Source organism: Marinirhabdus gelatinilytica, assembly GCF_003353425.1.
Classification (GTDB): Bacteria; Bacteroidota; Bacteroidia; order Flavobacteriales; family Flavobacteriaceae; genus Marinirhabdus; species Marinirhabdus gelatinilytica.
Genome location: NZ_QRAO01000003.1, coordinates 111,088 through 226,430 on the forward strand (window position 1 = coordinate 111,088; position 115,343 = coordinate 226,430).

110 protein-coding genes, 2 other RNA genes and 1 pseudogene (1 of these 113 running past the window's edge) are annotated in these 115,343 nt (G+C 41.4%); 53 read left to right on the plus strand and 60 right to left on the minus strand.

Features of this window, described 5'->3' with window-relative positions; all coding sequences use genetic code 11:
* Together C8D94_RS09540 and C8D94_RS09545 are read left to right on the plus strand one after the other, a co-directional pair.
* The coding region (locus tag C8D94_RS09540) for a GIY-YIG nuclease family protein (RefSeq protein WP_245946261.1) at window positions 1–337 on the plus strand (337 nt) is incomplete at its 5' end.
* Window positions 338–421: 84 nt separating this feature from the next.
* Window positions 422–694, plus strand: coding sequence for a GIY-YIG nuclease family protein (locus C8D94_RS09545; RefSeq protein ID WP_115123723.1), 273 nt, complete (start codon window positions 422–424; stop codon window positions 692–694).
* A 98-nt stretch (window positions 695–792) separates the two neighbouring features.
* On the opposite strand, the gene C8D94_RS09550 is transcribed toward C8D94_RS09545, so the two are convergent.
* On the minus strand, window positions 793–2,838 hold the full coding sequence (locus C8D94_RS09550) for an HD family phosphohydrolase (RefSeq protein ID WP_115123724.1): 2,046 nt from the start codon (window positions 2,836–2,838) through the stop codon (window positions 793–795).
* A 179-nt stretch (window positions 2,839–3,017) separates the two neighbouring features.
* Between C8D94_RS09550 and C8D94_RS09555 the strand changes: the two genes are divergently transcribed.
* Together C8D94_RS09555 and C8D94_RS09560 are read left to right on the plus strand one after the other, a co-directional pair.
* Window positions 3,018–4,190, plus strand: a complete 1,173-nt coding sequence (locus C8D94_RS09555; protein ID WP_115123725.1) for an acetyl-CoA C-acyltransferase — start codon at window positions 3,018–3,020, stop codon at window positions 4,188–4,190.
* 74 nt (window positions 4,191–4,264) lie between these two features.
* Window positions 4,265–5,014, plus strand: coding sequence for a C40 family peptidase (locus C8D94_RS09560; RefSeq protein ID WP_115123726.1), 750 nt, complete (start codon window positions 4,265–4,267; stop codon window positions 5,012–5,014).
* Between the two features lie 54 nt (window positions 5,015–5,068).
* On the opposite strand, the gene C8D94_RS09565 is transcribed toward C8D94_RS09560, so the two are convergent.
* Window positions 5,069–6,328, minus strand: coding sequence for a tetratricopeptide repeat protein (locus C8D94_RS09565; RefSeq protein WP_115123727.1), 1,260 nt, complete (start codon window positions 6,326–6,328; stop codon window positions 5,069–5,071).
* A 15-nt stretch (window positions 6,329–6,343) separates the two neighbouring features.
* Complete coding sequence (gyrA, locus tag C8D94_RS09570; protein WP_115123728.1) at window positions 6,344–8,908, minus strand: DNA gyrase subunit A; 2,565 nt, start codon at window positions 8,906–8,908, stop codon at window positions 6,344–6,346.
* Between the two features lie 270 nt (window positions 8,909–9,178).
* Between gyrA and C8D94_RS09575 the strand changes: the two genes are divergently transcribed.
* Window positions 9,179–11,734: an ATP-dependent Clp protease ATP-binding subunit gene (locus tag C8D94_RS09575; RefSeq protein WP_115123729.1), complete on the plus strand. Its 2,556-nt coding sequence runs from the start codon at window positions 9,179–9,181 to the stop codon at window positions 11,732–11,734.
* A gap of 148 nt (window positions 11,735–11,882) precedes the next feature.
* On the opposite strand, the gene C8D94_RS09580 is transcribed toward C8D94_RS09575, so the two are convergent.
* From C8D94_RS09580 to C8D94_RS09590, 3 genes are all read right to left on the minus strand, one after another.
* Window positions 11,883–12,776, minus strand: a complete 894-nt coding sequence (locus tag C8D94_RS09580) for a T9SS type A sorting domain-containing protein (protein ID WP_115123730.1) — start codon at window positions 12,774–12,776, stop codon at window positions 11,883–11,885.
* Between the two features lie 20 nt (window positions 12,777–12,796).
* Window positions 12,797–14,308: a histidine ammonia-lyase gene (gene hutH / locus C8D94_RS09585; protein WP_115123731.1), complete on the minus strand. Its 1,512-nt coding sequence runs from the start codon at window positions 14,306–14,308 to the stop codon at window positions 12,797–12,799.
* A gap of 204 nt (window positions 14,309–14,512) precedes the next feature.
* On the minus strand, window positions 14,513–16,054 hold the full coding sequence (locus C8D94_RS09590) for an NAD(P)H-hydrate dehydratase (RefSeq protein WP_115123732.1): 1,542 nt from the start codon (window positions 16,052–16,054) through the stop codon (window positions 14,513–14,515).
* Between the two features lie 206 nt (window positions 16,055–16,260).
* On the opposite strand from C8D94_RS09590, the gene gcvT reads away from it, so the two are divergent.
* The 5 genes from gcvT (at window position 16,261) to C8D94_RS09615 (ending at window position 20,267) form a co-directional block, all read left to right on the plus strand.
* Window positions 16,261–17,343, plus strand: coding sequence for a glycine cleavage system aminomethyltransferase GcvT (gcvT, locus tag C8D94_RS09595; protein WP_115123733.1), 1,083 nt, complete (start codon window positions 16,261–16,263; stop codon window positions 17,341–17,343).
* Window positions 17,343–18,257, plus strand: a complete 915-nt coding sequence (locus C8D94_RS09600) for a glutaminase (protein ID WP_115123734.1) — start codon at window positions 17,343–17,345, stop codon at window positions 18,255–18,257. The genes gcvT and C8D94_RS09600 overlap by 1 nt, the downstream gene beginning before the upstream one ends.
* Before the next feature lies 1 nt (window position 18,258).
* The gene (locus tag C8D94_RS09605; RefSeq protein WP_115123735.1) at window positions 18,259–19,122 is read left to right on the plus strand and encodes a sugar nucleotide-binding protein; all 864 of its coding nucleotides are present in this window, start codon (window positions 18,259–18,261) and stop codon (window positions 19,120–19,122) included.
* Between the two features lie 12 nt (window positions 19,123–19,134).
* Window positions 19,135–19,416 carry a 4a-hydroxytetrahydrobiopterin dehydratase gene (locus C8D94_RS09610; protein WP_115123736.1) on the plus strand — a complete coding sequence of 94 codons (282 nt, stop codon included), beginning with the start codon at window positions 19,135–19,137 and terminating at the stop codon, window positions 19,414–19,416.
* Between the two features lie 116 nt (window positions 19,417–19,532).
* Window positions 19,533–20,267, plus strand: coding sequence for a YebC/PmpR family DNA-binding transcriptional regulator (locus tag C8D94_RS09615; RefSeq protein WP_115123737.1), 735 nt, complete (start codon window positions 19,533–19,535; stop codon window positions 20,265–20,267).
* Between the two features lie 48 nt (window positions 20,268–20,315).
* Here C8D94_RS09615 and C8D94_RS09620 read toward each other — a convergent pair whose 3' ends face one another.
* From C8D94_RS09620 to C8D94_RS09640, 6 genes and pseudogenes are all read right to left on the minus strand, one after another.
* Complete coding sequence (locus C8D94_RS09620; RefSeq protein WP_115123738.1) at window positions 20,316–21,734, minus strand: choice-of-anchor B family protein; 1,419 nt, start codon at window positions 21,732–21,734, stop codon at window positions 20,316–20,318.
* 115 nt (window positions 21,735–21,849) lie between these two features.
* Complete coding sequence (locus C8D94_RS09625) at window positions 21,850–22,872, minus strand: hypothetical protein (protein ID WP_115123739.1); 1,023 nt, start codon at window positions 22,870–22,872, stop codon at window positions 21,850–21,852.
* Window positions 22,873–23,051: 179 nt separating this feature from the next.
* A complete protein-coding gene (locus tag C8D94_RS09630; RefSeq protein WP_115123740.1) occupies window positions 23,052–23,588 on the minus strand; it encodes a 1-acyl-sn-glycerol-3-phosphate acyltransferase in 537 nt (178 codons plus the stop codon).
* A 9-nt stretch (window positions 23,589–23,597) separates the two neighbouring features.
* Window positions 23,598–24,656, minus strand: a complete 1,059-nt coding sequence (locus C8D94_RS15465) for an iron-containing alcohol dehydrogenase family protein (RefSeq protein ID WP_245946290.1) — start codon at window positions 24,654–24,656, stop codon at window positions 23,598–23,600.
* A gap of 45 nt (window positions 24,657–24,701) precedes the next feature.
* Window positions 24,702–25,412 (minus strand): annotated as a pseudogene (gene kdsB / locus C8D94_RS15470) (3-deoxy-manno-octulosonate cytidylyltransferase); the annotation flags it as partial.
* A gap of 89 nt (window positions 25,413–25,501) precedes the next feature.
* Window positions 25,502–26,932 (minus strand): ATP-dependent DNA helicase, encoded by a 1,431-nt coding sequence (locus tag C8D94_RS09640; protein ID WP_115124033.1) that lies wholly within the window; start codon window positions 26,930–26,932, stop codon window positions 25,502–25,504.
* A gap of 129 nt (window positions 26,933–27,061) precedes the next feature.
* On the opposite strand from C8D94_RS09640, the gene C8D94_RS09645 reads away from it, so the two are divergent.
* The 4 genes from C8D94_RS09645 to C8D94_RS09660 all read left to right on the plus strand — a co-directional run bounded on the left by C8D94_RS09645 (window position 27,062) and on the right by C8D94_RS09660 (window position 29,568).
* Window positions 27,062–27,724: a hypothetical protein gene (locus tag C8D94_RS09645; RefSeq protein ID WP_115123741.1), complete on the plus strand. Its 663-nt coding sequence runs from the start codon at window positions 27,062–27,064 to the stop codon at window positions 27,722–27,724.
* A gap of 40 nt (window positions 27,725–27,764) precedes the next feature.
* Window positions 27,765–28,517 (plus strand): DUF3822 family protein, encoded by a 753-nt coding sequence (locus tag C8D94_RS09650; RefSeq protein WP_245946264.1) that lies wholly within the window; start codon window positions 27,765–27,767, stop codon window positions 28,515–28,517.
* Window positions 28,514–29,047, plus strand: a complete 534-nt coding sequence (locus C8D94_RS09655) for an RsmD family RNA methyltransferase (protein ID WP_115123743.1) — start codon at window positions 28,514–28,516, stop codon at window positions 29,045–29,047. The genes C8D94_RS09650 and C8D94_RS09655 overlap by 4 nt, the downstream gene beginning before the upstream one ends.
* 137 nt (window positions 29,048–29,184) lie before the next feature.
* Window positions 29,185–29,568: a hypothetical protein gene (locus C8D94_RS09660; protein WP_115123744.1), complete on the plus strand. Its 384-nt coding sequence runs from the start codon at window positions 29,185–29,187 to the stop codon at window positions 29,566–29,568.
* A gap of 417 nt (window positions 29,569–29,985) precedes the next feature.
* Here the strand turns inward: C8D94_RS09660 and rnpB are convergent.
* An RNA gene (gene rnpB / locus C8D94_RS09665) (RNase P RNA component class A) lies at window positions 29,986–30,302 on the minus strand.
* A 92-nt stretch (window positions 30,303–30,394) separates the two neighbouring features.
* Between rnpB and C8D94_RS09670 the strand changes: the two genes are divergently transcribed.
* Both C8D94_RS09670 and miaE read left to right on the plus strand, forming a co-directional pair.
* Window positions 30,395–32,260, plus strand: coding sequence for a DNA polymerase III subunit gamma/tau (locus C8D94_RS09670; protein ID WP_115123745.1), 1,866 nt, complete (start codon window positions 30,395–30,397; stop codon window positions 32,258–32,260).
* Between the two features lie 62 nt (window positions 32,261–32,322).
* Window positions 32,323–32,904, plus strand: a complete 582-nt coding sequence (gene miaE, locus C8D94_RS09675; RefSeq protein ID WP_115124034.1) for a tRNA-(ms[2]io[6]A)-hydroxylase — start codon at window positions 32,323–32,325, stop codon at window positions 32,902–32,904.
* Here the strand turns inward: miaE and C8D94_RS09680 are convergent, their stop codons facing one another.
* The 4 genes from C8D94_RS09680 to pdxH all read right to left on the minus strand — a co-directional run bounded on the left by C8D94_RS09680 (window position 32,905) and on the right by pdxH (window position 37,117).
* A complete protein-coding gene (locus tag C8D94_RS09680) occupies window positions 32,905–33,819 on the minus strand; it encodes a Ppx/GppA phosphatase family protein (protein WP_115123746.1) in 915 nt (304 codons plus the stop codon).
* A gap of 1 nt (window position 33,820) precedes the next feature.
* Window positions 33,821–35,914, minus strand: coding sequence for a polyphosphate kinase 1 (ppk1, locus tag C8D94_RS09685; RefSeq protein ID WP_115123747.1), 2,094 nt, complete (start codon window positions 35,912–35,914; stop codon window positions 33,821–33,823).
* Complete coding sequence (locus C8D94_RS09690) at window positions 35,907–36,398, minus strand: SixA phosphatase family protein (protein WP_115123748.1); 492 nt, start codon at window positions 36,396–36,398, stop codon at window positions 35,907–35,909. Before C8D94_RS09690 ends, ppk1 begins: the two co-directional genes overlap by 8 nt.
* Before the next feature lie 74 nt (window positions 36,399–36,472).
* Entirely contained in the window at window positions 36,473–37,117 is a 645-nt protein-coding gene (pdxH, locus tag C8D94_RS09695; RefSeq protein ID WP_115123749.1) for a pyridoxamine 5'-phosphate oxidase, read from the minus strand.
* Between the two features lie 179 nt (window positions 37,118–37,296).
* Here pdxH and C8D94_RS09700 point away from each other — a divergent pair, with 179 nt between their 5' ends.
* Window positions 37,297–38,457: a peptidogalycan biosysnthesis protein gene (locus C8D94_RS09700; protein WP_115123750.1), complete on the plus strand. Its 1,161-nt coding sequence runs from the start codon at window positions 37,297–37,299 to the stop codon at window positions 38,455–38,457.
* 8 nt (window positions 38,458–38,465) lie between these two features.
* Here the strand turns inward: C8D94_RS09700 and C8D94_RS09705 are convergent, their stop codons facing one another.
* From C8D94_RS09705 to rpsA, 8 genes are all read right to left on the minus strand, one after another.
* The gene (locus tag C8D94_RS09705; protein ID WP_115123751.1) at window positions 38,466–38,966 is read right to left on the minus strand and encodes a DUF1761 domain-containing protein; all 501 of its coding nucleotides are present in this window, start codon (window positions 38,964–38,966) and stop codon (window positions 38,466–38,468) included.
* 53 nt (window positions 38,967–39,019) lie between these two features.
* Window positions 39,020–39,925: a ribonuclease Z gene (locus C8D94_RS09710; protein WP_115123752.1), complete on the minus strand. Its 906-nt coding sequence runs from the start codon at window positions 39,923–39,925 to the stop codon at window positions 39,020–39,022.
* Between the two features lie 72 nt (window positions 39,926–39,997).
* Window positions 39,998–40,333: a ribonuclease Z gene (locus tag C8D94_RS09715; RefSeq protein ID WP_115123753.1), complete on the minus strand. Its 336-nt coding sequence runs from the start codon at window positions 40,331–40,333 to the stop codon at window positions 39,998–40,000.
* Complete coding sequence (locus C8D94_RS09720; RefSeq protein WP_115123754.1) at window positions 40,323–41,261, minus strand: aspartate carbamoyltransferase catalytic subunit; 939 nt, start codon at window positions 41,259–41,261, stop codon at window positions 40,323–40,325. Before C8D94_RS09720 ends, C8D94_RS09715 begins: the two co-directional genes overlap by 11 nt.
* 85 nt (window positions 41,262–41,346) lie before the next feature.
* A complete protein-coding gene (pyrR, locus tag C8D94_RS09725; protein WP_115123755.1) occupies window positions 41,347–41,886 on the minus strand; it encodes a bifunctional pyr operon transcriptional regulator/uracil phosphoribosyltransferase PyrR in 540 nt (179 codons plus the stop codon).
* Between the two features lie 498 nt (window positions 41,887–42,384).
* The gene (locus C8D94_RS09730) at window positions 42,385–44,004 is read right to left on the minus strand and encodes a S8 family peptidase (protein WP_170134755.1); all 1,620 of its coding nucleotides are present in this window, start codon (window positions 44,002–44,004) and stop codon (window positions 42,385–42,387) included.
* Between the two features lies 1 nt (window position 44,005).
* Entirely contained in the window at window positions 44,006–44,344 is a 339-nt protein-coding gene (locus C8D94_RS09735) for a hypothetical protein (protein WP_115123757.1), read from the minus strand.
* A 130-nt stretch (window positions 44,345–44,474) separates the two neighbouring features.
* The gene (gene rpsA, locus C8D94_RS09740; protein WP_245946291.1) at window positions 44,475–46,289 is read right to left on the minus strand and encodes a 30S ribosomal protein S1; all 1,815 of its coding nucleotides are present in this window, start codon (window positions 46,287–46,289) and stop codon (window positions 44,475–44,477) included.
* Window positions 46,290–46,851: 562 nt separating this feature from the next.
* Here rpsA and C8D94_RS09745 point away from each other — a divergent pair.
* On the plus strand, window positions 46,852–47,544 hold the full coding sequence (locus C8D94_RS09745) for a DUF4377 domain-containing protein (RefSeq protein WP_115123758.1): 693 nt from the start codon (window positions 46,852–46,854) through the stop codon (window positions 47,542–47,544).
* 706 nt (window positions 47,545–48,250) lie between these two features.
* Here the strand turns inward: C8D94_RS09745 and cmk are convergent.
* On the minus strand, window positions 48,251–48,943 hold the full coding sequence (gene cmk, locus C8D94_RS09750; protein ID WP_115123759.1) for a (d)CMP kinase: 693 nt from the start codon (window positions 48,941–48,943) through the stop codon (window positions 48,251–48,253).
* Window positions 48,943–49,962, minus strand: coding sequence for a type IX secretion system protein PorQ (gene porQ / locus C8D94_RS09755; protein ID WP_115123760.1), 1,020 nt, complete (start codon window positions 49,960–49,962; stop codon window positions 48,943–48,945). The genes cmk and porQ overlap by 1 nt, the downstream gene beginning before the upstream one ends.
* A 216-nt stretch (window positions 49,963–50,178) precedes the next feature.
* Between porQ and C8D94_RS09760 the strand changes: the two genes are divergently transcribed.
* Window positions 50,179–50,931: a T9SS type A sorting domain-containing protein gene (locus C8D94_RS09760; protein ID WP_115123761.1), complete on the plus strand. Its 753-nt coding sequence runs from the start codon at window positions 50,179–50,181 to the stop codon at window positions 50,929–50,931.
* 13 nt (window positions 50,932–50,944) lie between these two features.
* Here C8D94_RS09760 and lon read toward each other — a convergent pair whose 3' ends face one another.
* Window positions 50,945–53,395: an endopeptidase La gene (gene lon / locus C8D94_RS09765; protein WP_115123762.1), complete on the minus strand. Its 2,451-nt coding sequence runs from the start codon at window positions 53,393–53,395 to the stop codon at window positions 50,945–50,947.
* Window positions 53,396–53,613: 218 nt separating this feature from the next.
* On the opposite strand from lon, the gene C8D94_RS09770 reads away from it, so the two are divergent.
* From C8D94_RS09770 to C8D94_RS09785, 4 genes are read left to right on the plus strand one after another with little or no spacing between them, the layout of a single operon-like run.
* Complete coding sequence (locus C8D94_RS09770; protein ID WP_115123763.1) at window positions 53,614–54,177, plus strand: RNA polymerase sigma factor; 564 nt, start codon at window positions 53,614–53,616, stop codon at window positions 54,175–54,177.
* A gap of 12 nt (window positions 54,178–54,189) precedes the next feature.
* Window positions 54,190–54,744 (plus strand): hypothetical protein, encoded by a 555-nt coding sequence (locus C8D94_RS09775; RefSeq protein WP_115123764.1) that lies wholly within the window; start codon window positions 54,190–54,192, stop codon window positions 54,742–54,744.
* The gene (locus C8D94_RS09780; RefSeq protein WP_115123765.1) at window positions 54,728–55,813 is read left to right on the plus strand and encodes a hypothetical protein; all 1,086 of its coding nucleotides are present in this window, start codon (window positions 54,728–54,730) and stop codon (window positions 55,811–55,813) included. The genes C8D94_RS09775 and C8D94_RS09780 overlap by 17 nt, the downstream gene beginning before the upstream one ends.
* A gap of 15 nt (window positions 55,814–55,828) precedes the next feature.
* A complete protein-coding gene (locus C8D94_RS09785) occupies window positions 55,829–56,560 on the plus strand; it encodes a head GIN domain-containing protein (protein WP_115123766.1) in 732 nt (243 codons plus the stop codon).
* Between the two features lie 67 nt (window positions 56,561–56,627).
* On the opposite strand, the gene C8D94_RS09790 is transcribed toward C8D94_RS09785, so the two are convergent.
* The 3 genes from C8D94_RS09790 to C8D94_RS09800 all read right to left on the minus strand — a co-directional run bounded on the left by C8D94_RS09790 (window position 56,628) and on the right by C8D94_RS09800 (window position 60,299).
* The gene (locus C8D94_RS09790; RefSeq protein ID WP_147278532.1) at window positions 56,628–58,019 is read right to left on the minus strand and encodes a DUF6252 family protein; all 1,392 of its coding nucleotides are present in this window, start codon (window positions 58,017–58,019) and stop codon (window positions 56,628–56,630) included.
* A 58-nt stretch (window positions 58,020–58,077) separates the two neighbouring features.
* On the minus strand, window positions 58,078–59,394 hold the full coding sequence (locus C8D94_RS09795) for an MFS transporter (RefSeq protein WP_115123768.1): 1,317 nt from the start codon (window positions 59,392–59,394) through the stop codon (window positions 58,078–58,080).
* 83 nt (window positions 59,395–59,477) lie between these two features.
* A complete protein-coding gene (locus C8D94_RS09800; protein ID WP_115123769.1) occupies window positions 59,478–60,299 on the minus strand; it encodes a M48 family metallopeptidase in 822 nt (273 codons plus the stop codon).
* A 182-nt stretch (window positions 60,300–60,481) separates the two neighbouring features.
* On the opposite strand from C8D94_RS09800, the gene C8D94_RS09805 reads away from it, so the two are divergent.
* The 4 genes from C8D94_RS09805 to lpdA all read left to right on the plus strand — a co-directional run bounded on the left by C8D94_RS09805 (window position 60,482) and on the right by lpdA (window position 63,516).
* Complete coding sequence (locus C8D94_RS09805; protein ID WP_115123770.1) at window positions 60,482–61,018, plus strand: collagen-like protein; 537 nt, start codon at window positions 60,482–60,484, stop codon at window positions 61,016–61,018.
* Window positions 61,019–61,104: 86 nt separating this feature from the next.
* Window positions 61,105–61,608: a peptide-methionine (R)-S-oxide reductase MsrB gene (gene msrB / locus C8D94_RS09810; RefSeq protein ID WP_115123771.1), complete on the plus strand. Its 504-nt coding sequence runs from the start codon at window positions 61,105–61,107 to the stop codon at window positions 61,606–61,608.
* On the plus strand, window positions 61,601–61,996 hold the full coding sequence (gene msrB, locus C8D94_RS09815) for a peptide-methionine (R)-S-oxide reductase MsrB (protein ID WP_115123772.1): 396 nt from the start codon (window positions 61,601–61,603) through the stop codon (window positions 61,994–61,996). Before msrB (C8D94_RS09810) ends, msrB (C8D94_RS09815) begins: the two co-directional genes overlap by 8 nt.
* Before the next feature lie 143 nt (window positions 61,997–62,139).
* Window positions 62,140–63,516, plus strand: coding sequence for a dihydrolipoyl dehydrogenase (lpdA, locus tag C8D94_RS09820; protein ID WP_115123773.1), 1,377 nt, complete (start codon window positions 62,140–62,142; stop codon window positions 63,514–63,516).
* Between the two features lie 62 nt (window positions 63,517–63,578).
* On the opposite strand, the gene C8D94_RS09825 is transcribed toward lpdA, so the two are convergent.
* The 5 genes from C8D94_RS09825 to C8D94_RS09845 all read right to left on the minus strand — a co-directional run bounded on the left by C8D94_RS09825 (window position 63,579) and on the right by C8D94_RS09845 (window position 66,577).
* A complete protein-coding gene (locus C8D94_RS09825) occupies window positions 63,579–64,052 on the minus strand; it encodes an outer membrane beta-barrel protein (RefSeq protein WP_115123774.1) in 474 nt (157 codons plus the stop codon).
* Window positions 64,053–64,484, minus strand: a complete 432-nt coding sequence (gene aroQ / locus C8D94_RS09830; protein ID WP_115123775.1) for a type II 3-dehydroquinate dehydratase — start codon at window positions 64,482–64,484, stop codon at window positions 64,053–64,055.
* Between the two features lie 180 nt (window positions 64,485–64,664).
* Entirely contained in the window at window positions 64,665–65,153 is a 489-nt protein-coding gene (locus C8D94_RS09835; protein ID WP_115123776.1) for an outer membrane beta-barrel protein, read from the minus strand.
* Between the two features lie 97 nt (window positions 65,154–65,250).
* Window positions 65,251–65,898: a porin family protein gene (locus C8D94_RS09840; RefSeq protein ID WP_115123777.1), complete on the minus strand. Its 648-nt coding sequence runs from the start codon at window positions 65,896–65,898 to the stop codon at window positions 65,251–65,253.
* Between the two features lie 109 nt (window positions 65,899–66,007).
* The gene (locus C8D94_RS09845) at window positions 66,008–66,577 is read right to left on the minus strand and encodes a porin family protein (RefSeq protein WP_115123778.1); all 570 of its coding nucleotides are present in this window, start codon (window positions 66,575–66,577) and stop codon (window positions 66,008–66,010) included.
* Between the two features lie 100 nt (window positions 66,578–66,677).
* On the opposite strand from C8D94_RS09845, the gene xerD reads away from it, so the two are divergent.
* Window positions 66,678–67,574: a site-specific tyrosine recombinase XerD gene (xerD, locus tag C8D94_RS09850; protein ID WP_115123779.1), complete on the plus strand. Its 897-nt coding sequence runs from the start codon at window positions 66,678–66,680 to the stop codon at window positions 67,572–67,574.
* Between the two features lie 82 nt (window positions 67,575–67,656).
* Entirely contained in the window at window positions 67,657–68,664 is a 1,008-nt protein-coding gene (locus C8D94_RS09855; protein ID WP_115123780.1) for an aldo/keto reductase, read from the plus strand.
* A gap of 101 nt (window positions 68,665–68,765) precedes the next feature.
* Here the strand turns inward: C8D94_RS09855 and C8D94_RS09860 are convergent, their stop codons facing one another.
* The 10 genes from C8D94_RS09860 to C8D94_RS09905 form a co-directional block, all read right to left on the minus strand.
* A complete protein-coding gene (locus C8D94_RS09860; protein ID WP_115123781.1) occupies window positions 68,766–69,254 on the minus strand; it encodes a hypothetical protein in 489 nt (162 codons plus the stop codon).
* A 197-nt stretch (window positions 69,255–69,451) separates the two neighbouring features.
* Window positions 69,452–69,952, minus strand: a complete 501-nt coding sequence (locus C8D94_RS09865) for a barstar family protein (RefSeq protein ID WP_115123782.1) — start codon at window positions 69,950–69,952, stop codon at window positions 69,452–69,454.
* Window positions 69,953–70,141: 189 nt separating this feature from the next.
* Window positions 70,142–71,530 carry an FG-GAP-like repeat-containing protein gene (locus C8D94_RS09870; protein WP_115123783.1) on the minus strand — a complete coding sequence of 463 codons (1,389 nt, stop codon included), beginning with the start codon at window positions 71,528–71,530 and terminating at the stop codon, window positions 70,142–70,144.
* A gap of 438 nt (window positions 71,531–71,968) precedes the next feature.
* Window positions 71,969–74,842: a type III restriction-modification system endonuclease gene (locus tag C8D94_RS09875; protein ID WP_115123784.1), complete on the minus strand. Its 2,874-nt coding sequence runs from the start codon at window positions 74,840–74,842 to the stop codon at window positions 71,969–71,971.
* A gap of 1 nt (window position 74,843) precedes the next feature.
* On the minus strand, window positions 74,844–76,808 hold the full coding sequence (locus tag C8D94_RS09880; protein WP_115123785.1) for a site-specific DNA-methyltransferase: 1,965 nt from the start codon (window positions 76,806–76,808) through the stop codon (window positions 74,844–74,846).
* A gap of 1 nt (window position 76,809) precedes the next feature.
* Window positions 76,810–77,016, minus strand: coding sequence for a helix-turn-helix domain-containing protein (locus tag C8D94_RS09885; protein WP_115123786.1), 207 nt, complete (start codon window positions 77,014–77,016; stop codon window positions 76,810–76,812).
* Window positions 77,017–77,403: 387 nt separating this feature from the next.
* Window positions 77,404–78,969 (minus strand): ribonuclease Y, encoded by a 1,566-nt coding sequence (gene rny, locus C8D94_RS09890; protein WP_115124036.1) that lies wholly within the window; start codon window positions 78,967–78,969, stop codon window positions 77,404–77,406.
* Between the two features lie 104 nt (window positions 78,970–79,073).
* Window positions 79,074–79,181: non-coding RNA, 6S RNA (gene ssrS / locus C8D94_RS09895), on the minus strand.
* Between the two features lie 53 nt (window positions 79,182–79,234).
* Entirely contained in the window at window positions 79,235–79,525 is a 291-nt protein-coding gene (locus C8D94_RS09900; RefSeq protein ID WP_115123787.1) for a cell division protein ZapA, read from the minus strand.
* A gap of 13 nt (window positions 79,526–79,538) precedes the next feature.
* Window positions 79,539–79,829, minus strand: a complete 291-nt coding sequence (locus C8D94_RS09905) for a hypothetical protein (RefSeq protein ID WP_115123788.1) — start codon at window positions 79,827–79,829, stop codon at window positions 79,539–79,541.
* A 144-nt stretch (window positions 79,830–79,973) separates the two neighbouring features.
* Between C8D94_RS09905 and C8D94_RS09910 the strand changes: the two genes are divergently transcribed.
* A complete protein-coding gene (locus C8D94_RS09910) occupies window positions 79,974–81,662 on the plus strand; it encodes a M23 family metallopeptidase (protein ID WP_115123789.1) in 1,689 nt (562 codons plus the stop codon).
* A 16-nt stretch (window positions 81,663–81,678) separates the two neighbouring features.
* A complete protein-coding gene (locus C8D94_RS09915; protein WP_211308910.1) occupies window positions 81,679–84,150 on the plus strand; it encodes a TonB-dependent receptor in 2,472 nt (823 codons plus the stop codon).
* A 69-nt stretch (window positions 84,151–84,219) separates the two neighbouring features.
* Here C8D94_RS09915 and C8D94_RS09920 read toward each other — a convergent pair whose 3' ends face one another.
* Together C8D94_RS09920 and C8D94_RS09925 are read right to left on the minus strand one after the other, a co-directional pair.
* The gene (locus C8D94_RS09920) at window positions 84,220–84,699 is read right to left on the minus strand and encodes an Lrp/AsnC family transcriptional regulator (protein WP_115123790.1); all 480 of its coding nucleotides are present in this window, start codon (window positions 84,697–84,699) and stop codon (window positions 84,220–84,222) included.
* A gap of 55 nt (window positions 84,700–84,754) precedes the next feature.
* Window positions 84,755–85,906 (minus strand): M14 family zinc carboxypeptidase, encoded by a 1,152-nt coding sequence (locus C8D94_RS09925; protein ID WP_115123791.1) that lies wholly within the window; start codon window positions 85,904–85,906, stop codon window positions 84,755–84,757.
* A 278-nt stretch (window positions 85,907–86,184) separates the two neighbouring features.
* Between C8D94_RS09925 and C8D94_RS09930 the strand changes: the two genes are divergently transcribed.
* Genes C8D94_RS09930 through C8D94_RS09955 form a run of 6 tightly spaced genes read left to right on the plus strand, consistent with a single transcriptional unit; the run spans window position 86,185 to window position 89,534 of the window.
* Complete coding sequence (locus C8D94_RS09930) at window positions 86,185–86,589, plus strand: helix-turn-helix domain-containing protein (RefSeq protein WP_115123792.1); 405 nt, start codon at window positions 86,185–86,187, stop codon at window positions 86,587–86,589.
* A 29-nt stretch (window positions 86,590–86,618) separates the two neighbouring features.
* The gene (locus tag C8D94_RS09935) at window positions 86,619–87,029 is read left to right on the plus strand and encodes a DNA topoisomerase IV (RefSeq protein WP_211308911.1); all 411 of its coding nucleotides are present in this window, start codon (window positions 86,619–86,621) and stop codon (window positions 87,027–87,029) included.
* Between the two features lie 37 nt (window positions 87,030–87,066).
* Window positions 87,067–87,909 carry a TerC family protein gene (locus tag C8D94_RS09940; protein ID WP_115123793.1) on the plus strand — a complete coding sequence of 281 codons (843 nt, stop codon included), beginning with the start codon at window positions 87,067–87,069 and terminating at the stop codon, window positions 87,907–87,909.
* Complete coding sequence (locus C8D94_RS09945) at window positions 87,906–88,232, plus strand: hypothetical protein (protein ID WP_115123794.1); 327 nt, start codon at window positions 87,906–87,908, stop codon at window positions 88,230–88,232. The genes C8D94_RS09940 and C8D94_RS09945 overlap by 4 nt, the downstream gene beginning before the upstream one ends.
* Window positions 88,232–88,684 (plus strand): tRNA (cytidine(34)-2'-O)-methyltransferase, encoded by a 453-nt coding sequence (locus C8D94_RS09950; protein WP_115123795.1) that lies wholly within the window; start codon window positions 88,232–88,234, stop codon window positions 88,682–88,684. Before C8D94_RS09945 ends, C8D94_RS09950 begins: the two co-directional genes overlap by 1 nt.
* A 31-nt stretch (window positions 88,685–88,715) precedes the next feature.
* Complete coding sequence (locus tag C8D94_RS09955; RefSeq protein ID WP_170134756.1) at window positions 88,716–89,534, plus strand: VF530 family DNA-binding protein; 819 nt, start codon at window positions 88,716–88,718, stop codon at window positions 89,532–89,534.
* 17 nt (window positions 89,535–89,551) lie between these two features.
* Here the strand turns inward: C8D94_RS09955 and C8D94_RS09960 are convergent, their stop codons facing one another.
* The 5 genes from C8D94_RS09960 to C8D94_RS09980 form a co-directional block, all read right to left on the minus strand.
* A complete protein-coding gene (locus C8D94_RS09960) occupies window positions 89,552–89,836 on the minus strand; it encodes a hypothetical protein (protein ID WP_147278533.1) in 285 nt (94 codons plus the stop codon).
* Between the two features lie 182 nt (window positions 89,837–90,018).
* Entirely contained in the window at window positions 90,019–90,450 is a 432-nt protein-coding gene (gene mscL / locus C8D94_RS09965) for a large-conductance mechanosensitive channel protein MscL (protein ID WP_115123797.1), read from the minus strand.
* Window positions 90,451–90,453: 3 nt separating this feature from the next.
* The gene (locus C8D94_RS09970; protein WP_115123798.1) at window positions 90,454–93,159 is read right to left on the minus strand and encodes a DNA gyrase/topoisomerase IV subunit A; all 2,706 of its coding nucleotides are present in this window, start codon (window positions 93,157–93,159) and stop codon (window positions 90,454–90,456) included.
* A 120-nt stretch (window positions 93,160–93,279) separates the two neighbouring features.
* A complete protein-coding gene (locus tag C8D94_RS09975; RefSeq protein WP_115123799.1) occupies window positions 93,280–93,738 on the minus strand; it encodes a hypothetical protein in 459 nt (152 codons plus the stop codon).
* A gap of 47 nt (window positions 93,739–93,785) precedes the next feature.
* Window positions 93,786–95,636, minus strand: coding sequence for a DNA topoisomerase IV subunit B (locus C8D94_RS09980; protein ID WP_115123800.1), 1,851 nt, complete (start codon window positions 95,634–95,636; stop codon window positions 93,786–93,788).
* A 215-nt stretch (window positions 95,637–95,851) separates the two neighbouring features.
* On the opposite strand from C8D94_RS09980, the gene C8D94_RS09985 reads away from it, so the two are divergent.
* Window positions 95,852–96,694 carry a phosphatase PAP2 family protein gene (locus C8D94_RS09985; protein WP_245946266.1) on the plus strand — a complete coding sequence of 281 codons (843 nt, stop codon included), beginning with the start codon at window positions 95,852–95,854 and terminating at the stop codon, window positions 96,692–96,694.
* Window positions 96,695–96,907: 213 nt separating this feature from the next.
* On the opposite strand, the gene ychF is transcribed toward C8D94_RS09985, so the two are convergent.
* Window positions 96,908–98,002 carry a redox-regulated ATPase YchF gene (gene ychF / locus C8D94_RS09990; protein ID WP_115123802.1) on the minus strand — a complete coding sequence of 365 codons (1,095 nt, stop codon included), beginning with the start codon at window positions 98,000–98,002 and terminating at the stop codon, window positions 96,908–96,910.
* A gap of 177 nt (window positions 98,003–98,179) precedes the next feature.
* Here ychF and C8D94_RS09995 point away from each other — a divergent pair, with 177 nt between their 5' ends.
* Together C8D94_RS09995 and C8D94_RS10000 are read left to right on the plus strand one after the other, a co-directional pair.
* A complete protein-coding gene (locus C8D94_RS09995; RefSeq protein ID WP_115123803.1) occupies window positions 98,180–98,674 on the plus strand; it encodes a hypothetical protein in 495 nt (164 codons plus the stop codon).
* A 94-nt stretch (window positions 98,675–98,768) separates the two neighbouring features.
* On the plus strand, window positions 98,769–99,173 hold the full coding sequence (locus tag C8D94_RS10000; RefSeq protein ID WP_147278534.1) for a hypothetical protein: 405 nt from the start codon (window positions 98,769–98,771) through the stop codon (window positions 99,171–99,173).
* An 8-nt stretch (window positions 99,174–99,181) separates the two neighbouring features.
* Here C8D94_RS10000 and C8D94_RS10005 read toward each other — a convergent pair whose 3' ends face one another.
* Both C8D94_RS10005 and C8D94_RS10010 read right to left on the minus strand, forming a co-directional pair.
* Window positions 99,182–99,988: an alpha/beta hydrolase gene (locus C8D94_RS10005; protein ID WP_115123805.1), complete on the minus strand. Its 807-nt coding sequence runs from the start codon at window positions 99,986–99,988 to the stop codon at window positions 99,182–99,184.
* A 13-nt stretch (window positions 99,989–100,001) separates the two neighbouring features.
* On the minus strand, window positions 100,002–100,868 hold the full coding sequence (locus tag C8D94_RS10010) for an alpha/beta hydrolase (protein ID WP_115123806.1): 867 nt from the start codon (window positions 100,866–100,868) through the stop codon (window positions 100,002–100,004).
* Between the two features lie 176 nt (window positions 100,869–101,044).
* On the opposite strand from C8D94_RS10010, the gene C8D94_RS10015 reads away from it, so the two are divergent.
* Window positions 101,045–101,590, plus strand: a complete 546-nt coding sequence (locus C8D94_RS10015) for a hypothetical protein (protein WP_115123807.1) — start codon at window positions 101,045–101,047, stop codon at window positions 101,588–101,590.
* Window positions 101,591–101,706: 116 nt separating this feature from the next.
* On the opposite strand, the gene C8D94_RS10020 is transcribed toward C8D94_RS10015, so the two are convergent.
* Window positions 101,707–102,057: a 4Fe-4S dicluster domain-containing protein gene (locus C8D94_RS10020; RefSeq protein WP_115123808.1), complete on the minus strand. Its 351-nt coding sequence runs from the start codon at window positions 102,055–102,057 to the stop codon at window positions 101,707–101,709.
* A gap of 63 nt (window positions 102,058–102,120) precedes the next feature.
* Here C8D94_RS10020 and C8D94_RS10025 point away from each other — a divergent pair, with 63 nt between their 5' ends.
* The 9 genes from C8D94_RS10025 to C8D94_RS10065 all read left to right on the plus strand — a co-directional run bounded on the left by C8D94_RS10025 (window position 102,121) and on the right by C8D94_RS10065 (window position 110,249).
* The gene (locus C8D94_RS10025; protein WP_211308918.1) at window positions 102,121–103,173 is read left to right on the plus strand and encodes an acyl-CoA reductase; all 1,053 of its coding nucleotides are present in this window, start codon (window positions 102,121–102,123) and stop codon (window positions 103,171–103,173) included.
* A gap of 134 nt (window positions 103,174–103,307) precedes the next feature.
* The gene (serC, locus tag C8D94_RS10030; RefSeq protein WP_115123810.1) at window positions 103,308–104,375 is read left to right on the plus strand and encodes a 3-phosphoserine/phosphohydroxythreonine transaminase; all 1,068 of its coding nucleotides are present in this window, start codon (window positions 103,308–103,310) and stop codon (window positions 104,373–104,375) included.
* Between the two features lie 57 nt (window positions 104,376–104,432).
* Window positions 104,433–105,392: a D-2-hydroxyacid dehydrogenase gene (locus C8D94_RS10035; protein ID WP_115123811.1), complete on the plus strand. Its 960-nt coding sequence runs from the start codon at window positions 104,433–104,435 to the stop codon at window positions 105,390–105,392.
* 41 nt (window positions 105,393–105,433) lie between these two features.
* Complete coding sequence (locus tag C8D94_RS10040; RefSeq protein WP_115123812.1) at window positions 105,434–106,069, plus strand: DUF937 domain-containing protein; 636 nt, start codon at window positions 105,434–105,436, stop codon at window positions 106,067–106,069.
* Window positions 106,070–106,182: 113 nt separating this feature from the next.
* Window positions 106,183–106,611 (plus strand): DUF6146 family protein, encoded by a 429-nt coding sequence (locus C8D94_RS10045; protein ID WP_115123813.1) that lies wholly within the window; start codon window positions 106,183–106,185, stop codon window positions 106,609–106,611.
* Entirely contained in the window at window positions 106,608–106,910 is a 303-nt protein-coding gene (locus tag C8D94_RS15475; RefSeq protein WP_115123814.1) for a DUF6787 family protein, read from the plus strand. The genes C8D94_RS10045 and C8D94_RS15475 overlap by 4 nt, the downstream gene beginning before the upstream one ends.
* Window positions 106,911–107,234, plus strand: a complete 324-nt coding sequence (locus C8D94_RS10055) for a hypothetical protein (protein WP_115123815.1) — start codon at window positions 106,911–106,913, stop codon at window positions 107,232–107,234.
* 40 nt (window positions 107,235–107,274) lie between these two features.
* Window positions 107,275–109,671, plus strand: coding sequence for a TonB-dependent receptor (locus tag C8D94_RS10060; RefSeq protein ID WP_115123816.1), 2,397 nt, complete (start codon window positions 107,275–107,277; stop codon window positions 109,669–109,671).
* Window positions 109,672–109,685: 14 nt separating this feature from the next.
* Window positions 109,686–110,249: a type 1 periplasmic binding fold superfamily protein gene (locus C8D94_RS10065; RefSeq protein ID WP_317047719.1), complete on the plus strand. Its 564-nt coding sequence runs from the start codon at window positions 109,686–109,688 to the stop codon at window positions 110,247–110,249.
* A 59-nt stretch (window positions 110,250–110,308) separates the two neighbouring features.
* Here C8D94_RS10065 and C8D94_RS10070 read toward each other — a convergent pair whose 3' ends face one another.
* The 3 genes from C8D94_RS10070 to msrA form a co-directional block, all read right to left on the minus strand.
* Window positions 110,309–110,617, minus strand: coding sequence for a hypothetical protein (locus C8D94_RS10070; RefSeq protein ID WP_115123817.1), 309 nt, complete (start codon window positions 110,615–110,617; stop codon window positions 110,309–110,311).
* Window positions 110,618–110,683: 66 nt separating this feature from the next.
* Window positions 110,684–111,283, minus strand: coding sequence for a GTP cyclohydrolase I FolE (gene folE, locus C8D94_RS10075; RefSeq protein ID WP_115123818.1), 600 nt, complete (start codon window positions 111,281–111,283; stop codon window positions 110,684–110,686).
* A gap of 6 nt (window positions 111,284–111,289) precedes the next feature.
* On the minus strand, window positions 111,290–111,817 hold the full coding sequence (gene msrA / locus C8D94_RS10080; protein WP_115123819.1) for a peptide-methionine (S)-S-oxide reductase MsrA: 528 nt from the start codon (window positions 111,815–111,817) through the stop codon (window positions 111,290–111,292).
* 164 nt (window positions 111,818–111,981) lie between these two features.
* On the opposite strand from msrA, the gene C8D94_RS10085 reads away from it, so the two are divergent.
* The 3 genes in view from C8D94_RS10085 to C8D94_RS10095 are tightly spaced (at most 45 nt apart) and all read left to right on the plus strand, a layout consistent with a single transcriptional unit that may run on beyond the window.
* The gene (locus C8D94_RS10085) at window positions 111,982–114,426 is read left to right on the plus strand and encodes a DUF5916 domain-containing protein (RefSeq protein ID WP_115123820.1); all 2,445 of its coding nucleotides are present in this window, start codon (window positions 111,982–111,984) and stop codon (window positions 114,424–114,426) included.
* Between the two features lie 45 nt (window positions 114,427–114,471).
* Entirely contained in the window at window positions 114,472–115,125 is a 654-nt protein-coding gene (locus tag C8D94_RS10090) for an ABC transporter ATP-binding protein (protein WP_115123821.1), read from the plus strand.
* Between the two features lie 18 nt (window positions 115,126–115,143).
* A protein-coding gene (locus C8D94_RS10095; protein WP_115123822.1) for a TIGR02757 family protein crosses the window boundary here: on the plus strand, window positions 115,144–115,343 show its 5' portion. Its footprint extends 565 nt past the window's final position; 200 of the gene's 765 nt are visible here — the first part of the coding sequence; the start codon lies at window positions 115,144–115,146; the stop codon falls past the right edge of the window.

A 115,343-nucleotide genomic window follows, 5' to 3' on the forward strand; every position in this document is an offset into this window, starting at 1 on the left:
GCGGTCCCAGGTTCGAATCCTGGTGCGATCACTTAAAGCCCCGCAATTGCGGGGTTTTTTGATTATGAGCTTTTTTACCTACATACTGTTTTCTAAAACGCTTGACCGCTATTATGTGGGGCATACGGGCGATGTGCTTGACGAACGTATCAGGAAACACAACTCCAATCATAAAGGATATACAGGAAGAGCCAGTGATTGGAAGCTACAATACTTTGAGGTGTATTCCACTAAAGAAGAGGCTTATGCCAGAGAACGCTACATTAAATCAAGAAAATCCAAGAAGTACTTAGAAAAGTTAATTCGCAACTCTCACGATGGCTATACGGATAGATAGAGCATCCCGCTGCCAGCGGGACGGTCCCAGGTTCGAATCCTGGTGCGATCACTTAAAGCCCCGCAATTGCGGGGTTTTTTGATTATGAGCTTTTTTACCTACATACTGTTTTCTAAAACGCTTGACCGCTATTATGTGGGGCATACGGGCGATGTGCTTGACGAACGTATCAGGAAACACAACTCCAATCATAAAGGATATACAGGAAGAGCCAGTGATTGGAAGCTACAATACTTTGAGGTGTATTCCACTAAAGAAGAGGCTTATGCCAGAGAACGCTACATTAAATCAAGAAAATCCAAGAAGTACTTAGAAAAGTTAATTCGCAACTCTCACGATGGCTATACGGATAGATAGAGCATCCCGCTGCCAGCGGGACGGTCCCAGGTTCGAATCCTGGTGCGATCACTTAAAGCCCAGCAATTGCGGGGTTTTTTGATTAACTAAGTAAGAGATTATTCAGGGTACTCTACACGTAAGTGGTAAATATTGTTCAGTTTTTTCTTCAACACTTTTTTTATAGATTGAATTTCTTTGAAGGTGATATTGGCATTCAGGAACTGTCCTTGTTTCATTTGCCCATCGACAATCTTTTCAACAAAACTATCAATCTTTGATGAAGTAGGTTCTTTTAAACTCTTACTTGCTGCTTCAACACTATCGGCCATCATTAGGATTGCTGTTTCTTTAGAGAATGGCAAAGGTCCGGGATATTGAAAGTCTTCAATCTGTGCCGTACCTTCAAGCCTTTCCTGTTTCTTATAGAAATAATATACTACGGTGGTTCCGTGGTGGGTTCGTATAAAGTCTATGATCCTGTCCGGTAATTTTTTCCTTCTGGCCATTTCAATACCGTTGATCACATGGTCTATTATAACCCTTGCACTTTCCTTGGGGGGTAATTCATCATGAACATTGTAGCCACTCAGCTGATTTTCGGTAAAACTGGTTGGATTTTCCATTTTACCAATATCATGATACAGAGCCCCTACCCTAACCAACATCGCATTGGCACCAATCTCATTGGCCGCAGCCTCGGCAAGATTGGCAACATTCAGGGAATGGTGAAAGGTGCCCGGAGCCTTGTTGCTAAGTTCTTTTAGCAATTTACTGTTTGTATCACTTAGCTCCAATAATGAAACATCGGAAACGAGACCGAATAACTTTTCATAAAAATAGATCAGTGGGTGTGCGAACAGGGTAGCCAGACCAGCAAGTACAAAAAACCCGAAATTTTTGAATTCCAGATTAAGCACGTTCCCTTCCTGTATAATATAGAAAGCGAAATAACCAATTATATAAACAATGGTGATTTGTCCTACCGACATAAAAAGATTTGCCCTTCTGTACAATTCTGAAACAGTTAGGATAGTTACAATCCCAGCAATGATCTGCAAGAACAAGAATTCGAAACTGTTGGGTACCACAAACCCCAATAACAGTAATGTTAATACATGTACGAACAATCCCAGCCTAGGATCAAAGAAAGCCTTCAGGATTAACGGAAGAATACATAAAGGAACTACATATACATAATTGGCGTCTAGTTTTACAACAATAGTGGTCAAGAAAACCATCAAGATTATATTGAAAAATATAAACGTAACTTTAGTATTGTTACTGAAAATTTCATCTCTATATTTTTTAAGAAAAAGAAACAGCATTAAAAAGACCAGTGAAACCAGCATTGCATAGCCAAAAATAAGCCAGAACCTATTGTTTTTACTCCAAACCAGAGATTGGTATTCATCCTGTAGCGAGGTCAAGATTTGAAACGTGGTCCCCTCCACTACTTCCCCCTTAGCAATTATGCGCCCCCCTTTTTCCACAATACCTTGATTGGGGTTAATCGCTTCAAGGGAGGCTGCAATGGAATCTTCGGTCAACTTGTTATCCTTTGTCACATTGGGCGTAATGGCCCTGTTCAGTAAAATGGCAAGAAACTCCGAAAAAGATTGCGCTTTATTTTTAACTATAAAATCCTCAATAAGATCCTTTAGCTCAGATGTTTGGACAAGTTGTCCAAAAGTAATCTCTTCAACCTCGTTGCCCCGCTTTAAATAAATTAAATCCTCTTGACTTGTGGTGGCAACTTCATCTATCACGCCAAAACGGTATACTTGATCTATAAACTGGTATCCTATGGTCTCTATAGTCCTACGTTTTACTTCAAACAAACTATCCACAAAGGAAGTCTTCAGCAGCTCATCAAATTGTGCCTTGGCCTTGTCCTTAGCGTTCAGTCTATATTCAAAATAGGGAATTGTATTCTCACGTATGTTTTTCTTCTCTTGGGTGAGTTCAGCTTCAGATTTTTTTATGGCAAAACTAAAAGGTGCATATAAGTTTTCGTACTGCCAGGGCTTGCCCTTCTGAAAGTTATATTTAAACTGCCCTCCCTTGGGAAGTAAGTAAATAACTAGAAATGTGGAAAGTAGAAACAGGAAGACCCTGTAAATTGCTGCTTGATTTCTAGAAAGGAATGAAAAAAACTGTTTCATAAAAGTCTTTGCTAGAGTAAAGGTAGTATATACAGTCCATTAATCCCAAAGCGGAACGAGCTTAAGATTGAAAGTTCTATTTAAAATGTGTAATTTTGCACTTTCTTTCTGAAGAGAAACACCTTGGTTCTTCGTAAGAAATCAATTAAAAATAAGATACCGTTTCAAACAAACAAATTATGAAAAAAGTAGTTATAGCAGCAGCAGCGAGAACACCTATAGGAAGCTTTATGGGCAGCCTATCCTCCGTTAGTGCAACACAGTTGGGGAGCACTGCCATAAAAGGAGCACTGGAAAAAATAAACCTAGATCCATCGCAAGTTGAAGAGGTGCTTATGGGGAACGTTGTACAGGCAGGTGTAGGTCAAGCCCCTGCAAGACAAGCCGCATTGGGTGCCGGCATACCAGATACTGTACCTTGTACTACCATTAATAAAGTTTGTGCTTCCGGAATGAAGGCAGTAATGCAGGCCGCGCAATCCATTGCTTTGGGCGATGCTTCGGTTATCGTTGCCGGAGGTATGGAGAGTATGAGCAATATCCCACATTATGTTAACATGCGAAAGGGGACTAAATTTGGTCCAGCTACTTTAATAGATGGAATGCAAAAAGACGGACTCGTGGATGCGTACGACCACAATGCCATGGGTGTATGTGCAGATGTGTGTGCTACCGAACATAATTTTTCCCGTGAAGACCAAGATGCATTTGCCGTTAAATCCTATGAGCGTTCTGCCAAAGCTTGGAGCGAGGGTAAATTTGCAAACGAGGTCGTGCCCGTAAGTGTACCACAGCGTAGAGGTGAGCCTATAGTGATTTCGGAAGATGAAGAATTTAAAAATGTAAAGATGGAGAAGATACCTTCTCTACGCCCTGCTTTTAGCAAGGACGGGACGGTAACTGCGGCCAATGCCTCTACCATTAACGACGGTGCCGGCGCTATGGTCTTGATGAGCGAAGAAAAGGCAAATGAACTGGGAATAAAGCCACTAGCCACCATAAAGAGTTATGCCGATGCAGCACAAGAACCTAAATGGTTTACCACTGCTCCTGCAAAAGCATTGCCAAAAGCATTGGAAAAAGCAGGCATTATAAAAGACGATGTAGATTATTTTGAATTTAACGAAGCCTTTGCCGTAGTCGGGCTGGCCAACATGAAAATCCTTGGCCTGGACGACAGCAATGTAAATATAAACGGAGGTGCCGTTTCCCTTGGACATCCGTTAGGATGTAGTGGGGTTCGAATATTGATCACACTTCTCAACGTGCTGGAACAGAACGATGCAAAGATTGGTGCCGCAGCTATCTGTAACGGTGGTGGTGGTGCTAGCGCAATGGTTATTGAAAGGTAATTTTTTAATTTGTTCAGCAGCCAAAACCACAATATCCCAAACGGAAATTCTAGCCCATAAACGTAGCTCCATATATGAAATACGGCCTTTGTAACCTAAGCATTGTCCCCCTTCGATTAGAAGCAGCAGATACTAGCGAAATGGTTACGCAGGTACTTTATGGTGAAACGTTTAAAGTTGTAGAGCAACGGAAAAAATGGTCGCGTATCCGTTTATTTTTTGATACATATGAAGGCTGGATAGACAATAAGCAATTTGTTCTTATTGCTGAAGAAGACTATCACACATTAAACAAACAGAAACCAAGGTTGGTCTCAGATCTAGTAGGAATGCTCACCACCGAGGAGAACATGTTGCTAGCCCTACCATTAGGCTGTAACGTGGCAGCAGCCTCTTATCTAAAACATATTTCTGAAGGTACTTATGTTTCAGAAAAACAACCTAAAGCACACATAGTAGATACTGCTTTACTATATCTCAACGCTCCATATCTTTGGGGCGGTAAGACGCCTTTTGGGATAGACTGTAGTGGCTTTACACAAATGTGCTACAAACTTAACGGATATAAGTTATTGCGAGATGCAAGCCAGCAAGCCACACAAGGGGAACCGTTGAGTTTTATTGAGGAAAGCGAACCTGGGGATCTAGCCTTTTTTGATAATACTGAAGGGGACATCACCCACGTAGGTATTATAATGAAGGACAACTATATTATACACGCCCACGGAAAGGTAAGGATAGACCGAATAGACCACACGGGCATCTTTAATTACGAACAACGCCAGCATACCCATAAACTACGTGTCATAAAACGTATTGTATAAAAAAACCTCTCAAAAATTTGAGAGGTGTTTTTATCTTGGGAAGATAGCTTTCAATTACTTACCGCCTTCCAATGTTTGCAGCTTGGCCTTCATTTCCTTAAATTTTGCATCCTCACCAAGTTGGCTGTAAATATTCATAAGGGTACGAACCAATTCTACATTTTCGCTTCGTTGCTCCACAGCAGACTCTAAATAAGGGAGTACTTCTCGATAAAGTTGCTTACGTTCTTCCTTAAGCTCGTCGTAGCGCTTATTATCTGCTGAAGAAGTTCCAAGGTTGTTCATTTCTTCAACAATGGCACTCTCCTTACCTAGCAAAGTGGCTGCAATATTGATCTGGGCAGCAGCATAGGTAGGGTCTAACTCCAAGGCCTTTTTATATTGCTCAATTGCTTTGTCTTCTTCACCGTTCTTGGCAAAACCTACACCTAGGTTGTATCTAAGTTCTGGATTACTAGGATCTGTAGCAATAATCTGGTCCATTATGGCATTATAGGTTTTCATATCATTTGCTTGATACGCCATATCTGCCTCTGCACGCATAAGCGATACATCTTCAGGATTTTCCTTTCTAGCATCTGCCATCACTTTTTTGGCTTTTTCTTTATCACCTTTGCTAGTGTAGATTAGTGCAATATTCTTTAAGATATCACCTTTTACTGAAGCAGACATACGCTCGTCTGGATTGGTATATTTCCCTGAAAGCATATTGGTAGATCTTGTAGCCTCATCAGCAAAAACTACAACCTCACCCGTCTCAATATCGGTAGCTACCCATTCTTTTCTTTCGCCTGTGTACCCGAGCTCCAAGAGCTTTTCATAGTGTTTCAGTGCTGTATCATAATCTTTTCCAAGAATCGCACTCTCGGCGGCGTTATAAAGATCCAACTCTTCTCCTGCTACCGTATAACTCGTGTAAAGTTTTTTTGTAGCGGAATCGAAGTTTTTCGCACGTTGATCGCTCACGGCGCTGTTTACCAGAGCAACACGTAATTGTTGTACACCTAGCTTAGCATCTTTATTGTCGGCATCAAGCTCCATTGCTTTTTTAAAGGCATCGGCAGATTGCATCATCTTTGCAGTGTCACTATCTCCTGCATCTGCAAGGTACACTTGCCCTTTTGTTACGTAGAAATCTACCTTAAGGTCATTGTCCGCGCTACCAATTGAGCTTTCTGCTTCGTTGATGTATCCTATAGCTTCAGAAACGTCGCCATTTTTTAAGGCTTTGTCAGCTCTTTTAATTTCTTTTTTTTGTCCAAAAGAAACGGCAGTAACTAGGAGAATTCCTGCCATTGCAACATATTTTTTCATGTCTTTAGTTTTACGTTATTCGTTATTTTCGGTTTGTGTTCCATTTTTGTCAAGAGTCGTGCCATTTTCATCTGCTTCAGCATTAGAGGCTTCAGCAGAAGGTATCACATTTCCGTCCTCATCTACTTCTTCCACATTATCCTCATCGTTCATCACTTTGGCAACAGCAGCGATAGAGTCTTCATCGCGTACTTTTATGAGTCGTACCCCTTGTGTAGCGCGCCCCATAACCCTTAAATCCTCTACAGCCATACGTATGGCAATACCAGATTTATTGATGATCATAAGTCCGTCGCTATCGGTCACATTCTTGATGGCCACTAAGTTACCGGTTTTTTCGGTAACGCTAATGGTTTTTACCCCTTTTCCACCACGGTTCGTGATTCGGTACTCGTCTATGCTAGAACGTTTTCCGTAACCATTTTCTGAAACTACGAGGATATCACTCTCGGTGTCATTTATGGCAACCATGCCTATTACCTCATCTTTTTCGTTTCCTAAGGTAATACCGCGAACTCCTGATGCATTACGACCCATGGGTCTGGTTTTTTCCTCTTCAAAACGAATGGCCTTACCACTCTTAACGGCAAGCATTACTTGGCTATCGCCACGGGTAAGCTTGGCCTCCAGAAGTTCATCTCCTTCTTTAATAGTAATGGCATTGATACCATTGGTACGGGGTCTTGAATATTGCTCCAGCGGTGTTTTCTTAACCTGCCCTTTCTTGGTCGCCATGATTACGTAGCGACTATTAATATACTCTTCGTCTTTCAGGTCCTGCGTACAAATGAACGCTTTTACTTTATCGTCCGGCTCAATATTTATTAGGTTTTGAATCGCCCTTCCTTTAGATTGTCTGCTTCCTTCCGGGATTTCGAAAACACGCATCCAGAAACATTTTCCCTTTTGGGTGAAGAACAGCATATATTGGTGGTTGGTACCCACAAACATATGCTCCAAGAAATCTTCATTTCTGGTTGATGATGCTTTTTGCCCAACCCCTCCTCTATTTTGCTGTTTATACTCTGTCAAAGAGGTACGCTTAATATATCCTGCGTGCGAGATGGTAATTACTACTTGCTCGTCGGGAATAAGGTCGGTAATACTTACATCACCTCCAGCATACTCAATGGTAGAACGGCGTTCATCACCATACTTGGCTCTTATCTCCTCCAGTTCCTCTTTAATGATAGCCATTCTACGTTCCTTTTTGGCAAGGATATCTTTATAGTCTTCAATGGTTTTCATCAATTCATCATACTCACTGCGCAGCTTGTCCTGTTCCAGGCCTGTTAATTGGCGCAGGCGCATTTCTACGATGGCTTTGGCCTGTATTTCTGAAAGCTCGAAGGTGTCCATCAACTTTTGGCGGGCCTCATCGGCATTTGCAGAAGCTCTAATTAGGGCAATCACTTCGTCTATATTGTCCGAAGCGATAATCAACCCTTCCAGGATATGTGCACGCTCTTCGGCCTTTCTCAATAAATATTGGGTACGGCGGGTTACCACTTCGTGACGGTGCTCCACGAAATAGTGGATCATTTCTTTAAGGTTCAGCAAACGTGGACGCCCATTTACCAAAGCGATGTTGTTTACACTAAAGCTAGATTGCAGCTCCGTGTATTTATACAACATATTCAAAACGATATTTGGAATGGCATCACGTTTCAGAATATATACTATACGCATCCCCTTACGGTCACTCTCGTCACGAATGTTTGAAATTCCTTCGATCTTCTTTTCGTTTACCAGGTCGGCAGTCTTTTTAATCATATTGGCCTTATTCACCTGGTAAGGAATTTCGGAAACAATAATGCACTCACGGCCATTCACTTCTTCAAAACTGGCCTTACCGCGCATTACTACACGGCCACGTCCCGTATGGAAGGCATCGCGAACACCATCGTAGCCATAAATGATTCCTCCTGTTGGGAAATCTGGTGCCTTTATGTGCTGCATCAGGCCATCTATATCAATATCGTTATCGTCTATATAGGCTACGGTACCGTCTATCACTTCACTAAGATTATGCGGAGGCATATTGGTAGCCATACCCACGGCAATACCCGATGCGCCATTGATGAGCAATCCCGGTACTCGGGTTGGTAGCACTGTGGGCTCTTTTAAGGTGTCGTCGAAATTTAACTGGTGGTCTACCGTTTCCTTGTCGATATCGGCCAGCATATCTTCGGAAATCTTCTGCATACGGGCCTCAGTATAACGCATTGCAGCAGGGCTATCGCCATCTATACTACCAAAGTTACCTTGCCCATCTACCAGCATATAGCGCAAGCTCCATTCTTGGGCCATACGCACCATGGCATCGTATACTGAAGTATCTCCGTGCGGGTGGTACTTACCCAGAACCTCTCCCACAATTCTTGCCGATTTTTTATGTGCTGTATTGGCACGCACTCCCAACTCGTGCATACCGTAAAGTACACGCCTGTGTACTGGTTTCATACCATCGCGCACATCTGGCAGTGCACGTGACACGATGACCGACATCGAATAATCGATGTAAGCCGATTTCATTTCATCTTCAATGTTTATTGGGATTAATTTTTCGCCTTCAGCCATATAATAATTCTTTATGTATTTCAGTTAATCAAGAAAGCAAGATACTTATTTTTGAAGGTTTCAACAGGGGAAAACCCTTGTATTATTCACGATTTTATTAACAAAAATTTAGTAGGCTATCGTTAATAACTATCGTACTTTATACTTGGTTATTCATTGATTTTTTTGTCCTTTTACTTTCACCAGTATGGGAAAGGCATCATTTTTGACATTTTAATAATGAAATACCTTCGAGAATAGCTAATTTTAGACAGACAGGAACACAATAATATGGACGATAATTTTTCACCCAGAGTAAAAGACGTTATTGCTTACAGCAAAGAAGAAGCGCTACGGTTGGGTCACGATTTTATAGGAACCGAACACCTTATGTTGGGCCTACTTCGTGATGGCAACGGCAAAGCAGTAACCATTCTCAACCAGTTGGACATAGATTTAAACCATTTACGCCGTAAGGTTGAAATCTTAAGCCCTGCAAATCCCAATGCTGGAAACAATACCAACGATAAAAAGAATTTACATTTAACACGTCAGGCAGAACGCGCCTTAAAAACTACTTTTTTGGAAGCAAAGCTCTTCCAGAGTTCCTCTATCAACACAGCACATTTACTTTTGTGCATCCTTAGGAACGAGAACGACCCAACTACCAAGTTGCTGAACAAAATGAAAGTAGATTACGATGGTGTGAAAGACCAATTTAAACTCATGATCACAAACGACGACGATTATATAGAACCCACTGCAGAGAGTTTTCCCAACGATGAAAACTCCCCAAGTGAAGACGACAACAAGGAGAACCTCTTTGGTTCCTCTAGCAGTGCAAAATCTACCAAAAAATCCAAGACACCCGTTCTGGACAACTTTGGAAGGGATCTTACAGCACAAGCCGAAGAAGGTAAGTTAGACCCCGTAGTAGGTCGCGAAAACGAAATACAGCGTGTATCACAAGTATTGAGTAGAAGAAAAAAGAACAACCCATTACTCATAGGAGAACCTGGCGTTGGTAAAAGTGCCATTGCCGAAGGTCTCGCCCTGCGTATTGTACAGCGCAAAGTAAGCCGAATCTTATACGACAAGCGTGTGGTAACACTCGATCTTGCTAGCCTTGTTGCGGGAACCAAATACCGCGGACAGTTTGAGGAACGCATGAAAGCTGTGATGAACGAGCTGGAAAAAAATGACGATATCATCTTGTTTATCGATGAAATACACACCATTGTAGGTGCTGGAGGCGCTACAGGATCTCTGGACGCCAGTAACATGTTCAAACCTGCCCTTGCCCGTGGTGAAATTCAATGTGTAGGCGCAACTACGCTAGATGAGTACCGACAGTACATAGAAAAAGATGGTGCATTGGAGCGAAGGTTCCAAAAAGTATTGGTGGAGCCTACCACGGTAGAGGAAACCATTGAAATTCTACAGAACATCAAAGAAAAATACGAATCCCATCACAATGTAAGTTATACTGACGATGCACTGGAAGCCTGTGTAAAGCTTACCAATAGGTATATGACGGAACGATTTCTTCCGGACAAAGCCATTGATGCTTTGGACGAAGCCGGAAGTCGCGTACATATTACCAACATACACGTGCCCGAAAAAATCTTGCAGCTAGAAGCAGATCTTGAAGCGGTGCGTGAGCATAAAAATTCTGTAGTAAAAAAACAGAAATACGAAGAAGCAGCAAAGTTACGTGATGACGAAAAGAACTTAGAGAAACAATTGGCAGATGCCCAAGAAGCTTGGGAAAAAGATAGCGCGCTTCACAAAGAGACCGTGGACGAAGAACAAGTTGCCGAAGTAGTATCCATGATGACGGGTATTCCTGTGAACCGTATCGCCCAGACGGAAAGTAACAAGCTTGCTGCCCTGCCAGACCGCATTAAAGGAAAGGTTATTGGCCAAGATGAGGCCGTTTCAAAAGTTGTTAAGGCCATACAGCGGAACCGTGCAGGATTAAAAGACCCCAACAAACCCATTGGTTCCTTTATATTTTTAGGACAGACAGGTGTAGGTAAAACACAATTGGCAAAAGTCTTGGCGCGCGAGCTCTTTGATAATGACAATGCTTTGGTACGTATAGATATGAGCGAGTACATGGAAAAGTTTGCTGTATCTCGTTTGATAGGTGCCCCTCCAGGATATGTTGGGTATGAAGAAGGGGGACAACTTACCGAAAAGATACGCCGCAAGCCTTATGCCGTGGTATTGCTGGATGAAATAGAGAAGGCCCACCCAGACGTTTTCAATATGTTGTTGCAAGTGTTGGATGACGGTTATTTAACCGATAGTTTGGGAAGAAAGATCGATTTTAGAAATACTATTATCATTATGACCTCCAACATTGGCGCGCGTAAGCTGAAGGATTTTGGTACTGGCGTAGGTTTTGGAACCGCTTCGCAACTCAGCCAAGCCGAATCGAACGCAAAGAGTATTATTGAAAATGCCTTGAAGAAAGCTTTTGCACCCGAATTTCTTAACCGAGTGGACGATGTCATGGTGTTCAATGCCCTTGATAGGGAAGATATCCATAAGATTATCGATATTGAACTCTCCAAGCTTTTTACCCGTATAAAGGACATAGGCTACAACCTAACCCTTACCGAAAAAGCCAAGGACTATATCGCAGACAAAGGTTTTGATAAAGAATACGGTGCCAGACCACTAAAACGTGCTATCCAAAAGTATATTGAAGACGCATTGGCCGAGGAGATCATAAATTCTAACTTGCGGGAAGGCGATAGTATTACTATGGACTTGGATGAAAAAAGTAATGAACTAAGTATCAAGATAAAGAAGAAGAAAAAGACTAGCGAACAAGAATAGTCTTCACAATTTTTCAGAAGCAAGCAGTCCCCTCCCCTTTCTGTTCCAACGGAAATGTGCAGGGGATTGTTTTTTTGCTTTTTACTTGGTGAATTTGAAATCCGAAAGCTATCGTATTTTAACGGTTTCAGCGAAAATCTTAAAAAGATTACTTTTTCAACAACTTAAATGTTTTCGTCTTTCCGTTTGTTCCCAAAACTTTCAGAATATAGACTCCTTGTTGCAAGGATGTGGTATCTACAAATATTGACTCGCTCTGGGATTGGTTAAAGATTTCAATATTCTTTTTACCTGAGATATCAAACAGAAGAACCTCTGTAACCCCTATAGCATTTTTAAGGACAATATTGTTTTCTTCTTGATAAAGCGTAAGATTCCAATTGGTGTCTTTATTACTAGGGATAGATAATATATCTGGGACGCATTTTGCGATGGAGTCCAAATTTTCGTACACGTGGTTACCCGCTTTGTACGCACAGCTTAAATGCCCCACATCGTTAATGTCCGGATACCCTCCTGGAGCAGTAAGTATAGACAGCGAGCCAATTCCTTCTATCCATACAGCATTCTCTGTACTTGCGGTATTTCCGGGAGCTGGTGAAAAATAGAAATGCCTATATGCTTCACCGTCAACTAGAGTTCTGCTTCTTATGGAGTCCAAAAGGAACATCCCTCCTTCTTCTGGGAAAGGGGTGATTGGGTTGAACATTTCAAACGTATCGCCTTCAGAAAGTGAGAAATCGTACAAGAGGTAATTTTCAACACGGTTTGGAAGAATGATTTTTATGTATACTTTTTTTTCGGCTACATCCTCACGCAACAGAAACCCTCGTGAAATATAGTGGTAACCGTCCAATATCTTAAACGATTCGCCTCCTACGAGTGTATCGCCATCGGTAAAATACGTATCGGTAATACAACCAAAATTGCAAGTGGTAAATTTCCACTCGTTGAACGAATCCAACATAGGGACATATTCTTGTGCTTTTACAAAAAGTGAGGTTGTAATAAATAGAACGCCTGTTATAAGTTTCAGTTTCATAAGGAAAATTTTAATTTATACTACCCAAAAAGCACCTCTCTATCTATTGAAAAACTCTGTATGTATGCCACGGCAGCGTGTATATCGTCTGCCAATAACCTGTCTTCGGCCACAAATGGCACTACGTTTCTGAAGGCACTTAAAAAGCTCTCTACCAAGGTAGAGGATTTTTTAGGTTTTCTGAACTCCAGCGCTTGGGAGGCGTTCATCAACTCTATGGCCAACACGGTTTCAAGGTTATCCACAATACGCAAACACTTTGTAGCAGCATTGGCTCCCATACTCACGTGGTCCTCCTGCCCATTGCTGGACACAATACTATCTACCGAAGCTGGTACGGCCAACTGCTTGTTCTGGCTCACGATGCTGGCTGCTGTATACTGCGGGATCATAAAGCCACTGTTCAAGCCAGGATTGTTCACCAAAAAGTCTGGTAACCCTCGTAACCCCGAAACCAATTGATAGGTTCTCCTTTCTGAAATATTAGCCAATTCTGCCATTGCAATACCCAAATAGTCCAAAGCTAGGGCAAGTGGCTGCCCGTGAAAGTTTCCACCAGAAATTATAGTATCGGCATCAATAAAAATGTTGGGGTTGTCCGTCACGCTGTTAATCTCAGTCTTAAAGGTTTTATGTGCAAACAAAATGGTATCCTTGCTAGCACCGTGTACCTGCGGGATACACCTGAATGAATAAGGGTCCTGCACACTCTCCTTCTCACTTTTGCCTATTTCGCTATCCTCTAAGAATTCCAAGATACGTTCTGCGGTCTTTATTTGCCCCCGGTGTGGACGCACAAGGTGCACCAATGCGTTAAAGGGGCTCATATTACAATCGAAAGCATCTACAGAGGTTGCGCCAATCAAATCGGCCAAGAAAGATAGCTTATGCGCCTTGAGCAGTGCGTACACACCATAGGCACTCATAAACTGGGTACCGTTGAGCAATGCCAGGCCTTCTTTTGCTTGCAGGGTAATGGGTTTCCAGTTGTGTTTTTTAAGGATTTTTTCTGAAGCAACAATTTCACCGTTTATCCAAACTTCACCTACTCCCAAAAGCGGTAGGGCGAGATGTGCCAGTGGGGCCAGATCTCCAGAGGCCCCAAGGCTTCCCTGGGTATAAATTACGGGAAGAACATCGTTATTATAAAATGCTACCAAACGCTCTACCGTTTCCAGTTGTACGCCACTATACCCATAGCTTAAAGATTGAATTTTAAGCAACAGCATTAGTTTTACTATGGCTCTGGGGACAAACTCTCCGGTACCACAGGCATGGGATTTTACAAGGTTTTCCTGGAGTTTGCTAAGATGTTCATCGGCTATCTTAACGTTGCATAATGAGCCGAAACCTGTGTTGATACCGTACACGGGGCTTTTGTCGCTGTCTATTTTCTTATGAAGGTACTCGTAGGATTTTTTAATGTTCAATACAGCTTCTTCGGAAAGCTCCAACAGCATATTTTCTTCCAGAATAGTGCTGATAATGGGAAGGTCTAAATTTTCTGAGCTTATGTAATGGGTCTCTTGCATTGATTTGGTGTTTTTACAAAAATACAATTCTAAGTAGTAAAAATTACCTAAATACCCAGAAGTGAAAAATAAATTACATTTTTAAAGAATCACAAAGGACATAAAAAATGAAACCATTCTACATTACAAATTCCTGTAAAGCTATATTTCGACACGGTAAAAAACACTCTTTTTAGATAGAACACCTATGCTCTGTAATCAAGATCAAGCATTCTTGTTTTTATCCTCTTCTTGTTTCATAGCAAATAGCTCTAGAAATGCAGCCCCAATATGTTCCACGATATCGCTGGCCGTCAATGCCTCAAAGCCTAAAGTATGAGTGGCCTGATTTCCTGCGCTACCGTGCAGGTATGCAGCAAAAACCGATGCGATCAACGGGTCGTATCCCTGGGAGAGCAAACCTGCTATCATCCCCGATAGCACATCGCCACTACCACCAGTCGCCATCCCTGGATTTCCTGTTGTATTTATGTACAACCTATTTTCTATCGCAACGATGGTATTAGCGCCTTTTACGATAATTATTACATTGTGTTGTTTTGCAAAAGCCTTGGTCTTTTCTAGTTTTTCAAAATCGTCTTTCCAGTCTCCAACCAATCGTTTCAATTCGCCTGGATGTGGTGTTAATATAGAGAGTTCGGGGAGTTTTTCTAGCAACGATTTGTTTTCTGAAATACAGTTCAAGGCATCGGCATCTATTACCATGGGGCTTTTTGTGGTGGTGAACAATTTCTCCAGCGCTCTAACGGTTTCAGCCTTGGTTCCTATTCCCATCCCCACAGCTATGGCCGAAGGTTCAAAATCCAGTTTTATTTCAGTAATTAAATCATCTTCTTTATCGGTCAACGTCATTGCTTCCGGAACGGCAGTCTGTAAGACGGTATAACCACATTCTGGAACGAATGCCGTCACCAGTCCCGAACCTGTTTTATAGGATGCTTTGGCGGAGAGTACCGCAGCCCCTATCTTCCCATAACTTCCTGCAATTACCAAGGTATGGCCATAGGTACCCTTGTGGGCGTATTTTTCTCGTTGTTTGTAAAATTGTTGTGCTTCGGGCTTGGCTATAATCTGGGCAAGTGGTTCGGTTGTATGGAGGTATTCTGGGTCCAACCCTATTTCCAATACTTCAAAATAGGGCACAAACTTCCCGGTTTCGGGTAAAAAGAAGCTCAATTTTGGCGCTTGGAAGGCAAGGGTGTGGTTGGCCCTTACAACTGCTTCAGGATCGTCCAGGGCTTTATCTGCATACATTCCGCTGGGGATATCGATAGAAAGCTTAAACGATTTTGTGCTGTTGATATATTGTATCAGCTTTTTTACCCAGCCTTCTGGAGGTCTGTTCAGTCCTATCCCAAAAAGTGCATCAATAATGATATCTTCTGGACTTATCTCGGGGAAATCTTCTTCTGAAGTCATTAACGTAGGCCAATTCTTGGTAACATCCTTAACTCTATCGTAATTTACCAGAAAACACTTGGAGCGTTTATCGGTAAAATTGGCTATATAAATTTTTACGTTGTACCCGTGTTCGTGCAGCATACGGCCTACCACCAAGCCATCGCCACCATTGTTCCCAATCCCGCAAAATATGTGGACGGGAACTTGTGCTCCCTGCATACGGCCATGCAACCAGTTGAATATCTGTGTCCCGGCACGCTCCATCAAGTCCAGTTGGGTTATATTGTGTTTTTGGGTTGTTATTTTATCGGCTTCGTGAAGTTGTGCTGCTGAAAATATCTTCATAGGTAATTTTTGATTGCTAGGTAAACTGCCTCTCGGCAAGCCCAAGGCATGAAAATTTCGATTATCGAGTAAAGATACTTGTATTGAAAAATTCTAGCAAGCTATTTAAAAACACCGTTAATATTTGGGTAATTAAAAGGAAAACTCTAGAAATTTTAAACTACAGCACAGAAAACCTACCTTTGCATTCCTAAATACAAAACTAGATGAAAAACACAGCCTTATCCCACGTTCACGAAGCTCTTGGAGCAAAAATGGTCCCTTTTGCCGGTTATAATATGCCAGTTTCCTATGAAGGCGTTACAGCCGAACACGAAACCGTTCGCAACGCTGTGGGGGTTTTTGATGTTTCCCATATGGGTGAATTTTTGATAACGGGTCCCAAAGCATTGGAGCTTATACAGAAAGTGAGCAGTAACGATGCTTCAAAATTGATCGATGGACAGGCACAGTACAGTTGCCTCCCCAATGCAGATGGCGGCATTGTGGACGACTTGATCATATATCGCCTAGAGGCCGAAAAATGGTTGCTGGTAGTGAATGCCTCCAATATTGAAAAGGATTGGGACTGGATCTCTTCCCACAACACTATGGGTGCCGAAATGCGCAACCTTTCCGAAGAGTATTCGTTGCTTGCAATCCAAGGCCCTAAAGCTGTTGAGGCTATGCAATCGCTTACCTCAGAGGATCTTTCAGCTATAAAATTTTACACTTTTAAGGTTTCAGACTTTGCGGGAATAGCGCATGTGATCATTAGTGCTACGGGCTATACCGGGAGTGGCGGATTCGAGATCTATTGCAAGAACAGCGAAGTAGAACAAATATGGAATAAAGTTCTGGAGGCAGGAGCAGATTTTGGCATAAAACCTATTGGCTTGGCTGCACGGGATACACTTCGGTTGGAAATGGGCTATTGCCTTTACGGAAACGATATAGACGATACTACCTCCCCGCTTGAAGCTGGGTTGGGCTGGATCACAAAATTCACAAAGGATTTTATAAATTCTGAAAGTTTACAGCAACAAAAAATAGACGGTATCCGTAGAAAGTTGGTGGGCTTCGAACTACAGGAACGTGGTATTCCTCGCCAAGGGTACGATATCCTGGACAACGAAGACAATGTGATTGGGAACGTAACCAGCGGCACCATGGCACCATCACTAAATAAAGGTATAGGGATGGGCTACGTTACAAAAGAACTAAGCGCCCCCGGCACTGAAATCTTTATACAGATACGTAAGAACAAGGTCCCAGCAACCGTTGTTAAAACTCCATTTTACAAAGGCTAATGGCAGACTACCAGCAAATTTTAAATACCATTTACAACGAACTTCTACAACGTGAGGATAAAGGCGAGGTAGCCAGCTACATTCCAGAATTGGCGAAGGTTGAGAAAACTAAATTGGGCATCTATCTCAATAGGGTTCACGGCGATAATTTTGGCGTGGGCGATGCCTACACCAAGTTCTCCATACAGAGTATCTCCAAGGTTTTTACCCTTGCCATGGCGTTTGCGAACCAGGGGAACAAACTATGGAATCGTGTAGATGTGGAACCCTCTGGCAATCCTTTTAATTATTTGGCGTTATTGGAACAGGAAGAAGGTATTCCACGTAATCCTTTGATAAACTCTGGGGCCATCGTGGTGGCAGACTGCTTGCTTTCAACCTATGATGATCCCAAGGCAGAACTCTTAAAATTTGTACGCCAATTGGCAAACGACAATTCCATAGACTATAACCCTCAAGTGGCCGCTTCAGAAATGGAGACCGGTTTCACCAACTTTGCCATTGCTAATTTGTTGAAATCTTTTGGCAATCTTGAAAACCCAGTGGAAGACGTACTGGATTTCTATTTCCATCAATGTAGTCTGGAAATGACCTGCGAGCAATTGAGCAATGCGTTCTTCCCGTTTGCGAATAAAGGCGTTTGTCTACAACAAACCCCTTGTTTAACGGCTACACAGGCAAAGAGAATCAACGCCATTTTGCTCACCTGTGGGTTTTACGACGAAGCAGGCGAGTTTGCGTTTGAGGTTGGCCTGCCCGGGAAAAGTGGTGTAGGTGGCGGGATAGTAGCGCTCTTGCCAGACAACTTCATCATTACCACTTGGTCGCCAGGACTCAATGAAAAAGGAAACAGCTACCTTGGGATGATGGCCTTGGAAAAATTCACCACGGCTACAAAAGCTTCAATATTTTAAGATGCCCCGTATCCCCAAAACCAAACATACCATCCTAATTCTGGGAGCCAGTGGCTTTATAGGCAATGCGCTGTACCGTGAGCTCCTCTCCTATTTCAGGACGTTCGGGACCTATTGCACGCAAGAGGGGTTGTATGCTGAAAATCAGGTATTTTTTAATTTTTGTGCTGAAAAAGATAGTATTGCTGAAATTTTAGCTGAAATTTCACCCACCGTTATCATTTCAGCATTTAAAAGTGATTTTAAGGCATCGTACAATACACATCAAGAGATAGCTCACTATGTCGCTGAAAACCACCAAAGCCGCATTCTTTTTCTTTCTTCTGCTGAAGTTTTTGATGGTTTGCACCAGTTTCCAAGTTACGAGAGCGACCCCCCAAAACCCGAAAGTGTACAAGGTCGCCACAAGGCTTCCATAGAACGCTTATTGCTAGAGCAAATCCCTGCGCAAACCACTATTTTAAGGCTTCCCATGGTGCTGGGCGTTACATCGCCCCGTGTGGTACAACTACGCCAGGCCAGCAAGCACAAGGCAGCTTTCGAGGTGTTTCCAAACCTTATCATAAGCATTACCACTGCCGATAAAGTGGCACAACAGGTTCACTTTATCATCAACCAGCAATTGGACGGAATTTTTCACTTGGCCAGTGAGGACATTATACACCACGAGGATCTTTTCAAGGAACTCTGCGAGAAGTTGGGAGACGAACCGCCTATATTTAAAAGCGTATTCCAAAGAAACGAGGATAGTTATCTTGCCATCCTTCCCAAAAAAAACAAATTACCCAAGCCTTACCGAACTACCGTGGCCGAAGTGATAGATGCTTGTACTTTAAAAGAAGAAATTAGTACCTTTAGGAACTAAAGAAAAATTATTATGAAAACCTATACCGAAAAAGAAATACTAGAAAAATTAAAAGATTTTGAAGGCTGGGAATACGAGGAGAATGCCTTGCACACTGCTTTTGAGTTTGAAAACTTCAAGGAAGCATTCACTATTATGACCCGTATTGCTTTTGAAGCAGAACGCCTAGAGCACCATCCAGATTGGACCAACGTATACAACAAACTGCACATAACCCTCTCCACCCACGATGCCGGCGGCGTGACCGATAAGGATTTTGAGTTTGCCAGCGTTATAGATACCCTCATAGGGTAACAAATATTCAGCTACAAAATTTGGAAAATCGATTTCTGAATTTCTATATTTGAGAATCGTTATTAATTCAAACAGTTTCCTGCCCGGGCGGGGATACAAACTATAAATAATTCTTTATGGGAAGAGCTTTCGAGTTTAGAAAAGCAAGAAAAATGAAGCGTTGGGCCGCAATGTCCAAAGCATTTACACGAATTGGAAAGGACATCGTGATGGCCGTGAAGGAAGGCGGTCCAGACCCAGATACCAATTCCCGTTTGCGTGCCGTGATACAGAATGCCAAGGCAGTAAATATGCCCAAGGACAATATAGAGCGTGCCATAAAGAGAGCGAGCGACAAAAATCAGGGTGACTATAAAGAAGTTATTTTTGAAGGATACGCACAACACGGGATTGCCGTCCTCATAGAAACCGCTACCGATAACAATACCCGCACCGTAGCAAACGTACGCTCCTATTTCAACAAAACCGATGGCAGCTTAGGCACCTCTGGCTCTGTAGTGTTTATGTTTGATCACGTGTGTAATTTTAGGATCAATGCGGGAGATCGTGACCTAGAGGAACTAGAACTGGAACTGATAGACTTTGGGGTTGAGGAAATATTCAACAATGAAGATGAAGACGAGCCGGGCGTAATGATCTACGCACCTTTTGAGAGCTTTGGAAACATACAGGCCTATCTCGAGGAAAACGACATTGAGATAATCTCTTCAGGTTTTGAGCGCATTCCACAGGTTACCAAAGTGCTTAGCCCAGAGCAAATGGAAGATGTGGAAAAATTGATTGAAAAACTAGAGGAAGACGACGATGTACAGAATGTGTACCACACTATGGAGGAGTCTTCAGAAGAATAAGTCTTCTTCATTTCGAATATCTAAAATTTTCTATTTAAAAAATAGACTTTATCGCTTCACTACCTTATAGCTAGTTGTTTTATTTATCGTAACAACATACAACCCACTCGCCCAAGTCGTAGTGTCTACTATTGTTGTAGCTAATGCATTGTCATACGTTTCAGCAAATACCCTCTTTCCCGTGCCGTCCACAACCGTGATGGCCTCGATGGAATCCTGGTTTGCCTGTATATTCAATGCAGCATTTGCAGGATTAGGATACACTGAAAATGTTTGCGCCGTAGTTTCAGGAACCGACAAAGTTCCCGAAGGCCTTACCAATAACATCCCCTCTGCCCTATCGCTAATAACGATGTTTCCACTTTCGAAATAGGGATAGACGCTCCATGAGCCATTGAAACCTGCAGCATCATCGGTTGGATAGCTATCGAAAAAACCAGCTTCTTCCATAGTACTGTTTTCAATTTCAGAAATATCCACTACTCGAAGTCCTGCGGCGTTGTTTGCCAGATAAAACAAATTGCCCTTTACATACCCGTTATGATCTGTAGCTCCAGTGGGGCCTTCGTATTCAAAATGGAACGATGGACTGTCCAGATCTTCAAAATCGAAAATGAGGGTTCTTGAGTTTCCGCCAATATTGATTTCGTCCAACTCATCGCCCAGCAAGAAAAACCGTTGGTCCTCAGTGAGCCAGCCTTGGTGGGTATAGTGTACGTTGTTATAGTCTATCGTAGAAATGGTGGTTACATTGTTTTTATCGGTAACATCTTCTATTACAATTTCGGTCTCATTGCTCCCAAAAAGAATTTCTCTTCCGGCATAATCGGTATCGGGACCGTTGTAAATAACAACTTGTGCGTCGTGACAGTAGTTATCCATTGCATATCCGCCAGCAGCCACAGGGTTCAACGGGTCCTGTATGTCCACAAAATGGGGGCCACCTCCAAATGTATCGGTCCCTACAGCATACGCAAAACCTGTTTCTTGATTGATCACGATGTTATGGGCGCTACCAAATTCATCATAATAAGCATCTTTAGTAAATGTAACGGGCGGATTTGGAACATTGCGAAGCTTGGTAAGATCGAACACCTGCATCCCGTGTCCCGTGTCTTCGCTAACTATGAATACAAAATTGTTATACGTCTTAGCATCGCGCCATGTAGTGTGCTCATTACTCTCACCAGGTAACTGTCCAAGATAGATGGGGTTTAAGGGGTCTGAAACATCAACAAACGCTGTAGCCTCGTTTAAACAGATAATGGCATACTCTTTCCCGTCCTGTGGATCTGTCCATCCCCAGGAATCGTTTGCCTTTACCGAACTGAACGTACTCAACGGAATTTGCGACAACAGATCCAAGTTATTACAATCAAACGGGCCTGCCGTACCACTTTCACAGGGCGTTTGTGAAATAGCACCAAATGTAAATAACAAGAGAATGATGGCGGAAAGTTTTTTCATGGTAGTACGTTTTCAGTAAAATTACGAACAAAAGTTTTTAAAGCAATGCGAAAGGTTGTTTAATAAAAAAGGAGCCTCAATGAGGCTCCTTTCAAAATTATCTATAATTGTGGTATTAGTCTTCAGAATAATATACTGAAGATGCACCGTTCAGGCTATTGTTTACCGTAGGCGCAATATTACCTCCCACATCTGCATCTACAAATGCCAGTATGCGTCCGCTACCATTGGCACGTTCGGCAATGTATACGGTATTCCCTTCTGCATCATAATCTACATTCACGGGGTTGCCCAAAAATGTATTAGACCCAGCTACACGTACTTGGTTTCCTGCAACGGCAAGTGTTCCGCCATTATCAACAGTACTGTATTTACTCTCAAAGTTTGAAATAATGTGGAAGCCACCATCACTATCGGACATGGCGTCTCCAATATCGGTAAGGATCATTGTTCCATCGTCGAACCCTATTCCGTGGGTTCTTACTATACCTTCAATAGTAACTCGCTTTGTAGGGGTAACGGGACCTGTAACATTAAAATTGGTCGTAAAGTTTTCAAATAAAGCTACATCGCTCGTTTTATCAACCACGGCATAAAGATCGTTACCAACAAATTCGATTCCCCATACGGCAAAATCGGTTGTTAGGACAGTGGTGAGTGTATAGGTATTATCAGATCTTGAATATACCCACAACCTATTGTCTACAGTAGCTTCGTCTCCATCTACATCCATATTGTCTGCAACTACATAAATATTACCTGAAACGGCAACATCTCTCGGGCTACCCAATTCAGTAGGACTTCCCGCTTCCAGCTCTAGCGCATCGCCATCGTCTGTACTATCCAGGTCGTCATAGGTTTCTAAATTTCCATTGCTTCTGTTTACAATCGTAATTTCATCGGCACTGGTGTCTACGTATATTCCTTCTGCATCGGTTGCATTTGTTAGGAGCGTTCTTATTTCTATATCTCCATCGTCTTCAAATTTGTAGGCAGTAACATTTCCAGAGGTATTACTGGTAGCATAAAGGTTTACGCTCAGGTCGTTTGCCGTAATGTCTCCGTCGTCGTCATCTGAACAAGCAAATAAGCCTAAGGAAACAAAAGCTGATAGTGTTAAAATTTTTAGTGTTTTCATAGTATTTCATTTTTGTTTGAATCATAGATAAGCCCCTTATCCCAAAGGACCATAAACACCTTGACGCATTAACCGAAATTTAACAGCATCTACACTCATTATCAAGAAGTTACAAAAATTAAGATTATCAGAACTTAACGCTTTGTTTGTATAATGATTTGTTAATTTACAGTATGGAATTAACTATAGGAAGCAACTTTGCCCACAACCCCATCATAAAATTTTCGAAGGATAGGCATATCCTTTTCAATATCTCCTGAAGGATGAAATGGGGGGTTTATGGTGACGGTTTTGGTACCATAATCAAAAGAAACAGGGATTATGGGTACTTGGGCTTTTACAGCTATAAAATAGAACCCTGTTTTCCAGTTCAGCACTTTTTTACGGGTACCCTCTGGTGCCAGGGCCAACCTGAATTCTTCTTTACCTTCAAAAACCTGTGCAATGGCTTCCACCTTGTTCTGTCCCGGGGTGCGGTCCAGTGATGCGCCTCCCATCCACTTAAAGTACCAGCCAAATGGTGGTTTGAACAGTTCGCGCTTTGCCACAAAGTGTATATTCAATTGCTGGATGCGGCGTACAAAAACACCGATATAGAAATCATGCCAACTGGTATGCGGCACAACGATTATAACAGATTTCTTGATAGATTCATCGAAGTTGCCCGCTATGTTCCAGCCTAAAACTTTATTGAATATAAATTTTGAAAGTCCCAAATAACGAGTTTACATTTTTAAGTAGAGTGCCCTCAATTTGTCCCTTGTCATAATAGCTTCCCAATCATCGCCCAAGGCATTTTCCCAAAGGGGTACCAAGCTCAATGCGATATCTATCATTTTCTCCATTTGGTCCTCGGTAAGGTTAGAACAAACATCCTGCGGAATGGTAATATCATGCAATTTCACCATTTCTTTAAAGAGCGCTACATCTTTAGGGTAGTACTCCTCCAAATGGTCAAAAACGATACAGTTGCCCACTCCGTGCTTTGTTCCCAAAACATAGGAGAGACCATAGCTCATTGCGTGTGCTACTCCTACCTGTGAGTATGCAATACTCATACCGCCGTGCCAAGAAGCCATCATTAATTTTGCCCTGGACTCTTCATCGGTCAAATTTTCGGTAAGGAAAATCTCTTTACAAAGGTCATAAGCTTTTTCACCATAACTCTCACTGAAAGCGTTCAGAAAAGTTCCGTTTAGGGATTCTACACAGTGGATAAAACAGTCCATCCCTGTATAAAACCATTGATCCTTGGGCACACCTTTAGTTAGGTCTGGATCCAGCACTACTTGATCGTAGGGTGTAAAATCGCTATTTAAGCCCAGTTTCTTCTCAGGGCCCGTTAAGATTGCAGTACGGGATACTTCGGCACCGGTACCGGAAATCGTTGGGATTCCCACGTGGTACACACCTTTGTTCTTTACCAAATCCCACCCTTGATAGTCGGATGCACTTCCTTTGTTGGTGAGCAATAAGGAAACTGCCTTTGCCAGGTCCAGTACACTACCTCCTCCAATGCCTATGATACCAGAGGGTTGATAGGTGAATTCGTTTTTAATATTTTTTACAATGGTATCAACTTGTTCGGTCTTGGGCTCTTCCATTGTTGAAACAAATAGGAGCTTATCGTTAAAACGTAGGTGTAACCTATTTAAAAATTCTTCATTTTTCTTGAAGACATCGTCCACAAGGTAGATGAAAGGAGCCTTATCCTTTCGTTTTGGAGCCAAGATGGAAGGCAACTGATCAAAACTTCCGCTACCAAAAATTACTTTTGGCACCATTGGGAAGTTTCGGTATTTGTTGTTCACCGTAACGTCTGAGCTTTCTTTCAACACCCTATTGGCTCTTACCAAATCTTCAGGAGTATCTATTTCTATTCCTTCGTTATTATTGATGGCCATCTTTATGTTCTTGCCATATTCCAAATAGCGGATGCACTCAATTTTCTCAGCAGCTTCCAACGCACGCATGGGCAGGTTGTAAAAGTCCATGAGCGCTTGTTTCCTAAAGGCATAGATACCCTTGTGCTTATAGTACTGTACTGAAATATTCTTGTCCCTTGGATACGGTATGGGCGAACGGGAAAAGTACTGGGCAAAGTTATCCTTATCCACAACTACCTTTACGGCGTTGGGGTCGCTCACTTCTTTCCAGTCGTAAATTTCGGTCATTAAGGAAGCGAGGTCTATCTTTTCTGCATCAGGTCCTTTGAATACTGCCAGCACCTGCTCCAAGCCTTTTTTGCTCGTGAAGGGCTCATCACCTTGAACGTTTACTATAATGTCCACATCCATATCTTCAACAGCTTCGGCTATACGGTCGCTCCCACAGTCGTGTTCTTTTTTGCTCATGATGGCATTGCCACCGTTGAGCTCGATCTCGTTATAGATAATCTCGCTATCGGTAACCACGTATACCTCGTCAAAGAGTTTCGTGGCCTTAGTGGCTTCGTAAGTTCTCACAATTACGGGCTTCCCCCCTAAATCCTGCATTAGCTTTCCAGGAAATCTGGTAGCTCCGTAGCGTGCAGGTATCATTGCAATAATTTTCAAATCTTGGTTTTTTTCTGTTGAAGTGAGCAAAAATAGAGAATTATGACTAGAAGATGCCCAAATTCCAAAAAGGTTTACACGGTTTCCTCAAAAAATTCGTTCTTAAACCCTATTAAATATAGCTTTTTCTTCGCTCTGGTCACAGCCGTGTACAACCATCGCAAATAATCTTTATCTACCCCATTGGGCAAGTACGGTTGCTCCACAAAAACAGTATCCCACTGTCCTCCCTGCGATTTGTGGCAGGTAATGGCATACGAGAACTTAACCTGTAGGGCATTGAAATATTTGTTCTTTTTTACCGCTAAGAACTTTTTGTACTTACTTTTTTCGGCTTCGTAATCCCTCATGACTTCTTGGTACAGCTGGTTGGATTCCTCATAGGTAAGTGAAGAGGTTTCTGAAGTTAACGTATCTAGAAGCAATACGGTCTCAAACGGTTTCATCTTTGGGTAATCTATCATCTGTATGGAAACTTCAGCAAAACGGAAACCATACAATTCCTTTATACTGAAGATTTCTAGCACCTTGATGATATCGCCATTTGCTATAAAACCAGCTTCCGAGGTTGGTTTTACCCAATGGTAGTTGTTCTTTACCACCATGAGGTAGTCCCCAGCTGAGAGCTCCTCCTCCTGAAAGAGGATACGGTTACGAATATTCTGGTTATAGAGGTTTGCCCTTTTGTTGGACCGAACAATAATCACCGAATCCTCATTGCCACCATCGTGGTAACAGTCGCTTATGGCATCCAAGAGCTCGTGCCCGTCCTGCGGCCTCACCACCTCTGGAAACTGTTCCTGTGCAAACTTGAAGCTTTCGTAAAACCCACTTTCCAGGACTTCCCGCAGTTTTGTTGCGTTGTATAGAATACCGCTATCGGCTCCCTGGCGCACTACTTCATCTAGTTCTATGGCGACTACGTCCTTGTTGTAATGGCTTTCCAGTGTTTGTTTTTCCAACGCAGGACTCAACGATAATTTTACAGGTGGCAACTGGGCGGTGTCACCTATTAGGAGCAGCTTGCAATTGGTACCGCTGTATACGTATTCCATGAGGTCGTCCAACAAGGAACCATTTTCAAACAATCTGGATTCTTGGGCTACATCGGGTATCATAGAAGCTTCATCTACTATAAAGAGGATATTTTTTCCTTTGTTTTTTTGAAGCGTGAACGAGACCCCGCCCCCGCTCTCACTTTTGGGTTGGTAAATCTTCTTATGTATTGTAAGTGCCTGTTTCCCTGAGTAATTACTTATCACCTTGGCCGCCCTTCCCGTAGGTGCAAGTAACGAGAAGGAAAGCTGTGCCTTCCAGATGTTTTTCACCAATGTTCCCACCAGGGTTGTTTTTCCCGTACCTGCGTACCCCTTTAACAAAAAGACTTCGTCTTTGTTTTTGCTCAAGACAAATTTTGAAAGTAGTTGAAGGGTAACTTCCTGTTTTGCAGTGGGCGTATGGGCAAAATCATGTTTCAGCAAACTATATAAACGGGAACTATCCATGAACAAAGGTGATTGAAAGGCTAAATATAGGTAGGTTTTTTTCCAATTTTCCAATACCAAATAAAAAAAAATTGTAGATTTGTGACAGACCAAAAAAGATTAACCTTTTAAACTAAATCCTCTTTTCTGATGAAAATTATACTTCAAATTGTGCTCTGGATCGCCATTATATTTTTAGGATGGAAACTTTATGGCTCCATTACGGGACCTATCCAGTTCAACAAGATCAAGGAAGCGCGCTATAAAAAAGTAATTGTAAACTTACAGGATATACAAGCCGCACAGCTTGCGCACCAAGAGATCACTGGTGATTTTACTGGAAGTTTCGATAGTTTGGTTCGTTTTATAGACACTGCAAAGTTCGCTATAACCCAAAGACGTGATACCAGCTATGCCGATGTGGAGAAAAACAAAGCTTTCGGGATTGATGAAGGATACTATATTGAAGAGATCATTACCGATACATTGGGCTATACTTCAGTAAAGGATTCATTGTACAATGGTACAGACCGTTACAAAAACATGATGAACATCCCTGTAGAAGGTGTAGACAAGGAGATTGAAATGCAAGCAGGTAAATTCTTGAAGAACGATGTAAATTATTCCGTTTTTGAAGCAAAAGTCTCTAAGAAGGTATTGCTTTCAGACCTTGATAAAGACCTTCTGGCCCAAGAGCTACAAGTGGTATCGGTAGATGGGGTGAACGGTGAGTTTATCAAAGTAGGTTCCATGGACGAAGTGAACACTAGTGGAAACTGGCCTAAAAACTTAGAAACTGCAAGAGACCAATAACATACAAAGCACTCATACAAGACTGTCCGTTCAAGTTACTTTGACCGGACTTTCTTTTTTGGCCACATCCCAAGGCCAGGGAGAAGCCCTCTATTTTTCGGAAAAAAAATTTCGTTCGCAATATACCCCAGAGGAAATCCTTCTTGAAATAAAGAAGGAGATCGAGAACGAAACAGCACTTAAAAACTGTAAGGAGGTCTCGGTCGTGTATGCCAATACAAGTTATACCCTTGTGCCCAATTCCCTTTTTGACGAAAAAAGACTGAGTGAATATCTTAAGTTCAACGCTAAGATACTATCTGGAGATTATCTCGCGTACGATACATTGACCTCCCAAGAGCTCAACATCGTGTACATTCCGCTTGTGAACGTGAACAACTATCTCTATGAAACGTTTGGGAGTTTTCAATACTATCACGCTGCTACGCTCCTACTTCAGCATATATTCGAAAAGGAAGCTACCCGCTTTGCAACGAGAGCTTACATACAAATGTTCCATGACCATTTCGATCTCGTGATACTTAAAGAGGGGGCATTGGTGCTGTGCAATTCGTATCCATTCAAGACACCCGAAGACCTTGCCTACTACGTTCTATTTGCCCTAGAACAATTACAGCTTATGCCAGATAGTATAGAAACTAAGATGTTAGGCGAAATTGAAGAGGATGATGCAAATTTTGCCATTCTTTACACCTACATACGTAATATTGAAATTTTAAGTACAGAAAATTCTGTCTCCATAAAAGAAGCAAAGCCCCACCAACATGTACTTCTTAAAACTGCTTTCTTATGAGAATAATTTCTGGCACGCATAAAGGGAAGCGCCTTATTGCGCCCAAAAATCTGCCGGTACGCCCCACGACTGATTTTGCCAAGGAAGCCCTTTTCAATATTTTGAACAACAGGTTATATTTCCAGGAGGTTCGATTGTTGGATTTGTTCGCAGGGACAGGGAACATTAGTTTCGAGTTTGCCTCAAGGGGCTGCGAGGATATTACTAGTGTAGATGCTCACTTTGGTTGTGTAAGATATATACAGAAGATCGCTGAGGAACTATCCTTTCCCATCACCCCTATAAAAAGTGATGTTTTTAAATATACCGAGCTTTCCCATCCTCCCTTCGATGTGGTTTTTGCAGATCCCCCCTATGATTTTGACCTTCAGCAACTCATAACGCTAACAGAGAATATCTTTCAGAATAATTTGCTAAAGCCTGAAGGAATACTTATTATTGAACATAGCAAACACATAGATTTGAGCGAAGTTTCTCGTTTTCAAGAGGATAGAAAATATGGCGGATCTGTGTTTAGTTTTTTTGCATAACTATAGAATATGAAATCCCCTTTCTCTTCAATGTTGGTAATGGAATATTTCCGTATCCATCCATATCTTGACTTTTTATCGTCTTTTGTAAGGAAGGGATTACAATTAAAGGAAACCCTCACCTAGCTCTTTAATACATGAAAACCCTATCCCCACGAAAAACCATTTCATTAAAGTTTGCCACCCTTTATATCTACGAAAACTATGCAGTATCTTCCATAAATGAAGGCGTTGTTTTCGATACGCAAGAACTGGAGCAATTTCAGGAGGTATTTGCCATATATTTTCCCAACAAACCATTTGGGCTCATTGCAGACAGGGAGAACGATTATACCGTAAACCCGGTATGCTATGCGGCTAACAACGAAATTAAAAACCTTGTAGGGATGGCAGTACTATGTTATACCGAAGCAAACTACGAAACTGCAAAATTCACAAAACCATTTTTCAACAAGCCGCTGGAAGGATTTTTCTCTTTTGAAGAATGTATTACTTGGATAAAGCACTTATTACCACAGTAATAAAGATTTTTTTAGTACCTTTTCAATATCCAAAAGGTACCTCATGAATTCCTCAAAAACCATAGACCTAGGATTTGCAACCTTTATAATCCACGAATTCTATACGGTGTCGACCATCGCCGAGGGCGTGACCATTGATGCCCAAAAACTTGAGCAGATATTCGAGCTTTTTACACAATACTATAAAGACAAGCCTTTTGTTTCAATTGCAAACCGAGTGCACGATTATACCTTGGATCCCAACTTATTGAGCCAAGAAAAACACCCAAGCATCGTGGCATTAGCAGTAGTTTGTGAGAATGAGGCCACTAAAGGTATTGCAGCCTTTGAAAAACAGTTTTATCACGGTACTTATGTGATTTTCGATAGCCTGGATGAAGCAAAGGAATGGGCCGTTACCCATCTAGAACAGTATTTAAAAAATGCAGGCCTATAAGCCGGATTCTGTATCCCGAAGTAACTTCGGGACCCTTATCATTTATCTGGCCCCGCTATTACTAACGGGGTCTATCTGCCTACCCTCCAGCACGGGCGGGTACCCTTAACGCTGGTATACGTGGCATTTCACCGCATAGAGTTTACCTGATTTCACTACAGCATTACCTGTACATCCTTTCTGTTGCACTGGTCCTCTCCCGCTGGTAGCGGGATGACGGCCGTTAGCCGCTATGCTTCCCTATGGTGTCCGGACTTTCCTCTCCCGCCTAAGCGGAAACGATAAGGCGGCCTGCAGCTGCAAAAGTAATTCAATGTTAATAAATAGCGCAAAAAGCATTGTTGAATTTTTCTGAAAGTTATCGGGCATACTTATATTTGTTCGAGCACTATGGAACATTTTATCGTATCGGCACGCAAGTACAGGCCCACCGTTTTTAAGGACGTTGTAGGGCAACAGGCCATTACCAATACGTTGGAAAACGCTATAGAGAACAACCATTTGGCACAAGCATTATTGTTTACAGGACCACGTGGCGTTGGAAAGACCACCTGTGCGCGTATCTTGGCAAAAAAAATAAACCAGGACGGTACCGAAAAAGAAGACGAGGATTTTGCCTTCAATATTTTTGAACTGGATGCCGCTTCCAATAATTCGGTGGACGACATTCGTAGCTTGATAGACCAAGTGCGTATCCCGCCACAGGTTGGAAAGTATAAGGTGTATATCATTGACGAGGTGCATATGCTATCCTCAGCCGCTTTCAATGCTTTTTTAAAGACCTTGGAAGAACCGCCCAAGCACGCTATTTTTATACTCGCCACTACCGAAAAGCACAAGATCATCCCTACCATTCTATCCCGTTGCCAGATTTTCGACTTTAGGAGGATTACGGTACAGGACATTAAAGGACATCTGGCCGAAGTAGCCAAAGCAGAAAACATACAGGCAGAGGACGATGCCCTACACGTTATCGCACAAAAGGCCGATGGTGCCTTGCGTGACGCACTATCCATTTTTGATAGAGTGGTAAGTTTTAGTGGGTCCAACCTTACCAGACAGGCCGTGACCGAAAACCTGAACGTGCTGGATTACACCTACTATTTCAGCATTACAGATCTATTACTGGAAAACAACATTCCAGAAGTTTTGGTGGCGTATAACGAGATACTTTCCAAAGGGTTCGATGGCCACCATTTTATTATGGGGCTTGCCTCACATTTCCGTGATTTGTTGGTGTGCAAGAACCAAGAGACCATCGCCTTGTTAGAAGTTGGAGAGCAAGTGAAGACCATGTATTTTCAGCAATCGCAAAAAGCTCCCCTTGCATTTTTAGTGGAAGCGATTGAACTTGCAAATAGCTGTGACCTAAAGTATAAAACCAGCCGAAACCAGCGCTTATTGGTAGAGCTGTGCTTGTTGCAATTGGCCTCGCTTACGGCCAAGGGCGAAAAAAAAAAGTCTAATCTAAAGGCCGAACGCTTTGTACTCCCTCCCTCCCACTTCAAGGATGTAGTTCCTGCTGAAAAGGAACAACCTAAAACCTCTATACTGGAAAAACAACCTGCCGCAACCCACACCGAAGTTGCTGAAGAAAACCTTGCACAGAACAAAAAGTACGAGGTTCGGGTTTCTGTTGATGAAGCTAAGGAAGAAGAAGCACCAAACTACGAGTCACAACCCGCAAAAGAGGAAACCCTAACTGAAGACACTAATGGTGGCTCAGAACCTTCTGAAACCAAACCTCCCAAGGACATCGCCGCTAAACGCCCTCAGATCTTGGCAGAACGTTCTGCAAAGAAAGTTTCGGCCTTATCGATAAAGAGCATAAAAAAGAAACAGGAACTGCAAAAGGAACTGGTGGCCAGCCAACCAGACCAAAAAAACCTGCCTACCGAAGATTTTACCGAAGAAGACCTCCTGGCCGCCTGGAACGAGTACAACCAAAAAATGAGCGACGAGGGAAATTATAACTTACATTCGCACCTCTCGATGGGGGTTCCCAAACTGGAAGGAACCTTGCTACACCTGGAATTCCCCAACAACACCATCAAGACCGAAGTAGAACGCGCACGTCACGGCCTATTGGGCTTTTTACGGGAACAACTGAACAATTATAACATAGACCTCTCCATTGAGGTAAACGAAGCCGAAGTAAAACGCTACGCCTACACCCCACGTGAGAAATACGAAAAACTGAAGGAGAAAAACCCGTTGATAGACAAGCTACGAAAGGAATTTGATCTGGAGATATAGCCTCCCCAACCCTCGAAGGGAGAAAAAATACTTATTGCATGAAAGAAGATAACACCATTAAAATGCTTGGTCTTAAGTTGCCCACTGATCCCCGTTGGGTGAATATTGTGGAAAAGAATATAGAGGAAATCCTTACCGACCATGCCTACTGCGAACAAAAAGCGGCCTCTACGGCAATCTCGCTCATTGTTTCCTTCCCAGAATATACCGAGCTGGTACAAGAGATGGTCGCACTGGTAAAGGAAGAGATAAGCCACTTTAAAATGGTACACGATAAAATTCTGGAACGGGGTTGGGCAATGGGCCGCGACCGCAAGGATGAGTACGTCATCGCCATTACCAAATTCTTCCCCAAAGGAGGCAGCCGTACCACACAATTGGTGCACAGGCTTTTGTACGCAGCGCTAATAGAAGCTAGAAGTTGTGAACGTTTTAGGCTCTTGAGCGAACAATTGGAGGATAAAGAACTCGCCACCTTTTACCGAAACCTTATGGTAAGCGAAGCCAACCACTACACTATGTTCCTGGGCTTTGCCAGACAATATGGCGACCGTACCGAAGTGGATAAAAAATGGCAGGAATTACTGGATTTTGAAGCACAGGTGATGCAAGACTTGGGGAAGCGGGAGACGATTCATGGGTAATTACAAGTCCACCTCCAGCTCCTTCGCCTTACGCTCGTTATAAAGGCTTTTTACAATACCATCGGCCAGCCCTATTTTGGGGACAAAGATATTTTTGGCCTTGCACCACTTCATCGCAGAGAGGTAAATACGGGTGGCGGGGATGATTACGTCGGCACGGTCCGGGTTCATCTGCATATCGAAGATGCGTTCGTGGTAGGTCATCTCCTTTATCTTTTCGTAATAATTGGCCATAAAGAAATAGCTCAGCGGTTTGCCCAATTTCTTTCCGCTGTATTTAAAGATGCTGTTTATGTTTCCGCCGGAACCTATCACGTTTATCTTTTCGTACTGCTGGGTATTTTCCTTAATCCAGTCGCGCACCTCGTCCCACATAGACTCCCGTACCATATCGTTAAGAATACGTACGGTTCCTAGCTTAAAGGAACGGCTGGTAACGCTCTTTCCGTTGGCGTATACGGTAAACTCGGTACTTCCGCCCCCCACATCTACGTACAGGAATACCTTGTTCTCCTCAATGAGATCCTTGAGATCTGTGGAGGCAATGATGGCGGCCTCGTCGGTACCATCGATAATTTGTATGTTAATGCCAGTTTTTTCAAGGATATTACCGGCAATCGCCTCTCCATTCTTGGCTTCCCGCATGGCGCTGGTGGCACAGGCGCGGTATTCTACAACATTATGGTTTTTCATGAGCAGTCCAAAGGCAGTCATGGCCTCTACCATACGCAGGTAGTTTTTTTCTGAAATCTTTTCTTCCAAAAATACATCGGCCCCTAACCTAATAGGTACACGCACCAATGAGGTCTTCTTAAAAAGCGGGGCTGCACCCTCTTTCTCAAATACGGTTGCAATGAGCAATCGTATGGCGTTGGAACCTATATCTATAGCGGCGTATTTATTTATTTGCAGCAAACTATTCTTTTAATTTTTGTTGGTAATACTCGTAGGTCTTAAACTGCGAGCGTATTTTTTCCTTTTTGTTCTTTCGGTAGGCGTTGTCCTGTTTTTCGGTAATCACACGTGCTTTTACATTGTCGTTCCAGCAAATGGAGAAGGTATCGTTAATTTCGGCTTTAATATCCTCATCATAAATGGGACAGGATATTTCCACACGGTTGTCCAGGTTCCGCCCCATAAAATCGGCCGAGGAAATGTACATTTTTTGTTCGCCTCCATTTTCAAAAATAAACAATCGGGGATGTTCCAAAAATTTATCCACGATGCTTATCACTTCAATGTTTTCGCTCATTCCCTTTATACCGGGAATCAGGCAGCAAATACCCCGCACGATCATTTGTATCTTCACCCCTGCCCTGCTGGCTTCGTAGAGCTTGTCTATCATCTTAAAATCCGAAAGGCTGTTCAGTTTCAGTTTTATACCGCTTGCCCTGCCCAGTCTGTGGTTTTCAATCTCGGTATCGATCAAACTGTAAAGTGTGTTTCGTGTATAGTGCGGCGATACAATGAGGTGGCGGTATTTTTTCACCTTGTAGTTCACCTCAAAAAAATCGAACACCTTGTTTATTTCCTTACATATTTTCTGGTTGGCGGTGAAGAGGGTATAATCTGTATAGAGCCGTGCGGTACTCTCGTTGAAATTCCCTGTGGAAACAAACGCATACCGTTTCACTTTTTCGCCTTCCAAACGTTCTACCAAACACGCCTTACAATGCACCTTAAGTCCCGCCACACCAAAGATAAGACGTACACCCTCGCTTTGCATTTGTTCGGCATATCGAATATTTGCGGCCTCATCGAAACGTGCCTGTAGTTCTATTTGCACGGTGACTTCTTTACCGTTCTTTACGGCATTTATGAGCGAGCTGGCAATATGAGATACCTGTGCCAACCTGTAAATGGTGATTTTTATTTTTTTAACCTTGGGATCCAACGCAGCTTCCCGCAAGAACTTAACCACATAGGAGAACGTTTGATAGGGAGCATACAGCAAGTAATCCTTTTGCGCGATCTTGTCCAGCAAGCTTCCTTGGAGGCTAAGCCCCTTTATACGCAGCGGCTGGATTTTCTCGTACTGAAGGTCCTTACGCCCCAAACTAGGAAAGCCCATATAGTCCCGACGGTTGTGGTAACGCCCTCCGGGGATGATACTATCGGTATCGTCCACGCCCATTTTGTCCATAAGGTAGCGCAGTGTTTCCTTGTCAATACTTTTATCGTACACAAACCGAACGGGGTCCCCCACGCTCCTATTTTTAACGCTTTTTGAAATTTTCTCTATAAAGCTTCGGCTCAAATCACTATCCAGATCCAACTCGGCATCGCGGGTAATTTTAATCATGTGTGCCGAAATACTATCGTATTTGAAAATACTGAAGATATTGTCCAGACAGTACCTAATAAGGTCGTCCAGAATGATAATGTATTGTTTTTCACCATCACTGGGCAGCACCACAAAACGTTCAATGGTTCGTGGGATCTCTATAAGTGCATAGTTGTATTTGCTTGCAAAGGTGTCATCGTCCTTGCTCATCTTCATACGTACCGCGAGATAGGCGGCACTATCCTTTAGCAAGGGGAATTCGTCCAGCTCACCTATCATAATGGTTGCAAGGGCTGGGGAAACTTTCTGTACAAAATATTCGGTAATGAAAGCTCCTTGGGCCTTGGTGATCTGGGTTTCATCTACCATGTGAATATTTTCTTTCTGAAGCTTTTTCTCTATATCGCTCAAGATTCGCAAACTGGTTTTTTGCTGCTCAATAACCGTTTGGGTGATCTCTTCCATTAAATCCTTTGCGGTAATTCCACCTAGGAAACTACGGCCGCCCTTTCCGGCTTCGGCAATACGTTTTATAGTGGCGTAACGTACCTTGAAAAATTCGTCCAGATTGTTGGAGAATATCCCCAGGAACCGCAAACGTTCAATGAGCGGGGTGGTTTCGTCCTCTGCCTCCTGCAATACACGGGCATTGAACTGCAACCAACTTAATTCACGGTTGTGATAGCGGTTTTCTACGGCGATTGTCTCGTCTATTCTTTCAGTCATTCTTTAAATGTCTAGGAAATACCATGGTAGTGGTTTTCCCGGTTGATACCTGGCTCCAATCGTCAATGTCGAATTCCAAAATCACAAATCCGCAGGTGGGTAAATTATCTATATACTCGCTTCCCAACATATTTACAATGCTGGTAAATGCATGGTTGTGGCCAACAATCATCACACAATCTTGGTTGTTGTCCAAGCTTTTAATCACATCCATCACGTTTTGTCCACTAAAGTCGTATAAGCTGTGGTTTGTGGTAAAATCGGCATCGGCCACTTTAAAGGTATCCTTAAAATAATGTGCCGTGGTCAATGCCCTTACGGCGTCACTGCTTATCATCTTTTGTGGTGCTTTGTAGTTTGTAGCCACATATTCTGAAACCAGTTTGCCATCACGCTTGCCACGACCTTTTAAGGGCCGCTGGTGATCTATCACGTCGTGTTTCCAGGAAGATTTGGCGTGGCGTGCCATATATAATGTTTTCATCGTACTATTTTGAATTTGAGGGTTTTGTTAGTTGGTTAGTTAGTTAAAATTTCGGTTTGCAACTCGTACTCCCCTTAGGGCTGTAACCGCTGTATGAGCCAGTTTTCTTCTTTTTTGGTGTATTGTATCCTGTCGTGCAAGCGGCTCCTTCTTCCCTGCCAAAACTCGAAGGAGACCGGTTTTACCAAATACCCACCCCAATTTTTTGGTTTAGGGATGTCTTGGCCTTCAAACTGTTTTTCGAGCGCTTTGAGTTTAGCTTCCAGTGCCTCGCGGTTTTCAATAGGTTCGCTTTGGTCCGATACCACAGCACCCAATTGGCTCTGGCGGGGACGTTTGCTGAAATAGGTTACGGACTGTTCTTCTGAAATCTTTTCAGCCTCCCCCTGTATACTGATTTGTCGTTCCAATGTCTGCCAAAAAAACGAAAGGGAAACTTGCTTGTTCTTAGCGATGGATGCTCCTTTTTCGCTATTATAATTGGTAAAAAAAACGAACCCTTTTTCTGAAAACTCCTTCAGCAACACTACCCTTCCCCTCGGGAAGCCGTCCAGCCCCAGGGTACTGAGCGTCATTGCGTTTACTTCTTCCACAAGACCAGAGGCATCGGCCTCGTCAAACCAATCCTTGAATTGTTGAAAAGGATTTTCTCGAACACCTTCTAGGGTGAGGGTTCCTTTCTCATAGGATTTACGGTAGTCGTGAAGGTCTTTGCTCATAAACAATCATAATTTACGTAAAAATACGAAGAATGCGAATGGTACCATAGTATCCTATTTTAAAATTGGGTTAAAAGTAGTTAGCGCCCAATGTTTTATTTTTTGAATATCTCTTTCTCATGGCCTCTGCTATGCTATGGCTAAAAAAATTGTTACTTTGGCTGTTGTAAAATCAAGATTTGCGATCACCAGCACCTTTTTCAATTTTCACCAAGATTTCAGAAATCCCCAAAAAGGACTGGAACGCTATTGTAGCGGAGCAAAACATCTTTTTGTCTTTGAATTATTTAGAGGCTATATCCCGTTCGCTCAAGAATGAAATCCAATGGGTATATGTCCTGGTGTACGACCAAGCTAGGCCTTTGGTAGCAGGGGTGTTCCAGAGAGCAACATTTACATATAAGAAAGGATCGCAAACCAACCTATTGCTGAAACTATTCCAAGACTGTAAAAATGCGGACGAAAGTGTATCCATTAATGGATTGGTGTGCGGGAACATTTTTGCCACCGGGCCCCACGGGTTTGCCCACAGTGACCAAATAGTCTTTAACGCAGCAGTAGAATTGATGGCCGCAGCAGCAAAACAAGTAAGGAAGCTGAAAGGGCTTGAAGACAGTTTTTCCATACAACTGTTCAAGGATTTTGATGTCCCCTCGCAAGTAGCGGTTCTCGAAGATTTCAATTATAGAGCGTTCCAGGCTGATGTTACGATGGTCCTTGCAATTGATGAGGGCTGGGAGACCTTTCAACAGTATCTCGATACCATGAAGGCAAAGTATAGGACGAAGGCAAACAGCGCCTTCAAAAAAGCTACAGATATTGAGATTCTCCCGCTTTCGGCTAAAGAGATTGTGTTGCACCAAGTACGTTTACAAGGACTTTTTAACAACGTACAACAACAATCCAGTTATAGCTATGGGGAAAGCTATCCCAAAGCGTTCCACCAACTGAAACTTGGGCTAGGCGAAAAATTTATTTGTAAAGGAGCTTTTTTACATAGTAAGCTCATAGGTTTTTGCACTGCTTTTATAAACGGCAGCACGCTAGAAGCCAGCTACGTAGGCTTGGATTACAACTACAACATACCCCATGCGCTGTACGAGCGATTGTTGTACCATTATGTAGAAATTGCCATTGAACACGGTATGGAAATCCTCCACTTGGGCCGTACGAGTGAGCTTATAAAAAGTGCCATGGGTGCGGTGCCACAACCGAAACTATTGTATGCCAAGCACACATCAAAACTTAAAAATGCGTTGCTGAAGCCTATTATTGAAAACATCTCACCAAGCCCGCATGAGTTACGCACCCCTTTTAAAGCTAGTTTTTATAAGCAGTGAAATCTCGTCTATCCCCATTGGCACAAAATGCCACCCATAAGAGCCAAGGTTACCATCCAATACCCAGCATTGATAAAACCGTACTTGAATCCTTTTTTTTCGAAAAGTCCATTGATCATGATAATAGGAAGCCCTATGAACACCCCTATTAAACCGCCGTGGAAGGCACCATGCTTGAAGGTACGGTAATAGCCACCATAGGCTTCCATAAAAGTATCAATCTGGTTCATAATGGCAGAACCTTCCTCATTAAAGCCTGGTTCGGCCACAAATAGGGAGTAATAGTGCGTCTGGTGCACTACTAAGGTGAAAAGGAAAAACGAAAGGATAAAACTGAGCAACAGCGTTACAATAAACAATAATAATCTGTTTCCTTCTTCCAGTTTTTCTTTGGTAAGCCCGGTGACTTTCATCCAGGCATTGCCAAATGTAACGGGACTGTAGTATAAAAATCCTACTACAACAGGGACGAGAGCCGCTAGGGCCACTACAAGCATATTTGGTATCATAAGGTTGGTTGTTTAAGTACTGAAAGATAGTAAATAAGTTGTAATGCCTTAACTTACAGTTCAAAAACCTTCCCGTCCTCTGCTAATTGTACGTTTGGGAAGATGGTCTGGGCCTCGGTCTTAAAACTCTCCGTGGAACTGTACCGACCGGAGTAATGCCCTAAAATGAGCGTGCCCACTTTTGCTTTTTTGGCAATGACCGCAGCTTCTTTTGCGGTGCTGTGCTTGGTTTTTTCGGCAAGGTGGTGGTCCTTGTCCAAGAAGGTGGCTTCGTGATAGAGGGCGGTTGCGTTTTCAATCTGTGGAACGAGTTGCGGGAAATATGCTGTATCGCTACAATAGGCATAACTTTTTGCAGGTGGCGGGTCGAACGTTATCAATTCGTTCTTAATCCTTTTCCCATCCTTGGAAATGGCATCCTCGCCTTGTTTTATCTTTCGGTAATAGCTCATTTCTACATTGAGTTCGCGAGCTTTTTCAATATGTAGACTGCGTTCTCCCAATTTCTCCTGAAACAAGAAGCCATTTGTGTACACACGGTGATCCAAAGGAATAGTGGTTATTGAAAGTTTTTCATCCTCAAAAACAACTTGGGGTTCCTTACTTTCCAGCTCATGGAAATAGAGCGGATAGTTGGTATAGCTCTTGCCCAGTTTTAGTTGAAGTAAAATCGCCTCTTTTATTCCCTTTGGGCCATGTACATGGAGTTCGGCCTCACGTCCCAACAACCTGAAGGTGGAGATAAGCCCGACAAGTCCAAAAAAATGGTCGCCGTGTAAATGTGAGATAAAGATGTGTTTCAATCTTGAAAATTTCACCTTGAAGCGTCGCAACTGTACTTGGGTACCTTCGGCACAGTCAATAAGGAACAAGTGTCCTTTCACCTCCAATACCTGGGCCGTGGGGTTAGCGTCCCAGCGAGGGGTTGCAGAGTGACAGCCTAGGATGGTTAGTTTCATTTTACGAAGTGCGCTTTAGGATTTAGGGTTTAGGGTTTAGGATTTTTAAAGAAAAAGTAGTGATTCAGGTCTTTAAAAACCCAGATCTCTTTCTATTTCTTCCATCCCTATAATGTCCTCGGCTTCTTGAAGTGTGGGCACCACAACCATCTCAAACGGTATATCGTCCGGGTTTATGGTGTTGTTCACGATTACAAACGATTGTTTTGTCTTTCGGTGCAGGTTGGATACTTTTAGGAAAAGCAAAAGCTCTTCTAAGGTAAGCTTACTGTAATCCAACAAGTTGAGAACAACATTCTGTCCTTTAAATTTATGGGGGATTTGGTATTCTAAAAAAGAGGCAAAGTCTTTTATATCATCCTGCTCGTCTGCAAGGATTACGTAGTTGTCTTTATTTTCAATCTTCATTATGCTGTATTTTTGATGCCAACAAGTACAATACCGCCATACGTACTGCCACACCGTTCTGTACTTGGTCCAAAATGATGGCCTGTTTGCTATCGGCTACATCGCTGGTTATCTCTACTCCTCTGTTTATGGGACCTGGGTGCATTACCACGATCTCTTTATCCAGTGCGTCCAATAGTTGCCTGTTCAACCCGAACTGTTGTGTGTATTCCCGGGTAGAGGGGAAATAGCTAATGTCCATACGCTCGTTTTGTACTCGTAACATATTGGCCACATCGCACCATTGCAGGGCTTTCTTAAGGTTGGACTCAAACCCTACTCCCAATTGTTCAATATATTTGGGGATAAGCGTCTTAGGTCCGCACACCTTTACGGTTGCTCCCAATTTTTGTAGGGCGAAAATATTGCTCAATGCTACTCGCGAATGCAGAATGTCCCCTACTATCACTACTTTTTTACCCGAAACATCTCCCAGTTTTTCACGAATGGAATAACAGTCCAGTAATGCTTGGGTGGGGTGTTCGTGGGCGCCATCGCCAGCGTTTACAATACTTGCGTCCACATGTTTTGAAAGAAATACCCCTGCGCCGGGATTGGGGTGGCGCATCACCACCATATCTACCTTCATGGACAGGATATTGTTCACGGTATCGATTAGGGTTTCTCCCTTTTTAACAGAAGAAGATCCTGCGGAAAAATTAACAACATCGGCAGAGAGCCGTTTTTCGGCCAACTCGAACGACAGGCGGGTACGTGTACTGTTCTCAAAAAAGAGGTTTGCAATGGTAATATCCCGTAGTGACGGTACTTTTTTAATGGGGCGGTTTATCACCTCCTTAAAATGATCAGCCGTCTCGAAGATGAGCTGTATGTCGTCTTCGGTGATGTATTTAATTCCCAGTAAGTGTTTTACACTTAGTTCGCTCATAGTTTTCGTCTAACAACGCCGTAGGCTTTTTTTATACTATGCTCTAAGCCGCCTACTGCATAGCTTAAAGCGTATTACGGTCAATTTATTTTTCTACTAAATATACTGCATCCTCTCCTTCGTTCTCTTTCCAGCACACCTTTACCTTCTCGCCACCAATGGCGTCTACCTGTCTACCTCGGTAATCTGGCTGGATGGGCAAATGGCGGCTAAAGCGTCTATCTATCAATGTTAGCAGTTCTATCTCCAACGGCCTACCAAAGGACTGAATGGCCGTGAGAGCACTGCGAATACTCCTTCCGGTGTACAGCACATCGTCTATAAACACCACTTTTTTGTCTTCCACTATAAAATCTATCTTGGTTTTGTTGGCTTCCAGAGGTTTTCCACTACGCCTAAAATCGTCACGGTAAAAAGTGATGTCCAGATACCCCAGCCTTATATCCTTAACGCCATATTCTTTCTGTAAGAGTGTTTTTAAACGCTCGGCCAGAAAAACGCCCCTTGGCTGTATGCCTATGAGTACGGTATTGCTAAAAGTATCGTGATTTTCGATTAATTGACAAGCCAAGCGGTGAAGTGCGATGTGTACTTCGGTTGCGTTGAGTAACACTTTCTGGCTCATAGAGAATTGCTGAATTGTATTCAGGGGACAAATTTAAGGTAATTTTTTTTAACGCACGGGGCTTCGGTACATTTTGTAAGTTTTTTGCTCTTACAAAGAATCTTACAAAACACCTACCGTTTGGATATTATGTTGAGGCAGGTGGGCTCAGCCACTTTTTGGGATGGATTTGATTTTAATGTTTTGAAGTAAAAGATTTGTACTTTTTAAACGTAGTATTATTATAGCGCATTATTAATCGTTGCAGTTAGTAAAGAGAAAAAAAATGCTTAACTATTTCAAGTACCCGTTGTGCATTTCGAAAGTAAAAAATTAGTTTCACCGTCAGTTCGAGTGATTTTGAGGTACGAAAAATTGTATCGAGAACTAATTTAGATCCTAAAATTCTTCTTCTCGATACAAATTTTTCTCATTTCAATCGAAAAACTCACTCGAAGTGACGAATTTTCTCAAAATGTACAACGGGATTCTAATATAACTTTTATTGTTTAAAACCACCTACTCCTTCAACAACAACTGATTATATACCGTTGCATCCCCGATAAAAGAAACGCGTACCATATACATCCCTGCTGCCAAGTTTTCTATGTTTATTAGATTTGAAGGATTTTTAGTTTGCTCAATTAGCTTACCGTCCATCGTAAGTATAGAAACCTGTGCCAATGCAGTATTCTCACTATGCTGAATGGTAAACACACTGTTCGCGGGATTTGGGTAGAGTACAAACGGGTTGTTTTGTTGTAAAAAATCGTTTGTCGCAAGTACGTCACAGTCTCCCATCAATCCCTGTAAGGAGTTGTTTAAATTAAGCCTACCACCAGTAGTGGTAATCCCTTCCAGCGAGGGGTTTGGGTCCACGCCCGCAAAGATATAATCCCTTACGTCCTTAGCGGCCTGCGATGGATTGGAGATGGCCAAATCTGCAAATTCTTGGCAAGGCGCTGAATACAATAAGGCAATTGCACCTGTAACGTGTGGTGTTGCTCCAGAAGTTCCTCCAAATCCACCATAACCATTTCCATTGCTGGTAGTGTAAGCTCCAGCTCCGTGGGCTCCTAGGTCGATAGTTTCGGCACCGTAGCCAGCATTGGTCACTTTCATATCTGAAATATCCATGTTTGTAACCGTGATCAAGTATTCACTTGGACATGCTGTTGGCAGGTCGCCCACGTTATCCACATTAAAGTTTCCATTGATGGTGGCTCCGCAGCTCAATATTCCATTTTCGCCCAAGGTATCGTATAGGGCACACCATAGTGGCGCATCAGCCGGATCGCCAAAGTCTACACCCCAAGAGGCATTTGTGGACACAACAAAGGCTCCTTCGGCTCCATTACTACTGTTGTACAGCATTCTCGCCTCCAGGGCATAGCTGTAAGCTTCAATAACTTGTGCCTCGTTTGTGTTGAAGTTGTTTTTTATGACCATTACCTTCACATCCCAGTTTACACCCGAAACTCCCACACCGTTGTTACCTTTGGCACCAATGATACCTGCTACGGGTGTTCCGTGGCCGCCACCAGAAATATTATCGCTATTGGTAACGATGCTCCATCCCAAATAATCGTCCGTATATCCGTTTCCGTCATCGTCAATTCCGTTATCGGGAATTTCGGCTTCATTGGTCCATAGATTATCTTCAAAGTCTTGATGGTTCAAATCGATACCATCGTCCAAGGCGGCAGCGACAATTACATCGCCATTCATAGTAATGCCTCCCGTTGTGATGTCCCAAGCTTCATCTGCATCAATATCCCCATCACTGGCTTGTTTGTATTGCCATTGGTCACCAAAGAATGGATCGTCAGGCTCGGTAGCCCGTGAACTTACCTTATGGTTTTTTTGTGCTACCAACACAAGGTTGTTGCGATATAGTTCGGCAATGGCCATTTGCTCGGTCATTGCTGAAGGCTCCAGTTGTAACAACCAAATATTCATGGGTCGCGAAATAAGTCTTGAAGTTGCAATTGCAACCTCAGGAGATTGTTGTGCCAAAAGCACAGGTGTTGTGTTATTTTGCAATTGTACCAACACTTCGTTTTGTACAAATTCTGCTTCTTGGGCAGTACCCAAAGAGCTTGTTGCAATGGCAACTATCAATACAAGTAGTTTTTTCATATCAGTCATTATTTCTGGTTTGGACATTTTTATTCCGCTGGGCTTCCTTTACCAAGGGAGATTCCTTCAGTAGTTCGATAAGTTTATTTTCGGTGATCGTTTCAGCATTATACGTGAAGAGGTAAATATGCATTGGCCTGCTCACCATTTTTTCTTGCTGAAGCCCGTATTTGCTGAATTCTTCTTCTAACATTAAAACCGTTGTCTCCTGCTCCATTTGTACCAAAACGGTTGGAAGTGCTTTACCCTCCACATCCTTTTGTCCGGACTTACAGGAAAAGACCAAAATACTGAACAGAAGCAGCAATATGGAAGGACGCGTTATTGTATTTTGGAACATTCAATTTAGTTGAGCGTTCAAGATAACACAAAAAATAGGGTTATAAAATTATTGCATAAAAAAACCCCTTCATTGCTGAAGGGGCTCTCTATCTTTAAAATGTTGGGCTCCCACCTTCGTGGGAATAAAATTATTTCTTCCCGTCCATTTTGTCTTTCAATTCCTGCAACTTCGAGTTGGCATCACCAAGGGTTGGTTTTGCTTCTTCGGCTTGCTTTGCGGCTTTCTTCGCTGCTTGCTTCACGATCTTAGCTTCTTCCTCTCTGTGGATCGTCATATGGGACGCAACCACTTTCTTGAATTCTTTGTTGAACTCAATGATCTGGAATTCTGCTTCTTCACCTTTGGCAACATCGGTACCGTCTTCTTTCTCTAAGTGACGCTTAGGTACAAACGCAGAGATATCCTCATTAAAGTTAATGATGGCTCCCTTGTCTACCATTTCGTCAATCTTAGCAGTGTGCTTAGTTCCTACTGCAAACTCCTCCTCGTACTTGTCCCAAGGGTTTTCTTCGGTTTGCTTGTGGCCTAGGCTCAACTTGCGTCCTTCTACGTCCAACTCGAGCACTACCACATCCAGCTTGTCACCAATGTTGGTAAACTCGCTTGGGTGCTTCACTTTCTTGGTCCAAGACAGGTCGCTAATATAAATAAGCCCGTCGATACCTTCTTCCAATTCTACGAACACACCAAAGTTGGTAAAGTTACGTACAATCCCTGTATGGCGTGAACCAACTGGGTATTTTGAAGTAATATCGGTCCAAGGATCTGGCGTTAATTGCTTGATACCAAGGCTCATCTTACGCTCTTCTTTGTCAAGCGTCAAGATTTGTGCTTCAACCTCATCACCAACATTTACAAAGTCCTGTGCGCTACGCAAGTGTGTAGACCAAGACATTTCAGAAACGTGGATCAATCCTTCAACACCTTCGGCAACTTCAACAAAGGCACCGTAGTCTGCAATTACCACTACTTTTCCTTTTACTTTATCACCTACCTTAAGCTCGTCACCCAGTGCTTCCCAAGGGTGTGCACTCAATTGCTTCAATCCAAGTTGGATACGTGTTTTGTCCTCGTCGAAGTCCAAGATTACCACGTTCAGCTTTTGGTCTAGTTCTACGATCTCGTTCGGGTGGTTGATACGTGACCAAGAAAGGTCGGTAATATGCACCAATCCGTCAACTCCTCCAAGGTCCACAAATACTCCGTAGGAAGTGATATTCTTCACAACACCTTCGAGTACTTGACCTTTTTCAAGCTGCCCAATAATTTCTTTTTTCTGTTCTTCTATATCGGCTTCGATCAACGCTTTGTGCGAAACTACAACGTTCTTGAACTCGTGGTTTATCTTTACCACTTTGAATTCCATTGTCTTTCCTACATAAATATCGTAATCGCGGATAGGCTTCACGTCTATCTGTGACCCAGGCAAGAAGGCCTCGATCCCAAACACATCTACGATCATACCACCTTTGGTACGGCATTTTACAAAACCGTTTACGATGGTACCTTCGTCGTGAGCCGCATTTACGCGATCCCAAGCCTTGATGGTACGTGCTTTACGGTGGCTCAGGATTAATTGTCCCGTGCTGTCCTCACGTACGTCTATTAATACTTCTACTTTGTCCCCTACCTTAAGGTCTGGGTTGTAACGGAACTCGTTCAACGAGATAACCCCTTCACTCTTTGCGTTGATGTCTATAATAGCATCACGGTCTGTCAAGTGGATTACTTCTCCTTCTACTACCTCATCATCCAAGGTATCTACAAAGTTCTCTTCTACAAGTTTCTCGAATTCCTGTAACTGCTCGCCATCTACCGGGTCGATACCCTCTTGGTAGTTGTGCCAGTTAAAATCTTCTAGAAATTTTGCTGGATTGGCTTGTTGTGGTGTCAACTCCTCTTTTGGAGTCTCAAGACTCTGCCCTACTTTTGCTTCGGCCATGTCTTCCATATCCTCTGCTTTCACAGCTTCTTTTTCTCTGGTTGGTTTTTTGGCATCTTTTACTGCTACCGAATTCTCAACCTTTTTGTCGGCAGCCTTCTTTGCTGCTTCGTCTTTTGTTGTTGCTTTATCAGCCATTTGTTGTTTGCTCCTAGACTGTCCAGTATTTTTTTAAACTGAACTAGTTTCGGTTTTGTATTCTGTGCTATTGCAAGTAGTTAGTGCGACGATCCCACAGAAGGGTTTAGTTATTGTTTATAAATTTCCTTTTCCACTTGCTTCTGTCGCTAAAAGGGGTGCAAAAATAGTGTTTTTGTTTTGAAAATCAAAGGGTTCTCGATAGGATTTTATGGTGACTGGGAAAAGTTAAGCCATTGCGATTAGGGCACACTATAAAATCACACGAACTGACTTAGGATTGTTACGCAGAAGTTACCTCTTGAAACAATGGTTGCGAGCGAATACTAACAGTATAAAAATAATGCTAACAGAAACCCTAAACTTTCCCTAAAGGTCTTAAGACTTTCAACAGTGTTTGTTAACTTTATATAAAACAAAGATCATGAAATTTATAACTACCTTAGCACTAGCCGTCCTTGTCATGAACACCTGTGGAGAAGCAAAAGACGATCCTAAAGCCGTTACCTATTTTGTAAATAGCGCCAAGGTTCCCTGCGAAGGCGTAGGGAAAATGCAATGCCTACAGATACAAAAAGGTGAGATGATGTCCGAAGGCAACTGGAGCAATTTTTATGGAAACATCGAGGGGTTTGACTACCAACAGGGATTTATCTATAAAATTTCGGTCACTGAAGGAAAATTAGACCCTGCAACAGTCCCTGCTGATGCCTCTTCAATTAAATACACATTGGTACAGGTACTGGAAAAAGAAACGGACCCAATCTTTAGGCTGCACGATATTTGGGCGTTACGAGCTATCAAAGGAGAAGATATTGCTACGAAAGGAACCCAAAGACCAAACAAACAACCCATGTTGGAGATTTTTGTGGCCGATAAACGCATTGGTGGTAACGATGGCTGCAACACCCTTTTTGGAACTATTGAAACGTTGGGCGGAAACCAACTGACGTTCTCAAGACTGGGCAGCACCAAAATGATGTGTCCCAATATGACAGTGCCCAATACCTTTACCGAAGCACTGGCCAATACAAGCAGCTATAAAGTTGAAAATTTGCGTCTCTTCTTGTATAATACTGAAGGAGAAGAAATATTAAGATTTGTGAAGGTGGATTAAAGAAATACGAATGACGAGGTACGAATGACGAGATAGAAATTGTTTAAGTATTTTAAACGTTTATACTAGGTTATCCTTCGTCACCTCAAGTGGGTTATGGAAAAGCGATAGCGTTCCAGAATTTGTATCGAGAGGCTTTTGAGATAACGATTGTGATCGGTTCTCGATACAATTTTGTTGAAATTCATAGTTTCAAACTCCGATGTACATCCCTGCAACAAAATCACTCGAACTGACGGTTTTTCAAGATTATCGTGACCTCGAGTGGGTTTTGAAAAGGCGATAGCGTTTCAAAAGCTGTATCGAGAGGCAAGACTCGGGTATGTGAAGGTATTGAAAATGTTAACTCCAAACTTCTAAATCTATAAACCCCTCAACTATTTTTTTCAATAGTGTTAAATTGGATAAAAGCCCACATTGCAAATATGCCAAAAAGCAATACCAATACCGTCTCTGAAATTTTATCGAATCTATTTAATGGCAACCTTAATAGAAGTACATATCCTCCATACGCTATCGCAGTACTTATAATTCCGGCAATATAAAAATAGCGCTTGAAAAAACACCGAGCAAAGAACCTATTAGAAAAGCTATAATAAATACACTATAAGCTTTGATAAGAAGACGTATTCTTCTTAAATCGGTAGCAACTATTTCAGTCTTTTGTGCTATTTAAAAACCTAACAACTACACTTTAAGGCAAAAACTAAACCCTCCCTGCAATCCTGTCCTTCGCCAATTGAAGGATAGTGTGGAACTGGTCCTCAAGGTTCATTTCGCTATTGTCTATCTCTATGGCGTCTTTTGCCTTTCGCAGTGGGGAGTCTTTGCGGGTACTGTCAATATGGTCGCGCTCCAATACATTCTCTAGCACTTCCTGATAGGTAACGGTATCGCCACGTTCTAAAAGTTCGTTGTACCGGCGCTGGGCGCGCTGTTCGGCACTGGCGGTCATAAAAATTTTCAGTTCAGCATTGGGGAAGACTACTGTCCCAATGTCACGGCCGTCCATGACCACGCCTTTACCCTCTCCCATTTGCTGTTGCTGCTCTACGAGCTTTCGGCGTACTTCACTAATGGTAGCGACGGGGCTCACATATTCGGAAACGTTTAGATGGCGGATGTCTTTTTCAACATTTTCACCGTTCAAGTGAATTTCGGCTTTTGCACCTCCTTCTCTTTTGAATTGCAAATTGATTTGTGGCAATGCAGCAATTAGTTTTGGGGTGTCTACTTTTCCTTCAGCAATCATTTTAGTACGCATTGCATAAAGGGTCACGGCCCTGTACATAGCACCGGTATCTACATACACATACTCCAGCCAATCTGCCAACTGCTTGGCAACGGTACTTTTTCCGGTAGAAGAATAGCCGTCTATGGCAATAGTAATTTTGTGCATTATTGCAGGTTTATATTTAGTCCAAAGGTACTGGTAGTGGCGGCGCTGTTAAATCGAGAATAGGCGTAGCTTAAACGGAGTTTGTTCAGTTTTATGGAAAAACCTCCCGTAAGCCCTGCAAAAGAGCGCTGGTCTATAATTCGCAGTTCCTCTGCCCTGCGCACGTTGTAGCCCAATCTTAGATTAAAGCCGCTCTCGGGAAAAATCTCGATACCAAAAATCATATGGCGAAAAGCATTGTCCAAAAACCCAATATTCTCGGTAGTAACCGTACCCTCCAGGTCTATCTCGTCACGGTTGGGGTTGGCAAAGGCAACATCCCATTTTTGCATATTCTCCAAGGTGAAGTGCCAGCGTATGGGAATGTTTTGCAAGGTTTGTGATATCCCGAAGATAAGTTCAAAAGGCAATCTTTCCTGGGTGTTCTCGTACGGTTTAAGCTGTGCACCAAGGTTCCTGGCTACTCCGGTGATGTGCAGGTCCCAATCTTCGTATACGTACATGACCCCAATATCCAGCGCAACTCCAAAAGAAGTGTATTGCTCTAGTTTTGAAGAAATAAATTTTACGTTTCCGCCCACGTGAAAATCTGTAAAAGCAATATTACGGGCATGACCAAAGCTCAAGGCCAACTCACCACCACTGAACTCATCGGTAGGGTTTCCATTTTCATCGTACCCGTCAAAACTTCCGTAGTTGATGTAGGTAACCCCTGTATGCAACACTTGTGTACGCCTGTCCCACAAATAGGCATAGGTTGCGGTACCGTAGTTTACATCGCCTATATAGTTTGCATAGTTGAGCGACAGTTGGTTATCCATCGCAGGATTAATGGCAGCTGGGTTGAACATCCCCTGCGTGGGGTCGTAATCGTAATTTGTCACATTCTTACCCCCCAGGGCTGCTTGGCGTGTTGAAGTAACCAGGTTCAGGAATTGATACGTGGCACGTCCTCCTACTTGTGCAACGGCCGAAACCGCTGTTAATAGGGTAAGTAGCAATACTATTCTTTTTTGCATGGACGTGGAGTTGTGTTTCCTACACTTTTTAACGACTGCAATATTAATTTATTTTTATGGGAGAGCGAAATGATTGAACTTTAAAATAGTGTTGCCTTGGGTTATAATCTAAGGGATTGCTTAAAATTCATTATTTGTGAAGTACAACTGTTTGCAAGGGTTTGCTATAATCAATGGAAGAAATAGTACATTTATACTGAAGTTAAAACTACCATTATGAAAATTTTATTCTTTTTCCTAGCATTTACAGGGCTTTTGAATGCGCAACAAATAGATCCCGCTTTTTTTGAACAAACTTGGTACCTGTATGAAATTTTTGATAGTGATACCGGTGAGACTTTTATTGTTGAAGGCTACCAGCCCTATAATGGCAATCCAAGTATTGCACAAATCCAACCACGAATCTTTATTGGTGAAAATCTTGAGTTTAGCGGATTTGGAATTTGCAACACTATCTCTGGAACGCTAGAACAGGATGCCCTAACAGGAGATTTAAGAGCTGTTTCGAGCACAAGCTCAAGCAATTCCTGTGGTTTTTTTGAGGATATGGACGAGCCTTATATTTTTGGACCATTTGCTATAATCCCAACAGACCCCAATCTATATACCATAGTGCAGCCTACAGTAACAGACAATGGGGACGGAACTAAAAGCATGAAATTTGGCACACAACCATTTGTTGAATATAGATATAGGAATACTCCAATATTGAATAACGATACGTTTACGAAAGAGCGTGTAAATGTATATCCCAATCCTGCACAAGAGAAAATTTACATAGCTGAAAACAATACGGTTGTAACTGCTTTACAACTAAGCACAGTAACAGGAACAATCATCACACATAAAGAACTGACTTCACTTTCAGCGGAAAATGAAGTCGATATTTCTTCTTTAGACCATGGTTTATACCTTTTAACGCTTTTCAGCGGAAAGCAAACGCAAACATTCAAAATTGTTAAAAATTAAAACAGCCGTAACGCTAAAGCTGCTTCGCATTTTTTACCTTTTGTTTTGTCAGGGCAAGATCCAGCACATCGCTCATTTCCTTAACGTAGTGAAACGTTAAACCCTTTAGGTATTCTGGCTTTATCTCATCTATATCACGTTTGTTGTCCTCACAGAGCAAGATCTCCTTGATCTTTGCACGCTTGGCCGCAAGTATCTTCTCTTTAATACCACCAACAGGCAATACCTTTCCACGAAGGGTTATCTCACCGGTCATGGCAATGCTCTTTTTAACCTTTCGCTGGGTGAACAAAGAGACCAAAGACGTTAACATAGTAATTCCTGCACTTGGGCCATCTTTTGGTGTAGCACCTTCGGGAACGTGGATATGGATGTTGTATTTTTCAAAGATGTCGGGAGAAAGCCCTAGCTGATCGGCATTGGACTTAATATATTCCAGAGCGATCGTAGCACTCTCTTTCATTACCTTACCAAGGTTTCCGGTCATGTTGAGCTGCCCTTTCCCTTTTGAGAGGGTAGATTCAATAAAGAGTATGTCACCTCCTACTCGGGTCCACGCCAATCCTGTCACGACACCTGCAACATCGTTGTTTTCATATTTGTTTCGTTCCAGCTTTGGTGCTCCCAGGGCTTCCACGATGACCTCGTTGGTTACTTTTTTGGTGTACTCCTCCTCCATCGCTATTTTCATAGCTGCATGGCGCACCATTTTAGCAATTTGCTTTTCCAGACCACGCACACCGCTCTCACGGGTGTAGCCTTCGACGATTTTTTCTAATTGTGGCTTGGCTATCTGCAGGTCTTTTTTAGAGAGACCGTGCTCTTTCAATTGTTTTGGGAGCAGGTGCTTTTTGGCAATCTCTACCTTCTCTTCGATTGTATACCCTGTAACATTTATAATTTCCATCCTATCCCGCAAGGCTGGCTGGATAGTACTCAAGCTATTTGAGGTTGCGATGAACATGACTTTGGACAAATCATAGCCCAATTCCAAAAAGTTATCGTAAAACTCGCTGTTCTGCTCTGGATCCAATACTTCCAGCATAGCCGAAGATGGATCGCCCTGGCTCCCAACAGATAGCTTGTCAATTTCATCCAGTACAAACACAGGATTGCTTGTTCCCGCTTTTTTCAAGCTTTTTATAATTCGTCCTGGCATAGCACCAATGTAGGTTTTACGGTGACCTCGTATCTCCGCCTCGTCGCGCAACCCACCAAGGGACATTCGCACATATTCCCTGCCTAATGCCTCTGCGATGGATTTTCCCAAAGAGGTTTTACCAACACCCGGAGGTCCGTATAGGCACAGTATGGGCGACTTCATATCGTTTCTCAGTTTTAGGACTGCTAAATATTCAATAATTCGTTTTTTTACATCGTCCAGCCCATAATGGTCACGATCTAGTATCTTTTTAGCTCTCTTTAGGTCGAATTTATCTTTACTGAACTCTTCCCAAGGTAGATCCAACATCAGGTCCAAGTAATTCTTCTGTATGCTGAACTCCGCTACCTGCGGGTTCATTCGCTGCAACTTGGTTAGCTCTTTATCAAAATGTTTTTGGATGTTCTTTTTCCACTTTTTGGATTTAGAACGGGAGCGCATTTCCTCGATCTCGGCCTCATTGCTATTGCCCCCCAATTCTTGCTGGATGGTCTTCATTTGCTGTTGGAGGAAATATTCCCGCTGTTGCTTGCTTATATCGCTCTCTACCTTGGATTGTATATCGTTACGCAAGGAAAGTTTTTGCAACTCCACATTCATATAGCGCAAGGTTTCCATGGCACGGTCCTTCAAATCGTTTATTTCAAGTAATTTCTGTTTTTCTTCTACTGAAATATTAAGGTTTGAAGAAACAAAGTTTATCAAGAAAGAAGAACTTTCAATATTCTTTATGGCAAAAGCAGCTTCCGAAGGAATATTGGGGCTGTCTTTAATAATAGTGAGTGCCAACTCCTTAATGGAGCTTATTATCTCCTTAAACTCTTCATTTTCCTTAGCGGGACGGGCTTCGGCCACTTCACGGATGGTTGCTGTCATGTAAGGATCTGTAGTCATCACCTCAGCAACCTCAAAACGTTTTTTACCCTGTATGATCACGGTAGTGTTTCCGTCGGGCATTTTTAGTACACGTAATATCTGCGCTACGGTACCCACGGTGTTTATGTCACTCAAGTCCGGGTCTTCCTTGGCTTCTTCCTTTTGTGAAACTACCCCAATTACCTTCCCGTTCTTGTTGGTCTCATTAATTAATTTGATGGATTTATCACGTCCCGCTGTAATGGGTATTACCACACCAGGAAATAGGACGGTGTTCCGCAAGGGTAAAATGGGCAGTGTTGTGGGCAGTTCTTCACGATTCATGGCATCTTCATCTTCGGTGGTCATGAGGGGTATCAACTCTGCTTCGTCCTGTAAATCCTGAAGTGACAACTTGTCCAAGGGTATTAATTTAGATTTGGTCATATTTTTATTTAAGACATTCTGTCACGGTTAAAATACCGCTTCAGTATGTGTTATTGTATCGTTTATGTGCTGTAAACACTGGAATTAAGAGTGTTATAACAGCTATAGATGTGTATTCCCCCATACCATTTCAATAGTTATGCCATGTAGAAAAAAAATCTTCAAAAGTGTAACAATGCGCAAGCTGTCCTATCTTTACTATAAATCCTGAAAGATTTTTGGCACTAACCCACCAAGACATATCAACCGTACTCTCTCTTTGTAAAAAAGGGAACCAGCTTGCGCAACTGGAAGTGTACAATCGCTATCACAAAGCAATGTACAATGTGGCTATGCGAATAGTGAAGGACACTGCCCTAGCCGAAGATTGTATGCAAGAAGGGTTTATAGCAGCTTTTGAAAAACTGGAAACCTTTAAGGGAAACGCAACATTTGGCTCTTGGTTAAAACGTATCGTGGTAAACAGAAGCATCGCGGCTTACCATAAAAGCAAAAAGTTTGTCCCGCTACCTGAGTTCAATGAAATAGAACATGAAGTAGAAACACAGACCAACGGAGAGGAATATTCAAATTTGAAGGTGTTACAAATACTGGAATGTATGGAAGGCATACACTCAAAATACAGGCAAATATTGAACCTCCATTATATTGAAGGTTACGACTATGAAGAGATTTGTGGGATACTGAACATAAGTAACGCCAATTGCCGAACGCTTATATCCCGAGCCAAAGAAAGCTTGCGGAAAAAGCTGAAAATGATCCAAAAATTGGAGCACAACTGAAAAGAAAAAATAATGAAACTGAAAGATGAAATAGCCAGCCTTTTTGAACGACTCGAAGGAAGTTTTGATGTACACGAGACACCTACGGGTCATCAAAAAAGGTTTTTGGAAAAATTGAACCAACAGCAACCCAAAACCGTAAAACCAACCATTAACTATTGGAAATGGGGAAGCATTGCTGCGGCCATCGCACTGCTGGTAGTCCTGGGAGGTAGCTTGTTTGCCCCCCAATCGTCTACAGAGGCAGACCTGGCAAGTGTTTCACCAGAGTTGGAACAAACCCAATCCTTTTTTACGGCAACCATCACTACAGAGATTGAAAAACTAAAACAGTTTGAATCTCCAGAACACCAACAATTAATACAAGATGCGCTCATAGAGGTTGAAAAACTTGAAACGGAATACCAGCTGCTCAAAAAAGACTTGGTAGAGAGTGGTTACAACAAACAGGTAGTGAACGCCATGATCCTTAATTTCCAGAGCAGGATTACCATTTTGGAGAACGTTTCAGAAACCCTAACAGCCATTAAAACACTTAAAAACAATACAAATGAAACATATCTATAACATACTACTGGTAGTACTATTACTGCCCATAACCGTAACGGCCAATACTGAAAACTTTAAAGGTAAACACACCAAGGAGAAAAAAATACACAAGGAGTATACCGTAAACCCCAACGCAGGGCTGGAAATAGACAACCGCTACGGAAATATTACCATTGTTACTTGGAACCAGAATAAAACCGTGATAGATGTAACTATTAAAACCAATGGCAACAACGAGGAAAAAGTGTCAGAAAAACTGAAAGAGATCGATGTGGAATTTTCCGCCAGTGGCACCAACGTTAACGCCAAGACCCGCTTTGGGAACAAATCGCGTTGGAACAGTTGGTTTGGCTCTGGGAACAGTAATATCTCGGTAGAGGTAAACTACACCATTAAACTCCCCATTGGCAACTCCGTGAACATAAACAACGATTACGGTAGCATAACCATAGATAAGCTGGAGGGCCACGCAACCATTAATTGCGATTACGGGCAACTGGTCATTGGAGAACTGCTGGCAGAAGACAACTCCCTAAATTTTGATTACACAAAGAACTCTACCATACAATATATGAAGAGTGGCAAGATAAATGCTGACTACTCAGGGGTTTCGATACAAAAAACCGAAACACTGCTTATAAATGCAGATTATTCTAACACTGATATTGGCGAGGTGAACAATTTAAACTATAACAACGACCACGGAAAACTGAATATAGGGAAGGTAGGCACGGTAATAGGCCGTGGCGACTACATACACCACAACATTGGTAGCGTTACCAATAGCCTTAACATACATTCAGATTATGGTGCTGTGAACGTAGGTTCCGTTCTTGCGAGTTGTAAGGAAATAACCATAAATTCAGATTATGCACGCATAAACCTTGGGCTCCCACAGGATGTATCCTTCAATTTTAAGCTGAATCTTGATTATACGAACCTAAAAGGCACCGATGGATTTCAGTACAGCCAAAAATCTGAAAAAAACTCTTCCAAAATGTATATGGGGCACTTCGGAAAAAAAGACAGCGGTACTATCGTTACTATAAACTCTAACTATGGAGGGATTACCTTCAACAAACTTTAATCTAAATTGAAAATTATGAAAAACACAATCAAACTATCCATCGTAGCTATGCTTACATTGTTTGTATCGCTACCTGCCGCGGCACAATGGGGTAACAAGAAAATTAAGGGCAGCGGCAACGTTACTACTTCAAAAGTAACCACACAGGGGTATGACGAAGTTGCCGGTGTAGGTTCGCTAACCGTAATCCTTACCTCTGGAGCCGAGGGCAATATTACCATTGAAGCAGACGACAACCTACACGAATATATAGAAGTTGAAAGCAACGGCACCCAATTAAAGGTAAAGATGAAAAAAGGATATAGTTACAGTTCCAAGAACGATATTATTGTTACGGTTCCTTTTACTGAAATTAGCAAAGTATCCATTACAGGATCTGGGGATGTAATTTCCAAAAACACTATTAAGGGCGATAACCTTGCCTTTACGGTAACAGGCAGTGGAGATCTACAGGCCAACGTAGAAGGCAACACAATAGACGCCAAGGTAACAGGCAGTGGAGATATGGTGCTTACCGGTACAGCAAATATGCTAGAGGTAAAAGTAGCTGGAAGTGGCGACTTTGAGGGGAATACACTCAACGCAGCAGACACACAGGTATATGTTTCTGGCTCTGGGGATGCAACGGTTATGGCAAATGGAACTTTTAAAGCAAGGGTTACTGGCTCTGGCGATATACGCTACAAAGGAAAACCTACAAAAAGCGACACCAAAGTAATAGGCTCTGGCTCCATAGAGTCTATGTAGAATAGATTAAATAAATAAAAAATGCCACCATAGCAGGTGGCATTTTTTGTTTATCCTATGTATAATTTTATTGAATTTCTACCAGGAACGACCCGTTGGTAATTTCATAAACGGTAGGGTCTGCAGTGGAAAAGTCCTTTGCAGTAAAGCTAAAGGTTCCCTCAATAATGTTCGTTGCCGTATCGAAGGTCGAAATGGTCAACGTTCCAGGGTCTGATGTATAGGTAATAGAAGTTCCCACATCTGGGGTGTAACTTCCCACTACTTCGGCACCAGCGACCAGTATCGGGCTCATTCCATAGGTTCCTTCGCCAATTGAGTATGGGAATTCCAGTTTTACCTCTTGGTTGTTCAATGTAGCCGTAATGGTTACATAGTCCACTCCATTGAACTCTGTAAGGGTCGCTATTGTTGTTTCTGGCTGAAAGAGCACTCCATCGATTTCATTCTCAAAAGAGAAAGTTACATTACCAGGAGTTGGCACAAATGATATGTCTAGATTTCCTTCGGTAATTTCCACCACGGTTGGGTCGTCTCCCAAAGGATCGGTAGCCGTGAACTGGAAGGTTGCAACTAGCTTACCAGATTGTGAGCCGAATTCAGAAATTGTTATGGTTCCTGGGTTGGAAGATAAGGTTTCACCTCCTGTGTTGGGGTTATAATAACCTATGAGCTGGCTTCCGTCAGAAATTCCGTTGAACATATCGAAGGTTCCTGTTTGCAACGTTTCTGGGATGTCCAAACGCAGGCTAGCTCCTCCAGCATCCAAGGCCATTACTTGTATCATGGGTTGCATCCCAACCATGTATTGTGAAACCATCACTTCTTCCGGTATAAAGTCTACACCATCTGCTTTTGCCAAGAATATATTGTTAGGATCGGTTGGGTCTGGATCGCCACCGCCTCCGTTGGGATCACACTCACTGGGTTCGGGGTCTCCACTTACAACTTCAAAAGTAATATCTGTAAAACTACCATCTGTAACTTCAATAGTTTCGCTACCTGGACCATTAGGTGTTATTTCAACAGCTACAAAAGTAAAGGTTCCAGATACGGTCATTGTTTCAGTATTGTATGAGGTAATCTCCAAAGTTCCAGAGGAACCAAACTGTCCCGTAGGGTCTACTGTATAAGAAGTTCCAGAACTAATCTCACTTATACTAGCAGATGCGTTTGCACCTGTAAGATCGAATACACATTCACTTTTGTTTACAACGATCAAGCCCATCGCAAAAACACCATCACTTGCACTCATTATCAAAGTCCCCTGATTGATTTCAGCAACAAGCTGAGTGGCCACAAATGACTCTCCATCTACAGTCGCTACAAAATTACCGGAAGCAGCTCCACCTGGTTCATCCACGATAAACTCACCCTCCAAAGGTTCGTTCTCACAGCTAGAAAAAACTACTGCCAGAATTGTAAACAGTATAAGGTGTATGTGTCTAAATTTCTTCATAAATATGGTTTTGTTATTGCTATTAAACGCAAACATAAGTAAAAATTGTATATCTATACTAATTTCTGGGTACTCTGAAAAGCAAAATTACGCCAAGCCCAAAGAACACGACAAAAAACAGAATAGCCGGTTTTATACTATCAAACATTTGGGTAACAATTCCGTAGCACACCATCCCGATAACGATTCCTATTTTTTCAGAAACATCGTAAAAGCTAAAGTAAGAAGCCGTATCCAGTGCCCCCTCTGGGATAAACTTAGAGTATGTAGACCTTGACAGCGATTGTATACCTCCCATGACAAGCCCCACAAAACCAGCCGTTACATAGAACTGAACTGGAGAAATAATGGTAAAGGCATACACACATATTGCAATCCAGATAAAGTTTAGTGCGATCAATGTACGGATGTTCCCGTATTTTTCAGACGCCTTCGAGGTTAGGTAAGCCCCCAGCACCGCTACCAATTGTATGAGCAATATACTCACGATCAATCCTGTTGTAGGGTTAGTGGTCCCCCACTCTAGTTCTTCAATACCAAAATAGGTTGCAATCAACATAATGGTCTGCACGGCCATGCTGTATACAAAAAATGCTGCTAGGTACCTTTTAAGCTGAAGGTTTTGCTGGGTCTTGTGCCAAATTAGCTTCAGTTCCCTAAAACCGTTGAAAAGCACATCTTTGGTAAATTTTTCCTTTTTGTTCCCTTTTGGAAGATAATAATAGGTGTACTGGCTAAAGCCTATCCACCATACTCCCGTAAGCACAAAAGACAGGCGGGTTGGGGTTCCTTCGCCTTCAAAACCAAATGTATCGTGCATCAGTATCATCGACAGGCACAGGAGCAACAATAGTACGCTACCTATATAGCCTAGTGAATATCCTTTAGCACTCACTTTATCCTGTTGTTCAGGAAAAGCAATATCTGGCAAATAAGAGTTGTAGAAAACCAAGCTGGCCCAAAACCCTATCAATGCGAAAAAATAACACAGTAAGCCAAACCATAGCTGCTCCATAGAAAACCAATAGAGCCCGATGCAACTCACTGCTCCCAGATAACAAAAAAACTTCATAAACACTTTTTTGCTACCCACATAGTCTGCAATACCGCTTAGCAACGGACTTAAAAAAGAAACCATTAAGAACGCAGCTGCGGTTACATAGCTAATCAGTGTGTCGTTATTGAAACCTACACCCATAAAGACAACCGTATCGTCCAGTATATTCCCATCTGAATCCTTTACTAAGGTGAGTGCGCCATAGAAAATAGGAAATACAGCCGAAGCGATTACCAAACTATACACAGAGTTGGCCCAGTCGTAAAAGGCCCAAGCATTTAATAATTTCTTACTGCCTTTGGGTAGGTTTTTGGACATAGTGAAGTTTTTTGAACATAAAAAAAGCTGCCAATTTCATTTTTGGCAGCTTCCAAAGTACTAAAAATACTGTTATTGTAACGTTATTTTTCAAAACTAGTTACCCCAAACTTCCGGGCTTCTGCTCTCGCTTCTGATGCCCAAGAGGTTATATTGTTAATTCTGGTAGTACTGGATGGGTGTGTGCTCAAAAATTCTGGCGGTGCATTTCCTCCAGCATTCGCTTTCATACGTTGCCAAAGTTCTGCTGCGGCTATTGGGTCGTAACCAGCTATGGCCATTAACGTTAATCCTATTCTATCTGCCTCGCTCTCGTGGTTTCGGCTAAAGGGAAGCATTACCCCAACAGTAGAGCCCAATCCATACGCCTGGTTGAATATTTGTTGTTTCTTAGGGTCGTTGCCCAAGGCCAGGTTACCAGCTACAGCTCCTATTGCTTGATATTGTGCAGCACTCATACGCTGTTGGCCGTGATTGGCCAATGCATGGGCAACCTCGTGCCCCATTACAGCTGCAACACCAGCTTCCCCCTGTGTTATGGGTAAAATACCTGTGTAGAATACAATTTTACCACCTGGCATACACCAAGCATTTACAGCAGGGTCTTCCACCAAGTTGTATTCCCACTTATAATTGTTCAAATAGCCAGTGTAACCGTTTGCATTCAACCAACGCTCAGATGCTGCGGCTATCTTTTGGCCAACATTCGTTATCATTCTAGCATCAGCAGTTCCTGTAACCACTTTGTTTTCCTGCAAAAACTGATCGTATTGCTGAAAGGCCATTGGGAAAATTTGTGAGTTGGGTACCAAGGCCATTGTTCTCTTGCCCGTAAACGGATTGGTCGCACATGCAATTGCAAGCGCTGCCACCAGTCCTATTGAAAAAATAGTTTTAAATTTCATGATGTAGTGTTTTATAAAGGATAAATATAGCATTTATACACGCCTCCTGCTCTTAAAAAAAAGTTATATCTATATCAATGGTATTCTAAAGTGGAACGACTTTTGTTTCTTTAACAACACGAAACAAACCTACAATAGCTTGTTTTGTTAAAGATTTACTCACTTTTAAACCAGAAATAACCATGAAAAAAGCATTTTTACTCTTCAGCATCATCACAACATCATTGTTCTTAACTTCCTGTGAAGGAGACCCAGGACCTCCGGGACCACAAGGGGAGCCCGGTATAAATATCCTCGGGCAGGTTTTTGAAGTAACCATAGATTTTCAATACAATCCAGATACGGGATTGCAAGATGCTCTTGTAAACATCCCGACAGATATAGAGGTTTTCGAGAGCGACGCCATATTGGTGTATCGTTTGGAAAAAGTAGTGAATGGCCCGGCAGGCGGAGCAGATGCTTGGAGCCCATTGCCACAAAACTTTTTTTTAGGGAATGGGGATATTATCCAGTACATCTACAACCACACGTTTTTTGATGTTGAATTCCTCATCGATGGGAATTTTGACCTAGCCACGTTAGGAAGTGACTTTACCAACGACCAAACGTTCAGGATTGCCGTAGTACCTTCAGAATTTGCAAATAGTAATTTAACCATGTCGCAATTGCTGGATGGGTTACAATTGGACCCTTCTGAAATAACAACACTTGAAAATTAAAGAAATGCTAAAAGTTTTAGTGTTGGTGATAGGTTGCTTATCTTAATTTCCTAATAACAGTATTGTTTTCACTAAAAAATCCAAAAATGAAAAACACACTTATACTTCTTGGCCTGTTAACGCTTTTCAGCTGTAAAAGCCCTGCACAGGAAAATAAAGAACAATCGAAAGAAGATTTCAAAATAAATAAAACTGAAGCCGAGTGGAAGGCAGAGCTCACCGAAATGGAATACTACGTACTCCGTGAAGAAGGTACCGAGCGTGCCTTCACCTCACCACTCAACAAGGTTTATGAGCCTGGAACTTTTATATGTGCTGCTTGCAACACTCCTTTGTTTGAAAGTGAACACAAGTTTGAAAGCGGTACAGGTTGGCCAAGCTTTGACAGACCCATTGAAGGAAATGTAGCGTATGGATCTGACAAAAAATTGGGCTACACCCGCACCGAAGAACACTGCGCTACCTGTGGAGGCCATTTGGGACACGTATTTAACGATGGTCCCCGTGAAACCACCGGAAAGCGTCACTGTGTCAATGGTGCTGCGCTAGACTTTGTTCCTAAAGGAGAAAAATTACCGAACATTGAGTAACTATCCCATACATAAAACCGAAGAAGAGTGGCTCGAGGAATTGGGCCCAGAACGATATAGGATACTTCGCGAAAAAGGAACCGAACGCCCCTTTAGCGGCAAGTACAACCTTACTGTAGATAAAGGAACGTATGTATGCGGTGCCTGTAAGACACCGTTGTTCGAGAGCAACAGTAAATTTGACAGTGGTTGCGGGTGGCCCAGTTTTGATGAAAGTATCGATGGGGCCGTAGAATATATAAAGGATACCTCCCACGGGATGCTACGTACCGAAATCCTTTGCGCAACCTGCGGGAGCCACCTTGGCCACGTATTTAACGACGGTCCAACAGACAGTGGACAGCGGTACTGTGTAAATTCGTTGTCGGTAGATCTAGATAAAGAATGATATTAAAATTCTACCAAATACAAAATCCCAAATTCCAATTCCTGGAGTTTGGGATTTTCTTTTGGAATTTGGTTTTTGGAAGTTGGGGTTTTTACACTAGCATTTCGTAAATTCGTACCCGCAAATAACGATAAAACTACAACATGAGTACATACGATATTATTGTTCTTGGAAGTGGCCCCGGAGGCTACGTAACGGCTATACGGGCTTCACAACTTGGCTTCAAGACTGCTGTTATTGAAAAGGAAAGCCTTGGTGGCGTTTGTTTAAACTGGGGCTGTATCCCAACCAAAGCATTGCTAAAGAGCGCACAGGTGTTCGATTATTTGAACCACGCCGAAGACTACGGGCTTACCGTAAAAGGAGCCGACAAGGATTTTGGCAAAGTGATAGAGCGCAGTCGCGGGGTAGCAGATGGAATGAGCAAGGGCGTTCAGTTTTTGATGAAAAAGAATAAGATAGATGTGATTGAAGGCTTCGGAAAGCTGAAACCCGGAAAAAAGGTGGAAGTTGAAGGCAAGGAATACAGCGCAGACCATATCATCATTGCGACTGGGGCACGTTCCAGGGAACTACCCAACCTTCCGCAGGACGGGAAGAAAGTAATTGGGTACCGTGAAGCCATGACACTGGAAAAACAACCCAAATCCATGATCGTGGTAGGTAGTGGTGCCATAGGTGTAGAGTTTGCTCACTTTTACAACGCTATGGGGACCGAGGTGACCATTGTTGAATTTTTGCCAAATTTGGTTCCTCTCGAGGATGAAGAGGTTTCTAAGCAATTTGAGCGTTCGTTCAAAAAAGCGGGTATCAAGGTAATGACCAATTCTTCGGTTGAAAAGGTAGACACTTCAGGTAAGACCGTAAAAGCCACAGTAAAGACCAAAAAAGGGGAGGAAACACTGGAAGCGGACGTGGTCCTTTCAGCAGTTGGTATTGCCGCTAATATTGAAAAAATTGGTCTCGAGGATGTAGGCATTGTAACAGATAAAGGTAAAATCATGGTGAACGATTGGTACCAAACCAACATCCCAGGCTACTATGCCATAGGTGATGTGGTACCGGGACAAGCTTTGGCACACGTAGCATCTGCCGAAGGTATTACCTGTGTAGAAAAAATCGCAGGAATGCACGTGGAGGCTATGGACTATGGTAATATACCAGGCTGTACATACGCCACTCCAGAAATTGCCAGCGTGGGAATGACCGAAAAACAGGCCAAGGAAGCAGGTTACGAGCTAAAGGTTGGTAAATTTCCTTTTTCTGCCAGCGGTAAAGCAAGTGCTGCGGGTACCAAGGATGGATTTGTAAAGGTAATTTTCGATGCTAAATACGGCGAATGGCTGGGCTGCCACATGATTGGTGCCGGCGTGACCGATATGATTGCTGAAGCCGTTCTGGGTAGGAAATTGGAGACCACAGGACACGAGGTTCTAAAAGCGGTACACCCACACCCTACTATGAGTGAGGCCGTGATGGAAGCCGTGGCCGATGCGTATGATGAAGTGATACACTTGTAGAAAAACTCTATAAAAATTGATAGTCCCGTAGCCTCTTTGAAGTTGCGGGATTTTTTTTGTCTTTAGATGCTGAAACCCATGCCCAAGAAGAGTACATTGGGAGAGAGCTCTTCAAGGCCCAAGGTATATTTTAGGTTCAATTGTAGGTGATCAGAGAAATGATAGGCTGCACTCACGTCTGCACGAACCTTAAAACTGTTCACAAAAACATCGAAAAAGTAATTTAAACTGGGGCCTGTCAACAAACTTACATTGTCCGTAACATAGTATTCGGCATACAGGGGCATATTCAAGAACTGGAACTCCCCCACCCCCTTATACAATAATTCGGGTTGTATGTGGAACCGTTCCCCAATTGGGAAATCTACAAAAACACCAGCGAAATAACCCAGCTCGACATCTTGATTTTGACCAAATTGTTCTTGGTTTGTATTATAAAAAGTAAAATTAACCCCTCCCATTGTACCAAATTCAGTTTGGGCCGTGAGCGGTACAATAGCAAAGAACAGAAATACTATAAAGAGTTTACATTTCATTTAGGTTGTTGTTTGTTCGGCTAAAAAGCTTTGTATGGCAAGATCGTAACTCTGTAGTCCAAAACCAACAATCACTCCCTTAGCGCCACTGGATATGTAGGAATGGTGCCTATAATCCTCCCGCATAAAAGTATTGGAGATATGCACCTCTACTACAGGGGTCTCAATAGCTTTTACGGCATCGCCTATCCCTACCGAAGTGTGGGTATAAGCGGCTGCATTAAGCACGATACCATCGTACTCAAAACCTAATTCCTGTATTTTATCAATGAGTTCCCCTTCAATGTTGGATTGGTAATAAAAAAGTTCTACATCGGTGTATTTGAACTGAAGCTCAGAAAAATATTCCTGAAACGTTTTATCACCGTAGATGTCTGGTTCTCGCTTGCCCAATAAGTTAAGATTGGGACCGTTTAGTATTGCAATTTTCATAGGTTAAATATAGCCATAAAAAAAGAGGAGGCTAAAAAGTACTTTTTAAGCCTATTTAAAATCTATCCCCAATTTTAAGATTGTTGATTAAACCAGTAGGTTCCGACTGCGTCCAACCTGAAAACAGAATTGTTTTCTGAATTAGGCACCCTTCAAAAAAGGATAAGAATGTGTACAGCGTTAAAAAGAAAAGTGGATACCTGCTTTTGCGTGCACGTAACCCGCATCCAACAGTACATATTTTATTTCGGCATAAAGGTTTACGTTATCTATAATATTATAACGATACCCTGTACCTAGGTTCACCCCAAAATCTGAGTCTGACACTTCACTCTCGCTCTCAAGGGAGCCTCCACCCAGACCAAGTGTTTTAACCGTAATGGATAGATATTCCCCACCAGCAAATGCATATAATTTGTCAACTACGTAGTAACGGCCGTTAAGGTCCAGGGCAAACCATTTGTTACGTACGCCAAAATCTTCATCTACGGCAAATGTCCCACCAAAGGCAACACCCCATTTTTCGTTAAAATCGTAATTGAGGTCTAGACCACCCCCTACACCTTCCAATTCGGTTAGGTAGCCACCGTGGACCCCTATCCCAAATTCCTGGGCCTGTACAGTAACTGTTGTAAAAAGAATGGCAATAATGAAGACTATTTTTTTCATGTTCTGGTTTTTAGATTTACTGAATCAAAAATACAATTTTTGGACATAAAAAAAGCAGAAGATCACTCTTCTGCTTTTATAGTTTTTTCAGTTTTTATTAGAAAGAATATCCTACTGAAACTTGGAATACATTGTTTTGGTTTTCTGGAACGTCAATATCCAAGTCACCAAATATTCCGAAATCCACATCTCCTTCGTTAATATTTGAGAGTCCTAGGGTATATCTAGCACCGAAGAACACTCCCATATCCAAACGGTATGAAGCACCTAGAGCAAGGCCAAAGTCAATTCCACTAACAAAGTCTGAGATATCTTCCTCTCCAGATTCAAATTGCTCATCGTTAGGTCCCTGTACCTCAAATTCTTGGTTGGCAGATACCAAGAAACCTACTTGTGGTCCCGCTTCTACTGCCAATCCCTCTACTATGTAGTATTTTGCCATTACAGGTATATTAATGTAGTCCAAATTAGTTTCATCAGAAAATGTAAAACCATCCTCTTCGTCCTCTAGACTATATCCCTGTGCAGAATAAAGTATTTCTGGCTGGATACCAAATTTTTCAGTAAACATAATCTCTACAAGACCCCCTATATGGAATCCTGTTCTACCTTCCACGTCATCAGTATTATCGCCACCAATCGAAGCGAAATTAACACCCGCCTTAGCGCCAAAACGTAAATCCTGGGCATTCATAGCGCCAAAAGAAAAGATTGCGATTGCAATGAATAGTACTTGTTTTTTCATAATTAAAATTGTTTATAGTTTATTGTTAATGTTAAGTAAAGCTAATAAATATATTTTTAATGGTATAACACAAGAGCTTCTGTTTTGCTAACTATTGGTTTTCAATATATTACAGGAAACTGTACCCGATCGATAGTGTCACCACACTATTTTTTCCACTTGCGCCTTCTGCTTCCGGTACATCAGAGAAGCCGAAATTGTACCTGCCTTCCAATCGTAATCCCAATGGCACATCGTAGCCTATACCTACAACACCAGATACTTCAAAATCATTTACTGCAATATCGTTTATTACTTCCCCTATAACCGTTTGAGCATCATCATTCACAACAACACCAAACTGAGGTCCTGCCTGTACGTGAAAACCTTTCACCAGAAAGATTTTTGCCACGATAGGCACGTTTACGTAGTCCAGGTTAAACTCTCCTGCATCAAACTCTGCTCCTTGCTGGGAGTACAGTAAGTCTGCTTGGATTCCAAACTTGTCACTTAATTTTGCACCCACGAAGGCACCCACGACCAGGCCGGTACGGCTACTGAGGTCCAAATCTGCTGCGCCTTGTTGTGCATCAGTGATATTTGCAAAGTTTACCCCTGCTTTAAGCCCTAAATCGATTCCTTGTGCAACTGCCCCGGTGGTTACCAAGACCATTAACAGCACGACACCTAATTTTTTCATTTTTCTAGTTTTTAAGTTGTTAAGCGATACCAAATATACTAGAAGATGTATGTTTATTTATTAATATTATATTAAATTGACTGTTTGAAAACCTAACGCTATGAAGTGGCACAATGCCCTAAAAGACTACAAAAGCTACCTAAGGATAGAGCGGGGACTTTCGCAAAATACGCTTCAGAATTACAGCTTGGACATTCAAAAATTGATACATTGGTGTGAGGAACATTCGGTTGCCAAAAGTCCGCTCACTATTTCAGAAAAGGAGATACAGCAATTTATCTACCATATTGGGAAAACAATGAACCCCCGGTCGCAAAGTCGCATTATCTCAGGCTTACGTGGTTTTTTTAACTATCTGGTGTTTGAAGAATACCGCAAGGCCAACCCATTGGAACTCATTGAAAGTCCCAAGATAGGCCGTAAACTCCCGGACACCCTCTCTACCCAGGAGATAGACCAATTAATTGCTGCCATAGACCTTGGCAGTCCGCAAGGGGAACGCAACCGTGCGATGCTGGAAACGCTGTATGCGTGTGGCCTGCGTGTCTCGGAACTTATCCATTTGAAAATTTCAGACTTGTTCTTCGAGGAAGGTGTTATAAAGGTAACCGGAAAGGGCGATAAGGAACGCTTTGTACCCATAGGCAAAAACACCATAAAATACATCACGATATACCGTAACGAGATACGGGTACACCAAAAGCCAAAACCCACCGCTATAGACACCCTGTTCCTAAACCGGCGTGGTAACGGGCTCACCCGCGCGATGGTCTTTACCATTGTAAAAAATCTAGCCGAAAAGGCCGGGTTGAAAAAAAGCATAAGCCCGCATACCTTTAGACATTCCTTTGCGACCCACCTGTTGGAGAACGGGGCCGATTTACGTGCCATACAACAAATGCTGGGGCACGAGAGTATTACAACTACTGAAATTTATACCCACGTAGAAACCTCCTACCTTACGCAGGTGATGGAAAAATACCACCCCAGAAAGTAAGCTTTCGTTAAATAAAGGCTAAAGTGATTTTATTTCTTCAGGAAGCGCGATCTGTTCAGTAAATTTAGAGAAAACTGAAACTATGAAAACATTACAATTTAGCAATAAGGACACTATGCACTGCATAGGTCTTGGTACTTGGAAAGCCAAAGGGAACGAAGTAAAACAGGCCGTAAAGGATGCCCTCTACGCAGGCTATAGGCATATAGACACTGCGGCAGTGTACGGAAACGAAACAGAGATTGGCGAAGCACTGGCCGAAGTTTTTGCCGAAGGGAACATCTTTAGGGAAGACGTATTTATCACCTCAAAACTTTGGAACAATGCGCACAAGGAAGGCCAAGTGATCCCGGCGTTGCAACAATCACTGGATAGACTACAATTGGACTATCTGGACCTATACCTTATACATTGGCCCGTAGCCTTTAAGGGAAATGTAGATTACCCACAAAAACCATCGGACTATTATTCCTTGGAGGAAGTACCTATTATTGAAACCTGGAAACAAATGGAAACCGCAAAGGAATCCGGGATGGCCCGCCATATTGGGGTGTCCAACTTTAGCGATATAAAATTGAAGGACCTGGTGAGCAAGGCGAAGCTAAAACCAGAGATGAACCAAGTAGAGCTACACCCCCTACTCCAACAAGACGATTTGCTGGCATATTGCAGATCTGAAAATATTTTTATGACTGCCTACTCTCCCTTGGGATCTGGCGACCGCTCTGAAGCCATGAAAGGTGAGGACGAGCCCAACCTATTGGACATAGAAACCATTAAAAAAGTTGCCCGTAAGCACAATGCCAGCGTAGGACAGATTTTAATAGCTTGGCACTGCCACCGCGGTACGGCCGTGATACCAAAATCTACCAGTAAGGAGCATATCGAGGAGAACTTCAAGGCCGCAAGGATCGAGCTGGACGAGACCGATATGAAGGAAATTGCCGCGTTGGACGAATGCCGAAGGTTTATTACAGGTGAATTCTTTGAAGAACCCAGCAAAGGCTACAGAGACATTTACGATGAAAAATCACCCATCGTGGAAGGTATCAAGGAGGGTATTGCCAAGGTTAAGGATTTGCTTTCTTAAAAGGATGGAGCAACACCAAGGTTGAGAAGGTTGTTGAGGCTGGGGAGTATTCGGTTTTGTGAAATGTATGGTGTTATAGGTTATAAGACCTAAACGGTATATCAACTTTTTTTCCAACTAATGAATACGAGGAAATTACTGATGCCAATATACAATTGTTGCAGCACCCCAATTACAAGCAATAGCTCGAGCCAAGGGATATACCCGAACGCTGCTACAAAATGTAAAATTATGAGCACTGGACCAATTATGGAATCCACTACATCTTTGAACCCCTTTGGTTCAGGTTTAATCTTATACTTAAAAACCGTATAAATAATCGAACTGAAGTTTGCTAGGTGCAGTAACCCGATCCCCAAATTAGCCAACCTCCAAACCAGGGAATTGTTCTCAGCCTCAATACTAATTATCTGTGGCAATAAGGAACCTACCAAAGCGGTTAAGGTTGTTGTGACCAAAGCTTGAAATTGTATTTTTTCATACTTGTCCCAATCATCCGAGCCGTGTTTTAATGCAACAACAACCCCCGTAAAACCCAATACTCCCAAAGCTATTTGGGCAAGGGTATTCAACAAATCGGAATGTTCCATTGGTTAGTTTGGTTTATGAGCTATAACATTTTTGTATAGAGCCAGTTGCGGGATTAAAGGTACTGATTTTCGGATTAGTACAGACTTTTGCAATTCTAAGGGCCCACCTATGGGCAGAAAGGGATACGGATAGCCTGTACAGACATTCGGGATAGTTGAATGTGCCGTTATTGTGGTTATACTTTGTTGTGATTTCGTTATTTTTTTCTGTTTTTATTCAGCCATTCAATTCCATTCCAACTTGGACTTGATCCACCGAGTTCAGGAAAATCCAAATCAGGATTATCCGATTGTATTAGTCCGATTAATTTTTGTCCAGTCAAAAGCCAAACTCTTGATTCCCTTGCAATAATATTGAGAATAGCTTCTGCAAATTTTCCGTCTTCTTTCACAAAGTTGTCATATCGCCTAAAAACTAAAATCAGTCCTTTGTATTTTTTATTATACATCTCAGTCAAACAATCCGCAAACGCATTAAGGTTTTCTCCATAGTAATCTGGGAAATTCAGAGCAGTTTTTAAATTCTGATGTGCGTTTTTCCTATTCCAATTTCGACAATTCACTTCTATAATCTCGAAGTTATTATTGTTAAACCAAATCAAATCTTCGTCGAGAACTCCGTTTTTGAAATATTTGCAAATCGGTCCGTCTTTTAGAATTTCTATATCCTTTTCTATTTTTTCTTCGTTTAATTCCATTTATTAATTCAAATCCAAGAGTTTTGTCATAATGGAGCACAACGGGTTTTCATACAATATGGCTGGTCTTGAGCTGCAGCAATAATTCGCTGTTCCAATATTTTTTAAAGTTAGGGAATTTTATTTTGAAGAACTGTGCTAGTGCTTTTCATAGGATACTTTGTTGGCAGTTGTTGGCAAACTAGAAGATTAATAAATTAACAGTTTTTTATTTCCTTCAATACCTTCTTGATCTAAGACTTTAACAAAATATACTCCAGCAGTTAGTGTTTCTATGTTAACATTTCTTTTATATTCAGATTTTAACACTAAGCGTCCTGCGGAATTTAAAATTCTGATTGAAGCTATTTTTTTATCACAGGTTATATTCAACATCTTGGATGTTGGATTTGGAATGATCGAAAATCGCACTGTATCATTTTCTGGCATACCCAATATAGATAAGTTCTCAAACCAAGTAACTTTATCATTAGAGGCTGATGTAGCAATAAAATCCATGTCACCATCTCCATCAATATCAGCTACAGAAATAGATCTTGGATTATTAAAATTGCTTTCAATTATAGGTTGAATCGGACCAAAATTCTGACTTCCTAAATTTTCAATCCAAGATACAGATCCATTTAAGTTGCTAGTTAAAACGCTCGTAAAGACTATATCGTAATCGCCATCATTGTCAAAATCTACAGGCTGTATTGAAGATGGTTTTTCTTCCATATTTGCAATAATTTGAATAGATCCAAAATTTCCTTCTACGTTAGAATACCATACAATTTCTCCGCCAGGAAGAGTATTATTTGGAACATTGTTATTAGATATTATATCTAGATCGTTATCTTGATCAAAATCTACTAGATTTATCCAATCGACATAAGTTTCTTGATCGGCAACTAATAATTGATTTCCAAAATTTCCTTGGCCATCAAGATTTTCAGACTTAGCAATTACACCGGCTTCTGAATTTACATAAACAATATCATTATCACCATCATTATCTAAATCACCTGCTTTAATTCTTCTAGGACGGTTTGTTTGGCTTAAACTAATTCCTGATCCAAAATCACCTAGACCATCTAGATTTTCATGCCAAAAATATCCGAATGGACTGAAATCAGAACTTGTTAATACATCTATGTCATTATCTCCATCCAAATCTGCTGTATCAATGCCGAAAGAACCCATTTCGATATCTGAAAGTATATTTCTAGTTCCAAAATTTCCTTGACCGTCAATGTTTTCGAACCAAGCAACCTCATGCGATAAATAAGAGCTGGATAAGACATCTAAATCGTTATCACCGTCTAAGTCTGCTAAATGAATGTCGTATAAAGTATTAAATCCATCCGCGACAAAATGGCTCACACTAAAATTCCCATCTCCATCAACATTTTCATACCATTCAATTGATTCACTTCCTTGCCCACCAGAAATGATATCCATATCACCATCATTATCTATATCTCCAGCAAGATTCACAACGGGAAAAGATAAATTATGAGAGATATCATGTGGACTAAATGTTACTTGAGCGTGAAGTGAGTAATTCAATAATAGAAGTAATATTAAACATTTTTGCATGGAGTAAGTTATTTTATATAAAATTAGGTAAAATCAAATATAGGGGGATTTGATTGAGGTCAATGTTATTTTTTCGTTTAAATGTTAATTCGTCAATCTTGTTGCCAACGGTATTGTGTATGAAACGTAGTGTATAAATAGACACTAACTTTTCGGATTTAGCACGAGCCGAATTTTATATTTTTATGTTTAATTTTCTTTTCTAAATATAACTAAATAAAAAATTTGGTGTACTTTGTAAATATACAGAAACCTCTCGGAAAGCCTATTATAGCTATGTTTTATACACGTTGCTGTAAGTAGTGCCACGTTCTGCTTGGTTTTCGGATGTTTGTTATTTAGTTCAAATGTGAGCTTTGGCAAGACATACTCTTTTGCAATTTTTGGCTTGTGTGTTGGCTGAAGCGAATTGCGAATGTGTATGGCTTTGTGCGCTGGCTATTTTTCAACTATAATTTCTCGTATTAAATTTTCTATTTTCTTATTGCTAAATTGTTTTCTGAATTTAATCTTAATTGTATCTCCAAAGAACTTTTCTGCGTGTCTAATCTTCTGTTTCTCCTCATTCCTTAAACTTTCTTCTGCTGTATTTTTTGTTTCTACAACAAAGTACAATTTTTTCGATTTGTCCTCATAATTCAAAACATAAGCAAAATCAGGCGAATAACTTTTTCCGCCAGCAACAGGAATCTTTATTGAGTTTTTTGGGATTTTAGAGAAAACAACTACTTCTTTCAAGTTTTGTTCAATATTCTGTTTTTCTAATTCAGAATCGTAAAATAATTCATCAAGTAGATAGGTTTGTGCTACTTTATTCTCGGAATACATCACACCAACATCAGAAGCAGAAATTTCTTTTAATACATTTCCTTTTTCGTCAGTAAATTTAGTTGGATGAATTTCATTGCTCACTTTTTGATATTCAATTCCAAATTTATCTATTGCGTTATACATTAAATAATTCTCGAATTTTTGCTTAATAATACGGACTGTGGCAATATTTAGAAATTTGTTTATGTCGATATTAGAATCAATAAATGAACTGTTTAAAGTCTTTATATTGATATTTAGTGTTTTTGCTAATTCCTTTAAGAAGCTACTGTACTTCATTGTAGAAATTGGCGTTATCTCATTTCCATAAATTTCTTGTTCTTCTTTAACTCCAGCAATGTTGTCAGTTATTTCAATTTGCGCTGTTCTTTCTTTTATGCCTTCAATAGTAAAATTACTGTTTTGCTCATTCAAGAAATTAACAAATAAGGATTTGAATTTATCTTCTTTTTCAAACTTATACTCTAAAATTACCTTTTCATTTAATTTCTCCCACAGTTCTTTTAATTCGGTGTATTTTTCTGTTCTTATGCTTACTTGTTTTTTCTTATCTGTAGATTTTCTAACTTTATTAGAGCCAACACCTTCAAATATTTTGGGATAGTTATGTTTAATAAAATCAAAACCACCTTCTTTGAATTTATTAGACCTTGTAACAACATTATTATCGTCTAATATTTCAAATAAATCATCTTCTGTTGTTTCGTATAGTTCACAAATTTTCTTTACAATATCGTCTGATAATTTTTCAGGAATTTCTTCTATTGATATAGCTCCTGATTTCTCATTAATTTCATTCACTAATTTATCTACAAAATCACTTTCTGTAAAATCTACAAAGTAGTTTAGATAAAACTGTTCGTCTTTTACTCGGTTACCGTATTCATTTACTGGAAGTCTTAAACCTCTACCAACTTCTTGTAATTTTGAAATATCGCTACCGCTACTTCTTAATTTACAAATCTGAAAAACATTAGGATTATCCCAACCTTCTCGCAATGTCCATTTTGAAAAAATAAATCGTCTTGGATTATCCAATTCAAGCATTGCTTGTTTGTCGTGCAGTATTTCGTTTATTTCTTTTTCAATCGCTTCATCTTTCTCTGAATTATCTTTTGAAAAATAACCTGCGTGTGTAAGACTTATATCTTGCAAGGTTTTTTCAAGATACGCTTTGTAAAACTTGTTTTTTTCGGTTTTAAGTAAAGTTTCTATTTCTGCTTTTATTAAACTTTCAATAGTTGTTCTTAAATATCCATTTTCGTTTCTATACTCTTCTATATTATCAATAAAAAAGAGAGTAATTGGTTTAATTTTTACACTTCTTGTGAGTAATTGTTTTTCATTTTCAAAGTGGCTTTTTATGGCTTTTTGAATCATTATTTCTTGCAGTTTTTCTGCATAAGAATAAGGGTTTAATTTATCTCCTTTAGATAATTCAATTCCATTAGATAAAACAACTTTACTTTTGTTTAAACTTTCTACGTACAAATCTTCCATTGCAGAATGTACTCTTTGTAAACTTTCTTTTTTAGTAAGTTTGAATGTCTTTTTACTCTTGTCTTCCAATAATTCAAAAGTAGCTTCTTTTCCGTCCGTATTATTGAGTTTTACAATAGCATTCTTTCCGCTTTCAAACTCTGTAATATGACCTATTACACCTTTTACTAAATTACGATTGAAAGAATCAACCGCAGTTAATGTGTAAACTAAATTCTCATATTCTTTAAATGTTGCACCATAACGCAAGACAAATTGCGGTTTCATTTTTTGAATATTCTCCCAAGTTTTGTTCGATTTTGAAAATTTGTGAGGTTCATCTATAATTAGAAAAGGATTGACAGCAGAAATGGCATCAATAGGTACGGTGTATTTGTCAAATATTCCCCTGTCAAAAGATTGTTGCATCGTTTTAGAGTTTATCATTCCTGCATTGATAACTAGTACTTGAATGCTATTTTTTTCATAAACTCCTGCGTTTACAAAGCTATTTACAGCAGGTGGCATAAACGATTTTTTGTTTTTACCTCCTTTTTTACTTTCTACGATATGTAATTTAATGGTTTTGCCATATTGTTCTTTAAAATGTGCTCTTGCACTATCACTTTTTAAAAAATCGACTGTTCCAGCTTTAATAGAAAGTGTAGGAACAATTACAATAAATTTAAAAAGACCGTAATTTTTATTGAGTTCAAAAATGGTTTTGGTATAAGTATAGGTTTTTCCTGTTCCTGTTTCCATCATAATATCTATGATGTTACTGTTCAGATTTACCTTTCCTTCAATATTATTTACCTTTTGTAATTCTATAATGTTTTTAGGATAGGTATTATTACCATCATAAATTTTCAAGACGGGATTAAGAAATTGTTTATCAACTCCTTTTGCTTGTTCTACTTCTAAACTATCAAAAACTTTAACAGTACTTTTTACCGCTTGAGTTTGATGTTGTAGGTTCTTTTCAAAATTAAATCCTTTCATATTAGAAGCGTGTTATAAAGTCAATATCAATACTTTTTTTGTTAGCATAAGACTTAATATTTTCGCTTATTTCACGCAAACTTTTACTCTCAAAATGATAACCAAATGCAATGATAGATGTTGGGTTAAAACCTTTATCATTATCTATTTTTTCTAATAATAATTTTAGGTTTTCCGTTGTAAATCCTTTATCCATTAAATATAATTTTTCACTACTGTAATGTGCTGTGTAACCATCTAAATTAGTATCTTGTATTGTTTCAGTAAGTGGAATACCGTCATAGGTTTTCCAAGTAACCAAAAGTGCTTTTATGTCTTCTTTGGTTAGTTTACTTTCGTCAAATAAACTTGTTTGTTTTTCAAGTTCTTCTGATTCAAAAGTATAATCTTCCCAAATTGGCATTGTTTCAAATACTTTGAAACCTAAATCTTGATTTGATAAGTCTTCGCCTTCTCGTTCTCCTTGTATTTTTTTACTTGCTCTTACTAATCTTTCTTTGGTAATATCAAAAATGGTAGGCGTTTCTACTTTTAATTCATTTTTCACAAAATCGTAAGCTGTTTGATTACTTTTTTGGTCAATTAGTTCGGGTAATTGTGCCAAAATAAATTTGCGATTTCCAGCATCTTTTGCGTTGAGTTGCATTACAGCATCTCCAGTTGTTCCTGAACCTGCAAAGAAGTCTAGAATTATAGCCTTTGGATCATTATAAGAAATTGCCTTAATAATCGTCTTAATCAATTTTGTCGGTTTTGGGTTGCTAAAAAGGTCAATACCGAAAAGTGATACAATTTGTTTTGTAGCATCCTCATTTGTTTCCATTTCATAATGAGTTGGTGAAAACGAGTTTTTCATCTTCTTTATTTCGCCACCAATTTTTATATGGTTTGGTCTAAATGGAATTTTGCTAATTGAAATTTTTTCTTTGTTTTTTATTATTTCATTTAAGGTGTTTTGAGAATATCGCCATTCCCCTTTAAGTGTAAACTCATTTTCATTTAAACCATCTTTAACAATCAATTCGTTAAGTAATTCTGTAATAATTTTGCCTTCAGACATATCTTGTGGCTTAACAGTGCAATCTTCTATTGAAAATTCAACTGTTTGAGGTGGAAAAGTTAGCTCTTCTAATGAATTACCTGCGTTGTTAAATGGGTACTTTTTACCTTCTGTAGTTTTTTCTATTGAAAAAGGAAAAGTTTTGCTAGAATTATTTACATAACACGTTATATATTCCGAGAGTTTACCTACATTTTTATGCAAAAAAGATGGTTTCTTTTTCTTTTCCCAAATAAACTCACTTACAAAATTTTCCTCTCCAAAAATTTCATCCATCAACAATTTTAATTGTGCCACCTCATTATCATCAATAGAAATAAAAATGACACCATCATCTTTTAAAAGCTGTTTGGCAATATAAAGTCTTGGATACATAAACGTTAACCAAGCAGAGTGAGAGTTACTATTACTTTGTGTAAAGTCTAAAATACGTTTGGCACGTTCTTCATTTATTCCTGCTAATTCTTGTAATTCTTCTATGGTAAATTTTCTGTCGTCTGAGTATACAAAACCATCACTACCTGTATTGTATGGTGGGTCAATGTATATCATTTTAATTTTTTTGTAATAAGCATTTGATAAGTGCTTTAGCACTTCCAAATTGTCGCCTTTTATGAGTAGGTTCCCAGAATTTTTATTTTCGTCTTTTTGGTTAAAAGTTTCATCTTCTTTTAATAGAGTAGTGGCTTCGTCTGTTGCCAATAAACGAGCATAAGATTTACCCAACCAATCCATTCCGTAACTTTCTTTTGAAAAATTAATTTCGTTTTTAGAAAGTTGGGTTTTAAATTTTTCAAAGTCAAATTCTCCGCTTTTGTCAAAACAGTTTGGGAAGTTTTGCCTTAGTATTTCCAAATCCTTGTTTGGTGGTTGTATGTTGCCTGTTATTTTTTGTTCTTTGCTCATCTTAATTCCCAGTATTATTTTCGTTATCTACAAGTAAGTCTTTTGCGTTTACTTGAAGTATTTCTGCTATTTTGTATAAGTCTTCCAAACTTGGTTGTCTTTTGTTTCTTGCGTATTCATTAATGGTCGGATAACTTTTGTCCATTTTTTCAGCAAGCCAAGTCTGACTAATTCCTTTATCTTTTAAAACTTCTTTAATTCGGTTCATTTTAAACCTTTTTATAATTAGGCAGAAAGATAGCAAAAATACATTGTTAAATAATGAAAATGTTCATTGTATTATCAGAAGTGTGTGGTTGGAAAAGGCAAGCTCTTTTTATTTTTTGAGGCACGAGAAAAATGAAATGTGCTTGACTGAGCGTTGGCTTTTTAACTTCAGATGTTGATGTTTAGCACGTTTTTCGGTATTGCTTACAACTTATTATATACTAACATTCATCATAGGTATCCCGGGAAATTTGCAGGTTATCCATAAAAAATTATCATGGGTATTCCGTAAAGTTACTGCTAAAAAATAATTTTTTAAAATACCCAAAAGAAAAAGCCCCACAGCGGGTATCGCTATGGGGCCTGTACTTCTTCTTATTACGGGTCGCTACTTTGCAATGTTCACCGCTCGGGTCTCACGTATTACGGTTACTTTTACTTGTCCCGGATAGGTCATATCGGTCTGTATTTTTTGGGAGATCTCAAAAGAGAGCTGTGCGGCCTTGTCGTCGCTTACCTTTTCGCTCTCTACCATAACGCGCAGTTCCCTACCCGCTTGTATGGCGTAAGCCTTGTTTACACCGTTAAAGCCAAAGGCAATATCCTCAAGGTCCTTTAAACGCTGGATGTAGCTGTCCAACACCTGGCGTCTTGCGCCCGGTCTTGCACCGCTTATGGCATCGCACACCTGTACTATGGGAGATAGTAGGCTGGTCATCTCAATCTCGTCGTGGTGGGCTCCTATGGCATTGCACACTTCTGGTTTCTCACCATACTTTTCGGCCCATTGCATCCCTAGGATGGCGTGGGGCACTTCGGTTTCGGTTTCTGGCACTTTCCCAATATCGTGCAACAATCCGGCACGTTTGGCAAGTTTGGGGTTCAATCCCAGTTCACTGGCCATTACGCCACACAGTTTTGCTACCTCACGGGAGTGGTGCAATAGGTTTTGCCCATAAGAGGAGCGGTAGCGCATACGTCCCACGGCTTTTATCAATTCTGGATGCAGGCCGTGTATGCCCAGGTCTATCACCGTGCGTTTTCCTACGTCTATAATCTCTTCTTCAATCTGTTTGCTGGTCTTGCGCACTACTTCCTCGATACGGGCGGGGTGTATCCTTCCGTCCGTTACCAATTTATGCAAGGATAGCCTTGCAATCTCACGGCGTACGCTATCAAAACAGGACAGGATGATGGCTTCTGGGGTATCGTCCACTATAATCTCTACGCCGGTTGCGGCCTCAATGGCACGTATGTTTCGGCCTTCACGCCCAATGATCCGCCCTTTTACGTCGTCACTCTCCAGGTTGAATACCGAGACGCAATTTTCTATGGCTTCTTCGGTCCCTATACGCTGTATGGTGTTTATCACGATCTTCTTGGCCTCCTGCTGTGCCGTCATCTTGGCTTCCTCTACCGAGTTTTGGATATAGGCCATCGCATCGGTCTTGGCCTCTTCCTTTAGGCTCTCCATAAGCTGTGCCTTGGCATCCTCGGCAGAAAGGCTGGAGATCACTTCCAGTTGCTCTATCTGGCTACGGTGCATCTTCTCAACTTCAGCGCGCTTTTTTTCCAAGATGTCCAAGCGGTCCTCGTATTCTTTTTTCTTGTTCTCAATGGTAGCGTTCAGCTTTTTGTTCTTGGACAATTCGCTGGATACTTGGGACTCCTTGTCACGGGTACGTTTTTCGGCCTCGTTTATTTTTTTCTCACGATTGGTAATTACTTTTTCGTGTTCGGCTTTTAGTTCGATAAACTTTTCCTTGGCCTGTAAAATCTTGTCTTTTTTTATGGCCTCTCCTTCTGTCTTGGCTTCCTTTAGGATGCCCTGGGCACTCTTCTTGGCGTTTTTAATGAGCTGCGAGGAATTGTTGCGCTCCAGTATTTTTGCAATTATAAAGCCAACGGCAATACCTACAACGGCTGCGATTATGACTATAATAGTGTTATCCATGTTGTCTAGTTTTAAATTTTGGGTATGGAAACCATATCCCGTAACCATACCTCCCAACGAGTTGGGAGAATAAAAAAAGCCTACATTAATATGCGATTTTGAATAAACTCCTTAAAGAAAAGTTTAGGGCTAACAAGCTGGTCAAGAATCCGCTCGAAGACGGCGCGCTTTTACAACTTAAACTCACCCTTTTTAAAGAATTCGTGTTGAGTTTACCAAAAATAAGTATTAATGTAGGCAGTAACCTTTTTTATGTAAAGAACGTTTACGATAGGTGCTCCTGTAACAACTGGTTAAGCGCGGTTAATTGGGCCTCTACCTGTTGTGTGTCGGTTTGCGTATCGATTTGTTTTTGCTCTACCTGGGCGGCAAACTGTAAGGCGCACATGGCCAGTACATCCTGCTTGTCCCTAACGGCATAACTATTTTCAAACTGTTTGATCATAGCCTCTATCTTCTTGGTGGCTTTTCTAAGGCCTTCCTCCTGCGATGGCTGTATGGTTAATGGATACACCCTGTCCGCGATAGAGAGCTTGATTTTTAACGGGTTTGACATTCAATTTATTGTTTTATTCGGAAAGCTGACTGATACATTGGTCTATCTCCCGAACTAAAGCATTTATTTTGAGCTTTGTTTCTCTTTTATGTTGGTCGCTGCCCAGCATTGAATTTGCCAACTGTAACGAGCTGCATTTGTCTTTCCATAGCTGGGTTTCCTCTTGGGAGGTTTCCAACAATTTTCTTGTTTCTTCCGCTTGAGCCTCTAACCGAATGTTTTTTTGCTTCAGCTTTTCATACCTATGAAGCAATTTACTTATTCTATTTTCAAGAGAATCAACGATTTTCGAAAGATCGCTCATTTCAATTTTTATCAATACTGCTTACACAAAGTTAACATACATCCCCAAATATGCCAACTGTTTTCTACAATTTTTTGTATTATTGAATGTTATTAGTAACAATAACTCACTACTCCCCCTATTTTATAGCGTATTACAATTTTTATGAAGCAATTTTTTATTTCCACAGCGTTATTTTTCGGGATTTTTGCAACGGCACAACAAGAACTGCCACAAGATTATTTTAGCGATCCGCTAGAAATTCCCCTTATACTTTCCGGTAGTTTTGGCGAACTGCGCAGCAACCACTTTCACAGCGGCTTGGACATCAAGACCCAACAGCGCGAGGGACTGCCCATATTTGCCCCGGCCGATGGGTATGTGAAACGAATTAAGGTGGCGCATTATGGCTACGGAAAAGCCCTGTACATCCAGCACCCTAACGGCTATACTACGGTGTATGCCCATTTACAGCGCTTTGCAAACGATATTGAAGACTACGTAAAGCAGAAGCAATACGAAAAGGAACGTTACGAGTTTGAGGCCTTTCCCGAGAGCAAACTGCTTTCGGTAAAAAAAGGTGAGATTATAGGCTACACGGGCAATAGCGGCAGCAGCGGTGGCCCACACCTGCATTTCGAGATTCGCGATGCCGCCTCCCGCCCTATGAACCCTATGCTATTCGGTATTGAGATTCCTGACACTAAAAAACCGTTGGTCAACTCGGTATTCGTGTATCCCATAGGAGAAGGTGCCCATGCCAACGACAACAGGAACCGCACCAAGCTTCGCCTCATCAGGCAGAAAGACGGGAACTTTAAGGCCGAAAAGGTTACCGCACTGGGCAAGATAGGCTTTGGTGTTTCTACCTACGACCAGCAAAACGGGGCTTCCAACAAAAATGGAACGTACCAAATAAAGACCAATTACAACGGTACCGAAAAATTCCACGTGCTCTTCGAAAGATTTTCCTTTGCCGAAACCCGATACCTGAACCGTTTTATGGATTTTGAATATTTCAAGACCAACAAGAGCCGGGTACAGAAGCTGTTCCGCCAGGAAAACAACCCCCTAAGCGTAATTGTTGCTGAAGATGACAACGGCTACGTAACTGTTGAAGAAGGGTTCGCTTCAGATTACACCATCACCCTATCCGACTTTAAGGGCAACACCGTAACCATAGTGGTGCCCATAGAGGGAAAAGCAGCCGAAAACCCAGAACCCAAAAACAACAAGGAGACAGACCATTACGTGTACCACAAGCAAGGGACTGCCATCACCAAGGGAAAGTTTGATATTTATATCCCTGCTGAAAGTTTATACGAAAACACGTATCTGGATGTAGAAGCAACCGGCGATACCCTTAGCTTTCACGAGGATGTGCTCCCCATCCATAAAAATATCACCATAAGTGTAGATGCTTCCAATTATGAGACCGATGATATTTCAAAATTATACATTGGCAGGCTAAACTATAGAGGGCTGCCCCTGTACAACAACACCTCCCGGAGAGGAAATAAGCTCACTACACGCACCCGTACCTTTGGAAAATATGTTTTGGCAACGGATACAACGGCGCCTACCGTAGAACCTGTAAACTTTCAAGATGGGAAATGGATAAGCAAGAACACCACGTTAAAAATTGAGATCGAAGACGATTTAAGCGGTATAAGCTCCTATCGTGCCACGGTAAACGGAAAGTTCATCTTAATGGAATACAATTACAAAACCGACATCCTGACCCATAATTTTGCTGATGATATAGTTACGGACACTGAAAACAACTTGAAATTGATCGTCGTGGATAATGTGGGAAATAGTACTACATTTGAAGCAACATTTTTCAGAAAATAAAACACACCACTAGCTTTTGAAAACTTATATACGCTCCCTCACCCTCCTACTCCTGTGTATCACCGGAAGTGCGCTGGCCCAAAATGCAACCATTAAAGGAGTAATCCTGGACGAGAACAATGTTCCCATCCCCGCCGTAAACGTTACTGCTGGCAACGGTTTGGGCACCCAAACAAATTTTGATGGGTACTACATACTGGAAGTACCATCCGGACAGGAAATTACCATAACCTTCTCCCACGTAAGCCATAAAAATGCTGTAATCACTATTCCCAGGCTGGAGCCCAATGAAGATTTTGAGCTTAATCCAGTTCTCAAGGTAGATGTAGAGCAAATTGCCACGGTAGTTGTTTCGGCGAACCAGCGCAAACGTGTACAAGGTCTTACCACCATTAGCCCAGAGGCGATCAGGAAAATTCCCGGAGCCAATGCAGGGGTTGAAAATTTATTGAAATCGCTACCCGGTGTAGTAAGCAACAACGAGCTGAGCACCCAATATGCTGTACGTGGTGGAAATTATGACGAAAACCTCGTGTACGTTAACGAGATTGAAGTATACCGCCCATTTTTAATACGTAGCGGACAGCAAGAAGGATTGAGTTTCGTGAACAGCGACCTCACACGCTCTGTAGATTTCTCGGCAGGTGGGTTCCAGGCAAAATATGGAGACAAGCTTTCCTCGGTATTGGATATTGAGTACCGCCGTCCCGTTTCGTTTGGTGCCACGGCAGATTTGAGTCTGTTGGGCGCAAGTGTTTCGGTTGAAGGAATTTCCAAGAACGAAAGATTGCGAGGTATCGTTGGAATGCGTTACCGCGATAACAGCTTGTTCGTAGACGCAAAACAAACCGAGACCAACTTCCAACCGCGCTTTGCCGATGTACAGACGTACCTTACCTACAAATTCAGCAATAAGTTTGAATTGGGCTTTTTGGGAAATGTCGCAATCAACCAATACGACTATGAGCCCCTTACCCGCCAGACCAATTTTGGTACACTCGCTGACCCCATAGCGCTTCTGGTATTTTATGAGGGACAAGAAAAAGATCGCTATAACACCTATTTTGGAGCCTTAAAAGGAACCTATGCCGTTTCTGATACCTACACCGCAAAATTTATAGGTAGCGCCTACCAGACCACAGAGCAGGAATACTTCGACATCTTGGCGCAATACCGCTTGGGAGAAGTAAATACCAATATTGGAGACGACAACCTGGGGGAGGTTGAGTTCAGCGAAGGGATAGGCTCCCAGCTTACCCACGCCCGTAACGACTTGGACGCTCTTATTTTTAACGCACAACACAAGGGGATTTTCTCCTTGAGCGACGAGACCACGATTGAATATGGAGTAAAGTACACCCACGAGGATATTCGAGATCGTGTACAGGAATATGAGATCATCGATTCGGCAGGTTTTTCCATCCGCCCTCCTATCATAGACTTTGCAAACAACCAACCCTACGAGCCGTTTGAAGCGCCCATAGTCCCCTTTACCGATATTAGAGCAGAAAACGATGTGCAGATAGACCGCTTTTCGGGATTTGTGCAATGGAGCAAGGCAACCACCTTGGGAAGTAACGACCTATGGCTGAATGCCGGGGTACGATCACAAAACTGGACCGTGAGCGGAGACGGTATAGAAAGCGTTACCCAAACCGTAGTAAGTCCGCGAGCACAAATTTCTTTAAAACCAGACTGGGAAATGGATATGCTCTTTAGGCTATCTGGAGGATTTTACCACCAGCCACCATTTTATCGAGAGCTGCGTGACTCTACGGGTACCGTACGTCCAGGTGTAAAAGCACAGCAATCTATACACATAGTATTGGGCAACGATTATAGCTTCAATCTTTGGGACAGACCCTTCACCTTAAACAGCGAAGTGTACTACAAAGATTTAACGAATGTAAACCCTTATACCCTAGAGAATGTGCGTATACGCTACAGAGCAAGAAACAATGCCGTGGCGTATGCCTATGGACTGGATATGCGCCTAGCAGGAGAGTTTGTTCCCGGCACGGAGAGCTGGGTGAGCTTTGGGTACCTTAAAACCGAAGAGAACATAGATGACCGTGGCTATATCTTTAGACCCACGGACCAACGCTTAAAGTTTGCGGTACTATTCCAGGATTACGTAAAGATAATTCCAGACCTAAAGATGTATTTGAACCTTGTGTACCAAACCGGCCTCCCTGGCGGTTCCCCAAGCTATGCAGACCCCTACGACTTCCAGACACGTCTTCCGGACTATAAGCGTGCAGACTTAGGAGTTTCCTATGTATTGGTGCATGATAAGAAGCAGAAAGATTCAGGAATCTTAAAACCTTTTAAAGAGCTTAGCATAGGTGCGGAGATTTTCAATATATTTGATGTAAGAAACTCTATCACCAACACATTTGTACGCGATGTGTACACCAAGACACAATACAGCATTCCTAACTTTTTATCACCCAGAGTGTTTAATGTTAGGCTAACTGCCAAGTTTTAAAAAAGCTGGAAAAAGAAAAAAGCCCAAAACGTTACTGTTTTCGGCTTTTTTTTGATGAGTATAGTTTCATTAAATATCCTGAAAGATAGAATGCATCAATCGTTTTTTGTCGTTAATGCTTTCTTCTAGCGAGATCATCGTTTCAGTCCTTGTAACACCTTCTATATCGTCTATACGATAAATAATGTCCTTGGCCTGTGTTGTGTCCTTAGCCCGTATCTTACAAAAGATATTGAATTTGCCGGTAGTCACGTGCGCCACGGTTACATAAGGTATCTCACTAATACGCTCCAGCACAAACTGGGTTTGTGAGGTTTTATGGAGAAACACTCCCACATACGCTATAAAGGAGTATCCCAATTTCTTATAATCAACACGAAGGGATGAACCCGTAATAATACCGGCCTCTTCCATTTTTTTTACACGAACATGGACCGTTCCTGCGGAAATGCTCAGTTTTTTTGCAATATCGGTAAAAGGGGTACGGGTGTTATCTATAAGCATATCAAGTATGCTATGGTCTGTATCGTCGAGTTTAAATTTTGCCATAGTTGTTTTAAGTTGTTTGGGGTGCAAAAATATAGTTTTTCAGCCTTAAAAGGAGTTAATCCTTGTTAATAAATAACACCAAATTATCTTTTTTATTGAATATTTCTGAAACTTTATCACCCACTCGATATTTTTCTTGAGAATTTACCAAAATTTCAGCACCATCCACATCCACCTCCTTATGTCCGTAATAGTTTTTCAGGGCAGCAATTTCATCTACACACAACACAAATTTTATTGCACCATCAGTTACTATTTCCTGATACTGAAACGCCACTGAAGTTGGTTTTGACATTTCTGGAACACTTACGTTTCTAATAATCAAGTCTTTAAAGTTCTTTTTGTTTTCCGGAATACCCCTATATGCAATCGAAGTACCTCCAGTTTCTTTAATGATATCAAAAAGTGCCAGCAGTGCCACACAAATATATGCCCGGGTATGTTCCCTAACGTAATCGTTAGGATAGTGGCCCGCCTCGAACAATATAGTAGGTACACCGCGCATCTGGAAACTATCGCCAACACAATTAGGATTAAAGGTATCATCGTAACGACCTATGTGGCCCGGGATGAGCGTTTGTAGCGTAGTGGCCATTTTCTCGATCAAATCCATTGCCTTACGCCTTGCGGGAGTGATTGTTCGTTTCTTGTTTGCTGCAGGCGACAGAAAAGACACAGTAGCCGTTTTTCCATCCTTAAAACCATAAATAGTACGCTGGTCGTGCAGATTAAGACAAAGATCTGGGGCAATATTGTCAAAAATCTTTCTCAAAACCTTGCTTTCCGGCTGTGATAGTTCTTGGGCATCACGGTTAAGGTCTACCGCTTTTGCATTTTCTCGGGTGTATTTTTCTGCTCCATCAGGATTTAAAATAGGAATGATGTGAAATGTGTAGGTTTCCAGGAAAGTTGAAATTTCATCTCGTAACAACTTCTTATCGGCCACGAGTTTTAGAAAGTCGAAAACAGCCTTGGTGGTTGTCGATTCGTTTCCATGCATCTGGGACCATCCCAAAACATTTTTTTTTCCATGTCCCACCGTGATCATGGGTATATCCTTTCCCAGTTGTGAGCTGCCAATCTTGGAAATTTTGAACACGTTTTTATACCGCTCCAGCAAGGGAGAAATATGGTTCAAAGTAATGTATCTACCCGTTAGTTCAGCTTCAAAAAAAGAGGAATAATCCTTCAGGAGTTTTTTCATCATTCAAAATAGAATCACAAAGGTAACTATTGCTTTGTTTACAATTGTAAACATTAGTTTTTATTGGTTTTGTTGGCTGTGCTAAACATTTCGGCAGTTCGTAAACTCCCAAAAAAGGCCTAAAAGTAAAATTATGTAGTAATTAATTTATTTTCAGTTGTTTAAAATGTTTTTACTAAATTGAAACTTTAATTATTTATTAAATAAAAGCGAACAATTTTGTAGCATAATCTACAATATGTTACTTTTGTAACCGTTAGGATAACAAATATCTTGTTACAATGGTAAACAGCGCGGATTTTTCAAAAAGGCTCGAAAAAATACTCGATTATTACGGGTTGTCCGCTACTGCATTTTCAGAAAAAATAGACTTTAACCGCTCTACCATCTCACACTTGATTTCCGGTAGAAACAAACCTAGTTTGGAGTTTGTGATGAAGGTGGTACAAACTTTTGAAGAAGTGAATTTGTATTGGCTTTTGAACGGGAAAGGCAGCTTCCCTTCTACCCCAAAAATCGAGACCGTAACACCCCAAAAAGAAACGCCAGAAAATACGGGTGCACCAAAAACTGAAGTTCCAAAAGTGGAACACGGCATACTACCATCTTCAAATTCCGGTTCCAATAGCATAGATCGCATCGTGATTTTTTATGCCGATGGAACTTTTAAGGAATACCTGCCCTAAGGTTACCTAAAATTTCAGAAATTCGCAGTATGAAAACTTTCTATCCTTTTTTGGCGTTCATGCTACTTGCCACAATCCTTACAGGCTGCTATAATACCGAAAGAAACTGTGCCCATTTTAAAACGGGCACCTTTGAGTTTGAGGCGCTGGTGGGCACCGAACTTACCAAAACTACTTTTGTTCGCAACGATTCCATAGAAATTGATTACTTTAGAGGAAAGGCAGACACGTCCTATATTCGCTGGATTAACAACTGCGAGTACGTGGTCACCAAGAAAAACCCTAAGAACCAAGCTGAAAAGCGCGCCATACACATGAAAATTCTAGCTACCGATGGAGACAGCTATACCTTTGAGTATAATATCGTGGGAGAAACACGAAAGGAAAGAGGAACGGCTGGAAAAATAAGTGATGCCACAAGCAGGAGCAAAAAAAACTGATCAATTAAATTACTAACTCGCCAATTAACCATAAAAAATGTTCGAAATACTTACCTCGCCAGATGCCCTCGTTGCACTGTTAACACTTACGTTTTTGGAAATTGTCCTAGGGATAGACAATATTATATTTATATCTCTGGCATCCAGCAAACTACCTAAGGAACACCAAAAGAAAGCAACCAACATCGGGCTGTTTATGGCTATGTTGATACGTATTGTACTCCTTTTTGGGATTTCGTGGCTGGTGGCTATGGAAGCCCCTTTTTGGCACATAAATACTTCTTGGATGCAAGCTGGGATAAGTGGACAAGGGCTCATACTCATAGCAGGAGGTATCTTTTTACTGTACAAAAGTACCAGCGAGATCCATGAAAAGGTGGAGGACAAAGGGCATGACGAACGCGTTGTGGCCAGGGGTAGAAAAACCACGCTCACGAAGGCTATTACACAAATAGCGCTAATTAATATCGTGTTTTCTTTCGACTCTATTTTAACAGCTGTGGGAATGACCAATGGCCTGAGTGACGATCCTAACGATGCGCTCGTGATAATGGTGATTGCCGTGGTAGTTTCAGTAATAATTATGATGGTATTTGCAAACCCCGTGGGACGTTTTGTGAACAAGCACCCTACCGTGCAACTCTTGGGACTCTCCTTTTTAATTTTGATAGGTTTTATGCTTATTGCCGAAGGTGCCCACCTCTCGCACATCGTTATCTTTGGTGCCGAAGTAGGAACTATTCCCAAGGGCTATTTATACTTTACCATTGCATTCTCGTTGTTCATAGAATTCCTGAACATGCGCTACCGCAAGACGACCAGTGGTATTGTGACCACACATCCCGAGAAAATTGACGAACCCGAAAATCCCACACTATGAGAACCACTTGGACCGAAAACGAATTTAAAGCCTATATCCTGCTCTATTGTGCCACGATAGACAATGACAAAAGCTGGGAAGAGCAAGAATTGATCAATACCTACGTGAACGACAAGGACTTTGTAGCGATACGTAGAGAGTTTGAAAAAGACAACGACTATCAAGCTATCGAAAAAATAAACCATACCTTGGAAAGGTTGGGATATACCAAAAACGATACCGAGAGGCTAATTGCTGAGATAAAACAGCTTTTTCTGGCGGACGGAACCTTTTCTGCTACCGAGAAAGCGCTCTTTAACGGCCTAAAGAGAATATTGAGATAATGCCCTACCACATAGTCCTCATTGAGCCAGAAATACCGAACAACACAGGGAATATTGGGCGATTGAGCCTTGCCTCTGGTTGCCATTTGCATCTTGTAAAACCATTGGGGTTCGATATTGACGATTCTCGGGTAAAACGGTCGGGGCTGGACTATTGGAAACACGTACAGCTCACGGTGTATGAGTCGGTCACAGAGTTTTTAAGCAAACACGGCGACAAAAAAATGGCTTTCCTCTCCAGCCACGGTTCCCAAAGTTTTTGGGACATCCCCTTCGAGGAGGATCTATTTTTAATCTTCGGGAAAGAATCGGTGGGACTTTCAGCAGAAATTTTAGAAAAAAATTCACACCGAACCTATAAAATCCCTATCCATAGCGAGCATATACGCAGTATCAATCTAGCCAATGCAGTAAGTATCGTGGTATATGAAGGGCTTCGAAATAAAAACTGAAAGCCGAAAACTGAAATAGAACTAAAATATTATGGGTAAAAACGATCAAGAATACTGGACACAGCGCTATAAAGACGGTGATACGGGTTGGGACGTGGGTGAAGCGACCGGGCCGCTCATTGCCTATTTTGAACAAGTAACGCAAAAAAACCTAAAGATCCTAATCCCCGGTGCAGGAAATGCCTACGAAGCTGAATATCTGCACAGCAAGGGTTTTAAAAACGTTCACATCCTTGATATTTCTGAGATCCCCCTTTCAAACTTCAAAAAAAGGAATCCTTCGTTCCCTGAACAACACATACACCAACAGGATTTTTTTAAGCACAAAGGAACATACGACCTTATTATAGAACAAACATTTTTCTGTTCTTTTGAGCCAGACCCAATGACGCGGGTGAAATACGCTACCAAGATGGCCTCCCTCCTGGTCCCAAAAGGAAAGCTTGTTGCTGTATTATTTGAAAACACAGCAACCCAAGATTCTGAACTACGGCCTTATGGTGCTTCAGAAACCGAATACCGGAAATACCTCAGCCCGCATTTTGAAATCTTAACGCTGGAGCCAAGCTACAACTCTATTCCCTCGAGACAGGGTAGTGAATTGTTCGGGATATTTCAGAAAAAAATAAAACCCAAGACCCAACCCAATAACCCGTTGCACGGCATTACCCTAAAAACCATTGTTACCGAGCTGGTAGCACACTACGGCTGGGAAGCGCTGGGCGAACAGGTACGTATAAACAGTTTTGTGGTGAACCCTTCGATTAATTCCAGTTTGAAATTCCTTCGGAAAACAGATTGGGCACGGAAAGAGGTGGAACAATTGTATGTTAGGACTTTTAAGATGTAATGATGTATTAATCAATCTTACGGTACCAATACAAGCAAACATAAAAACAAAAAAATAAAGAGGAGAAAAAAAAACAATGTAACCACGAGGTTTTTTCTTCTTCGGTTTTTAAATTTTCTCCTAATTCCTTCTTTTATTTCTTCAAGTTCTTCTTCGGAAACTTTTGGGAAATTGTATTCGGTTTTTTCGGTTGAATGATTATGTCCTTCAGTTTTAGTATCGAAAAGACTCTTCTTTTTTCTATCACGTGCTTTTTTTCTTGCTAACGTAGCTTTAAAAGCATTGAGACTTCCGTGTGGCATTGTTTTAAGTTGGTATTGTAAATTTAAGGAAAACAGTTTTTTAATTCGTCCCAAAAACTGATTTGACGGCCTAACGAAAAAAAAGTTCAGAATTTACATTGCAAGAGAATTAAGATTCCTCCTTCTACGCCCTCCGGAATGACAAATGATTTTTCTTTCACAATAATCTTTACGTATTTCCACTAAGGTTTCTTTTTCTTTAACAGCGCATTCTGTTCTTGCATCAAACGTTCGATATTGGAGAGCAGCTCGATGTTCTTTGGGGTTTCCACGGTTTTGTTCTTGGGGTCCTCGGCTTTTTTCTTAAAACGATTGATGCCTTTAATCACTACAAAAATGGTGAGGGCGATGACCAAAAAATCGATGAGTACCTCGATCAATTCTCCATAGCCAATAGCAACTTCTTGGACATCTTCTGCAGCTTCGCGCAGGATGTATTTGCGTTCGTTTAAGTTAACATCATCTGTGAGCAGTGATAAGGGCGGCATAACCACTTTCTTAACCAAGGTGTTCACTACATTGTTGAAGGCGGTACCAATGATGATACCTACCGCCATATCGATCATGTTACCCTTTACTGCAAAATTCTTAAATTCTTTAATAAAGCTTTTCATACGCTAATCGAACAGGGAGCCCTGCTCGCCATTATCCTTTGTTGGGGGTACTTTTGTATCTGGGTTTTTAGCAGAAGTTGCTTCAGTATCGTTTTTAACTTCTTCTTCGTCTATAACATCCAGGTCTTCGGTTTTCTTTTCTTCGGAAGCCTCGTAAGGCAATGCTGCCAAAGCGTTTATCTCCAGTACCTTATCTTTAGTCAGTTGATTCCCCATGGCTGTGATGCCTTTCACCGAAATAAATTCTTCTAGGCTTACTTCCAGATTTTCCTTTCTTTCTTTTCCGCGTTCTTTCACAAAAACTACTTCGGCTTGTGGCCTATGCTCGGTAAAAATTCGTTCTAGGTAGGATTTTGGGTGATCGGTTATTATGAGTTCTTCTTTGTCTGGATTTTCGATCAAAAAACGTTTTACATAGAACAGCTCTTTCTCACCTTCCCAATAAATGGCCGAAAGCGGTTTTTTAGGATCCCATTTTTCCAGCACGATCATATCCTCATCAAACCGAAGGGTAATTTCGGGAACTACTGTCTTTGCGATACCTTTTTGATTAATGATGAGCAAGCGTTCGTGGGATTTAAATTCTCCCAGCAGTTCGCCCCTGCCCTCAAGGTTCAATCGTTGTACCGTATCGTCAAACCAAATTTTTCGGGGTTTTAGGGTAGAGAGTCCTTTTTCCTTCAGTTCTACCCGCTTTACGGCATATTTGGTCACGATATTACCTTTTGAATTTCGTCCCTTAATCAATTGATCGGCAAAGTCGAGGTCCCATTTCAGTTTTTTAATGCTTCCGCTCTGGCGCAAGAGAATGGTAACCACTTCTGCCTCCCCGTTCGGGTTTGCTGAAAAATAAAGTACTTTGCTGCCTTTGGTGCCGGCCGTCATATCGTACTCCCTATCGCGCGTCATGGACGTTACGTTAAAGCGCTTAACATAGGTAGCACCACGAGGGCCGTCTTTATAAATCATATTGTAGGTGGTACGCTTGTCCTTCTTTTTCCACACAGCAACGTGGATAATCCCTTTGCCTATAAAGGTCTTGCTGTCTACCTTGGTCACCATCATCTTTCCCTCTTGGGTAAAACAGATGATATCGTCTATATCGCTACAATCTGTTACGTACTCATCACGTCTTAAACTGGTACCAATAAAGCCTTCATCACGGTTAACATACAGTTTTGTGTTACGGATTACTACCTTGGTAGCCTCAATATCGTCAAACACCTTAATCTCTGCTTGGCGTTCTTTTCCCTCTCCATAATCTTTTTTCAGCCTTTTAAAATAGTCTATGGCATACTCGATCAAGTTCGCCAGATGGTGTTTCACCTGCGCAATCTGATCTTCCAGCGCATCGATTTTTTGTTGTGCTTTATCTATATCGAATTTTGAAATACGCTTGATGCGTATCTCTGTTAAACGCACGATATCCTCTTCGGTAACTTCACGTTTTAAGTGGCCCGTGTGGGGCTTCAAACCTTTGTCAATGGCCGCAATAACACCTTCCCATGTTTCCTCCTCCTCAATATCGCGATAAATTCGGTTTTCAATGAAGATTCGCTCCAAAGAGGCGTAGTGCCATTGGTTCTCAAACTCTCCCAATTGTATCTCCAGCTCGCTTTTCAGCAACTCAACAGTTCTATCGGTAGAACGGCGCAACATCTCCGAAACGCCAATAAATAATGGCTTATTGTCCTCTATCACACAGCCCAACGGAGAGATTGAGGTCTCGCAATTGGTAAAAGCGTATAGTGCATCAATGGTCTTATCTGGGGATATTCCCGAAGGGATATGTATCAATATCTCAACCTCTGCGGCTGTATTGTCTTCAATCTTCTTGATTTTTATCTTCCCCTTGTCATTCGCTTTTAGGATAGAGTCTATCAGGGATGAAGTGGTCGTTGTAAACGGAATCTCCCGAATTACCAAGGTGTTTTTATCATGCTGTAAGATACGCGCTCTGCTTCGAATCTTCCCACCACGTAGCCCGTCGTTGTAGTCTGTTACGTCAACCATTCCGCCCGTTGGGAAATCTGGATAAAGGGTAAAACGCTTTCCCTGCAGATGTTTGATGGAAGCGTCTATCAACTCAATAAAATTATGCGGTAATATTTTTGTGGAAAGACCCACGGCAATCCCCTCGCCCCCCTGTGCCAAGAGCATTGGGAACATTACGGGTAGGTTGATAGGTTCCTTCCTACGACCGTCGTAACTAGCTTGCCACTCGGTAATCTTAGGGTTATAGACTACATCCAGCGCAAATTTAGATAGGCGCGCCTCGATGTATCGGGAGGCTGCTGCACGGTCGCCCGTTAAGATATTTCCCCAGTTTCCTTGGGTGTCTATCAACAAATCCTTTTGCCCTATCTGCACCATGGCGTCTGCAATGCTGGCATCCCCGTGGGGGTGGTACTGCATGGTATGCCCCACAATGTTTGCCACCTTGTTGTAACGGCCATCGTCCAGATCTTTCATGGAGTGCATAATACGGCGCTGTACGGGTTTAAAACCATCCTCAATAGCGGGTACGGCCCGTTCCAGGATTACATAGCTGGCGTAATCCAGAAACCACTCACGGTACATCCCTGTAACACGGGTAATGGTCTCGCCTGTATCTACCTCTTCCACTTCGCCTCCTTCCACATCTTGGTGGTGGATGTCTTCGGGGTTTAGGTTTTCTTCGTTTTCGTTATTTTCGAGTTGGTCACTCATGTATTCTATAAAATTTTTAGGACTAGATCGCTTTCTAGGAAAATGATCCCTTAGTGTGTTTCTCTCTCGTGCCTCGTTCAACAGAGACAAGTCGAAGGGGCTATTGAATTATTTAAATATTTATTTTGATGTTATGTTATCCATTGTTTCATACCATTTCTTCCTGAGAATTAAAGAAATTAATTCTCCATCAAATCTTTCAACGAGTCGTATTTCAGAAAAATATGGCCTTGCTTCAAATTGTGCTTTATATCTATAGACAATATAAGAATGACCGTCTCCTCTCAATTCTTCAAGAAATATAGAATTTAAGTTTCCAATATCACTTGTCATACCCCTGCAGCTCTTATATCCGTTTTCTGAAGTCAAATTTTTAAGCTTTTTACTGAACTGAATATCATGTGTTTCTGAAATATTACAATCCATAAAATAATCTTCTAAGAACAATTTGTAATCTTCAATTTTTTCTTCTGATACAGATGTTCTGTTTAAAGCACCGAATCTTTTATCCCAAGATTTTTTAGTTTTACAGGAAATCAATAAAATAACTAGGGTTGTAATTAAACCTATTTTCTTCATAGAACCCAAAACAATTGTTTTTTTAATTCCAAAATAATAATAAACCATCACTCCTCCACCGCATCCAGTTCCACTTTCAAGTTCTCAATAATAAACTTTTGCCTATCGGGGGTGTTCTTGCCCATATAAAAGCTCAGCATTTCCTCAATACTCATTTGTTTGTCCAGCATCACAGGATCCAGACGAATATCCTCACCTATAAAATGCACAAACTCGTCCGGAGAGATTTCACCCAATCCTTTAAATCTGGTGATTTCTGGTTTCGGCTTCAATTTTTCTATGGCATCACGGCGTTCTTCTTCGCTGTAACAGTAAATGGTCTCTTTTTTGTTCCGTACCCGGAAGAGCGGCGTTTGCAGGATATACAGGTGGCCTTCCTTGATCAATTCAGGAAAAAACTGCAGGAAGAATGTTATGAGCAATAGGCGGATGTGCATCCCGTCTACATCGGCATCGGTAGCGATCACGATATTGTTGTAACGCAAGTCTTCGAGGGATTCCTCAATATTAAGTGCCGCTTGTAAAAGGTTAAACTCTTCATTCTCGTACACTATCTTCTTTGAAAGTCCGTAGCTGTTGAGCGGTTTTCCCTTTAAACTGAAAACAGCCTGTGTATTTACATCCCGGCTCTTGGTAATACTACCACTCGCACTGTCTCCCTCGGTGATAAAAAGGGTAGTTTCCAGATAACGCTCCTTTTTGTTATCGCCAAAGTGGATACGGCAATCCCGTAGTTTCTTGTTGTGCAGGTTGGCCTTTTTAGCTCGGTCTTTTGCCAATTTACGAATTCCAGAGAGCTCCTTGCGCTCCCGTTCGGCAGTAAGGATTTTCTTCTGGAGTTTCTCAGCCACCTCTGGGTTCTTGTGTAGGTAGTTGTCCAGATGGGTCTTCACAAAATCGTTTATGTAGGTGCGTACGGTGGGCAGATCGCCCCCCATATCGGTAGAGCCCAATTTGGTCTTGGTCTGGCTCTCGAAAACAGGCTCCATGACCTTGATGCTTATAGCCGCCACGATTGATTTACGAATATCGCTCGCATCGTAATTCTTTCCAAAATGCTCCCGAACGGTTTTTACCAAAGCTTCCCGAAATGCTGAGAGGTGTGTTCCTCCCTGGGTGGTGTTCTGTCCGTTTACAAAGCTATAATAGCTCTCACTGTACTGGGTCTTGGAATGTGTGATGGCTACCTCAATATCGTCTCCTCGTAAATGAACCACGGGATACAACATATCGTCCTTGTTCATGTCGTCCTCGAGCAAATCTTTCAATCCGTTTTCGGAAACAAACTTTTCGCCGTTAAAGTCTATGGTAAGCCCTGGGTTTAGGTATACGTAGTTGCGGAGCATTTTTTCCACATATTCGCTTCGGAACTTGTAGTTCTTGAAAATAGTATCGTCCGGCACAAAAGTAACCTTGGTCCCTTTTCGTTTGGTGGTGTTTTCCACATTAGGATCTTCCACCAGCTCTCCCAGTTCAAAACGAGCGGCTTTTTGTTGCCCATCGCGAACCGACTCTACCTTAAACGAAGCAGAAAGTGCATTTACCGCCTTGGTACCTACCCCGTTCAACCCAACCGATTTCTTAAAGGCCCGGCTGTCGTACTTTCCCCCTGTGTTCATCTTGGAAACTACGTCCACGACCTTGCCCAATGGGATACCACGGCCATAGTCACGCACCTTCACTTCCTTATCTTTTATCTTGATCTCGATGGTTTTTCCGGCACCCATCACAAACTCGTCGATACAGTTGTCGATAACTTCTTTCAACAAAATATAGATACCATCGTCTGGGGAGGAACCATCTCCCAATTTACCAATATACATTCCGGGACGCATACGTATATGCTCTTTCCAATCGAGCGAGCGTATGTTGTCTTCGGTATAATTTGTTTCTGCCATAAAAATCTGCTGAATAAGCGTTAAATATAGGGTTTCGGCTTAAATTGAAAAACCCTAATTCTTGAAAGTAATTAACAATTGAGCGACAGAAATTGTTAAGAAAATTGAAATATGGATACTTACAGCAATCCATTTTCAAAAAATTTCAGCAAAACTCGCTTAATAAATTGTTAATGTATAGTCAGCGAAGTATCATATCTTATATTTTCGCTAGTATGAAAAAACAACTATTACTTACCCTCGCCCTAATTTCAATTACAATTTCAAACGCCCAAAAAGCTGAAACCCCCTATGAGTGGGACTGGACCACAGATGGTATTTGGACCGGTACTGCCCTTGCTGGAAGTGCAGGGGGATTTTTATTGATACAGAACAAAGACGATATAGACCCTGATGAGTTTATGCGCATACAGAACAACCTTGAAGGTGAGATCGATAAGATAAACTTTTTCGACAGATGGGCCGCAGGAAACCATGACGAAGATGCCAATAAGATAAGCGATATTCCTTTTGCCATCTCGTTTGCAGCACCGTTTGCAATGCTTTTCAATGACGAGATAAACGACCACACGGGTATTTATCTAGGTATGTATTTGGAAAGTTTATCCACAACTGCCGCAATGTATACAATTACAGCGGGTCTTGTGAACAGAAGCAGACCCTATGTATATGACGATAGTGGTACCACTGGTATAGACAGAAGGATGAGTGGCAACGGCCAGCGCTCTTTTTATTCGGGCCATGTTGCAGCAACGGCGTCCTCGACTTTCTTTATGGCCAAGGTGTATAGTGATGTACACCCGGAGTCCAATGCAAAATTTTGGGTCTGGACCGGAGCTGCCATTCCTCCTGCCGCTGTGGGTTATTTTAGAATACAGGCCGGACAGCATTTTCTTACCGATGTACTACTGGGCTATGCGCTGGGTGCTGGTGTTGGGATCCTAGTCCCTGAACTTCACAAAAAGAAAAATAATGACGGATTGTCCATTTACCCAACAGGTGGTAGAACGTATTTGGGGGACGAATATACCGCAATGGCGCTCTCGCTGAAATTTTAGAGTATTTTTAAAAGCTCAAAAGACAATAAATCCTTTCTCTTTAATAAGTTGAAAGGGTTTTGTGTTTATAGCAATGTAATTATGCGAACAAGTCTTTTGCATAATCGTACCGGCGCAGCGTGTTATTTTGGAATCAAAAAAAGCGCGCAAAGCAGCTCTTGAGCTACAAGGTACGAAGTAATGTCCTATCGTCTACCAACTACCTACTACCAACTACACATTAAACCTAAAGTGCATCACATCGCCATCTTGTACGATGTACTCTTTACCCTCTACGCCAATTTTGCCGGCTTCCTTAACTTTGGCTTCGCTACCGTACTGTACGTAATCACTATATTTAATTACCTCGGCTCGAATAAAGCCCTTCTCAAAATCGGTATGTATCACGCCAGCGGCTTGTGGAGCTGTAGCGCCTACTGGAATAGTCCAGGCACGCACTTCTTTTTCGCCAGCGGTAAAGTAGGTTTGCAGGTTCAATAACTTATAGGCTCCCCGAATAAGCTTTGCAGAGCCTGGCTCTTCCAGCCCAAGATCTTCAAGGAACATCTGGCGCTCTTCGAAGGTTTCCAGTTCGGTTATATCTGCTTCGGTACCTACGGCCAGGATGATCACTTCGGCATCTTCGCTTGCTACGGCTTCCTTTACTTTATCTACATAGACGTTCCCTGCAGCAGCGGCATCTTCATCTACATTACAAATGTACATGACGGGCTTATCGGTTATGTATTGCAAGGGTCTTACAAATTCTTCCCTGTCATCTTCAGCAATAGTGATAGCACGAACCGAGATACCTTGTTCAAGACCTTCTTTTATTTTCAACAAAACAGCTTCTTCCTTTTGGGCCTCTTTGTTTCCCGTCCTGGCAGCTCTTTTTACTTTGTCTAGTTTTTTTTCAGTGGTTTCGAGGTCTTTCAGCTGTAGTTCAATATCTATTGTCTCTTTATCACGTATGGGGTCTACACTACCATCTACGTGTACTACATTATCATTATCGAAACAACGCAGTACGTGCAGGATAGCATCTGTCTCTCTTATATTTCCAAGAAATTGGTTCCCCAATCCTTCTCCTTTACTGGCTCCCTTAACCAGTCCTGCGATATCCACGATCTCTACGGTAGCGGGAATCACTTTTTCGGGGTTAACGAGTTCCTCCAGTTTCAACAAACGGTTGTCCGGAACGTTCACCACGCCTATATTGGGCTCAATGGTACAAAACGGGAAGTTTGCGCTCTGTGCCTTGGCGTTGGACAAACAATTAAAAAGGGTAGATTTTCCAACATTGGGCAATCCTACGATACCTGCTTTCATGCGAACTATATTTTAAGGTGCTTTGTAGCTTGTTTTGGGCGCAAATATACGGTATACATCTGTTTTAATGTACAAGGCCAGGTTCAAAAATTATAGGAAAACTTTGAGGTCTCGTTGGGAGTAATTTAACACGCCTTGACGTAACTTTGATAGTGTAACTTTAAAAATAGCCTAATTATGAAAAATACTATCAGCTTCCTTTGTGTTGCAGTACTGTTCTCAGCAACATTGACTGCACAGGTACAAAAGGACGTACAGAAAAAAACAACCGTTAAGAAAGTACGTGTAACAGACGATGAGAATGTGACCACCAAAGTTGTTGAAGACGTAGATGCCGAGATTGACGTAATTGAAGTGGAAGGTAACGATATGCAGGACCAAGCTAAAAAAGTAAAAAAGCTTGATGCAGATAGAACCCAGGTGGTGCAATCTACTACCGATGAGAATGCTGCCAACAAAATGGTAGTAAAGCAGAAAAAACAGGCCCAACAGATGGATTTGGAAAAATCCAAGGAAATGATGGCCCAAAGAGCCAGAGAGGAAAAGATGGCTATGGAGCAAAAGAAAAAGGAAATGATGGCAGAACTTGAAAAAAGAAGAAAAGAGCTAGAGTCCCGTCCAAAAGGTATGGCAAAGTTGAAGAAAGACCCAGATGGTGATGGAATACAGTAGCCTTTAGGCGACTCAGGAAAATCCTCGGTACATTACCGAGGATTTTTTTTATAGCCAAAATTAATGTACGTTTACATACATAATCAAAATAGTAATGATGAAACATTTTACCCTCACACTTACCGCACTATTATTTTCTACCTATGGCTTATATGCTCAGGAAACCATCTCAGCAGATAAAGCTAATGCCACCGAAACTACCGTGGGAGCCAAAACCGATGCAGATGTGGCCTCTAAAACATTAACGAAAGACGAAGAGGCCGAAGCCGCCATCGCAAAGATGAAGGAAGATCGGGCAGCAAAGATTGAAAAGAAAAGGCAAGCCCTGATAGAGCGTGCCAAGAAACAAGGTTTGGTAACTAAGGAGATTAGCGAAAAAGACAAGCTAAAACGCCAAAAGCAAATAGAGAAGCAAAGAAAAGCGTACAATTCCCGTAAGGAGAAACTTCAGAAAGAAAAAGAAGAAAAAGAAGTAGAAGAGAACGAAGGCGGAAACTAAACCACTCCTTAATACGAGAACATTTTGTGGATGGTAAGCCAATACTCTTGGAAAGAACCAAGGTTATTGTGCTTACCATTTTTTATGGTAACCAATGTGCGCTGTTGTTCTGGTATTACGTTATATAGTTGCTCTGCTTCCTTGTAAGGCACAATTCCGTCATCGGCACCGTGTATGATGGTGATGGGACAGGAAACCTGTACAATGTAGTTAGCTGTCTCAAATTTATACTTCAAGAGTTTTTCAATGGGCAAGTACGGGTATCTGTTTTTGGCCAACTTCTCCAAGCTGTAAAAGGGAGATTCCAATATGAGTTTTCTTGGGCTGTTTTTTGAGGCAACATAGGTTGCGAAGGTCGTACCCAAAGATCTACCATACACAATTATCTTCCCTTCGGGTACCAACTCTTTAGCTTTGCTAAAAAAGGCCATAGCATCTTCGTACAATTGTGCTTCACTACGTTCGCCACTGCTTTTTCCATAGCCCCTATAATCCATCATCAATACATCATACCCGTATTTTGTGAACCGTGGCGCAATGGCCCCCCATTTAGCAAGATTCCCTGCATTACCGTGGTAATATAGTACGAGCCCCCTGGTTTTTTCAGCTTTAAAATGAATACCATGTAGCTTGGCGCCATCATTGGTGTGTAGAACAATTTCTTCAAAAGATTGTGAATCCTTAAAGGTAAAGTTGTGCTCTTGAGGTAATTCTTCAGAAAGAAATATGATTTTTTCCTGGAATGCATATAACAACCCAACTGCAGCCACCACCAAGGTAACCAGGACCAATAAAAGTTTCAATAATTTTTTCATCTTAACAAAAACTTCAATTTGCTTTTTTCGAACTGTGTTTTACGGTATAGCTCGTAGTGGACAAATCTATTTTTTCGTCTTCAAAATTAATAATCTGTCCCAACATTTCATGATACGATTCAAAATTATTCAAGTTTTTATGGCCGCCCCCAATTACAGGCCACAAACGAGTTTGTGATGGATTGATCTTAGACAGTTTTACACTGCTCTTAAAAGGAATTAACTTGTCGTTGGTTCCGTGTATAATGTGTATGGGGCAACGTACGTACTTAATCCATTTATAGGTGGGCATGGGATATTTCAACAAAATTGAAAGTGGCATAAATGCCATATAGCGGCTTGTCACCTTAAGCAAACTATAGTAGGGTGCATCCAGAATGAGCTTTCTGGGGTGGTTCATCGAGGCCAGTTTTGTGGCAAAACCAGAACCCAGGGACCTACCGTATAAAATAATGTAACGCTCAGGCACTCGCTCCCGGATCTTGTTATACACATATTGCAGGTCCTTTTTCATGTTTTCTTGAGTTCGCTTTCCTATACTTTTGCCAAAGCCCCGGTAATCTACCATAATCACATCGTAGCCGTGACGGGTAAAATCTACCGCAAATTTACCCCAGCCCTTCATGCTTTTACTGTTGCCCTTAAGGTATAGCACGATACCACGCGGATTCTCGGTTTTGAAATGAAGTCCATTTATGATAGCTCCATCCTTTGTTTTCAAGTTGTATTCGTCAACTTTTTGATTCTCATAATAAAATTTGAAATCCTTTGGAAGTTTCTCGGGTTTGAACAAAAAATAATCCTGCAAATAATATAACAGTATGCTTATCGCTATGTAAATAGCGACTATCCAGATTGTAATGTGTACCCAATATGGCATACCACTAAGGTACAAAATATTGAAAACGGTAGCCTAAACTGGGCCAGATTAAGTTAAATTATATTAAAATGGACCTAGAAGCACATATTTTAATAAACACTTACCATAGCATTGTTAAGGCTTAACACAATAATTCGTTAGATTGCTTACAGTATTAATTTAAAATTGAAACGGAGATGAAAAAGATACTAATGATTGCTGCACTAGCTGCTTGTACAGTAGGTTTTGCACAAAATACGAACGAAAAAGAAGTTAAAACAGTTAAAAAGACAGTTGTAACCGATGATGATGGTGTTGATGTAAATACCAAAGAGATTAAAACCCAAACCAAAACAGACATTGCTCTTGGTAAAAAAACCAGCTACCACAACTTTAATACAAAAATGCAACCCACCTCGGTGAGCACCAATGTTGACTATTACAACGATGGTATTTCATATAGGTTTGTTCCCGAAAAAACTGGTTATTATATAGTAGACACACGTAGCCAGAAAGAAAGAGTTGCTAGATTGTATCCCACATCACAAAAAGGATATTATATCTATACACAAGACGGAACGAGTTCATTTGGATATTTTAATGCCGACGGCGATTTTGTAGTAGAAAGTTACGATCCTGATAACGATGGCGTGATGAATTATGTCTATAAAATTAAAATGGATGACAATATGAAAATGAAGAAGAAGAAGAAGAAAAGAATGAAAAAGGAGAAAATGAAATAATTTCAGTCCCTGCACATTCAAGTTGCTCAACTATATCAATAACAATGTTGATTGAGAGTAGCTACAAAAAAAACACCCGCTTATCGCGGGTGTTTTGCTATACTAAAAAAATCTAACTATTCGTGGTGCATAAATGCTTGTTTACCCAGTAATTCCTCTTCAGTTTCTACATTATCATCATCTGGCACGCAGCAATCTACAGGACATACAGCCGCACACTGAGGTTCTTCGTGAAATCCTTTACATTCGGTACATTTATCCGGTACAATGTAATAAATCTCATCACTTATGGGTTCTTGTGTTTCGTTGGCTTCAACTTCCTTTCCACTAGGTAACACAACGTTACCGTCAAGATCGGTTCCATCTGCATAGCGCCAATCGTCTGCTCCTTCATAAATTGCGGTGTTTGGGCACTCTGGCTCACAAGCTCCACAGTTAATACATTCGTCTGTTATTATAATTGCCATAGGGAATTTCTTTTTCTAACTTTGCGCAAATTTAATGCCTAACACCCGCAACACCAAACAATGATGCAATTACAACAAAGAATTAACGCATTTGTACAATTAGGCGCCTTTTTTTCCCAGTTTGGGGAAAACCCTCCGCAAAAAAAACAAGCACTACCGCACAACGATTCCTTTTTTTCTGAAATGGAACACACGCTACAACTCGCAAAAGCGCAGAACACTTGGTTTACCGAGGACAACCTAAGGTTCACCTGTAAAAGCTGGGGCGAGGCACTCACTGAGAGCAATTTAAAACAATGGCTTTCAGCATACGAGATACCTGAAACAGCTCCAGGTAAAAAAGTTGCTATCGTAATGGCGGGAAACATCCCGTTGGTAGGTTTTCATGACTTTCTGTGCGTGTTGCTGTCGGGACATTCAGTATTGGGTAAACTATCCTCAAACGACAAGGTGTTGTTGCCGTTTGTATGTAAATATCTAATTGCGATCGAGCCTGGTTTTAAAGACAAGATTGAACTCACCACAAAAAAACTAGAGGATTTTGACGCGGTGATCGCCACAGGAAGCGACAATACCGCACTTTATTTTGAGCAGTATTTTGGTAAATACCCACATATTATACGTAAAAACCGAAATAGCGTTGCCCTAATCAATGGCAAGGAAACTCCACAGCAAATGGAAGCCCTGGCCGGTGATATTTTTAGATATTTTGGTCTTGGTTGCCGCAATGTTTCAAAAATTTATGTACCGGAAGACTATAATTGGGACCACTTCTTTAATGGGATGTTTGCTTGGAAGGACGTTATAAACAACCATAAATACATCAACAATTACGATTATAACAAAGCTGTGTACCTTATGAGTACTATTAAATTGTTGGATAACGAGTTCTTGTTACTGAAGGAGGATACGGGCTTCTCCTCCCCTATCTCGGTGGTGTTTTATGAGACGTATACCTCGGTTGAAAAGATTTCGGAGCAATTGGCTTCAGCAGAAGAAAAGATACAGTGTATCGTTTCAGAAAACCATATTCCCTTTGGTGAAGCACAAAAACCTGAACTTTGGGACTATGCCGATGGGGTGGATACAATACAGTTTCTTATTTCTGGTTTCTGATACGTTGCTTTTCTATTCTGAGCCTATAATATAACAAGCTGCAATCCTTAAAAGATCAAAATGAAACTTATCAATTATTTAACGCCCAATACAGTACATATTTTTGATATTTGCACATAGAAAAGACAACCACCATGAAAAAACACAATTTTAGCGCAGGTCCCTGCATTTTGCCACCGTCGGTTTTTGAAGATGCAGCCCTAGCGGTAAAGGACTACGACAACTCTGGCCTATCACTCTTGGAGATATCGCATCGAAGCAAAGCCTTTGTACAAGTTATGGAACGTGCCAGAGAACTGTCACTGGAGCTATTGGGGCTGAAAGACAAAGGATACAAGGCACTATTTTTACAAGGTGGAGCCAGTTTGGAATTTTTAATGGTAGCCTATAATTTATTGGAAAAAAAAGCCGCCTACCTCAACACGGGTACTTGGTCCAGTAAAGCTATTAAGGAGGCAAAGCTATTTGGAGAGGTGGTTGAGGTAGCTTCATCCAAGGATGCTAACTTTAACTATATACCAAAAAATTATACGGTCCCTCCAAATGTGGACTATTTTCACTGCACCAGCAACAACACTATTTTTGGCACCCAACTAAAATCGTTTCCAGATTCCAACGTTCCCTTAGTGTGTGATATGAGCAGTGACATCTTTTCACGAAGCTTGGATTTTTCAAAATTCGACCTTATCTACGCAGGTGCCCAAAAAAATATGGGTCCCGCAGGTACTACCTTGGTAGTGGTAAAAGAAGAGATTTTAGGGAAAGTATCCCGTGAAATTCCTTCTATGTTGGACTATAAGGTTCATATTGGTAAGGACAGTATGTTCAATACACCAGCGGTTTTTCCTGTATATGTTTCAATGCTTACCCTGGAATGGTTAAAGGAACTGGGCGGTATTAAGGCTATTGAAAAGCTGAACAACAAAAAAGCAGAACTTCTTTATAACGAAATTGATCGCAACCCTCTGTTCGAAGGTTTTGTACCCCACAAGGAAGATCGTTCTAATATGAATGCAACATTTAACCTTAAAGACGATGCCCATAAAGAGAATTTTGATCTCTTGTGGAATAAAGCCAATATAAATGGGTTGAACGGCCATCGCAGCGTAGGAGGTTATCGTGCCTCTATGTACAACGCTATGCCTATAGAAAGCGTCCAGGTGCTTGTTGAAGTAATGCAGGAACTGGAAAAAAACGCATAACCAATTAAGATAAAACAACTATACAAATAGAATCGCGAAAGCGAAGAAATATAACATATGAAAGTACTAGCAAACGACGGCATTTCTCAAAGTGGTATAAAAGCCTTAGAGCAAGAAGGTTTTGAGGTAATCATTACCAAAGTAGCCCAAGAACAACTTATAAACTACATAAACGAAAACAACATAGATGTAATTTTGGTGCGTAGTGCCACCAAGGTTAGAAAAGACATCATAGACGCATGCCCTAGCCTTAAAGTGATTGGCCGTGGCGGTGTTGGGATGGACAATATTGATGTGGAATATGCCCGTGAAAAAGGGCTTCACGTGATCAATACACCCGCAGCGTCCTCATCGTCCGTAGCAGAATTAGTTTTCGCACACTTGTTTGGTGGCGTTCGCTTCTTGCACGATGCCAACAGGAATATGCCCCTGGATGGCGACTCGAAATTCAAGGAATTGAAAAAGAGCTATGCCAAAGGAGCCGAATTACGTGGCAAAACCATAGGTATTATAGGTTTTGGCCGTATAGGACGCGAAGTTGCAAAAATCGCACTTGGTTGTGGGATGAAGGTTATTGCCAGCGATAAATATGTTGGACAGGCAGATATCACTTTAGATTTCTACGATGGACAGCAAGTGACCCTTCAGATTAAAACTGAACCTGTTGAACAGCTCATTCAGCATAGCGACTTTATTACCTTGCACGTTCCTGCCCAAAAGGATTATATAATTGGAAAAGAACAAATTGAAAAAATGAAGGACGGAGCAGCCATCATTAATGCTGCACGCGGTGGTGTTATAGATGAGGTAGCCTTGGTAGATGCCCTGGAACGCGGGAAACTACGCTTTGCAGCTCTAGACACCTTTGAAGAAGAACCCACTCCGGCCATAAAAGTATTGATGAACGGTAAAATTTCCTTGAGCCCGCACATAGGTGCCGCCACTAACGAAGCACAGGATAGAATTGGGACCGAGCTTGCCGAGCAGATTATAAGCATTTTAAAACCCGTTTCTTAGTAGGAATTTTGTACCTTAACCTTCAATTTAAACCAAAAAACATGTCAGGAATATTAGAATTACTCAATAGCGACCTAGGAAAACAAATCATTGGCGGCGTAAGCCAAGAAACAAACCAACCAGCAGATAAAACAGCAAATGTAGTCTCTATGGCCCTACCCCTCTTAATGGGAGCCATGAAGCGTAATGCAAAAACCCCAGAAGGTGCTGCAGGACTTATGGGTGCTTTAAACAACAAACACGACGGAAGCATCCTCGACAATCTGGGTGGCTTTTTTGGCGGTGGTGTAAACGAGGAAGCAAAACAAGATGGCCTTGGAATTTTAGGTCACGTTTTGGGGGGCTCTCAAAATAATGTAGTAAGCGCTCTGTCCAACAAATCAGGTGTGGATACAGACAATGTGATGAAAATCTTAACAGTTGTCGCACCCATAGTGTTGGGTTATTTAGGAAAACAAAAGAAGCAGCAAAGCGTGTCCGACCAGAGCGGAATAGGCAATTTGTTGGGAGGTCTTTTAGGGGGTGGCAACCAGCCTGAGGAACCAAAACAACAATCGCTCATAGAATCTATCTTAGATGGTGACAATGATGGCAGTGTGATAGATGACGTAGCAGGAATGGTTTTGGGAGGCAAAAGAGGTGGCGGAGGTCTGCTAGGAGGACTCTTCGGGAATTAACATTAAACGTTCTCACATATAATAAACGCTCCAAATTAGTACTTTGGAGCGTTTTTTGTTAAATGAAGTTAAAACAATCCTTTTAAATTGAGTATTTCGTAAATTTATATGCTATGAAAAATGTTGTTCTCACAACGGTAATTATTGTATTATGCTTGGTTGGTTGCAGTACTCCCCAAGAGGTCGCTATGGATACTGGGGCAGAGAGAACACAGAATTTTGAAGAAGAACCCATACGCATTGCAAACGATAGTCTGGAATACGAAATTATTATTACAGATCTTGGCTTTCCACGCTTTTTGAATACCCAACCACCACAAGAATATTACGGAATTGGATTCCTAGAAGGAAAGAACAATTTTTTTGTAGCAGAATACAATCGCAGGGTTTTAAACAACCGCTTTTCAAGAGAACTTTACCCACAGCAAATAGATTATAACCCCAATGTACACTACGGAAAGGAAGTAAATTACCTTTTATACCAATATTTCAGGTATTTCTCCAGAACATACAACCAAAAATTCCCCGGACTTAGAAATTGAAAAAGCTTAAACAACGTTGGAACATTACCTCAAACTGGCAACTCACTGTAATATTTATAGTATTTGCCATTACCGGCAGTACTTCTGCGAAGTTTGCAGGACCTCTCACTGAATTTATTGGCCTAACAAAGGACGCGGGTTGGTATATTTATTGGCCCGTAAGAATTGTGATCATTTTTCCTATATACCAAGTTTTGTTGGTATTTTTTGGATGGTTGTTTGGTGAGTACCATTTTTTTTGGAACTTTGAAAAAAAAATGCTCCGTAGCATGAAACTGGGTTTTTTACTGAAAAACTAAATGGAAACCATTAAACACATAACATCCTCTTTCGTAGCACAACTTCTTGTGCTAGCTATCGTGTTTCCCTCTGTGCTTCAATTTTCACATATTTTTGAAGACCACGAGCACACCTTTTGCGGTAATGTAGAAACACACCTTCACGAGCAGGAACTGGATTGTGATCTTACCATATTTATGTCTACGGTTTTTCGTTTGGACCACACACCTCTGGGTTTTAAGGTTGTTCCCATCCCAAATGATACTCCAAATAAAAATTATACTTCTCAAGTTTTCAATAACATACCGCAGTCTAGATCTTTACGCGGTCCACCCATTAGTTAACAAGAATTTGAAATAGATTCATTGTAACTAATTTTCCCCTATGAAATTACCCTTTATGCTCCTTCTGGCATTGGCCAGTACAGGGGCTATATCACAAAATTGTGACCTTACCCTTACCGGTGAGATCATAGACCTCCACGATAGTAGTACCTTATCTGGAGCCACTATTATTATTGCTGAAACCGAAGATGCCGTTGTAAGCAATCTCGATGGCTCTTTTACAATTTCAGGTTTGTGTCCTGGCACATACAATGTACAGGTTTCCCACCCTGAATGCGCCACAAGGGCATTTAGTTTTGAAATTTCTGAAAACACCTCACGCACCTTCAGGCTAGAGCACCATTTGGAAGAATTGAACCAAATTATAGTAAAAGGTTCCAGCTATGTTACCAAGACTGAAACATTGCTCGAAAACAGGATTGAGACTGAAACCCTTGAAAGTTTCAGCAATGCTTCTTTAGGAGATGCACTAAAGACTATAAGTGGGGTTTCCTCATTGAACACAGGTAATGCAGTGGTAAAGCCCGTAATCAACGGGTTGCACAGTAGCCGTATTACCATTGTGAACAACGGGGTGCGACAGCAGGACCAAGAATGGGGTGCAGAACATGCACCTAATATAGACCTCAATACCGCAGGAAGCATTACGGTACTCAAAGGAGCTTCGGCTTTGCAGTTTAGCGGCGATGCCATTGGGGGCGTTGTGGTTTCAGAGCCTGCTAGGGTAGCCATTAAAGATTCTTTGTATGGAAAGACCCTCCTTTCTGCGCAAACCAATGGTCGTGGAGCAACATTTACCACGGTACTTACCAAAAGTTTCTCTAGTGGATTTTACAGCACCGTACAAGGAACGCTAAAACAATATGGCGACTTTGAGGCCCCGGACTATGTTTTGACCAATACCGGTACGGAAGAACGTGATTTTTCGGTGAATGTTGGGATCAATAAAATAAAGTACGGCTTAGAGGGGTATTACTCCTATTTTGAAAATACCCTAGGTATTTTACGGGCGTCACATGTAGGTGGAGCACAAGACCAAGTTGCAGCTATAAACAGTGATACCCCTTTGGTAATTAGAGACTTTACTTACAATATTGACGTCCCCAGACAGGAAGTAACCCATCATTTGGCAAAACTTTCAGGTTTTGTACAGTTGGACAATGTGGGAAAACTATCGCTACAATATGATTTTCAGCAAAACAATAGGTTTGAGTTTGATGTGACCAGAATTGATGATGGAATCCCATCTGTAGATCTGGAGCTAACCACACACAATCTTATGTTGAGCCTAGAAAGTGATCTTTCGGGAAAAACCAGCACCAAGTTTGGTTTGGTAGGAAATTTCCAAGAAAACTTTGCAAACCCTGCGACAGGTGTGCGCAGGTTGATACCAGATTATGAGCAATACAAACTTGCTGCCTTTGGAATAGCAGACACCCAACTTACCGAGAAACTAACAGCAGAACTTGGATTTAGGTTTGACTATACCTATATGGACACCTTTAAGTTTTACCGAACCTCCTTTTGGGAAGCACGCGGGTACGACGAGCAGTTCCCAGAATTGGTCGTGGAAGAGTTCAATAATCAAATTCTCACCAATCCAGAGTTGGATTTCGGTACTATTTCTGCAACGGCAGGGATTTCGTATCAGTTGAGCAAAGATTATTTTTTGTTTGCTAATTATTCGTTAGCATCACGGGCGCCAAACCCTTCGGAACTGTTCAGTGAAGGCTTGCACCACAGTGCTTCAAGGATAGAGCTGGGAGATTTACGGTTTGGACCGGAAATTTCCCAGAAAATAACGAGTGCCCTTCAGAAGAAAGGGAGTGATTTTTCGTTTTCAATTAATCCATACGCAAACTTTATAGAAGACTTTATCCTTATTGAACCTACGGGCATTGAACAGACCATCCGTGGGAATTTTCAGGTCTGGGAATATAGACAAACATCTGCAAGGTTATTGGGGGTTGACACGGACCTACAGTACAAACTTACTGAAGACTTGCACTACAGCAACCAATTTTCATTAGTGAAGGGGTGGGACCGCACAAGGGATCAAGCCCTAATAAATATGCCTCCTGCTAATTTGGTGAACGGCATTACCTATGTCCTACCCTGGAAAACACCTGTAAGTATTGGGCTGGATAGCAATTATGTGTTTGAGCAAAATGAATTTCCGGACAATAATTTTGAAGTCTTTATTCCAGAGACCGATAGTTTTGAGACCGTGGATATAAGTACACCCCCTGCTGCCTATCACCTTATTGGATTGAGAGCCAGCACTGTATTCAACATACATAAAAACAACAAGTTGAAACTCAATGTAAACGTTTCCAACCTGTTTAATACTTCCTACAGAGATTATTTGAATAGACTGCGGTATTATGCTGATGATCTAGGAAGAAATATAACCTTACAACTAAAATTCAATTATTAATTATTAAACTTAAAATGATGAAAAGAATAAATTTTTTAACCATAGCCATAGTAGCAGTAGTAACACTAGGCTTTATATCCTGTAGTAACGACGATGACACACCCCCGGCTCCTGTAAATGAAGAGGAGGTAATTACATCGGTTATCGTAACCTTAACTGGAGAAGGTGATGTAGTTGAACTAGAGTCCCGCGATTTGGACGGGGATGGCCCTAACGACCCCGTTGTTAGCGTTAACGGAACATTTCAAGAAAATATCCCGTATGTAGGTTCCGTACAATTCTTGAATGAAACCGAAAGCCCAGCGGAAGATATCAACGAAGAAATCCTAGAGGAAGCCGAGGAACACCAAGTATTCTTTGTTTTTGGAGGAGGATTGGACGGTAGCGTAACGTATGGTGACGAGGATAGTAATGGCAACCCAATAGGATTGCAATTTACACTGTTGCCAGAATCGGCCAGCTCGGGAACCCTTACAGTAGTGCTAAGACATGAGCCTACTAAGCCAAACGATGGTACTTTGGGAGATGCAGGAGGAGAGACCGATGTTTCAGCAACCTTTCAGGTAACTATTGAGTAACGAACAAAAAGGGCTTCAGCAATACAACTGAAGCCCTCTTTATATACTTTTATATTTATTTACTCCACAACCTCAACCTCGATGGTTTGCGGAACGGGGTCTTTCTTCCCTTGCCATACATACGTATACAACCACATAAGGGTAAATGTTGGGATAATGTCCGATATGGGTAGTATCTCTTCAATAAACACTACTACCGAAGCTATCTTCCCCTGTTCCCCACTATACATATCGCTCATCTTCTTAGCTGCATAAGGTGCCCATAGGATATCTAAAAAAGGTCCAATAACAGGAATTGCCATAGTAACCATACCAATAGCATCGAATAAGAGCCCTTTTTTAAGATTTGAAATTTTTGTGTTTTTCATGGTATTCTTGTGTTATAGATTCTACATACCATAACGCAAGAAAGATGCCAGAAATTGTTGTGACAGTTAGGACAAATCACTCGTTATCAACTTCAGGAACTCGTTACGGGTCTCTATTTTTTCAAACTGTCCGCGGAAACCAGAGGTAGTGGTAACACTGTTCTGCTTTTGTACGCCGCGCATCATCATACACATGTGGCTGGCTTCAATTACAACGGCCACTCCCTTGGGTTTTAACGTATTGTTGATGCACTCCAAAATATCATGCGTAAGTCGCTCTTGTACCTGTAAGCGCCTTGCAAATACATCTACTACTCTGGGTAATTTACTCAATCCCACAATATGACCATCTGGAATATAAGCGATGTGCGCTTTCCCAAAAAAAGGTAAGATATGGTGCTCGCAAAGGGAATATAGCTCAATATCCTTTACCACTACCATATCATTGTAATCTTCGGCAAACATGGCGCTTTTTAATATACCTGCAGGGTCTTGGCAGTGTCCCGAGGTTAGAAACTGCATGGCTTTTGCGGCGCGCTCTGGGGTTTTTACAATGCCCTCCCTTTCAACATTCTCCCCAATGCCCTTTAGGATTTCTGAAAAGTTCTCAGCAAGTTTTGTAGTGGTTTCAATAGCATATTCTTCGGTATTTTTATAACTTCCCATGTAGGTTTATTTCAATTTATCTGTGTAGTATTTTTTTAGTTTATTCACTTTTGGATCTATGACGTACTGGCAATAAGGTTGGTTTTTATTTAAGTTGTAATAGTCGTGGTGATCCACTTCAGCTTCATAAAAAACGTCCAGCGCATTTACCTCGGTCACAATATCGTTTTCAAAAACGTTTTCTTTCTCAAGTAGCGCAACCATTTGCTCTGCAGCTTCCCGTTGTGCCTCAGTTGTATAGAAAATAGCACTGCGGTATTGTGTACCCCTATCGTTCCCTTGTTGGTTCAGGGTGGTGGGGTCGTGGGTAGCAAAATAGATTTCAAGCAGCTCCTCAACAGTAATTACGGATGGATCATAGGTTATGGATATCCCTTCGGCATGACCGGTACGGCCTTGGCACACCTCACGGTAGGCAGGGTTTTTTATATTTCCGCCAGTGTATCCTGGGATTACTTTTTCAACTCCCTTTATACGTTGGAAGACAGCTTCCGTACACCAAAAACAGCCTGCTGCAAAAACTATTTGTTCCATATCTTTTATAAAACTATCATCAAAGTTACGGGTATGGGGATTTAGGTTTACAAAAAATCGATTTTTTAACTTTTTGTTAGTAAGCCCAACGAACCCATACTGCTAGATTTGTCTTCTTTTGTTTACTCCATCGTTGGCACAACACATAAATCTAGTTTTTATTAATGGGCAAATTTAATTTAAGTTTATTATTTCTTTTTATTTCTATTACGCTAACTACTGCCCAAGAAAACCTAACACCAGACAATAGGCCCCACAAAATCCTTAATGCCCAGCGTATCTCTGAAAGCCCTACAGTAGATGGTGTCCTCAATGATGCCGTGTGGCAGAATATTACCCCCTCCGGGGACTTTAACATGTACCAACCGGGAAATGAAGGGAACATTCCGCAAGAATTCCAAAGCCAAGTTAAAATGGCCTATACGGATAAAGCAATCTATATAGCAGTCTATATGTACGACCCAAATCCAGAGGGCATCTTTAGACAATACTCACAACGTGATGATGTGTTTGCTCAAGCAGACCGTCTTGCAATTGCCATAAATACCTACAACGATGGCATTAACGAAACCCGTTTTTACGTAACCAGTGCCGGTACAATTGGAGATTCGCGCGTGAGTAGCAACGATCAAGATTTTGGGTATAATGTGGTATTTTCCTGCCAAATATCCTACGACCAAAAGGGATGGTATGCCGAGTTTGAAATCCCCTATAACGCATTGCGCTTTCCCGAGAAAGAAATACAGGATTGGAGTATTAATTTTTATAGGGAAATAAAAACACGTAACGAAACACACACTTGGAGTTTTATAAACAACAGCATTGGTAAAGAGACCCAGTACAATGGCCTGATAACAAACCTCAAAGATATTGACCCCCCAGTACGTCTCACACTATTTCCCTTTGCCCAAGGTGTCATCTCACAATTTGGCGGGGAGACTGAAACCAATGTAAGCGCAGGATTGGACCTAAAATATGGTCTTAGCGATAGTTTTACATTAGACGCCACACTAATACCAGACTTTGGGCAAGCAGCATTTGACGAAGTGGAATTAAACTTAGGTCCCTTTGAACAAACCTTTAGGGAAAATAGGCAGTTTTTTTCTGAGGGGATAGAACTCTTTAAAAAAGGAGGTATCTTTTTCTCAAGAAGAATTGGCAATGCTCCATCGGGCATCGCAGCGTTGGAAGATGAAGAAAAGTTTTTGGAAAACCCAAGTCGAGTTAAACTTTTAAATGCCGTAAAGATCTCGGGACGCACTAAGAACAATCTGGGAATAGGGGTTCTTAACACAGTTACGGGAAAAACAAAGACCGTAATCCAAGACACTGTTACAGGAGTTATTCGAGAGGTTGTTACAGAGCCCATTTCAAACTATAACGTTTTTGTGTTGGACCAACAGTTCAATGGAAATAGTTCTATCTCACTTATCAATACCAATGTAACACGCGATGGCAGCTTTAGGGATGCCAACGTCTCGGCACTGGCGTTCGATGTAGCAGATAGCGGCAATAATTACAGAACCTCGGGACGCGCTATTGTAAATAATGTAAACGAGCCCAATGGCTTTAAAACTGGGTTTAGGAGCGAGTTGGACATTTTCAGGATTAAGGGAAACTTTAGGTATCGGGTGGGTCATGACTTTGCCAATAGAACTTTCGACATAAACGACCTAGGAGTAAATTTCACCAATAATTACAACAACTTCGTAGCAGGGGTTTCTTATGAAATATTTGAGCCTACAACAGTGTTTAACCGGTATAGATTTTCACTCACTGCAAGGCACCGAAGATTGTATAAACCTAGCGTACAAACTAGGAATGATTATAGTTTTGACACCTTCTTTTTTACTATCAATAGATTTGCATTTGGCTTAAACGGGAACTACAGCACAAAGAACAAGGATTATTTTGAGCCCAGGGTAGATGGCCGTTTTGTTATATTTCCCGCAGCGCTGGGGGGAAGAGGATTTATCTCAACAGATTTCAGGAAAAAATTTGCATACGACATAGGCGTGGGAGCCCGTGTAGCCTTTAACGACCCCAGTAGGTCGATCTTTGTAGATGTTTCGCCAAGATATAGGTTCTCAAACAAGTTTGCTATGATACTGAGCTCTGAATATGCCATCAATAATGATGAGTTTGGATATATAGACAATACCGAAGAAGAGATATTTTTCGGTCAAAGAGACAGAAAAAGTATTGAAAATTCTATTACCGCAAGTTATAATTTTGACCCTTTTAAGGCAATAGACCTGCGTTTCAGGAATTTTTGGAGTACTGCAGACTATAGTGACAATATCTTTTTTTCACTAAATGAAGATGGTACCAAGGAGGTAACCCCGTATGATATTTCAGAAAACGACCCCAATACCAATTTCAATATCTGGAACTTGGATTTGGGCTTCCGGTGGCGGTTTGCTCCTGGCAGTGAGGCTTCCCTTCTCTATCGCAACCAGATCTTTAAAATAGACGAAATGGCGCAACTTGGTTACGCCGAAAGCCTACAAAATTTATTTGAACAAGACCAGCAGCACACGCTATCATTACGGATAACCTATTTTATAGATTACAACAACGTAAAATATCTCTTCAACAAAAAAGCGTAGGTCGCTTCTAATTTAAATATGTACTTTCGTAAAAACTGAAACCAAGTGATACAGGCACATAATATCCATAAATACTACGACGACCTCCACGTACTCAAGGGTGTAGATCTTCATATAAAAAAATCTGAAATCGTATCTATCGTAGGTGCTTCGGGGGCAGGGAAAACTACCTTGCTGCAAATATTGGGTACATTGGACCATTTTTCCGAAGGTGAGCTAAAAATACACAACACCGCAATAGCTACATTAAACCGGAAGGAGCTGGCAAAGTTCAGAAATGCCTCTTTAGGTTTTATCTTTCAGTTCCACCAGTTACTGCCAGAGTTTACGGCGCTGGAAAATATCTGTATCCCTGCGTTTATAAAGAAAACCCAAAAACCAGAAGCTGAAAAAAGAGCCAAGCAATTACTGAAATTTTTAGGGCTATCCCACCGCGAAAGCCACAAACCCAATGAGCTCTCTGGTGGCGAACAGCAACGTGTTGCTGTGGCTAGGGCGTTGATAAACAATCCTGAAATTATATTGGCAGACGAACCCAGCGGTAACCTCGACACCGAAAGCGCGGAAAATCTCCACAACCTTTTCTTTAAATTACGTGATGAGTTTGGACAAACCTTTGTTATCGTGACCCACAACGAAGAACTTGCCGAAATGGCCGATAGAAAGCTGGTCATGCAGGATGGAGTGATCGTGAGTTAGTGAATTGTGAAGAGTACTATGAACAAAAAACAACTCAAGGAATTTCTGGATGCCAAGGTGTTGCAGTACAATACACCAGAGTTTATTGAAAGTGATCCTATCCAGATTCCCCACCAATATAATAAGAAGGAAGATATTGAGATTTCAGGGTTTTTAACCGCTACAATCGCTTGGGGCAACAGGAAGAGTATCCTAAACAATAGCAAAAAGTTGATGCA

Excerpts from the sequence above, each read along its gene's own strand:
- C8D94_RS09625 (WP_115123739.1), bottom strand. The coding sequence starts at position 22,872 with ATGAAAACACTAAAAATTTTAACACTATCAGCTTTTGTTTCCTTAGGC.
- C8D94_RS10020 (WP_115123808.1), bottom strand. The coding sequence starts at position 102,057 with ATGGCAATTATAATAACAGACGAATGTATTAACTGTGGAGCTTGTGAG.
- C8D94_RS09615 (WP_115123737.1), top strand. The coding sequence starts at position 19,533 with ATGGGAAGAGCTTTCGAGTTTAGAAAAGCAAGAAAAATGAAGCGTTGG.
- C8D94_RS10070 (WP_115123817.1), bottom strand. The coding sequence starts at position 110,617 with ATGAAAAACACAAAAATTTCAAATCTTAAAAAAGGGCTCTTATTCGAT.
- mscL (WP_115123797.1), bottom strand. The coding sequence starts at position 90,450 with ATGAAAAGCTTTATTAAAGAATTTAAGAATTTTGCAGTAAAGGGTAAC.
- C8D94_RS09875 (WP_115123784.1), bottom strand. The coding sequence starts at position 74,842 with ATGAAAGGATTTAATTTTGAAAAGAACCTACAACATCAAACTCAAGCG.
- C8D94_RS09795 (WP_115123768.1), bottom strand. The coding sequence starts at position 59,394 with ATGTCCAAAAACCTACCCAAAGGCAGTAAGAAATTATTAAATGCTTGG.
- C8D94_RS09825 (WP_115123774.1), bottom strand. The coding sequence starts at position 64,052 with ATGAAATGTAAACTCTTTATAGTATTTCTGTTCTTTGCTATTGTACCG.
- lpdA (WP_115123773.1), top strand. The coding sequence starts at position 62,140 with ATGAGTACATACGATATTATTGTTCTTGGAAGTGGCCCCGGAGGCTAC.
- C8D94_RS15465 (WP_245946290.1), bottom strand. The coding sequence starts at position 24,656 with ATGGTGCCAAAAGTAATTTTTGGTAGCGGAAGTTTTGATCAGTTGCCT.
- C8D94_RS09930 (WP_115123792.1), top strand. The coding sequence starts at position 86,185 with ATGGTAAACAGCGCGGATTTTTCAAAAAGGCTCGAAAAAATACTCGAT.
- miaE (WP_115124034.1), top strand. The coding sequence starts at position 32,323 with ATGCTTGGTCTTAAGTTGCCCACTGATCCCCGTTGGGTGAATATTGTG.
- C8D94_RS09995 (WP_115123803.1), top strand. The coding sequence starts at position 98,180 with ATGAAAAATACTATCAGCTTCCTTTGTGTTGCAGTACTGTTCTCAGCA.
- C8D94_RS09745 (WP_115123758.1), top strand. The coding sequence starts at position 46,852 with ATGAAATTTATAACTACCTTAGCACTAGCCGTCCTTGTCATGAACACC.
- C8D94_RS09760 (WP_115123761.1), top strand. The coding sequence starts at position 50,179 with ATGAAAATTTTATTCTTTTTCCTAGCATTTACAGGGCTTTTGAATGCG.
- C8D94_RS10055 (WP_115123815.1), top strand. The coding sequence starts at position 106,911 with ATGGAAACCATTAAACACATAACATCCTCTTTCGTAGCACAACTTCTT.
- rpsA (WP_245946291.1), bottom strand. The coding sequence starts at position 46,289 with ATGGCCGAAGCAAAAGTAGGGCAGAGTCTTGAGACTCCAAAAGAGGAG.
- C8D94_RS09670 (WP_115123745.1), top strand. The coding sequence starts at position 30,395 with ATGGAACATTTTATCGTATCGGCACGCAAGTACAGGCCCACCGTTTTT.
- C8D94_RS09950 (WP_115123795.1), top strand. The coding sequence starts at position 88,232 with ATGCCCTACCACATAGTCCTCATTGAGCCAGAAATACCGAACAACACA.
- C8D94_RS09785 (WP_115123766.1), top strand. The coding sequence starts at position 55,829 with ATGAAAAACACAATCAAACTATCCATCGTAGCTATGCTTACATTGTTT.
- C8D94_RS09960 (WP_147278533.1), bottom strand. The coding sequence starts at position 89,836 with ATGCCACACGGAAGTCTCAATGCTTTTAAAGCTACGTTAGCAAGAAAA.
- gyrA (WP_115123728.1), bottom strand. The coding sequence starts at position 8,908 with ATGGCTGAAGGCGAAAAATTAATCCCAATAAACATTGAAGATGAAATG.
- C8D94_RS09860 (WP_115123781.1), bottom strand. The coding sequence starts at position 69,254 with ATGGAACATTCCGATTTGTTGAATACCCTTGCCCAAATAGCTTTGGGA.
- msrB (WP_115123771.1), top strand. The coding sequence starts at position 61,105 with ATGAAAAACACACTTATACTTCTTGGCCTGTTAACGCTTTTCAGCTGT.
- C8D94_RS09945 (WP_115123794.1), top strand. The coding sequence starts at position 87,906 with ATGAGAACCACTTGGACCGAAAACGAATTTAAAGCCTATATCCTGCTC.
- C8D94_RS09855 (WP_115123780.1), top strand. The coding sequence starts at position 67,657 with ATGAAAACATTACAATTTAGCAATAAGGACACTATGCACTGCATAGGT.
- C8D94_RS09935 (WP_211308911.1), top strand. The coding sequence starts at position 86,619 with ATGAAAACTTTCTATCCTTTTTTGGCGTTCATGCTACTTGCCACAATC.
- C8D94_RS09805 (WP_115123770.1), top strand. The coding sequence starts at position 60,482 with ATGAAAAAAGCATTTTTACTCTTCAGCATCATCACAACATCATTGTTC.
- C8D94_RS09690 (WP_115123748.1), bottom strand. The coding sequence starts at position 36,398 with ATGAAAACATTATATATGGCACGCCACGCCAAATCTTCCTGGAAACAC.
- C8D94_RS10025 (WP_211308918.1), top strand. The coding sequence starts at position 102,121 with ATGCAATTACAACAAAGAATTAACGCATTTGTACAATTAGGCGCCTTT.
- porQ (WP_115123760.1), bottom strand. The coding sequence starts at position 49,962 with ATGCAAAAAAGAATAGTATTGCTACTTACCCTATTAACAGCGGTTTCG.
- C8D94_RS09985 (WP_245946266.1), top strand. The coding sequence starts at position 95,852 with ATGAAAAAACAACTATTACTTACCCTCGCCCTAATTTCAATTACAATT.
- C8D94_RS09885 (WP_115123786.1), bottom strand. The coding sequence starts at position 77,016 with ATGAACCGAATTAAAGAAGTTTTAAAAGATAAAGGAATTAGTCAGACT.
- C8D94_RS10000 (WP_147278534.1), top strand. The coding sequence starts at position 98,769 with ATGATGAAACATTTTACCCTCACACTTACCGCACTATTATTTTCTACC.
- C8D94_RS10010 (WP_115123806.1), bottom strand. The coding sequence starts at position 100,868 with ATGCCATATTGGGTACACATTACAATCTGGATAGTCGCTATTTACATA.
- C8D94_RS10005 (WP_115123805.1), bottom strand. The coding sequence starts at position 99,988 with ATGAAAAAATTATTGAAACTTTTATTGGTCCTGGTTACCTTGGTGGTG.
- C8D94_RS10040 (WP_115123812.1), top strand. The coding sequence starts at position 105,434 with ATGTCAGGAATATTAGAATTACTCAATAGCGACCTAGGAAAACAAATC.
- C8D94_RS09640 (WP_115124033.1), bottom strand. The coding sequence starts at position 26,932 with ATGGATAGTTCCCGTTTATATAGTTTGCTGAAACATGATTTTGCCCAT.
- C8D94_RS09735 (WP_115123757.1), bottom strand. The coding sequence starts at position 44,344 with ATGTTCCAAAATACAATAACGCGTCCTTCCATATTGCTGCTTCTGTTC.
- C8D94_RS09565 (WP_115123727.1), bottom strand. The coding sequence starts at position 6,328 with ATGAAAAAATATGTTGCAATGGCAGGAATTCTCCTAGTTACTGCCGTT.
- C8D94_RS09865 (WP_115123782.1), bottom strand. The coding sequence starts at position 69,952 with ATGGAATTAAACGAAGAAAAAATAGAAAAGGATATAGAAATTCTAAAA.
- C8D94_RS09800 (WP_115123769.1), bottom strand. The coding sequence starts at position 60,299 with ATGAAATTTAAAACTATTTTTTCAATAGGACTGGTGGCAGCGCTTGCA.
- C8D94_RS09905 (WP_115123788.1), bottom strand. The coding sequence starts at position 79,829 with ATGAGCGATCTTTCGAAAATCGTTGATTCTCTTGAAAATAGAATAAGT.
- C8D94_RS09940 (WP_115123793.1), top strand. The coding sequence starts at position 87,067 with ATGTTCGAAATACTTACCTCGCCAGATGCCCTCGTTGCACTGTTAACA.
- pdxH (WP_115123749.1), bottom strand. The coding sequence starts at position 37,117 with ATGAGCAAAGACCTTCACGACTACCGTAAATCCTATGAGAAAGGAACC.
- C8D94_RS09605 (WP_115123735.1), top strand. The coding sequence starts at position 18,259 with ATGCCCCGTATCCCCAAAACCAAACATACCATCCTAATTCTGGGAGCC.
- cmk (WP_115123759.1), bottom strand. The coding sequence starts at position 48,943 with ATGCACAAAATTACTATTGCCATAGACGGCTATTCTTCTACCGGAAAA.
- C8D94_RS09730 (WP_170134755.1), bottom strand. The coding sequence starts at position 44,004 with ATGAAAAAACTACTTGTATTGATAGTTGCCATTGCAACAAGCTCTTTG.
- C8D94_RS09970 (WP_115123798.1), bottom strand. The coding sequence starts at position 93,159 with ATGAGTGACCAACTCGAAAATAACGAAAACGAAGAAAACCTAAACCCC.
- C8D94_RS09575 (WP_115123729.1), top strand. The coding sequence starts at position 9,179 with ATGGACGATAATTTTTCACCCAGAGTAAAAGACGTTATTGCTTACAGC.
- C8D94_RS09870 (WP_115123783.1), bottom strand. The coding sequence starts at position 71,530 with ATGCAAAAATGTTTAATATTACTTCTATTATTGAATTACTCACTTCAC.
- C8D94_RS09775 (WP_115123764.1), top strand. The coding sequence starts at position 54,190 with ATGAAACTGAAAGATGAAATAGCCAGCCTTTTTGAACGACTCGAAGGA.
- C8D94_RS10065 (WP_317047719.1), top strand. The coding sequence starts at position 109,686 with ATGATGAAAAGAATAAATTTTTTAACCATAGCCATAGTAGCAGTAGTA.
- C8D94_RS09880 (WP_115123785.1), bottom strand. The coding sequence starts at position 76,808 with ATGAGCAAAGAACAAAAAATAACAGGCAACATACAACCACCAAACAAG.
- C8D94_RS09550 (WP_115123724.1), bottom strand. The coding sequence starts at position 2,838 with ATGAAACAGTTTTTTTCATTCCTTTCTAGAAATCAAGCAGCAATTTAC.
- C8D94_RS10015 (WP_115123807.1), top strand. The coding sequence starts at position 101,045 with ATGAAAAAGATACTAATGATTGCTGCACTAGCTGCTTGTACAGTAGGT.
- msrA (WP_115123819.1), bottom strand. The coding sequence starts at position 111,817 with ATGGAACAAATAGTTTTTGCAGCAGGCTGTTTTTGGTGTACGGAAGCT.
- aroQ (WP_115123775.1), bottom strand. The coding sequence starts at position 64,484 with ATGAAAATTGCAATACTAAACGGTCCCAATCTTAACTTATTGGGCAAG.
- hutH (WP_115123731.1), bottom strand. The coding sequence starts at position 14,308 with ATGCAAGAGACCCATTACATAAGCTCAGAAAATTTAGACCTTCCCATT.
- C8D94_RS09835 (WP_115123776.1), bottom strand. The coding sequence starts at position 65,153 with ATGAAAAAAATAGTCTTCATTATTGCCATTCTTTTTACAACAGTTACT.
- C8D94_RS09790 (WP_147278532.1), bottom strand. The coding sequence starts at position 58,019 with ATGAAGAAATTTAGACACATACACCTTATACTGTTTACAATTCTGGCA.
- ychF (WP_115123802.1), bottom strand. The coding sequence starts at position 98,002 with ATGAAAGCAGGTATCGTAGGATTGCCCAATGTTGGAAAATCTACCCTT.
- C8D94_RS09705 (WP_115123751.1), bottom strand. The coding sequence starts at position 38,966 with ATGATACCAAATATGCTTGTAGTGGCCCTAGCGGCTCTCGTCCCTGTT.
- lon (WP_115123762.1), bottom strand. The coding sequence starts at position 53,395 with ATGACCAAATCTAAATTAATACCCTTGGACAAGTTGTCACTTCAGGAT.
- C8D94_RS09955 (WP_170134756.1), top strand. The coding sequence starts at position 88,716 with ATGGGTAAAAACGATCAAGAATACTGGACACAGCGCTATAAAGACGGT.
- C8D94_RS09660 (WP_115123744.1), top strand. The coding sequence starts at position 29,185 with ATGAAAACCCTATCCCCACGAAAAACCATTTCATTAAAGTTTGCCACC.
- C8D94_RS09910 (WP_115123789.1), top strand. The coding sequence starts at position 79,974 with ATGAAGCAATTTTTTATTTCCACAGCGTTATTTTTCGGGATTTTTGCA.
- C8D94_RS10035 (WP_115123811.1), top strand. The coding sequence starts at position 104,433 with ATGAAAGTACTAGCAAACGACGGCATTTCTCAAAGTGGTATAAAAGCC.
- ppk1 (WP_115123747.1), bottom strand. The coding sequence starts at position 35,914 with ATGACTGAAAGAATAGACGAGACAATCGCCGTAGAAAACCGCTATCAC.
- C8D94_RS09590 (WP_115123732.1), bottom strand. The coding sequence starts at position 16,054 with ATGAAGATATTTTCAGCAGCACAACTTCACGAAGCCGATAAAATAACA.
- gcvT (WP_115123733.1), top strand. The coding sequence starts at position 16,261 with ATGAAAAACACAGCCTTATCCCACGTTCACGAAGCTCTTGGAGCAAAA.
- C8D94_RS09845 (WP_115123778.1), bottom strand. The coding sequence starts at position 66,577 with ATGAAAAAATTAGGTGTCGTGCTGTTAATGGTCTTGGTAACCACCGGG.
- C8D94_RS09780 (WP_115123765.1), top strand. The coding sequence starts at position 54,728 with ATGAAACATATCTATAACATACTACTGGTAGTACTATTACTGCCCATA.
- C8D94_RS09980 (WP_115123800.1), bottom strand. The coding sequence starts at position 95,636 with ATGGCAGAAACAAATTATACCGAAGACAACATACGCTCGCTCGATTGG.
- C8D94_RS10045 (WP_115123813.1), top strand. The coding sequence starts at position 106,183 with ATGAAAAATGTTGTTCTCACAACGGTAATTATTGTATTATGCTTGGTT.
- C8D94_RS09560 (WP_115123726.1), top strand. The coding sequence starts at position 4,265 with ATGAAATACGGCCTTTGTAACCTAAGCATTGTCCCCCTTCGATTAGAA.
- C8D94_RS09610 (WP_115123736.1), top strand. The coding sequence starts at position 19,135 with ATGAAAACCTATACCGAAAAAGAAATACTAGAAAAATTAAAAGATTTT.
- C8D94_RS09545 (WP_115123723.1), top strand. The coding sequence starts at position 422 with ATGAGCTTTTTTACCTACATACTGTTTTCTAAAACGCTTGACCGCTAT.
- folE (WP_115123818.1), bottom strand. The coding sequence starts at position 111,283 with ATGGGAAGTTATAAAAATACCGAAGAATATGCTATTGAAACCACTACA.
- C8D94_RS09710 (WP_115123752.1), bottom strand. The coding sequence starts at position 39,925 with ATGAAACTAACCATCCTAGGCTGTCACTCTGCAACCCCTCGCTGGGAC.
- serC (WP_115123810.1), top strand. The coding sequence starts at position 103,308 with ATGAAAAAACACAATTTTAGCGCAGGTCCCTGCATTTTGCCACCGTCG.
- C8D94_RS09580 (WP_115123730.1), bottom strand. The coding sequence starts at position 12,776 with ATGAAACTGAAACTTATAACAGGCGTTCTATTTATTACAACCTCACTT.
- C8D94_RS09645 (WP_115123741.1), top strand. The coding sequence starts at position 27,062 with ATGAAAATTATACTTCAAATTGTGCTCTGGATCGCCATTATATTTTTA.
- C8D94_RS10060 (WP_115123816.1), top strand. The coding sequence starts at position 107,275 with ATGAAATTACCCTTTATGCTCCTTCTGGCATTGGCCAGTACAGGGGCT.
- C8D94_RS09620 (WP_115123738.1), bottom strand. The coding sequence starts at position 21,734 with ATGAAAAAACTTTCCGCCATCATTCTCTTGTTATTTACATTTGGTGCT.
- rny (WP_115124036.1), bottom strand. The coding sequence starts at position 78,969 with ATGGATAACACTATTATAGTCATAATCGCAGCCGTTGTAGGTATTGCC.
- C8D94_RS09555 (WP_115123725.1), top strand. The coding sequence starts at position 3,018 with ATGAAAAAAGTAGTTATAGCAGCAGCAGCGAGAACACCTATAGGAAGC.
- C8D94_RS09975 (WP_115123799.1), bottom strand. The coding sequence starts at position 93,738 with ATGAAGAAAATAGGTTTAATTACAACCCTAGTTATTTTATTGATTTCC.
- C8D94_RS09840 (WP_115123777.1), bottom strand. The coding sequence starts at position 65,898 with ATGAAAAAACAAGTACTATTCATTGCAATCGCAATCTTTTCTTTTGGC.
- C8D94_RS09720 (WP_115123754.1), bottom strand. The coding sequence starts at position 41,261 with ATGAGCGAACTAAGTGTAAAACACTTACTGGGAATTAAATACATCACC.
- C8D94_RS10085 (WP_115123820.1), top strand. The coding sequence starts at position 111,982 with ATGGGCAAATTTAATTTAAGTTTATTATTTCTTTTTATTTCTATTACG.
- C8D94_RS09920 (WP_115123790.1), bottom strand. The coding sequence starts at position 84,699 with ATGGCAAAATTTAAACTCGACGATACAGACCATAGCATACTTGATATG.
- C8D94_RS09925 (WP_115123791.1), bottom strand. The coding sequence starts at position 85,906 with ATGATGAAAAAACTCCTGAAGGATTATTCCTCTTTTTTTGAAGCTGAA.
- xerD (WP_115123779.1), top strand. The coding sequence starts at position 66,678 with ATGAAGTGGCACAATGCCCTAAAAGACTACAAAAGCTACCTAAGGATA.
- C8D94_RS09600 (WP_115123734.1), top strand. The coding sequence starts at position 17,343 with ATGGCAGACTACCAGCAAATTTTAAATACCATTTACAACGAACTTCTA.
- C8D94_RS09715 (WP_115123753.1), bottom strand. The coding sequence starts at position 40,333 with ATGAAGATTGAAAATAAAGACAACTACGTAATCCTTGCAGACGAGCAG.
- pyrR (WP_115123755.1), bottom strand. The coding sequence starts at position 41,886 with ATGAGCCAGAAAGTGTTACTCAACGCAACCGAAGTACACATCGCACTT.
- C8D94_RS09900 (WP_115123787.1), bottom strand. The coding sequence starts at position 79,525 with ATGTCAAACCCGTTAAAAATCAAGCTCTCTATCGCGGACAGGGTGTAT.
- C8D94_RS09655 (WP_115123743.1), top strand. The coding sequence starts at position 28,514 with ATGAGAATAATTTCTGGCACGCATAAAGGGAAGCGCCTTATTGCGCCC.